Raw genomic sequence first — 113,130 nt, forward strand, 5'->3', positions numbered from 1 at the left:
TCCTGCACCGGCACCGTGGTGTCGCACTCGTCGGTGTAGGGCTGCTTGATGTAGGGCGTCCAGTCCGCGGCGAACTGGCGGTTGTGGCCGGAGAGCACCGGGTTGTAGAGCAGCTGGCCCTTGTCGAGATGCTCGCGGTACTCGGCGATCATCTGGTCGGGCTCCTCGGCCTTCAGGGTGCCCTCGGCGACCAGGCGCTCGGCGTAGAGCTTGCGGGTGCCGGGGTGCTTCTGGATGGTGCGGTACATCAACGGCTGCGTCACCATCGGCTCGTCCTGCTCGTTGTGGCCGAGCTTGCGGAAGCAGATGATGTCGACCACGACGTCCTTCTTGAACTCCTGGCGGAATTCGACCGCCAGCGCGGTGACCAGGGCCACGGCCTCGGGATCGTCGCCATTGACGTGGAAGATCGGCGCCTCGACCATCTTGAAGATGTCGGTGCAGTAAAGCGAGGAACGGTAGTCGCGCGGGTCGGACGTGGTGAAGCCGATCTGGTTGTTGACGACCAGGTGCACCGTGCCGCCCGTGCCGTAGCCGCGAGTCTGCGAGAAGTTGAGCATTTCCTGGTTAACGCCCTGGCCGGCCACGGCGGCGTCGCCGTGGATCAGCACCGGCAGCACCTGCTTCTTGTCGGCGTCGCCGCGACGGACCTGGCGGGCATACACCGAGCCCTCGACCACCGGGTTGATGATCTCGAGGTGCGAGGGGTTGAACGCGAGCGTCAGGTGCATCGGGCCGCCCGGGGTCATCACGTCGCTCGAGAAGCCCATGTGGTACTTCACGTCGCCGGCGGTGAGGTCGGCCGCGGCCTTGCCCTCGAACTCCGAGAACAGCATCGAGGGCGACTTGCCCAGGGTGTTGACGAGCACGTTGAGGCGGCCGCGGTGGGCCATGCCGATCACGCTTTCCTGCACACCCAGGCTGCCGGCGACGCGGATCAGTTCGTCCATCGCGACGATGGCCGACTCGCCGCCTTCGAGCGAGAAGCGCTTCTGGCCGACGTAGCGGGTGTGCAGATAGCGCTCCAGGGTCTCGGCCGCGGTGGTGCGCTCGAGGATGCGCTTCTTCATCTCCGCCGAGAACTTCGGCGTGCCGCGCAGGCTCTCGAGGCGGCTTTGGATCCAGCGCTTCTGACCGATGTCGGTCATGTACATGTACTCGGCGCCGATCGAGCCGCAGTAGGTCTGGCGCAGCGCCTCGAGGATCTCGCGCAGGGTGGCGCGCTCGGTGCTGAAGCCGTGGAAGGAGCCGACGTTGAAGCTCTTGGAGAGATCGGCTTCGGTGAAGCCGTAATAGGACGGCTCGAGCTCGGCGATCTGCGGGCGCTCGGTGCGCTTGAGCGGATCGAGGTTGGCCCAGCGGTTGCCGAGGAAGCGGTAGGCGTTGATCAGTTGCAGCACGGAGACCTGCTGCTTGTCCTCGCCGGCGGTGACGATGGTGCGCACCGGGCCGCGCTTGGCCATCTGCTCGAAGGCGGCAATGACCGGACCATGAGGCACGTCGCGCGCGGCAGCGCCGACCTGAGCCTGCAGCTTGTCGAAATATTCGCGCCACTCGGCGGACACCGAGGCCGGATCGGCGAGGTAGTTTTCGTACTGCTCTTCGATGAACGGCGCGTTCGAGCCGAACAAGTGCGAAGTCTGTTCGAGTTGCTTCATCATGGGATAAGCACCTGTGGTGTTCTGTTGCCCTGTTTTCGGGTGCGGGAGTGCAGCCGACGCGTCGACGCCGATGGAAAAACGGGATGGCCGCGCACGCGCAACCACCCCGTCACCGTCAGTCGCGGCGGATCCTGCAACCCCTCTTCATCGTCTCTTACGGACGCTGCGCGAGCGCCGGCACGTCACGACGCGCGGTGCCGACGTAGAGCTGGCGCGGACGGCCGATCTTGTACTCCGGATCGGTGATCATCTCTTCCCACTGCGTGATCCAGCCCACGGTGCGGGCGAGCGCGAAGATGCAGGTAAACATCGAGGTCGGGATGCCGAGCGCCTTCTGCACGATGCCCGAGTAGAAGTCGACGTTCGGGTAGAGCTTCTTCTCCACGAAGTACGGGTCTTCCAGCGCGATCCTCTCGAGCTCCATCGCCAGCTTGAAGAGTCGGTCGTTCTCGAGGCCGAGTTCGGTCAGCACTTCGTTGCAGACCTTCTGCATCAGCTTCGCGCGCGGGTCGAAGTTCTTGTAGACACGGTGACCGAAGCCCATCAGCTTGAAGCTGTCGTTCTTGTCCTTGGCACGCGCGATGTACTCGCCCACGCGAGACACATCCCCGATCTCTTCCAGCATGTTCAGGCAGGCTTCGTTCGCGCCGCCGTGCGCCGGGCCCCACAGGCAGGCGATGCCCGCCGAGATGCAGGCGAAGGGGTTCGCACCCGAGGAGCCGGCGAGGCGGACGGTCGAGGTCGAGGCGTTCTGCTCGTGGTCCGCGTGCAGCGTGAAGATCACGTCGAGCGCACGCACCAGCACCGGGTTCGGCTCGTACTTCTCGCACGGGGTGCCGAACATCATGTGCATGAAGTTCGCGGTGTAGTCGAGGTCGTTGCGCGGGTACATGAAGGGCTCGCCCTTGTTGTACTTGTAGGCCATCGCGACGATCGTCGGCAGCTTGGCGATCAGGCGGTTGATCGACACGCTGCGGTGCTCGGCGTCGGAGAAGTCCATCGCGTCGTGGTAGAAGGCGGAAAGCGCGCCGACCACACCGACCATGACCGCCATCGGATGCGCATCGCGACGGAAGCCAGAGTAGAACTTCGTCATCTGGTCGTGCAGCATCGTGTGGTTCTTGATGGTGTTCTCGAACGTGGTCTTCTGCGAAGCGTTCGGGAGGTCACCGTTCTTCAGGAGGTAGGCGACCTCCAGGAAGTTGCACTTCTCGGCGAGTTGTTCGATCGGGTAGCCGCGGTACAGCAGCTCACCCTTGTCACCGTCGATGAAGGTGATCTTCGACTTGCAACTCGCAGTCGACAGGAAGCCGGAGTCGTAGGTGAAGAGGCCGGTCTTGCCGCCCAGGGTACGGATGTCGATGACGTCCTGGCCGTGGGTGCCGGTCATGACCGGGAATTCGACGGTCTTGCCATCGACGGTAAGGGTTGCAGTGCGTTCAGTGCTCATAGATCGTCCCTTCTACTTGCCGGTTTAACTGCCTTTGGTCTCTTGTAGGACCGATACTGCTGCGTCAGCCCTGACGCAGCAGTCCGATCATCTCCTTCCAGCGGTAGTTCTCGCATGCCTTGCTGCCATTGACCCACGCCCAGATGTCATAGTCGTCGCAGCGCAGCAGGTCGTCCAGATCCGCCAGCTGATCGTCGGTGAGACGATCGAAATGCCGCTCTAGAAAGCGCGTGAACACCAGGTCGAGCTCGAGCAGCGCCCTCCGGCACTGCCAGCGCACGCGCCCCCTGTTGATGGTCATCGACTGAGCCCGCCCTTAGATCGCACGGCGGACCATCATGTCCTTGATCTTGCCGATCGCGCGGGTCGGGTTGAGACCCTTCGGACAGACATCGACGCAGTTCATGATGGAGTGGCAGCGGAACAGGCGATACGGATCCTCGAGGTTGTCGAGGCGCGCACCGGTGTCCTGGTCGCGGGTGTCGGCGAGGAAGCGGTAGGCCGCAAGCAGGCCGGCGGGGCCGACGAACTTGTCGGGGTTCCACCAGAACGACGGGCAGGACGTGGAGCAGCACGCGCACAGGATGCACTCGTAGAGCCCGTTGAGCTCCTCGCGATCCTCCGGCGACTGCAGGCGCTCGCGCTCGGGAGGAGGATCGTTGTTCACCAGGTAGGGCTTGATCGAGTGGTACTGCTTGAAGAACTGGGTCATGTCCACGATCAGGTCGCGGATGACCGGCAGGCCAGGCAGCGGACGCAGCGTGATCGGCTGCTGCAGGCTGTCAACGTCGGTCAGGCAGGCCAGGCCGTTCTTGCCGTTGATGTTCATCGCGTCGGAACCGCACACGCCCTCGCGGCAGGAACGACGGAAGGACATCGAGTCATCCTTGGCGCGCAGGCGGACCAGCGCGTCGAGCAGCTTCTTGTCGGACGGCTCGAGCTCGACCGAGATGTCCTGCATGTAGGGCTTCTCGTCCTTGTCCGGATCGTAGCGGTAGATCTTGAAATGAACGGTACGCTTGCTCATGAATTTTTTCTCCCGGACGCTCAATAGGTACGCTTGGCGAGCGCGATCGGCTCGACGTCGTCGGACAGCGGCTTCAGGTTCACCGGCTTGTAATCGAGGCGATTGCCTTCCGAATACCAGAGGGTGTGCTTGAGCCAGTTGGCGTCGTCGCGGCCGTTGGGGTTCTCCGCCGTATCCGGCGCGTCGTCGCGCACGTGGGCGCCACGCGATTCCTTGCGGGCCTCGGCCGAGACCATGGTGGCGCGCGCGACCTCGATCAGGTTGTCGAGCTCGAGCGCTTCCATGCGGGCGACGTTCCAGACCTTGGACTTGTCTGCGATCTGGGTGCGCTTGGCACGCTCGGCGACCTCGCCGATCTTCTGCACGCCTTCCTTGAGCAGGTTGTCGAAGCGGAACACGCCGGCGTGCTTCTGCATCGTGCGACGCATCTCGAGGCCGACGTCGAACACGCTCTCGCCGTTGGTCTGGCCGTCGAGGCGGGCCAGGCGGGCGAGCGAGACGTCGGCAGCGTCGGCCGGCAGCGGCTTGAGCTTGAGCTGGCCGGACTGGAAGTCCTCGACCACGGTCTCGCCCGCCGACTTGCCGAACACCAGCAGGTCGAGCAGCGAGTTGGTGCCGAGGCGGTTGGCGCCGTGCACCGAGGCGCAGGCGCACTCGCCCGCGGCGTAGAAGCCGGCCACCGGGCTGTTCGGGTTGCCGTCCTTCGGCACCACGACCTGGCCCTTGTAGTTGGTCGGGATGCCGCCCATCTGGTAGTGGCAGGTCGGCACGACCGGGATCGGCGCCTTGATCGGGTCGACGCCGGCGAACTGGATCGCGATCTCGCGGATGCCGGGCAGGCGCTTCATGATAGTGTCGGGCGCAAGGTGCGTGATGTCGAGCAGCACGTGATCCTTGTCGGGACCGCAGCCACGACCTTCGTTGATCTCGGTGGTCATCGCGCGCGAAACCACGTCGCGCGAGGCGAGATCCTTGAGGTTGGGCGCGTAGCGCTCCATGAAGCGCTCGCCCTGGGCGTTGCGCAGGATGCCGCCCTCGCCGCGCACGCCTTCGGTGATGAGCACGCCCGCGCCGGCAACGCCGGTGGGGTGGAACTGCCAGAACTCCATGTCCTCGAGCGGGATGCCGGCACGCGCCGCCATGCCCACGCCGTCGCCGGTGTTGATGAAGGCGTTGGTCGAGGAATAGTAGATGCGGCCGGCACCGCCGGTGGCGAAGATGGTGGCCTTGGCGTGGAAGATCGAGACCTCGCCGGTCTCCATTTCCATCGCGGTGACGCCGAGCACGTCGCCATCGGCGTCGCGGATCAGGTCGAGCGCCATCCATTCGACGAAGAACTGGGTGTTGGCGCGCACGTTGCGCTGGTAGAGCGCGTGCAGCATGGCGTGGCCGGTACGGTCGGCCGCCGCGCAGGAGCGCATCACCGGCGCCTGGCCGTAGTTCATCGAGTGGCCGCCGAACGGACGCTGGTAGATCTTGCCGTTGTCGGTGCGGTCGAAGGGCATGCCGTAGTGCTCGAGCTCGATGACGACCTCGTTGGCCTTCTTGCACATGAACTCGATGGCATCCTGGTCGCCCAGCCAGTCCGACCCCTTGACGGTGTCGTACATGTGCCAGTGCCAGTTGTCCTCGGTCGAGTTGCCCAGCGAGGCGGCGACGCCGCCCTGCGCCGCAACGGTGTGCGAGCGGGTCGGGAACACCTTGGTCAGCACGGCGGTCTTGAGGCCGGCTTCGGAGAGTTGCAGGGCCGCGCGCAGGCCGGCACCGCCGGCGCCCACGATGACCGCATCAAAGGTACGCTTCGCGACGTTCACGCTTAAAGCCTCCACAGGATCTGGGCTGCCCAGCCGGCATAGCCGACGAGCACGAAAATGGTGACCAGGTGCAGCGCGAGGCGCACACCGTTCGGCTTGATGTAGTCCATCCAGAGATCGCGGATGCCGATCCAGGCGTGATAGAAGACCGACAGGAAGAACAGGAAGCTGAGGAACTTGAACAAGCCGTGCGAGAACAGGCCGGACCATTCCTGATAGTTGAGCTCGCGCAGGCTGAACGCACAGAGCGCGAAGATGATGGTGTAGGCCGCCATGTAGACGGCGGTGGCGCGTTGCGCGATCCAGTCCTTCAGACCGTAGTGCGCGCCGACGACGGTACGCTGTTTCACCATAGGACCACCCCGATGATCAAGGTGAGCGTAAGGCTCACGATCAGAACGATTTTGGAGGACTTGCGTGCTTCCTCGAGCTCCAGACCCTTGTGCAGGTCGAGCAGCAGGAAGCGGATGCCGGCACAGAAGTGATGCAGGTAGGCCCACAGCAGACCGAACAGGACGAGCTTGATGAACCAGTTGTCGACCACCGCGGCGAAGGTCTCGAAGGTCTCCGGAGAGCCGAGGCTGCGATCGAGCAGGTACAACAGGAAAGGCAACATCAGGAAGATGCCGACGCCGCTGATGCGGTGAAGGATCGAGACGATGCCCGGCAACGGCAGCCGGATCTCGTTGAGGGCCAGGTACTTCGGCCTTGGTTTGCGCGCTGTTACTTCTGACATGAAGACTCCCCTCTGCATGTGCGACGACCCCCGTCGCGGACTCCGAAAAAAGACGGAAAATTATAGCGCCGGTCCCGGCCTGCAGCCCATGCGCGCCCCTCAATTCAGCTCATTCAGATAAAAATGTTCCGCCGTCGAATACAGCCCGCGACGCCACTCCACGGGCCGATCGCCATAGGTGTACGTGACACGCTCGACCGACAGCAGCGGCGTGCCTTCCTGGACGCCGAGCGCCTCGGCGGCGCCACGGTCGGCGGCGACCGCGCGGATGCGCTCCTGGGCGCGGATCATGCGCACGCCGAAGCGGGTCTCGAAGAGACTGTAGAGCGAACCGTTCCAGCCCTGCAGGGTCTCGGCGCTGAGTCCCTGGAACACCTCGCCGGGCAGATAGATCTCGTCGATGACGACGGGTCGGGCGGCAAACTTCAACAAGCGGCGGACGATGATGATCGGGGCGCCGGGCTCGATCGCGAGCATGCGCGAAGCCTCCTGCCCGGCCTTCGCACGCCAGCAATCCAGCGGTATGCTCTGCGGAGGCGAGAGGTCACCATCCACCGGCACGAGGCGGAGGAAACGGAAGAGCGCGCGCGGATCGTTGTGAGAGGCCACGAAGGTGCCCTTCCCCTGCTTGCGCACGAGCAGGTTGTCGGCTGCCATCTCGTCGATAGCCTTGCGCACGGTGCCCTGCGACACGTTGAAGCGCGCGGCGAGTTCCTGCTCGCTCGGAATGGCCTGGCCGGGACGCCATTCCCCAGCCTCAAGTGCCTGAAGGATCAGGGCCTTGATCTGGCGATAGAGCGGACTGAAGGTAGGCGACTCCTGCGACATGCGCGCATTGGAGCATAAATTTTCGCAAACGTCTATCTTTGGTCTTGTGTCTTATATAAGATATAAGATGGCATTTGACAGGCATTCAAGCCCGGTCTAGTATGCCGGCGCCCAGCTTGGTCCTCGCGCACGCGGGGGGGCGCCGCGCCAGCTCCCGCGACGATCCCGCCTGCGGGTGCCGCGACGGTGCCGGGCAGGTTTCCAGCACCTTAATACGACCGTCTCACTCGAGGGAGTAATCACATGAGCAAAGCCCCCATGCGCGTCGCTGTCACCGGCGCCGCCGGCCAGATCGGCTACAGCCTGCTGTTCCGCATCGCCAGCGGCGAAATGCTGGGCAAGGACCAGCCCGTCATCCTGCAGCTGCTCGACCTGCCCCAGGCCCAGAAGGCCGTCAAGGGCGTGATGATGGAGCTGGAAGACTGCGCCTTCCCGCTGCTCGCCGGCATGATCGCCACCGACGATCCCAACGTCGCATTCAAGGACGCCGACGTGTGCCTGCTGGTCGGCGCCCGTCCGCGCGGCCCCGGCATGGAGCGTGCCGACCTGCTGACCGCCAACGGCGCCATCTTCACCGTCCAGGGCAAGGCCATCGCCGAGAACGCCAAGGAAGACGTGCGTGTGCTGGTCGTGGGCAACCCCTGCAACACCAACGCCTACATTGCACGCGCCGCCGCCATCAAGGTCGGTCGCACCAACCCGAACAACTACCACGGCATGCTGCGCCTGGACCACAACCGCGCGCTGTCGCAGCTCGCCGCCAAGTCCGGCCGTGAAGTGTCCTCGCTCAAGAAGATGGTCGTGTGGGGCAACCACTCGCCGTCGATGTACGCCGACTACCGCTTCTGCGAGTCGAACGGCGACAGCGTCAAGGCGCTGATCAACGACCACGCCTGGAACAACGACGTGTTCCTGCCCACCGTCGGCAAGCGCGGCGCCGCCATCATCGAGGCCCGCGGCCTGTCGTCGGCTGCTTCGGCCGCCAACGCCGCCATCGACCACGTGCACGACTGGGTACTCGGCTCGAACGACTGGGTCACCATGGGCGTCCCGTCCGACGGCTCCTACGGCATCCCCGAGGGCGTCGTGTTCGGCTTCCCCTGCGAGTGCAAGGGCGGCCAGTTCAAGATCATCCAGGGTCTGGAGATCGACGAGTACTCCAAGGGGAAGATCGCCATCACCCTGAAGGAACTCGAGGACGAGCGCGCGGCCGTGGCCGACATGCTCAAGTAAGACGCGATTGCGGGCGGCCGCGTGCCGCCCTCGCGACAGGCCACGGGGTAGAATCCGTGGCCTTTTTCATTTCCGCGCCGCGCCGGAGCCCCGCGCACTGCCCGCCCTGCGGCCGCCGAACCGCACCCCCCAACCGAGGAGCCCGAAATGTCGCTTCAACCCGCCCAAGTCCTGTTCGCCGGCGAGAAGCCCTTCCCTGCCCTGCCCGCCGTCGACCATTACGCCGGCGCCGAGAAGCTCATGATGAAGGCGCTCAAGCTGCAGCAGGAGCTCGGCCCGGTGTTCGACCTCACCTGCGACTGCGAGGACGGCGCCCAGGCTGGCGCCGAGGCCGAGCATGCGCAGATGGTGGTCGAGGTGGTCAATGGCGCGGAGAACCACTTCGGCCGCGTGGGTGCCCGCATCCACGACGTCACCCATCCGCACTGGCAGCGTGACCTCGAGATCCTCGTCGGCGGCGCCGGCCGGAGGCTGGCCTTCGTGACGATCCCCAAGGTGCGCTCGGCCGCGGATGCCGCGGAACAGATCCGCGGGCTGCGCCGCGTCGAGGCCGCCTGCGGCCTCGAGCGCGCCCTGCCCGTACACGTGCTCATCGAGACCCACGGCGCGCTGCGCGAGGCCTGGGAGATCGCCGCGCTCGACGGCGTGGAGTCGATCGACTTCGGCCTCATGGACTTCGTCTCCGGCCACCACGGCGCCATTCCCGGCAACGCCATGAAGAGCCCCGGCCAGTTCGAGCACCCGCTGGTGGTGCGCGCCAAGGCCGACATCGCCGCCGCCGCGCTCGCCAACGGCGTGGTGCCCTCGCACAACGTCACCACCGAGTTGCAGGACGTCGCCGTGATCCGCAACGACGCCGAGCGCGCCCGGCGCGAGTTCGGCTTCCTGCGCATGTGGAGCATCCACCCCAACCAGATCCTGCCGATCATCGCGGCGATGCAGCCCGACTTCTCCGAGGTCGAGGAAGCCGCGGCGATCCTGTGCGCCGCGCAGGACAATGCCTGGGGCCCGATCCGCCACCAGGGGCGCCTGCACGACCGCGCGTCCTACCGCTACTACTGGGAGCTGCTGCAGCGCGCGCGCAACACCGGCATGGAGTTGCCCGGCGAGACCCGCCAGCGCTTCTTCACTGGCGCGGGACACTGAGCGCGAGAGGCGGCTCGCCCGCGCGCAGGCTCTCCAGCACCTCCAGGAAGCCGCCAAGCGTGGGCACCGGCTCGCCCTCCCGGATCGCCAGCGCAAGACGGAACTGCGCCTCCGGCTCGGCCAGCGCCAGGTAGCGCACGCGCGCGATCCGCACCGACTCGAGCGGCGCCGGCAACACCGCCACGCCCAGCCCGGCGGCCACCAGGCCGATCTGGGTCGTGGCCTCGCGCGCGGTCTGCACGATGCGCGGTTCGAATCCCGCCTGCCGGCACAGCGCACGCAGCACGCCGGGCAAGTCTGTGCCGACGTCGGCCGGGAAGCTGATGAAGTCCTCTCCGGCGAGTTCGGCAAGGTGCACTTGCGCAGCGCCCGCCAGCCGGTGGGCGGCATTCACGACCAGGCGCAGCGGATTGCGCGCGACCTCGCGCAGCACGATCCCCGCCGGCGGCGTCCCTGCCTGCAGGCGCACGAAGCCGACGTCAAGCTCTCCGCTTACCAGGGCCTGGAACTGCTCCGGCGTGAACATCTCCCGCAACTGCAGGCGCACCTGCGGGAAGCGCCGGCGGTAGGCGTTGAGTGCATCGGGGAGGAGGTCCGTGAAGGGCAGCGAGGAGGTGAAGCCGACGCGCAGCTCGCCCAGCTCCCCGCGCGCGGCACGGCGGGCTTCGGCCACGGCCTCTTCCACCCCGTCGAGGATGCGGCGCGCGTGCAGCAGGAAGCGCTCCCCTGCAGTGCTCAGCGCAACCCTGCGCGGGCCGCGCTCGAACAGGCGCACGCCGATCTCCTCTTCCAGGTCGCGGATCTGCATCGACAGCGGCGGCTGACCGATGTGCAGGCGTGTCGCGGCGCGGGTGAAGTTGAGTTCCTCGGCGACGGCGATGAAATAGCGCAGGTGGCGCAGCTCCATCATTCATTTCCATATATGGATCAAGTGTTCAGAATATATTGGACGATGGGTTCGGCGCCATCCTAAGATCGCTGCAGATCCGCTCGGCCTATCGCCACCGCTACGCCATGCCCGCACACTCCGCCGCTCGTCCCGACCCCTCGCCCGACCAGCTCGAGGCCGGTACGCCCGGCTACCGCCGCGCCAACCTGGCGATGTTCGTCGGCGGCTTCGCAACCTTCGCCATGGTCTATAGCACCCAGCCCCTGCTGCCCCTGCTCGCTGCCGAATTCGGTGTGGGTGCGGCGAGTGCCAGCCTGACGGTGTCGGCCACCACTGCCGGACTCGCGCTGATGCTGATTCCGGCCAGCGTGCTCGCCGACCGCCTCGGCCGCCAGCAGGTCATGAAGGCGGCGCTTGTGATCGCCGCCCTGTTCGCGCTGGCCACCGCCTTTGCGCCCGACTTCGGCTCGCTGCTGGTCTTGCGCACACTCCTCGGCGGGGTCATCGCCGGGCTCCCCGCCGCCGCCATGGCCTACATCGGCGAGGAGATCGCCCCCGGCGCGCAGGCACGCGCGATGGGGCTCTACATTGCCGGCAACGCTCTCGGCGGCATGAGCGGACGCTTCGTCGCCGCGCTGCTGACCGACTGGAGCTCCTGGCGGGTCGCGCTCGGGATGATCGGCGTGCTGGGGGCGGTCTCCGCACTGGTGTTCTGGCGCCGCCTGCCGGCCTCGCGCAACTTCCGCGCACGCGCCGCCACGCCGGCGCGGATCTTCGCGGACACTCTGGCGATCTACCGCGATCCCGGCCTGCCCGCGCTCTTCCTGGTCGCCTTCCTCGCCATGGGCGGCTTCGTCGGGCTGTACAACTTTCTCGGCTTCCGCCTGCTCGAGCCGCCCTACGGGCTGGGCCAGAGCGCGATCGGCGCGATCTTCCTGCTCTACCTGGTCGGCACCTGGGCCTCGGCGGCGAGCGGCCGCCTCGCCGAGCGCCGCGGCCGGCGCAAGGTGCTGTGGCCGATGGTCGCGGTGATGGGCGCCGGGCTCGCGCTCACCCTGGCGCGGCCGCTGTGGCTGATCATCGCCGGCGTCGGCGTGTTCACCTTCGGCTTCTTCGCGGCGCACGCCCTCGCCAGCGGCTGGGTGGGCCGGCGCGCCGGCGAACGGCGCGCACTCGCCTCGGCCCTTTATCTGTCGAGCTACTACCTCGGCGCCAGTGTGCTCGGCAGCCTTGCCGGCACGGCCTGGGCCGATTGGCGATGGGCGGGCGTGGCCGCGCTGGTGGGGCTGTGCGTGCTGTTCACCGGAGCCTGCGCGCTGTGGCTGCGGCGACTGCCGGCGCCCGCGGGCGGTACGGACTGAAGGACGCGCAGGCCGCCTCAGCCCGCCTCCACCGACACGGTCCGTCGTTCCCGCCACAAAGGCAGGATCTGCACCGCCAGCACGCAGGCGAAGATCAGCAGGCCGCCGGCCATCTGCTCGGCAGTGAGCGTCTCACCCAGCACGAAGCGGCCGGCCAGCGCGGCGAACAGGGTCTCGCAGCTCAGCACGATGGCGGCGTCGGCCGCCGGGGTGTGGCGTTGCGCCACCACCTGCAGGGTGAAGCCCACGCCCACCGACAGGATGCCGGCGTAGGCGATCGACGGCAGCGCACGCTCGAGCGCGACTGACGAAACCTCCTCGGTGCCGACGCCTACCGCCATGCCGAGCCCCCCGACGACGAGGAACTGCAGCATCGCCACCGTCACCGAGGCCCCCTTGCGCGCCGCCACGCGCCCCACCAGCATCACGTGGGCGGCCCAGAACAGCGCGCTCGCGATCACCCACAAGTCGCCCACCGAAAGCGCGGCCAGGCTGCCGCCGCCAAGCAGGTAGGTGCCCGCGACGCAGCCCAGGCTCGCCGGCCACACCGACCAATGCGAGCGCTCGCGCAGCAGCAGCGCGCCGGCGATCGGCACGAGGGGAACGTAGAGCGCGGTGAGGAAACCGGCATTGCTCACCGTGGTGCTCATGATGCCGATCTGCTGAAGCGCCGCGCCGAGGAACAGCACCGCGCCGAGCAGCGCGCAAGCAAGCAGGTCGCGCGCGTCGAGGAAGGTGCCACGACGACCGAGGCGTCGCAGTTCGAGGACGGCGAGCGGCGCCACCATCACCGCACCGAAGAGGAAGCGCGCGCCGGTGAACGTGAACGGCCCGACGTCGCGCATGCCGGTCTGTTGCGCGACGAAGGCGGTGCCCCAGATGAGCGCCGCGACGAGCAGCAAACCGTTGGCCTGCGCGCGCTTCATCTCGTCGCCTCGACGGCGGGCCGGGTGAAAACACGGGAAAGACGAATTGAAACAGTCGACACGGATACTCCCAAGGGCACGGGCGCCATCGATCGAGAGCCGGGGCACCGTCGCGCGCGCGGCAGATCACCCGGCCCGGAAAAAAAGGCGCAAGTGTTACACGCTCGGGGGCGCCCCCGTCAATCCCGACCGCAGCTGCCATCGCGGCAACACCTGAGGTAATCTCGCGGCCATGGAAAATCTCAAAGTCAGTCTGATCGGGGTGCCCACCGACGTCGGCGCAGGCGTGCGCGGCGCGAGCATGGGACCGGAGGCCTTGCGCGTAGCCGGCCTGGGGCGGGCCATCGCCGCCTTCGGCGCCGAGGTGCGCGACTGCGGCAACCTCGCCGGCCCGTCCAACCCGGAGCTGCCGGCGGTAAACGGCTTCCGCCACCTTGCCGAAGTGGCGCAGTGGAACCTCGCGGTCCATCAGGCCGTTTACGCGGAACTGTCCGAAGGGCGCGTACCGATCATGCTCGGCGGCGATCATTGCCTCGCGATCGGCTCGATCAGCGCGGTGGCCCGCCACTGCCGCGAGACCGGCCGCAAGCTGCGCGTGCTGTGGTTCGACGCCCATGCCGACCTCAACACCGCCACCATGACGCCGTCGGGCAACATCCATGGCATGCCGGTCGCCTGCCTGTGCGGCCATGGCCCCGAGATGCTGACCGGCATTGGCGGCGAGATGCCGGCAATCCGGCCCGAGCAGATCCGCCAGATCGGCATCCGCAGCGTGGACGAGGGCGAGAAGCGCTTTCTGCACGATCTCTGCGTCGAAGTCTTCGACATGCGCTACATCGATGAGATCGGCATGCGCGCGACCATGGAGCAGGCGCTCGCCGGCGTGGACCAAGACACGCACCTGCACGTGAGCCTGGACGTGGACTTCCTCGACCCGACGATCGCCCCAGGCGTCGGCACCACAGTGCGCGGCGGACCGACCTACCGCGAGGCCGAGCTGTGCATGGAGATGATCGCCGACACCGGCCAGCTCGCCTCGCTCGACATCGTGGAGCTCAACCCGGCGCTCGACCACTGCAACATGACCGCCGAGCTGGCGGTCGATCTGGTCGAGAGCCTGTTCGGCAAGAGCACGCTGATGCGCATGCACCGCAACTACCGCTGAACGCAGCGGGACACCCGCCGACTCGGCTTGTCACGGTGCTTGTGCGCGACGGCCTTCAAGGGCGTCGGCCGGAGAGCGTGGGCCGCCGTGCCGTAACACGATCGGCGCACCGGTCAGATCACTTCAGATTGCCCGAGAGGAACTGCTGCAGGCGTTCGCTGCGCGGGCGCACCAGCACCTCCTTGGGGTCGCCCTCCTCCTCGACGCGCCCCTGGTGCACGAAGATCACGTGGTTGGACACCTCGCGCGCGAAGCCCATCTCGTGCGTCACCACCATCATCGTGCGGCCTTCCTCGGCGAGCGAGCGCATCACCTTGAGCACCTCGCCGACGAGTTCGGGGTCGAGCGCCGAGGTCGGCTCGTCGAACAGCAGCACCGCAGGCTCCATCGCCAGCGCGCGCGCGATCGCCACGCGCTGCTGCTGGCCGCCCGACATGTGCGCAGGATAGGCATCGCGGAACTTCCACACCCCCACCCGCTCCAGGTAGCGCTCGGCGCGCTCGCGGGCCGCGGCCTTCGACAGTCCGAGCACATGCACCGGCGCCTCGACGACGTTCTCGAGCACCGTCATGTGGCTCCACAGATTGAAGTGCTGGAACACCATCGACAAGCGCGTGCGGATCTGCTGCAACTGGTGCGCGTCCTTGACTACCAGCTCGCCCTTGCGGTCACGCACCAGCTCGACCTCCTTGCCGCCCACCAGGATGCGCCCGGCGGTCGGGCACTCGAGGAAGTTGATGCAGCGCAGCCACGTGCTCTTGCCGGAGCCGGAGGACCCGATGATGCTGATCACGTCGCCCGAGTTCGCGGTCAGCGAGACGCCCTTGAGCACCTCATGGTCGCCGTAGGATTTGTGCAAGTCTTCGACGCGGACCTGTTCGACGCTGGCCTTGTGGTTCATGTTGTTCTCTTGCATCGGGGCTTGCGCGGCACCCGGCATGTCGCCACGAGCCGCGGCGAACCGCCGCCAGGAATCGGCAGCGTTCGCCGCTTCGGGCTCGCGGCAGGGTTGATCAGGACTGCCTGCCCGCCTCCGCCTTGCGCGGAGCCAAGTGGGCGAGCCAGCGGTGCTCGGCGAGCTTGAACAGCCCCACCAGGGCGAAGGTGAGCGCGAGGTAGATCAGGCCGACGAAGACGAAGGACTCGAAGGGTGCGAAGTGGCGCGAATACACGTTGCGCGCCGCACCGGTGAGGTCCACCAGGGTTACCGCGCTGGCGATCGCCGACCCCTGCAGCATCAGGATCACCTCGTTGCTGTAGCTCGGGATCATGCGCCGTAGCGCCGACGGGATCACGATGCGCTGCAGGGCCTTCAAGCGCGTCATGCCCATCGCCTTGGCGGCCTCGAGCTCGCCGTGCGGCGTGTTGCGCATGCTGCCGGCGAGGATCTCGACGGTGTAGGCACAGGTGTTGAGGCCGAAGGCGAACAGCGCGCAGAAGTAGGGTTCGCGGAACAGCGACCACAGCGGATGCCCGGCCTCCCACGCCGCGCGCATCCATTCCCACTGCGAGGCGCCGTAGTACACCAGCAGCAGCTGCACGAGCATCGGCGTGCCGCGGAAGAAGTAGGTGTAGGCCGCGACCGGGGCCGACACCAGACGGTTGGGCGACAGCCGCATGACCGCGAGCGGGATCGCCACGAAGAAGCCGAACAGCAACGCCAAGCCGGTGAGCTGGACGGTCATCCACAGCCCGCGCCAGAACTCGGGCAAGCTGCCGGTGATGACCTTGAAGTCGAAGAATTCCATGTCCGCCCTCAGACCCGGGTCTCGCGCACGCCGGCACTGTAGCGCCGCGTGAGCACGCCGAGGCCGTAGCTCGACAGCGCGGTCATCGCCAGGTAGAGGACGCAGACCGCAAGATAGAAGGTGAATGGCTGGTGCGTCGAGCGCCCGGCCTGGTCGGCGATCCGCGTCATGTCGGAGAGGCCGATCATGGACACGATCGCCGTGCTCTTGAGCAGCACCAGCCAGTTGTTGCCGATGCCCGGCAGCGCGAAGCGCAGCATCTGCGGAAACAGGATGCGGCGGAACACCTGCCAGGCGCTCATGCCGTAGGCGCGCCCGGCTTCGAGTTGGCCCGCCGAGACGGCCAGGAAGGCGCCACGGAAGGTCTCGGTGAAATAGGCGCCGAAGATCAGTCCGATCGTCAGCACGCCGGCAACGAAGGGATCGATCTCGATGAAGTCCCAGCCGAAGTAGTCGATCACCGCATTGAGCAGCAACTGCCCGCCGTAAAACACGAGGAGCATCATCACCAGATCGGGCACGCCGCGCATCACCGTCGTGTACAGCATCGTCCACAGCCGCAGCGGCAGGAAACCCGACAGTTTGCAGGCAGCCCCGATCAGGCCGGTCGCCAGCGCGAGCAGCACCGACATCAAGGCCACCTTCAGGGTGACCCAGGCGCCGGCGAGCAGGCTGGGGGAGTATTCGATCAGGGCATCCATGGCGCACCGATTCGCAAAGGTAAACGCGCACGCTCCCGGTCCAGGGAGCGTGCGCGCGGCAGGGTAACCGCAGGGGCCGCGCTGGCTTGATCGCAGCCCGGCATGGTCAGTTGCCGTAGATGTCCATCGGGAAGTACTTCTTCTGGATCGCATCGTACTTGCCGTTGGCGCGGATCGCGCCGAGCGCCTGGTTCAGCTTCTCGGTGAGCTCCTTGTCGCGCTTGCGCACCGCGATGCCGATGCCCTCGCCGATCACCGCCTTCTCGTCGGCGTCCTTGCCGAAGAGGCGTTCGCCGGCGACGTCGTAGCCCGCGCCCTCGGGTTTGGTCAGGAAACCGCCGTAGGCCTCGAGGTAATCGGAGAAGGCCGCATCGAGACGTCCGGCGCGCAGGTCGAGGTAGGCCTCGTCCTGCTTGGCGTAACGGATGATCTGCATGCCTTTGCCGTCCCAATACTTGGTGGCGAAGTTGTCCGATACCGTGCCGCGCTGCACGCCGACCTTCTTCCCGGCCAGGGAGGGGAGATCGGGCCGCAGGGTCGAGCCCTTCTTCGCGATCAGGGCCAGCGGCGACGCATAGTACTTCTCGGTGAAATCCACCTTGGCCTTGCGCTCGTCGGTGATCGACATCGAGGCAATGATCGCATCGAACTTGCGCGAGACCAGCGCCGGGATCATGCCGTCCCACTCCTGCTTCACCCAGGTGCACTTGGCCTTCATCTCCTCGCACAGGGCATTGCCGATGTCGATATCGAAACCTTGCAGGCTTCCGTCGGCGGCGATGAGGTTGAAGGGAGGGTAGGCGCCCTCGGACGCCAGGCGGATCTCGTTCCAGTCCTTGGCAAAACCGGCACCGGCGTGAAGGGCGAGCACCGCGCACAGAAGGGCGTATTTTTTCATCCAGAACTCCTCGATTGTCTTGTTGTCGGTTCTTCCGCGCCGCTGCGGCGGAGCCTCACGCACAGCGACAGATCGACCGGCAGTGCAGAGGGGGCGAATGGTGTCAAAAAACGCCCTCCACCTCAATTGCCGTATTCCACGATCTGTGCCCGTTCCGGGGCCCTCGGGGCGCCACGATCGACACCGCGAGGAAGTTTCCGGCAAGCGTATCACGCCACGCAATCCGACTGGCGCTCGCCCCCGGGCTGGCACCGGCGGCGGCTCTATGGCGTAATGGCGGACCTCGTTCCAACCGACTTTTCCATGCCCTCCTCCGCCCCACTCTCGGTGCTCGACCTCGCACCGGTCGCCGCCGGCAGCACGCCGGCCGATGCGCTGCGCAACACGCGCGAACTCGCCCAGCTCGCCGACCGCTGCGGCTACACCCGCTACTGGCTGGCGGAACACCACAACATGACCGGTATCGCCAGCGCCGCCACCGCGGTGGTGATCGGCCACATCGCCGGCGCCACCCGGCGCATCCGCGTCGGTGCCGGCGGCATCATGCTGCCCAACCACGCACCGCTGGTTATCGCCGAACAGTTCGGCACCCTGGAGTCGCTCTTTCCGGGCCGCATCGACCTCGGTCTCGGGCGTGCGCCGGGCACCGACCAGACCACGGCGCGCGCGCTGCGCCGCAATCTCGCCGGCAGCGACGACCAGTTCCCGCACGACGTGCTCGAGCTGCAGTCGTACTTCCAGCCCGCCAGCCCCGGACAGGCCGTGCGCGCGGTGCCCGGCGAAGGGCTGCAGGTGCCGATCTGGCTGCTCGGCTCCAGCCTCTACGGTGCCGAGCTCGCCGCCCACCTCGGCCTGCCTTTCGCCTTCGCCTCGCACTTCGCACCGCGCTTCCTGTTCCAGGCGGTCGAGATCTATCGGAGCAATTTCCGTTCGTCCGCCCAGCTCGACAAGCCTTGGTTCGCAGTCGCCGCCAACGCGATCGCCGCCGACACCGACGCCGATGCGGAGCGCCTCTTGCGCTCGCTACGGCTGCGCTTCGCGGCGATGGCGCGCGGCGTGCGCGGGCAGTTGCAGGCGCCGGAAGCCTTCATCGAGGCGGACTGGTCACCGGCCGAGCTCGCCTTCGCCGAGCAGTCGCTCGCGTGCTCGGCGGTGGGTGCGCCCGACACGGTTCGCCAGCAGCTCGAGACGCTGATCGAGCGTACCGGCGCGAACGAACTCATCCTCACCGCACAGATCTTCGATCATGGCGCGAGGCTGCGCTCTATGGAACTCGTGGCACAGGCCTGGGGCTTGGCGGTGGAGGAGGCCGCGGCCTGAGCGCACACCTGCTGGGCGGCCACCGACGGAGGTCGAAGGCCGTGCAGGTGCGACGCAAAGCAATAAAGCCGCGGGCCCTTGCGGGGCGCCACGGCTTATTGGATCCGGCACCGGCCCGAGGGCCGGGACGGCAGGTTTAGTGCGGACGCAGGTTGGCCTGGTCGCCTTCGACACCTTCGGCCGCCGGCGTGGCGGGCGCCGCCGGGGCCGGCTCCTCGGGCAGCGGCTCGGGCTTGCGCTCGAGGGCGAGTTCGAGCACGCGGTCGATCCACTTCACCGGCACGATCTCGATCGCGTTCTTGATGTTGTCGGGGATCTCGGCGAGATCCTTGACGTTCTCCTCCGGAATCAGCGCGGTGCGGATGCCACCACGGACGGCGGCGAGCAGCTTCTCCTTGAGGCCGCCGATTGCCAGCACCTCGCCGCGTAGCGTGATCTCGCCGGTCATCGCCACGTCGCAACGCACCGGGATGCCGGTGAGCACCGACACCAGCGCGGTCGAAATCGCGATACCCGCCGACGGACCGTCCTTGGGGATCGCGCCCTCCGGCAGGTGGATGTGCAGATCGCTCTTCTGGTAGAAGTCCGGGTCGATACCGAGCGAACGCGCACGCCGGCGCACCACCGACAGCGCGGCCTGGATGGACTCCTGCATCACCTCGCCGAGCTTGCCGGTGGTCACGACCTTGCCCTTGCCGGGGAGCTGCACCGCCTCGATGGTCAGCAGTTCGCCACCCACCTCGGTCCATGCGAGACCGGTAACCTGGCCGATCTGGTTCTCCTTCTCCGCCATGCCGAAGCTGTACTTGCGCACGCCGAGGAACTTGTCGAGGTTACGGGCGTTGACCACCACCTTGCTCGTGCGGCTCTTGAGCACCAGCTGCTTGACCACCTTGCGGCAGACCTTGGAGATCTCGCGCTCCAGGCTGCGCACTCCGGCCTCGCGGGTGTAGTAACGCACGATGTCGCGCACCGCCTCCTCGGTGACCGAGAGTTCCTCGCGCTTGAGGCCGTTGTTCTTCATCTGCTTGGGCAGAAGGTAACGCTGGGCGATGTTGATCTTCTCGTCCTCGGTGTAACCCGACAGACGGATCACCTCCATGCGGTCGAGCAGCGCAGCCGGGATGTTGAGGGTGTTGGCGGTGGCCACGAACATCACGTCCGACAAGTCGAAATCGACCTCGACGTAGTGGTCCTGGAAGGTGTGGTTCTGCTCCGGGTCGAGCACCTCGAGCAGCGCCGACGACGGATCGCCACGGAAATCCATGCCGAGCTTGTCGACCTCGTCGAGCAGGAACAGCGGGTTCTTGACCCCGACCTTGCTCATGTTCTGCAGGATCTTGCCCGGCATCGAGCCGATATAGGTGCGGCGGTGGCCGCGGATCTCGGCCTCGTCGCGCACGCCACCCAGTGCCATGCGGATGAACTTCCGATTGGTGGCCTTGGCGATCGACTGGCCGAGCGAGGTCTTGCCCACGCCGGGGGGGCCGACCAGGCACAGGATCGGCGCCTTGACCTTGTCCACACGCTGTTGCACGGCAAGGTACTCGAGGATGCGTTCCTTGACGCGCTCGAGGCCGTAGTGGTCCTTGTCGAGCACCTTCTCGGCCTCGCCGAGGTCCTTGCTGACGCGCGACTTCTTCTTCCACGGCAGGCTGATCAGGGTGTCGATGTAGTTGCGCACCACGGTGGCCTCGGCCGACATCGGCGACATCAGGCGCAGCTTCTTGAACTCGGCCTCGGCCTTGGCGAGCGCCTCCTTGGGCATGCCGGCGGCCTTGATCTTCTTGTCCATCTCCTCGAGATCGGCACCCTCCTCGCCCTCCCCGAGCTCCTTCTGGATGGCCTTGACTTGCTCGTTGAGGTAGTACTCGCGCTGGCTCTTCTCCATCTGGCGCTTGACGCGGCCGCGGATGCGCTTTTCGACCTGCAGGATGTCGAGCTCGCCCTCGAGCTGGCCGAGCAGCTTCTCGAGGCGTGCGCCGGTGTCGAACATCTCGAGGACTTCCTGCTTCTGCTCGAGCTTGAGCGGCAGGTGGGCGGCGATGGTATCGGCGAGGCGCCCGGCCTCCTCGATGCCCGCGAGCGAGCCGAGGATCTCGGGCGGGATCTTCTTGTTGAGCTTAACGTACTGGTCGAACTGGGCGATGATCGCGCGCCGCATGGCCTCCAGTTCGTGGCTCGGCGCCTCGGCGACCGGCACCGGGCGCACGCTGGCGACGAACAGGCTGCGGATGTCCTCGACACGCTCGATGCGCGCGCGCTGCACGCCCTCGACCAGCACCTTGATCGTACCGTCGGGCAGCTTGAGCATCTGCAGGATGTTCGCGATGCAGCCGATATCGTAGAGATCCTCGACCGCGGGCTCGTCCTTGGCAGCGGACTTCTGCGCCACCAGCAGGATGCTCTTGCCGTCTTCCATGGCGCTCTCGAGCGCCTTGATGCTCTTCGGGCGGCCGACGAAGAGCGGGATCACCATGTGCGGGAAGACCACCACGTCGCGCAGGGGCAACAGCGGCAGTTCCATCGCTTCGTTGGGGAGGGCAGCGGGACCCGACATTTTCTAGGTTTCCTCAAGCAAAAGGTCACACCCATATGAGGGCGTGACCCGGAAATTCAAGCGGCCGGCCGGAGCCGGCCCCGCCGGATCGGGCGACGGTAGCGCGCTCAGTTGGCGCCCGACACCTTCTGCTGCTCGGCGTAGATCAGCAAGGGCTTGCCGCCGTCTTCGATGGTCGATTCGTCCACCACCACCTTGGCCACGTTGTCGAGCGTCGGCAGGTCGTACATGATGTCCAGCAGCGCCACCTCGAGGATGGAGCGCAGGCCGCGCGCCCCGGTCTTGCGCTTGATCGCCTTGCGCGCCACGGCATGCAGCGCGTTGGGACGGATCTCGAGCTCGACCCCCTCCATGGAGAAGAGCTTCTGGTACTGCTTGACCAGCGCGTTCTTGGGCTCGATGAGGATCTGGATCAGCGCCGCCTCGTCGAGTTCCTGCAGCGTGGCGACCACCGGAAGGCGGCCGATCAGCTCGGGGATGAGGCCGAACTTGATCAGGTCCTCCGGCTCCACCTGGCGGAAGGTGTCGGTGAGGTTCTTGCCTTCCTTGCTCTTGACCTCGGCGCCGAAGCCGATGCCGACCTTCTCGGTGCGGTTGCGGATCACCTTTTCCAGGCCGTCGAAGGCGCCACCGCAGATGAACAGCACATTGGTGGTGTCGACCTGGATGAAGTCCTGGTTCGGATGCTTGCGCCCGCCCTGCGGCGGAATCGACGCAACCGTGCCTTCGACCAGCTTGAGCAGCGCCTGCTGCACGCCCTCGCCCGACACGTCGCGGGTGATCGACGGGTTGTCGGCCTTGCGCGAGATCTTGTCGATCTCGTCGATGTAGATGATGCCCTGCTGCGCCTTGTCGACGTCGTAGTCGCACTTCTGCAGCAGCTTCTGGACGATGTTCTCGACGTCCTCGCCGACGTAGCCGGCCTCGGTCAGCGTGGTGGCGTCGGCCATCACGAAAGGCACGTCGAGCAGGCGCGCGAGCGTCTGCGCGAGCAGGGTCTTGCCCGAGCCGGTGGGGCCGATCAGCAGGATGTTGCTCTTGGCGAGTTCGACATCGTCCTGGCGCGCATCGAGGTGGCGCAGGCGCTTGTAGTGGTTATACACCGCGACGGCGAGACTGCGCTTGGCCAGCGACTGCCCGATCACGTACTGGTCGAGGATGGAGCAGATCTCGTGCGGGGTGGGCAGTGTGCCCTTGATCCCCTCGCCATCCTCCGCGCCGACGACCTCGTCGCGAATGATGTCGTTGCAGAGCTCGATGCACTCGTCGCAGATGAAGACCGAAGGGCCGGCGATCAGCTTGCGCACCTCGTGCTGGCTCTTGCCGCAGAAGGAGCAGTACAGCAGCTTGTCGCCGCCAGCCTTCTTGTCCGTCATGTGGGGGTTCTCCAGAAATCAGGTGTCGTCGCGGCTGGTGAGCACCTTGTCGACCAGGCCGTACTCGACGGCAGCCGTCGCCGACATGAAGTTGTCGCGATCGGTGTCCTTCTCGATGCGCTCGAGCGCCTGTCCGGTGTGCTTGGACAGCATGTCGTTGAGGCGCGAGCGCAGGTAGAGGATCTCGCGGGCGTGGATCTCGATGTCCGAGGCCTGGCCCTGGAAGCCGCCGAGCGGCTGATGGATCATCACGCGCGAGTTCGGCAGGATGAAGCGCTTGCCCTTCTCGCCCGCCGCCAGCAGGAAGGCGCCCATGCTCGCCGCCTGGCCGATGCACAGGGTGCTGACGTTCGGCTTGATGAACTGCATGGTGTCGTAGATCGCCATGCCGGCGGTCACCGACCCGCCGGGCGAGTTGATGTAGAAGTAGATGTCCTTGTCCGGGTTCTCGGACTCGAGGAACAGCAACTGGGCGACGATCAGGTTGGCGGTGACGTCGTTGACCGGGCCGACGAGGAACACCACCCGCTCCTTCAGTAGGCGCGAATAGATGTCGTAGGCGCGTTCGCCGCGACCACTCTGTTCGACCACCATCGGAACCAGGCCGAGACCGACCGGGTTCCAGTCGCTGCTGTGCTGGGGTGTTCCTTGCATCATTCGTCAGACCCTCTGCGACCTCAGGCCGCGTTCTTGCCCATCAGTTCGTCGAACGCCACGTCCTTGTCGGAAGTGTCGGCCTTCGCGCACACCCACTCGACGACGTTGTCTTCGATGACCACCGCCTCGGCCTGCGCCAGACGTTCCGGTTGAGCGTAATACCAGCGCACGAGTTCCGAGGGATCCTCGTAACTTTGCGCCATTTCCTCGACCAGGGCGCGGATCTGCTCGGGCTTGGCGTGCAGCTCGCTGGTCTTGACCAGCTCGGCCATGATCAGGCCCAGCTTGACGCGGCGCTCGGCCTGGTCCTTGAACCACGACGGATCGACCGGGATGTCCTTGGTCTTGAGGCCGCGCATCTCGAGGTCGCGACGGGCGTTGTCGGCGAGCTGGTTCGACTCGGCCTGCACCAGCGCCTTGGGCACCTCGATCGGGGCGACCTCGATCAGCGCGTCCATCACCTGCTCCTTGAGGCGGGACTGGATGCGGCGCTTGACCTCGCGCTCGAGGTTGCCCTTGACCTCCTCGCGCAGCTTGGCGACGTCGCCGTCGGCCACGCCCAGCGACTTGGCGAAGTCGGCGTCCACCTCGGGCAGCACCGGCTCCTCGACGGCCTTGACGGTGATCTCGAACTGAACCTGCTTGCCTGCCAGATTGGCGGCGTGATAGTCCTCGGGGAAGGTCATGTCGAAGGTCTTGCCCTCGCCGGCCGCGAGGCCGACGACGGCATCCTCGAAGTCCTTGAGCATGGAGCCGGCGCCGACCACGAAGGGGAAGTCCTGCGCCTGGCCGCCATCGAACACCTCGCCACCCATGCGGCCGGTGAAGTCGATCACCACGCGGTCGCCCTGCGCGGCGGCGCGCTCGACCGCCTTGAAGCTGGTGCGCTGCTTGCGCAGGACCTCGATGGTCTTGTCGACCTCGGCGTCACCCACCTCGAGCACCGGGCGCTCGATCTTGCGTCCGGCGAACTCGCCCAGGACCACTTCGGGGTACACCTCGAACACGGCGGTGAATTCCAGCGTACCCTCGGCGGCGCCGTCCTTCGGCTCGATGCTCGGATAGCCGGCGACGCGCAGGTTGTCGGCACGCACCTTCTCCCCGAAAGCCTTCTCGACCGCCGCACCGACGGCTTCGCCGCGGGCCTGGCCGCCGTGGGTCTGGGCGACGATCTTCATCGGCACCTTGCCCGGGCGGAACCCCGGCATCTTCACCGTGCGCGCCATGCGCTTGAGGCGGGCGTCCACCTCTTTCTCGATGTCCGCGAGCGAAACGGAGATGTCGATACGGCGCTCGAGCGCGCTCGGGGTTACCTGGTTCTGCTCCATTGAGTCGATCCTGAGAAGTCTGAAAAACGCTCCCGCCGGGCGCTTGCGGCACACTCGCGGGGACCGGAGGCGCACTTTGCCAGCGTGAGCACATTGAACTGAGTCGGGCATTCTAGCACAGGCGTCGCGCTTGTCCCGTGCCCGGGAAAGGCCCTGTAGCGGGTCGTGACACAGTCCACGCCCGCTCACGAAAAAAGCGCCGCAAGGGGTGGAACTCCCACCCATCATGGGGTTCTCATGTACAGACCCGGTACCCCGTCACGGCGAGCCGGGCACCGCCGAGCAGGCGGATGACGCGATCCTGCTTCACCTTGCGGCAGCCCCTTTCGCGCCGCATTGCGCCCGACGAGGAGACGACCATGTCCATCTTCAACGCCTACCAGGCACGCTTCGAAGCGGCCCGCGAGGAAGAGATGTCCCTGCAGGACTATCTCGAACTCTGCCGCACCGACCGCATGGCCTACGCCACCGCCGCCGAGCGCATGCTCGCGGCCATCGGCGAACCCGAACTGGTCGACACCCGGCTCGATCCTCGCCTGTCGCGGATCTTCTCCAACAAGATCCTCAAGCTCTATCCGGCCTTCCGCGACTTCTACGGCATGGAAGAGGTCATCGAGAACATCGTGTCCTACTTCCGCCACGCCGCCCAGGGCCTGGAAGAGAAGAAGCAGATCCTCTACCTGCTCGGGCCGGTGGGCGGGGGCAAGTCCTCGCTCGCCGAAAAGCTCAAGAGCCTGATCGAGCGCATCCCCTTCTACGCGATCAAGGGCTCGCCGGTGAACGAATCCCCGCTCGGCCTCTTCAACGCCGCCGAGGATGCGCACATCCTCGAGGACGACTTCGGCATCCCGCGCCGCTACCTCGGCGGCATCATGAGCCCGTGGGCGGTCAAGCGCCTGCACGAGTACGGCGGCGACATCACGCGCTTCCGCGTGGTCAAGCTCGGTCCATCGGTGCTGCGCCAGATCGCGGTCGCCAAGACCGAGCCGGGCGACGAGAACAACCAGGACATCTCCTCCCTGGTCGGCAAGATCGACATCCGCAAGCTCGAGCAGTACTCGCAGGACGACCCCGACGCCTACAGCTACTCCGGCGGCCTGTGCCTGGCCAACCGCGGCCTGCTCGAGTTCGTCGAGATGTTCAAGGCGCCGATCAAGGTGCTGCACCCGCTGCTGACCGCAACCCAGGAGGGCAACTACAAGGGCACCGAGGGCTTCGGCGCGATCCCCTTCGACGGCATCGTGATGGCACACTCCAACGAGTCCGAGTGGGTCGCGTTCAAGAACAACCGCAACAACGAGGCCTTCCTCGACCGCATCTACACCGTCAAGGTGCCCTACTGCCTGCGCGTCTCCGACGAAGTGAGGATCTACGAGAAGCTGCTCGTCCACAGCTCGCTCGCCGAGGCGCCGTGCGCACCCGACACGCTCAAGATGATGGCGCAGTTCGCGGTGCTGTCGCGCCTCAAGGAGCCGGAGAACTCGAGCATCTTCTCCAAGATGCGGGTGTATGACGGCGAGAACCTCAAGGACACCGACCCCAAGGCCAAGAGCTACCAGGAGTACCGCGACTACGCCGGGGTGGACGAAGGCATGACCGGGCTGTCGACCCGCTTCGCCTTCAAGGCCTTGTCGAAGATCTTCAACTTCGACCATCGCGAAGTCGCCGCCAACCCGGTGCACCTGATGTACGTGCTCGAGCAGCAGATCGAGGCCGAGCAGTTCCCGCCCGAGACCGAGGCGCGCTATCTCGGCTACATCAAGGAATACCTCGCCCCGCGCTACGCCGAGTTCATCGGCAAGGAGATCCAGACCGCCTATCTCGAGAGCTACTCCGAGTACGGGCAGAACATCTTCGACCGCTACGTGATCTACGCCGACTTCTGGATCCAGGACCAGGAGTTCCGCGACCCGAACACCGGCGAGATCCTCGACCGCGCAGCGCTCAACGAGGAACTGGAGAAGATCGAGAAGCCTGCCGGAATCAGCAACCCGAAGGACTTCCGCAACGAGGTGGTCAACTTCGTGTTGCGCGCGCGCGCGAAGCACGAAGGTCGCAACCCGAGCTGGACCTCGTACGAGAAGCTGCGCGCGGTGATCGAGAAGAAGATGTTCTCCAACACCGAGGATCTGCTGCCGGTGATCAGCTTCAACGCCAAGGCCAGCGCCGACGAGCTGAAGAAGCACCAGGACTTCGTCGACCGCATGATCGACAAGGGCTACACCGAGAAGCAGGTGCGCCTGCTCTGCGAGTGGTACCTGCGCGTGCGCAAGGCGTCCTGATTCGCGAGCCACGGTCCGGCCCGGCCCGCGCCATCGCTGCGCGGAGCCCGGCCGGACGCGGACACCGGGAGGAGACATGGTCCGCATCATCGATCGGCGCTTCGACAGCAAGAACAAGAGCGCGGTGAACCGCCAGCGCTTCATGCGCCGCTTCAAGCAGCAGATCCGCAAGGCGGTATCCGAGGCGATCCACGGCCGCTCCATCCGCGACCTGGAGAACGGCGAGCAGATCTCCATTCCCGCGCGCGATCTCTCCGAGCCCTCTCTGCACCACGGCAAGGGCGGCATCTGGGAGCAGGTCTTCCCCGGCAACGACCAGTTCAGCACCGGCGACCGCATCAAGCGCCCACTCGGTGGCGCTGGCGACGGTGCCGGCAAGGGCAAGGCGAGCCAGGACGGCGAGCACGAGGACGACTTCGTCTTCCAGCTCTCGCGCGAGGAGTTCCTCGACCTCTTCTTCGAGGACCTCGAGCTCCCCCGCCTGATCCGCACCCAGCTCGCCAAGGTCACCGACTACAAGACGCGGCGCGCCGGCTTCACGTCCGATGGCGTGCCCGCGAACATCAACATCGTGCGCTCGATGCGCGGAGCGCTCGGGCGCAGGCTCGCGCTCGGCTCGCCCTGGGCTGCACGCATCCGCGCGCTGCAGCAGGAACTCGACGAAGCGCTCGCGCGCGCCGGCGAAGACAGCGAGGAAGTGCGCGACCTGCGCGAGGAACTCGCCGCGCTGCGCGCGCGCATCGAACGCATCCCCTTCATCGACCGCTTCGACCTGCGCTACAACAACCGCGTCAAGGAGCCCCGCCCCACCACCCAGGCGGTGATGTTCTGCGTGATGGACGTCTCCGGCTCGATGGACGAGGAGCGCAAGTCCATGGCCAAGCGGTTCTTCATGCTGCTCTACCTGTTCCTCACGCGCAGCTACGAGCACATCGAGGTCGTCTTCATCCGTCACCACACCGTGGCCAAGGAAGTCGACGAGGACGAATTCTTCCACTCGCGCGAATCCGGCGGCACCGTGGTCTCCAGCGCGCTCGAGTTGATGCGCAACATCCTGCGCGAGCGCTACGCCAACGGGCAGTGGAACGTCTACGGCGCCCAGGCCTCCGACGGCGACAACTGGGACAACGACTCACCGGTGTGCGGGCGCCTGCTCGGCAAGGAGATCCTGCCCTGGTGCCAGTACTTCGCCTACGTCGAGATCACCGCCGGCGAGCCGCAGAACCTGTGGCGCGAGTACGCCAAGCTCGAGGCCGCGCACGACAACTTCGCGATGCAGCGCATCGAGTCGCCGGCCGACATCTACCCGGTGTTCCGCGAACTGTTCAAGAAGACGATCGCATGAAGACCCCCCGCCCCCGCACGCGCGGCCGCGCCGCCAAGGCTCCGCTCCCCTCCGGCTCGGAATGGACCGTCGAGGCCATCGACCGCTACAACGAGGAGATCGCCCGGGCCGCCGCGCACTACAAGCTCGACACCTACCCGGTGCAGGTCGAGATCATCACCGCCGAGCAGATGATGGACGCCTACGCCTCGGTGGGCATGCCGGTCAACTACCACCACTGGTCCTTCGGCAAGCACTTCCTCGCCACCGAGAAGGGGTACAAGCGCGGGCAGATGGGCCTGGCCTACGAGATCGTGATCAACTCCAACCCCTGCATCGCCTACCTGATGGAGGAGAACACGCTCACCATGCAGGGCCTGGTGATCGCCCACGCCGCCTACGGCCACAACAGCTTCTTCAAGGGCAACTACCTGTTCCGCACCTGGACCAACGCCGACGCCATCATCGACTACCTGCTGTTCGCGCGGAACTACATCACCCAGTGCGAGGAGCGCCACGGCGAGGAAGCCGTCGAGCTGCTGCTCGACTCCTGCCACGCCTTGATGAACCTCGGCGTGGACCGCTACAAGCGCCCGCCCAGGCTCTCGCTCGCCAAGGAGAAGCTGCGCCAGCAAGAGCGCGAGGAGTACCTGCAGAGCCAGGTCAACGACCTGTGGCGCACACTGCCCGCCCACGAACTGCGCACCGATGCCCGCGCCGAGGCGCGCTTCCCGCCCGAGCCCGAGGAGAACCTGCTCTACTTCGTCGAGAAGAACGCCCCGCTGCTCGAGCCCTGGCAGCGCGAGGTGGTGCGCATCGTGCGCAAGATCGCGCAGTACTTCTTCCCGCAGCGCCAGACCCAGGTCATGAACGAAGGCTGGGCCACCTTCTGGCACTACACCCTGCTCAACCACCTCTACGACGAGGGTCTGCTCGCCGACAGCTTCATGCTGGAATTCCTGCAGTCGCACACCAACGTCGTCGCGCAGCCGCCCTACAACAGCCGCTGGTTCGGCGGGATCAACCCCTACGCGCTGGGCTTCGCGATGTGGCGGGACATCCGCCGCATCTGCGAGGACCCCGACGAGGAAGACCGCCGCTGGTTCCCCGAGATCGCCGGCAGCGACTGGCTGGAAACCTTCGATTTCGCGATGCGCAACTTCAAGGACGAGAGCTTCGTCGCGCAATACCTGTCGCCCAAGGTCATGCGCGACTTCCGCCTGTTCGCGGTGCTCGACGACGACCACGAGGACAAGCTCGAGGTCTCCGCGATCCACGACGACGGGGGCTTCCGCAAGCTGCGCGAGATCCTCTCCGACCAGTACAACCTGGGCGCGCGCGAACCCAACGTGCAGGTGTGGAACGTCGACCTGCGCGGCGACCGCTCGCTCACCCTGCGCCACACCCCCTTCCGCCGCCGCCCGCTCGGCGACGGCACCGACGAAGTCATGCGCCACCTTGCCCGCCTGTGGGGCTTCACCGTGCGCCTCGAGCGTGCGGACGACGACGGCAAGGTCGAACTCCTCCACGAGATCCGCGGCGAGACCACCCGCCCCCGCCCGCCCGGCTGAGCGCCTGTCGCCCGAAGCGACCCGAAGGCCACCTCAGGGACGACGCGGGTCGCGCTCCGGCCGCCAAGATTGCGCCCGCGCGCATTGGGCGCGCGCAGCCGAGGACGTAGAATCCCGACTCCCCCACCGGAGTCCGTCATGTTCAGCCCCCTGCGTCCGATCTACCCCGTCGCCGGCATCCGCGAGATCGAGGACAAACTCATCCCGAACGCCCGCCCGCCGCTGATGGAGCGCGCCGGGCGCGCCGCCGCGCAGGATGCGGTACGGCTGATCATGGATCGCCCCGGGCCGATCCTGATCGCCTGCGGCCCTGGCAACAATGGCGGCGACGGCTTCGTGATGGCGCGCCAGCTCGCCCAGGCCGGGCGCGAGGTGGTGGTCGCGTTCTGCAGCGCGGCCGAGCGTCTGCCGGCCGAGGCGGCCAAGGCGCACGCCGACTACCTCGCCGCCGGCGGCAGCATCGTCTCCGACCTCCCCGCCGCGCCGGCCAACGGCTGGGCCCTGGTGGTCGACGCGCTCTTCGGGATCGGCCTCGGACGCCCGATCGAAGACCGCTACGCGAGCTGGATCCACACCCTCAACGCCCAACCCTGCCCGCGCATGGCGCTCGACGTCCCGAGCGGACTCGACGCCGACACCGGCAGCCCGCTCGGCGCCACCTTCCGCGCCACCCACACCACCACCTTCATCGCCCTCAAACCCGGCCTGCTCACCAACGACGGCCCCGACCACTGCGGCGAGATCAGCGTGCAGCGCATCGAGATCGACGCCCCTGCCTGGCTGCCGGCGCGCGGTCACGCGATCGCATCCTCGCTGTTCCGCCATCTGCTGCAGCCGCGCCCGCGCAACACCCACAAGGGTCTCTACGGCGACGCCGCCATCCTCGGCGGCAACGCCGGCATGGTCGGCGCCGCGCTACTCGCCGGCCGCGCCGCGCTCTGGCTGGGGACGGGAAGGGTCTATGTCGGCCTGCTCGACCCCGCCGGCCCCGCGGTCGACTTCGCCCACCCCGAGCTCATGCTGCGTCGCGCCGAGACCCTGCCCGAGCGCCTCAGCGCGCTCGCCATCGGCCCCGGCCTGGGCACCCAGGGCGCGTCCGCCAACGTGCTCGCCGACGCCCTCGCGCGCCCGATCCCGCTGCTCCTCGACGCCGACGCGCTCAACCTCCTCTCCGCCGATGCGGCGCTGCGCCGGGTGTTGTGCACGCGCGGCGCAGCCACCGTGCTCACCCCCCACCCCGCAGAGGCCGCCCGCCTGCTCGGCAGCGACACCGCAAGCGTGCAGGCCGACCGGCTGCGTGCCGCGCTCGAACTCGCCCGCCGCTACCGTGCCTTGGTCGTGCTCAAGGGCTGTGGCAGCATCGTCGCCACACCCGACGAGCGCTGGTTCATCAACGGCAGCGGCCACTCCGGGATGGCAAGCGCGGGCATGGGAGACGTGCTGAGCGGCCTCGTCACCGGCCTGCTCGCGCAGGGCTGGCCGCCCGAGTCCGCGCTCATCGCCGGCGTACACCTGCACGGTGCCGCAGCCGACCGACTCGCACGCGAAGGCATCGGTCCGGTCGGGTTGAGCGCGAGCGAGACCATCGACGCCGCCCGTGGCGTCTTCAACGGCTGGCTGATCGAGGCGCAGCGCGAGCCGCGCAACACCGGCCCCCATTCCCCGCGGACCGGGCGCTGAGCGCGCCGGTGCTAGAATCGCAGCATCCCGGCGGCGCCACCGGGCGCAGCCACCCGGCGCCTGGCGCGTCTGTGCCGGGCCGCCGCCTCGCCCGGCCCGCCGCCCTTCCCGCCTAACCTTGCAGGTCCTCCCATGCTCTCCGAACAGCTCCGCGTCGAAATCCAGCGCAACATCGCAGCCTCGCTCGCCGAGGACATCGGCACCGGCGACCTCACCGCGCGCCTGATCGCACCGGACACCGAGGCGCGCGGCCGCGTCATCACCCGCGAGGACGCGGTCATCTGCGGCACCGCCTGGTTCGACGCCGCGTTCGCCGCGCTCAGCCCGGCGGCGGTGGTGCACTGGCACGTCAAGGACGGCGACAGCGTCAAGGCGGGGCAGACCCTGTGCGAGATCGCCGCGCGCGCGCGCGTGCTGCTGACCGCCGAGCGCACCGCACTCAACTTCCTGCAGCTGCTCTCGGGCACCGCCACCGTCACCCGCCGCTTCGTCGATGCGGTGGCCGGCACCCGCGCCAAGATCGTCGACACCCGCAAGACCCTGCCGGGCCTGCGCCTGGCGCAGAAGTACGCGGTCGCGATCGGTGGCGGCACCAACCACCGCGTCGGCCTCTACGACGGCATCCTGGTCAAGGAGAACCACATCATCGCGGCCGGCGGCATCCGCGAGGTGGTCGAGCAGGCAAGTGCCATCGCGCCCTCGAACGTGTTCATCGAGGTCGAGGTGGAGACACTGGGGCAACTGCGCGAGGCGCTCGATGCCGGCGTGAAGATGATCCTGCTCGACAACATGACGCTCGAGCAGATGTGCGAGGCGGTGGCTATCAATGCCGGCCGCGCCGAACTCGAGGCCTCGGGTGGCGTGAATCTCGAGCGCGTGCGCGCGATCGCCGAGACCGGCGTCGACCGCATCTCGATCGGCACCCTGACCAAGGACGTACGAGCGCTCGACCTGTCGCTGCGCCACGTCGAGCGCTGAGGGCGCGGGTCCGCCCATGGCCGCCAGCGCCCCCCTGCCCCCTGCCGCGCCCGCCGCTTCCGACCCGCCCGCCCTGCCCGCTTGGCCCATGGTGCCGGCCTGCTACGGCTGGCTCGCGCTCGACGCCCGCGGCGGCTGGCGGCTGCGCGGCGAGATCATCACCCACCCCGGACTGCTCGCCTTCCTAGACGCCCACTACACCGGCGACGCGCACGGCAACTGGGGGGTCGATAACGGCCCGCAGCGCGTCTACGTGGAACTCGCTGCGGCACCGCTGATCCTGCGCCTGCATCCCGACGGCCGCCTGGTCGCCCACACCGGACGCGAGGCGACCACGACCGGACCGGTGCTGGTCGACGCGGACGGTTGCGCCTTCCTCGCCACCGACCTGGGTCCGGCGATGATCGACGACCGCGACCTCGCGCTTTTCGCCGCCGAACTGCGCCAGCTCGAGGGCACGCCCGCCGGCGACGAGGACCTGCTCGCACTGATCGACGGGCAGTCCGGCCCGACACTGCGCTGGCGCGAGGTCGACGTGGCCTTCTGCGCGCGAGCGGCAATCCCCGGGCGCCTCGGCTTCCAGCCCCACCCGCAAGCCATCGGCACCTGATCCGCAGCGCCATCGTCCGTCGCCGCGACGACGCCCGCGCTCGGCGCTCGCATCAGACACGGCAGGTGTTGACCCCCACCCGGCTTCACGGCTATGATCCGCGCCCTTGCTCGATGCGGCCGGCGCCACGGCGCAGAACACCGCAGCAGCGAAGCCTTGGTGGTGAAATTGGTAGACACGCTATCTTGAGGGGGTAGTGGCGAAAGCCGTGCGAGTTCGAGTCTCGCCCAAGGCACCAGATTACGGCCCCGCCGACGACGGCGGCGTCCGACGAAGAAAAGCCCGCGAATCGCTCGCGGGCTTTTCTTCGTTTACGCCCCGGCGTCCCCGCCGGCCCGCTCGCCGACGGGGACGCGGCGATCAGGTGCGCTGGGCGATGAAGCGCTTGATCGCGTCGGCGTCGGGCGCCATCACCTCGACGCGCTGCGGCAGTTTCTCGATGCCTTCGAGGTCTGCGGGACGCTCCGGCTCGCGCCCAAGGGCCTCGACGATGGTCTCGGCGAACTTCACCGGCAGCGCGGTCTCCAGCACCAGCACCGGCACGCCCGCAGGTACGTCGGCGGCGCGCTCCCAGGCCACCTTGACGCCGTCGGCGGTGTGGGTGTCGATCATCACGCCGTAGCGCTCGTACACCTTGCGGATGGTCGCCAGGCGATCGGCATGGCTGCTCGCGCCAGACACGAAGCCGAACGCGCCGATGCGGGCGAATTCGTCCGTGCCGGACAGGTCGAAGGCGCGCCCGGCGTCGACCTCGGCCCACAGCGCGGCCACCTTGCTCGGGTCGCGGCCGACCAGGTCGAAGACGAAGCGCTCGAAGTTCGAGGCCTTGGAGATGTCCATCGACGGGCTGGAGGTCACGTGCGTCTCGGCCGCCTTGCGCGGGCGATACACGCCGCTGCGGAAGAACTCGTCGAGCACGTCGTTCTCGTTGGTGGCGAGGATCAGCTTCGCCACCGGCAGGCCCATCTGGCGGGCGATGTGGCCGGCGCAGATGTTGCCGAAGTTGCCCGAGGGCACGCAGAAGGCGACCTGCTCGTCGTTGCTCGTCGTGGCCGCGAAGTAGCCCTTGAAGTAATACACGATCTGCGCCGCGACCCGCGCCCAGTTGATCGAATTCACTGCACCGATCTTGTGCCTGGCCTTGAAGGCGTGATCGTTGGAGACCGCCTTCACGATGTCCTGGGCATCGTCGAACATGCCGGTGACGGCGATGTTGAAGATGTTGTCGTCCTGCAGCGAATACATCTGCGCGCGCTGGAAGGCGCTCATCTTGCCGTGCGGCGACAGCATGAACACACGCACGCCGTGCTTGCCGCGCATCGCGTACTCGGCCGCCGAGCCGGTATCGCCCGAGGTGGCACCGAGGATGTTGATGGTCTCGCCACGCTTCGCGAGCACGTATTCGAAGAGGTTGCCGAGCAGCTGCATGGCCATGTCCTTGAAGGCCAGCGTCGGGCCATTGGACAGCTCGAGCAGGCCGAGGCGGCCGCGGCCGTCGGCATCCTTCTCCAGCCAGTGCACCGGAGTGATGTCGCGCGCGTCGCCGCCCGCGCGCACGTGGCGATAGACCTCGGCGGTGTAGGTCTTGGCGCAGATCGCCTTCAGGTCGACGGCGGGGATGTCGGTGATGAACTTCGACAGGATCGCGAACGCCAGCTCTGCGTAGGACAGGCCGCGCCAGGCGTCGAGCTCGGCGCGCGTCACCTGCGGATAGGTCTCGGGCAGGTAGAGGCCGCCGTCGGGGGCGAGGCCGCCGAGCAGGATGTCGCAGAACTCCGGGTTGGCGGGCTGGCCGGCGTGGCCGCGGGTGGAGAGATACTTCACGTGGGCAGTCCTTCAGGGTGACGTGGTCGGCGCGCGCCGTCCGGCGCAAAGGCTCGATTCTAACGAATTCGGCGGACGAATTCGGCTTGCCGGCACACCCCAACCCCGGCGAGGAGCCCGGACGCCGAACGCGGGAACGACGTCGCGCGCCGCAGCTCCGCACGCGCCCGCGATGTGCAGGACGCCCGAATATGCCGCACGCCCGCGGCCCGCACACCGATACAATGGGACCTTCACATCATGAACGGGAGTCCGCCATGAACCTCGGAAACATCCTCGGCCAGATCCTTCAGCAAGGCATGGGCCAGCAGGGCCGTTCGCGCCTCGACCACGCCATGGGCGCGGGCGGTATCGGAGACGTGCTCGGAGGCATTCTCGGCGGACAGGCGGCGGGCGGCACAGCTGGCAGCGCGGGCGGCGGCCTGGGCGATCTGCTGGGTGGCGTGCTGGGCGGCGGCCGCGGCGGCTCCGCGGCGGGCGGGATGGGAGGCCTGGGCGAGATCCTCGGCGGCGCGCTCGGTGGCGGCCGCAGCACGAGCGGAGGCGGCTTGGGCGATCTGCTCGGCGGCCTGCTCGGAGGCAGCGCCGGGGGCGGCACGGGCACGCGCAGCGGCGGCGGCAACGCCGGCATGGCCATCCTCGCCACCATCGCGATGGCGGCGCTGAAGAACTGGACCGACGGCCGCCGCGCGCAGGCCGCGATGGCACCCGACACGGCGGGCTTCGCCGCCCCCGAACTCGAAACCATGACCGAGCCCGCGACCGCGGAGCTGATCGTGCGCGCGATGATCTCGGCGGCCAAGGCCGACGGCGAAGTGAGCGAGGACGAGATCCAGCGCATCGTCGGCCGCATCGGCACCGACGGCCTGAGCGAGGAGGAGAAGCAGTTCATGATCGCCGAACTGCGTCGCCCGCTCGACCTCGCCGCGCTCGTCGCCGAGGTGCCCAACGAGATGGTGGCGGCCGAGGTCTATGCCGCCTCGCTGCTCGCGATCGAACTCGACACCCCGGCCGAGGCGGCCTACCTGCGCCAGCTCGCCCAGGCACTGCGCCTGGACGGTGCGACGCTGTCCCGCCTGCACGAGATCACCGGCGCCACCGCGATCTGAGCGCGGGTATCGGGCCGCACCGCCGCACGCCAAGCTGGCGCGGCGGCGCGACTCGCCTCACTCGCTCTCGAGCCGGAAGCCCAGCTTCAGCGTGACCTGGAAGTGCGCGACCTTGCCGTCGACCACGTGGCCACGCGTCTCCACCACCTCGAACCAGTCGATGTGGCGGATTGTGCGCGCAGCGGTCTCGATCGCATTGCGGATGGCGGCATCGGTGCTCTCGTGCGAGGTGCCGACGATTTCGACGAGCTTGTAGACGCGATCGGACATCTTGTCCTCCTCTTCGGTGCCGGCCAGCGCCGGATGGCTGTTCAGTCCGCGTCCGGATCCGCGGACCGATCCTCCCCGCGCAATGCCCGCGCAGCCTCGAAGCCGCGCACCGACGCCACATAGCCACGGACGCCGAGCACGGCGATCGCAACCACAATGGCGGTGAAGACGGCGAGCTTGAAGGCCATGCGAAGGCGTCCTGCAGGCAAGGGTTGGGAATCGCGGCACGCGCCTCGCGCGCGCCGCCGTGCTTCAGTCTAGGCGCAAACGCCTGTAGTGTCGCGCGTGCCCGGAGCTCCCGTCACAGCCCACGCGCGCGCCCGCCTCGCCGGCCACTTCCTCACCCCCCCTGCGCGCGCAGCCACGCCGCACGCTCGCGCCAGCGCGTCGCCTTGTCGCCGGCGAGCCCGGGCGCGCCGGCGATGCGTGCGAGCAGCCCGGCATCGGGCCGGTGCGCGCTCACCGTGTCCCAGTAGTCGGCAAGCGTGAGCCAGGGATTGGGACGCTCGAGCAGCTCGATCGTGTCGCCCGCGGCGATCCTGCCCGGCTGCAGCACGCGGTAGTACCAGCCGGTGATCCCCGCCGCCTCGACGAAACGCGAGGCGCCCTCGACCTGCAGACGCAGGTCGATCTTCCAGCACGGCGAGCGCGTCTGGCTCACCTGCACGCGCGCCGCGCCGATGCGCAGCACGTCGCCGATGCACAGCACGTGCTCGTCCAGCCCGTGCGTGCTGATGTTCTCGCCGAGGAAACCCGCACCCAGCGCGGCTGCGCACTGTGGCCACTCGGCGGCCAGCACCGCGTAGTGCTCGACCGGATAGTGGTGCAGCGCCTTCTCGAGGCCGCCGTGGTGGCGCAGGTCGGCCTGCTCGTCGCCCTCCAGCCCGGTCGGCGTCAGCATGACCGGGCCCGCGGCCGGCGACTTGACGATGCCGCTGCGCTCGCCCTCGATCGACAGCAGGCGCACCTTGCCGACGAAGACCTCATCCACCTTGCTCTTCATGTCCCCCAATCCTCCCTGCCTTCCAGGTCGCAGCAATGGCGACCCGGGATGACGTGAACGCAAGAGGCCGCACCCGGGGGCACGGCCTCGTCTTCGATCACGACTCGAAACTGCGCTCAGAGCGCTTCCATACGCAGCTTCACGACCTTGCCCTGCACCACGGGCAGCGCCTCGATGCGCACGATGGCGGCATTGGCGTTCTTTTCCGCGGTCTGGTGGGTCAGCATGATGATGTCGGTGTGCGCCTCGCCCTCGGCCGCCTGCTTCTGGATCAGCGCCTCGATCGAGATCCCGCTGTCGGCCAGGATGCGGGTGATGTCGGCGAGCACGCCCGGCTTGTCCTCGACCCGCATGCGCAGGTAGTAGGAGGTCACGACCTCCTCGATCGGCAGCACCGGAACGTCGTGCACCTGGTCGGGCTGGAAGGCCAGGTGGGGCACGCGGTGCTCGGGGTCGGAGGTGTGCAGGCGGGTGACGTCGACCAGGTCGGCGATCACCGCCGAAGCGGTGGGCTCGGCGCCCGCGCCCTTGCCGTAGTAGAGCGTCGCGCCGACGGCGTCGCCCTGCACCAGCACCGCATTCATCGCACCCTCGACGTTGGCGATGAGGCGCTTCGCCGGAATCAGCGTGGGGTGCACGCGCAGCTCGACGCCGTTCTCGCGGCGGCGGGCGATGCCGAGCAGCTTGATGCGATAGCCGAGCTGTTCGGCGTAGCCGATGTCCACCGAGTCGAGCTTGCTGATGCCCTCGATGTAGGCCTTGTCGAACTGCATCGGGATGCCGAAGGCGATCGCGCTCATGATCGTCGCCTTGTGCGCGGCGTCGACCCCCTCGACGTCGAAGGTCGGATCGGCCTCGGCGTAGCCGAGCGCCTGCGCTTCCTTGAGCACCTCGGCGAAGGGCAGGCCCTTGTCGCGCATCTCGGACAGGATGAAGTTGGTGGTGCCGTTGATGATGCCGGCCAGCCACTCGATGCGGTTGGCGGTGAGGCCTTCGCGCAGCGCCTTGATGATCGGGATGCCGCCCGCGACCGCGGCCTCGAAGGCCACCATCACGCCCTTCTTCTGCGCCGCGGCGAAGATCTCGTTGCCATGCACCGCGAGCAGCGCCTTGTTGGCGGTGACCACGTGCTTGCCGTTCTCGATCGCCTTCAGCACCAGCTCCCGGGCCACGCCGTAGCCGCCGATCAGCTCGACGACGATGTCGATGCCCGGATCGGTGACCACCGAGAAGGCGTCGTCGGTGAGCTTGACCTCGCCGCCGGTCACCTTGCGCGCGAGCTCGAGGTTCTTGTCGGCCACGGTGACGATGCGGATCGGACGGCCGGCGCGCCGGGTGATCTCCTCGGCGTTGCGTTTGAGGACGGTGTAGGTGCCGCCACCGACGGTACCGATGCCAAGGAGGCCAACGTTGATAGGTTTCATTTTGTCCGTGAGGTGTGAGGTGTCAGGAGGGAGGAGCAGGCGGCGCAGCCGCCTTCCGGTGGCGGCTCAGGTGCCGTGACGCTTGCGGTAGTTCTCGAGGAAGCGGGCGATGCGGCCGATGGCGTCGCGCAGGTCGTCCTCGTGCGGCAGGAAGACCAGGCGGAAGTGGTCGGGATGCGGCCAGTTGAAGCCGGAGCCCTGCACCAGCAGCACACGCTCCTCTTCGAGCAGTTCGGCGATGAAGGCCTGGTCGTCCTCGATCGGATAGACCTTGGGATCCAGGCGCGGGAACATGTACAGCGTGGCCTGCGGCTTCACGCAGCTCACGCCTGGGATCTGGTTGATCAGTTCCCAGGCGAGGTCGCGCTGGCGACGCATGCGCCCACCCTCGGCGACCAGGTCGTCGATGCTCTGGTAGCCGCCGAGCGCGGTCTGGATCGCGTACTGGCCGGGCACGTTGGCGCACAGGCGCATCGAGGCCAGCATGTTGAGGCCCTCGATGTAGTCGTTGGCGCGGCGCTTGTCGCCGCACACCACCATCCAGCCCGCGCGGTAGCCGCAGGAGCGGTAGTTCTTCGACAGACCGTTGAAGATGATCGTCAGCACGTCCTCGGACAGCGCCGCCATCGAGGTGTGCCTGACGCCCTCGTAGAGCACCTTGTCGTAGACCTCGTCGGCGTAGAGGATCAGGTCATGCTCGCGGGCAAGCGCGACGATCTGCTTCAGGGTCTCGTCCGGATACACCGCGCCGGTCGGATTGTTCGGGTTGATGACCACGATCGCGCGCGTGTTGGCGTTGATCTTCGCGCGCATGTCGTCGATGTCCGGCAGCCAGCCCTTGGACTCGTCGCACAGGTAATGCACCGGCTTGCCGCCCGACAGGCTCACCGCGGCGGTCCACAACGGGTAGTCGGGCGCCGGCACCAGCACCTCGTCGCCGGCGTCGAGCAGCGCGTTCATCGCCATTACGATGAGCTCGGACACACCGTTGCCGATGTAGATGTCCTCGATGGTGACACCCTTGATGCCCTTCTGCTGGGTGTAGTGCATCACCGCCTTGCGCGCGGAGAAGATGCCCTTGGAGTCCGAGTAGCCCGCCGCGTTGGGCAGGTTGCGGATCATGTCCATCTGGATCTCTTCGGGCGAATCGAAGCCGAACGCGGCGAGGTTGCCGATGTTCAGCTTGATGATCTTGTGCCCCTCGTCCTCCATCTGCTTGGCGCGCACCAGCACCGGGCCGCGGATGTCGTAGCAGACCTCGGCGAGCTTGGCGGACTTGCGGATCGGACGCGGCGCGGCGGCTGCGCCCGCCTCGGCCTTGATCACCGGTTCGGGGGATGCCGCCGCGAGCTCGAGGGTCTTCACCGCTTTCATGCCAGTCCTTCCTGAGAGGTGGAAACGCGCGCCGGAGTTTTCCCGCACGCCAAAAGGTTGATATCTTAGCCGCGCTCCCGCACTGCGGCAATTTGCCCGGGCATCGCGGGCAACCGCCGGCGTGCGCCGCATGCCGCGACCAGGAACGGACGATGAAGCTCTACCAGGACAAGCACGCCAACACCAACGTGATAACCGGCTACGGCGACGACCACGTGATGATCGGGAAGACCCGCCACGAGGGCAACGTGCTCGTCAGCGCCGGGCGGATTGTGGGCGATTGGGCCCCGCAGGCCGGTGGCGACCTCGCAGGACTGACGGCCGAGGATCTCGCGCGCGCAGCCGAACTCGGCGCCGAGATCCTCATCGTCGGCACCGGGCGCCGTCAGCGCTTCCCGCAGCCACCGCTGCTGCGCGGGCTGGTCGAGGCGCGCATCGGCTTCGAGTTCATGGACTTCGCCGCCGCCTGCCGCACCTACAACATCCTCGTGGCCGAAGGCCGCGCGGTCGTGCTCGGACTGCTCCACGAACGCTGAGCGGCGCAACGCGGCGGTAACGCCGCCGCAATACGCTCTTCACCCGGGCAGGCGCTTTCGGCTACCCTGAGGCATACGAAGCACGTGCGCCGGTGCGCTCGCCCCGAGCGCGCAGCCCCGCCGCCCCGACGAACAGGAGACCCGATTGAGCGCCCCCCTCGCCCCCGACTTTTCCCTGCCCGCCACCGCCGGCCACACCGTCACCCTCTCCGCGCTGCGCGGCCGCAAGGTGGTGATCTACTTCTACCCCAAGGACAACACCCCCGGCTGCACCAACGAGACGCGCGACTTCGGCGCGCTGCACGCCGAGTTCGCCGCCGCCGACTGCGCCGTCTTCGGCATCAGCCGCGACAGCCTCAAGAGCCACGAGAACTTCAAGGCCAAGCTCGAACTGCCCTTCGAACTCGTCTCCGACCCCGAGGAACAGGCCTGCGAGGCCTTCGGCGTCATGAAGCTGAAGAACATGTACGGCAAGCAGGTGCGTGGCATCGAGCGCAGCACCTTCCTCATCGACGCCGCGGGCGCGATCGCGCGCGAATGGCGTGGCGTGAAGGTGCCCGGCCACGCCGAGGAAGTGCTCGCCGCCGCGCGCGCGCTCTGATCCTTGCGGCGCCGGCCGCGCACCGCGAGCCGTCCCGCACGCTCGGCGCCCCGGCGCCGCCTCGCCTCTTCCTGCGGCCGTCCTGCCGCCCTCCCGGATCCACGTCATGTCCGCCCTCCGCAAATCCGCCACCTCCCCGTCCCTCCCCGCGGACGCGGGCGAGCCTGCCATCAAGCGTGTCCGCCGTACCCGCAAGGCCCCGGCAGCGTGCAAGCTCTTCGTGCTCGACACCAACGTGCTGATGCACGACCCGACCAGCCTGTACCGCTTCGAGGAGCACGACCTCTACGTGCCGATCATGACGCTGGAGGAACTCGACAACAACAAGAAGGGCACTAGCGAGGTGGCACGCAACGCCCGCCAGGCCAGCCGCATGCTCGACGAGATCGTATGCGCCTCGGAAGACGGCATTGCCGCGGGCATCGCGCTCGAGGGCCCCTCGCGCGGCCAGGCCACCGGACGCCTGCACCTGCAGACCGAGGCGATCGACATCAAGCTGCCGCCGGCCTTGCCGACCGCGCGCGGCGACAACCAGATCCTCGCGGTGGTGATGTTCCTGGTGGAGAAGCACCCCGGGCGCGAGGTCATCCTGGTGTCGAAGGACATCAACATGCGCATCAAGGCCCGTGCGCTCGGGCTCGCCGCGCAGGACTACTTCAACGACAAGGTGCTCGAGGACAGCGACCTGCTGTACACCGGCACCTGCGAGCTGCCCGCCGACTTCTGGGACAGCCACGCGCGCGGCATGCAGTCGTGGAAGGAAGAAGGCCGCAGCTACTACCGCGTCAGCGGGCCGCTCGCCGCCGAGATGCTGGTCAACGAGTTCGTCTATCAGGACGGCGACAACCCGCTGCAGGCCTGGGTGAAGGAAAAGGAAGGCCGCAGCGCCCTCATCGAGACCCTCACCGACTACAGCCACCACAAGAACAACGTCTGGGGCATCACCGCGCGCAACCGCGAGCAGAACTTCGCGCTCAACCTGCTGATGAACCCCGAGATCGACTTCGTCACCCTGCTCGGCCAGGCCGGCACCGGCAAGACCCTGCTGACGCTCGCCGCCGGGCTCACCCAGGTGCTGGAGTCGAAGCGCTACAGCGAGATCATCATGACCCGCGTCACCGTTCCGGTGGGCGAGGACATCGGCTTCCTGCCCGGCACCGAGGAAGAAAAGATGGCACCCTGGATGGGCGCGCTCGAGGACAACCTCGACGTGCTCAACGGCACCGCCGGCGAGGGCGGCGACTGGGGTCGCGCGGCCACCCGCGACCTCATCCGCAGCCGCATCAAGATCAAGAGCCTGAACTTCATGCGCGGCCGCACTTTCCTCAACAAGTTCCTCATCATCGACGAGGCGCAGAACCTCACGCCCAAGCAGATGAAGACCCTGATCACGCGCGCCGGCCCCGGCACCAAGGTGGTCTGCATGGGCAACATCGCGCAGATCGACACGCCCTACCTCACCGAGGGTTCTTCGGGCCTCACCTTCGTGGTCGACCGCTTCAAGGGCTGGGCCCACTCCGGCCACATCACCCTGCAGCGCGGCGAACGCTCCCGCCTCGCCGACCACGCCGCCGAGGTGCTCTGACGCAGCCGTCGCGGCTCGCCGCTCCCGCGATGCGCGCGCCTATAATGTGTGATTGCTTCGATCCCGGTCCGCCCATGAGCAACGACGCCGCCGACCTGCTGGTGGGAGCCAGCATGGATTTCCTGCGCAACTTCTCCCCCTTCAACCGCATGGAGCCGGGGGCGCTCACCTTTCTCGCCGAGCGCGCGGTGCTCGCCTTCCATGCCCGTGGCAGCGAGATCCTGACGCCCGAATCGGGTGTGCCGTCGCACTTCTACATCGTCCAGCGCGGCAAGATCCAGGCCCGGCAGACCGGCCAGACCACGGTCACCGAGTACACCAGCCTCACCCTCGGGCCGGGCGAGTGCTTCCCGATCGGCGCCATCTCCGCGCGCCGCCCCTCGACCAACGCCTACGTGGCGGTCGAGGACAGCTTCTGCTTCCAGATCAGCGCCGACGACTTCCTGCATCTGATGCAGATCAGCCCGGTGTTCCACCTCTTCTGCACGCAGTACATCGCCAGCCTGCTCAGCCAGTCGCGCCAGCAGCTGCAGAGCACGTTCGCCCAGCGCGCCGCCGAGCAGCAGACCATGACCACGGCGCTCGGCAAGTTGATCGAGAAGGAGGCGGTCTTCGTCACCCCCGATACGCCGACGCGCAGCGCGCTCGAGCGCATGTCCGAGCTGCATCTCGGCTGCATGGTGGTGGTGGACGCGGAACGCCGCCCGGTCGGCATCCTGACCCAGAGCGACCTGCTGCCGCGCGTGATCCTCGCCGGCTTCGACCTCGCGCGCCCGATCGGCGAGCTGATGACCGCCAATCCGCACCAGCTGCCGGCGAGCGCCTCGGCCTACGACGCGGCCCTGGAGATGGCCACCCACGGCGTGCGCCACCTGCTCGTGGTCGACTCCGACAGCGTGCTGCTGGGCGTGGTCTCCGAGCGCGACCTGTTCTCGCTGCAGCGCATCAGCCTGCGCCAGATCCGCGCCGGCATCGACAACGCCGCCGACATCGAGGCCCTGCAGCGTGCGAGCAAGGACATCCGTCAGCTGGCGCTGAACCTGATCGCCCAGGGCATCGGCGCCGAGCAGCTCACGCAGTTCATCTCGGCGCTCAACGACGCGCTGACGCGCCGCATCATCATCCTGGCGCGTGAACGCCACGAGCTGGTGGGGATCGACTTCGCCTGGCTCGCCTTCGGCTCCGAGGGCCGCCACGAGCAGACCCTGTCCACCGACCAGGACAACGGGATCATCTTCCGCTGCGCCGAGCCGAAGCAACTCAAGGACACGCGCGCCCGCCTGGTCGAGTTCGCGCGCACGGTCAACGAAGACCTCGCGGCCTGCGGCTTCCCGCTGTGCAAAGGCAACATCATGGCGAGCAACCCCGAGCTCTGCCTGACCCTCGACGAGTGGAAGTCGCGCTTCGGCGACTGGATCCGCGAGCCCGACCCGCAGGCCCTGCTCAACGCCTCGATCTTCTTCGACTTCCGCGTGCTCTACGGCAACGAACGCTTCGGCGACCAGCTGCGCAGCGCGCTCAACAAGGGTGCCAAGGGCAACAGCGCCTTCCTGCGCATGATGGCCGCCAACGCCCTCAAGGTCATGCCCCCGCTCGGGCGCATCCGCGACTTCGTGGTGGATGAAGACGGCACCATCGACATGAAGAAATCCGGCGCCCGCCTGTTCGTCGATGTGGCCCGCATCCTCGCCCTGCGCACCGGCGTGGAGTCGAGCAGCACGGTGCAGCGCCTGCGCCAGGGCAGCACCAAGATCGGCGGCATGAGTCCGGAGGAAGTCTCGGCCATCATCGACGGCTTCAACTTCATTCAGTTGCTGCGCCTGCGTTCGCAGCACCTCGAGACCGAGCACGACTCCGCCGAGGACAACCGCATCGACCCCGAATCGCTCAACGAACTCGACCGCCGCATCCTCAAGGAAGCCTTCCGCCAGGCGCGCAAGCTCCAGCTGCGGCTTAAACTCGATTACCAACTATGAGCTGGCTCTCTCGCCTGAAGAACGCCCGCGGCAACCAGCCGCCGCTGAGCGCCGAGGCCGAGCGCGCGCTCGAGGCTTGGCATGCGCTCGCCGAGTCCGTGCACGAACAGCCTCATTTCGAGTCGCGCTACGTGGTGCTCAACACCGAGGCCACCGGCCTCGACCTCGAACGCGACCGCCTGCTCGCGGTCGGCGCCATCGCCGTCGACGGCGGCCTGCTGCACCCGCAGGACGCCTATCACGCGCAGCTCGAGCCCTTGCCCGGCGATGCGCTCGCCGGGCTGCTCGGCTTCGCCCGCAACAGCCCGCTTGTCGTGTTCAACGCCACCTTCAACCGCACGATACTCGAGCGCGCGTTCTCGAGAATGCTCGGCTTCACGCCAGAGTTCCTCTGGATCGACCTCTATTTCCTGCTGCCCTCGCTGTTTCCCGAGCGGCTGGAACGCCCCGGTCGGCTCGCCGACTGGATGGCCGCCTTCGAGATCGAGACCTTCCAGCGCCACCACGCGCTCGGCGACGCCTGGGCGATCGCGCAACTCTTCCTCGCGGCGCAGTCGCGCGCACTCTCGCTCGCGGTCACCAGTCCGCGCGCGCTTGCCGAGCACGCCCAGGCCTACCGGCAAAAGATCAACCTGAATCCGTGTTCGTTTAGCCGGAAATCCAGCCTAACGCATTGATGTAATTGTACAATTACGCATCCGACTCATTCACCCAACCGACCATGCCGCGCTTCGAAGTCAAGCAATCCGCCAAGCTCAACCTGACCTCGTACTCGGGCCTGGCGCTGATCGGGCAGTGCTGCCAGGCGGCACAGGTTCAGGCGGTGATCGACCCGAGGCTGCCAGTGTCGCAGGGCATGCTGAGCTCGGATCTGGTCAAGTCGGTGGTCGGGCTGCTGAGCCTGGGCAAGAGCGACTTCGAGGCGATCGAGCCGTTTCGCGGCGACCGCTTCTTCAAGGAAGCGCTCGGGCTCGCCAAGGTGCCCGGCAGCGTGTGGATGCGCCAACGGCTCGATGCCCGCGCGGCCGAGCTGCGCGAGCTGACCGACGAGCTGAGCCTGCGCCTGCTCGAGCGCACCGAGGCGCCGATCACGGCGCACAAGGGCTACGTCTGCGCCGACCTGGACACCTTCGTGATGGACAACTCCGACACCAAGAAGGAAGCGGTCAGCCGCACCTACCAGGGTGTCGACGGCTACACGCCGATCGCGCTGTACCTGGGCAACGAGGGCTGGAACCTCGGCCTGGAACTGCGCGCGGGTTCGCACCACTCGGCGCTGGAGACGGAGTATTTCTTCGAGCGCGCGCTCCCGCGCCTGCGCCGGGTGTGCGCCGCCGATGCGAAGCTGCTGTGGCGCGCCGATAGCGGCTTCGATAGCGCGCGGCTGCTGTTCGCGCTGGCCGACGAGCGCGATCGCTGGGCCGAACTCGGGCGTTCGTTCGATTACCTCACCAAGTGGAACCCGCGCCGCCAGGACAAGACCGCCTGGGTGGATCGGGCCGAGGCCGCCGGTGCGTTCGAAGAAGCGCGCGTGGGCAAGCGGGTGGGGCTGCTGGACCTGAAGATCGATCGTGCCTGGAAGAAGGCCAAGCGCACGCTGCGCCTGGTGGTGCGGGTGACCGAGCGCACCATCGACAAGAAGGGCCAGCACCTGCTGGCGCCCGAGATCGAGATCGAAGGCTGGTGGACCAGCCTCGATGGGGCGATGGCCGAGGTGATCGAGCTCTACAAGCACCACGGCACGCACGAGCAGTTCCACTCCGAGATCAAGACCGACCTGGACCTCGAGCGCCTGCCCTCGGGTAAGTTCGACACCAACGACGCGGTCGTGCATCTGGCCGCATTCGCCTACAACTGCCTGCGCCTGATCGGCCAGCTCGGGCTGGCCGGCGAGCTCTCGCCGATCCGCCACCCGGCCAAGCGCCGGCGCATCAAGACGGTGCTGCAGGAGGTGATGTACCGCGCGGCGAAGTTCGTCGAACACGCCCGGCGCCTGGTGCTGGACTTCGGGCGCGGCGTGGCCGCGCATGTGAAGGTGTTCACCACGGTGCAGGCGCGACTGTGCGCGGTGGCTTCGCCGTGATGCAAATCCGGCGGCCGAATTCTCCGAATCGAGGCCATTTCGCTGCGGCGGAAGGGCGACGGCCGCGCGGGAGAAGGGAAATGACATAGCGCACCCGCCGGAAGCCCGGCTCGCCGGCGCTCCGGGCCATGAAAGGACGGCGCTCGGGGCTGCGGTGAGCTGAGATTGGGAGTCAGGCAGCAGAAGAATCATGCGCTGGGGCTCGCGGAGCGGGTATGCGCTGTAGAGAACACGGATTCAGGATCAAGGTCTGAAAGCAGGCCGACAAGAACCGGGACGAATGCGTCCGACAGGCGCAGATTTCCCTTTACACCGGATAGCTCGATGCGTATATTTCCGCGAATGTTTTTCCGGACATCCCTACCTGCCCTGCTCGCCTCCTTCGCGCTCGCCCTTCCCGCCCAAGCCGCGGAGCCGGCCCCGGCGCAGCGCGAGCACGCCTTCCAGGCGTCTTCGGCGTTCGAGGAGTACACCACGGCCGCCGAACAACTGGTCGACGAGGCGCTCTCCTACCTGGGTATCCGCTATCGCTTCGGAGGCACTTCGCCGGCGACCGGCTTCGATTGCAGCGGACTCGTGCTCAACGTGTTCCGTAATGCCGTCGGGCTCGACCTGCCGCGGAGCGCGAGCGAGATGGCGAGCCTGGGCGACAAGATCGGCAAGCAGGACCTCAAGCCGGGCGACCTGGTGTTCTTCAACACCATGCGACGCACCTTCTCGCACGTCGGCATCTATCTCGGCGACGGCAAGTTCGTGCATGCCCCCTCGAGCGGCGGCAAGGTTCGCGTCGAGAACATCTCCGCGACGTACTGGGCCAAACGCTTCAACGGCGCCCGCCGGCTGGTCGATGAGGAATCGCTCGGTCTCAGCGCCCAGGTGATGCGCACGCACTGAGCGCCGGCGAGGAACACGCCGAGGAAGAGGCCCCGCATGCCGGGGCCTCTTGCTTTTTCAGCCGGCAGATGACGCCCGCCGGCGCCCACCGGATGCCTTCTCGCAGCGCCGCGGGCATTCGTCGCAGCGCGAACCCATCTGCCGATCGAGCGCCTGCTGCAGCGCGCAGGTGGAACGCCGGCAGCACACCACCTGCACGCCCTGCTTGCCTGCGGCCTCACGGAAGCGCTGCATGACGTTGTGGCCGAGAAAATCGGTGAACAGGATCACCAGCCCGATCCCGCTCGGCAAGGGCGTGCTGCGGCGCTGGTGCGTCGTGTCGCGGCCGCTGACGTGGGCGGCGATGCGGATGCCGAAGTTGTGCAGAACATCCGGGATGTTGCCGAGGCGGTCGGCACCGACGAGCAGCGCATTCATGGAATCTCCTTGTTGAGAACATTTCTCAACAATAATGAAGTGAATGCGATCCATTTGCAACTGCGAACCTTTATCGTTAGTATCGTCGCACCGCAAACACACCAAGGTTCGCACACCATGAGCAAGAAAGTCCTCATCGCCTCGATCATCGCCGCCTTCGGTCTCACCGGCACCGTCACCGCCGCCGAGCTGAACGTCTACTCCGCCCGCCACTACCAGACAGACGAAGAGCTCTACGGCAATTTCACCAAGCAGACCGGGATCAAGATCAACCGCATCGAGGCGAAGGAAGACGAACTGCTCGAGCGCATCCGCAACGAGGGCGCCAACAGTCCGGCCGACATCTTCGTCACCGTCGATGCCTCGCGCCTGGCGAAGGCCGACGAACTCGGCATCTTCCGGCCGGTGAAGTCCGCCGCGCTCGAGGCCCGCATCCCCGCCCACCTGCGCGCACCGAACTGGTTTTCCTACTCGACCCGCGCACGCGTGATCGTCTACAACCCGGACATGGTCAAGGCCGAGCAGGTGCAGACCTACGAGCAGCTCGCCGACCCCGCGCTCAAGGGCCAGGTGTGCACCCGCTCGGGCAGCCACCCCTACAACCTCTCGCTCGGCGCCGCCATGATCAAGCACAACGGCGCGGAAGCAACCGAGAACTGGGCCCGGGGCATCGTCGCCAACTTCGCACGCGCGCCCAAGGGCGGCGACACCGACCAGATCCGCGCCGTGGCCGCGGGCGAGTGCGGCGTGGCCATCGCCAACAGCTACTACCTCGCCCGCCTGATGAACTCGGACAAGCGCGAAGACCAGGCCGTGGTCGCGAAGATCAAGGCGGTGTGGCCGAACCAGGCGACCTGGGGCACCCACATCAACGTGTCCGGCGCCGGCATGCTCGAGCACGCGCCGAACAAGGAGGCCGCGGTCAAGTTCCTCGAGTATCTCGCCTCGGACCAGGCGCAGGAATACTTCGCCAACGGCAACAACGAATGGCCGGCGGTGCCGAGCGTGAAGGTGGACAACCCCGCGCTGAAGAAGCTCGGCGAGTTCAAGGCCGACACCCTGCCGATCGGCGAGCTCGCCGACACGGTGGCCGAGGCCCAGCGCATCTTCGACCGCGCCGGCTACCGCTGATCCGCAGCCCCTGCGGCGGCCCCCTCGCTGACGGGCTCGCCGCAGGGCGCACCGGCACTCGCCGGCGCCAGCACGACGCGGTTACGCCCGGCGTGCTTGGCCGCGTACAAGGCCTCGTCGGCGCGCGCATAGGCGGCCTCGTAGCCCTCGTCGGCCGCGTCCAGCATGGTCGCGCCGATGCTGACCGAATAGTGCAGCGCCCCCGAGTCGACGCTGGCCGGCGAATCCGCCACCACCCTGCGCAGCCGGTCCGCCGCCCGCACCGCGCCGAGCGCGTCGATGCTGGGAAGCAGGACCGCGAACTCCTCCCCGCCCAGGCGTGCGAACACGTCGGCCTCGCGCAACTGCGCGCTCACCGTCGCGGTGAAATGGCGCAGCACCTCGTCACCCGCGGCATGGCCGTGGGTGTCGTTGATGCGCTTGAAGAAGTCGAGATCCATCAGCAGCAGCGCTGCCGGCGCCTGGTTGCGGCGCACGCGTCCGAGTTCGCCGCGCACGACCTCGACGAAGTGGCGGCGATTCCATAGCCCGGTGAGCGGATCGCTGGTGGCCAGCTGCAGCAGGCTCTCCTCCATCGCCTTGCGCTGCGAGATGTCCTGGTGGATGCCGACCATGCGCAGCGCCTCCCCGCCCGCGCCGCGATCGAGTACGCGGCCCGCCGCGAGCACCCAGACCCAGTGCCCGCTCTTGTGCTTGAGGCGGTATTCCGCGCGATAGGCATCCTTGATGCCGCGCAGGTGCGGCTCGAGCGAGTCGCGGATGTCGTACCAGTCGTCCGGATGCACCAGGGACTCCCAGCTCGATACATTCGCCGGCAGCTCCTCCGCTGCATAGCCGAGCATCCTGCACCACATCGGGCTGAAATTCGCTCGCCCGCTCGGCACGTCCCAGTCCCAAAAACCGAGCTCGGCACCTTCGAGTGCGAGCATCAGGCGGCGTTCGCGCTCGGCGATCTGCTCGCGCACCCGGCGCCGTTCGGTGAAGTCCCGGCTGACGCGGATCTCGCCGAGCTGCACGCCGTCGAGGTCGAAATAGGGGGTGCGCAAGGTGTCGAGCAGACGTAGCGTTCCGTCCGCCGCCTCCAGCCACTCCTCGTGGTTCTCTGCGCAGCTCACGGTGTCCTGGCCGGCCCCGGCGAGCGGCAGCCGCCCCGCGAACACCTCGCCGTCGCTGCGCCCGACCAGGGCCGCCTCGCGGATCCCGTAGGCCTCGGCGAAGGCCTTGTTGCAGCCCAGGTAACGGCCTTCCCGATCGCGGAAGGCGATCAGGTCGGGCACCGAATCGATCAGCCCGCGCAGCAGCGCCCGCTCGGCCGCCAGCGTCCGCTGCGGCGCACGCACGCCGGACACGAACACCGCGCGATAGATCATCGCGAACGCCGCCACCTTGTAGGCGTGCCCGAGCACGTTGTAAAGGTCGGCGACCGCGGCATAACGCGCGAAATGCAGCTCGGCCAGCGCCATCGTCGCCGCGGCGGCGGCCAGCCAGCCAGCGGCGGATTCGCCGTCCGCCAGCGCGCGGCGCGCGAGCAAGATCGCGGCAGCAAGGTGCAGCAGCACGAGCCCACCCTCCAGCACGCTCTTTAACGGGGTGACGCCCTGCCCCTCGATGAAGGTCGCCGGCAAGACCTGCGGGTGCGCGAGGACGAGCCAGCTCCAGCCGAAGGCGACGCCGAAGGCGACGCCGATCGCAGCGAGGACGGCCCAGGCCGCGGCGGATCCGCCGCCATCGCGCTCCGGCAGCACGGCATGGGCGAGCAGACCCAGCACACCGAGCAGACGCGCCATCAGCCAGAAGGCGATCGCCTTGTCCGCGCTGTTGGGCGTGAAGAAGGGCGGCATGCCCGGAAAGGACATCAGGTGGGCGAAATCGAGCAGCCCCACCGCGAGGCAGGCTGCGCCGAGCCAGACCAGCCGTGCCCCGCGCGCGCTGCGGCGCAGGTTCCAGCCAAGCGCGAACACCATCCCGGCGACCACGAGCGAGAAGATCTCCAGCCCTGAATGCAGCGGCAGGTAATCGCGCGCATCGGCGAACAGGCGCACCGGCGGCATGAAGACGCTGAGGACGAAGAGCACCCCGAGCAGGCCGGTGGCCTGCAGCGGACGACGGAAGCGGTGCAGCACCGAGGTCGCCAAGATCAACGCGCCTCGGGCACACCGCAGGAGCGTGGTTTGCCCCCCCAGCCGGAAGGCATGGTATGGACGACCCGGGCAGCTTGCCGAGCGCTGCACGGGACGAAGATTGAAGGACGCGGGGACATCGCGTAATTATGCATGATCGACCCGCGACCGCCGCCGCGGCAGCGCACCCCGCGTGCATTATTTCGCGTCGGCAGGCACCTCGCTCAGCCCTCCCGACGGCGCACGCGCAGGATCTGGCGCGAAATCCAGAACATCGGCAGCAAGCCCACCGCCACGATGATCAGCGCCGCGGTCGAGGCTTCGGCCAGGCGCTCGTCGGCCGCAAGCGTGTGCGCCTGGGTGGCGAGGGTGTCGAAGTTGAAGGGTCGGATCACCAGCGTGGCGGGCAGCTCCTTCATGACATCGACGAACACCAGCAGGCCGGCGGTGAGCAGGCTACCGCGCAGCATCGGCATGTGCACCCGCCTCAGCGTCGCCCACTTGCCGAAGCCCAGGCTGCGCGAGGCGTCGTCCATGTTGGGGGTGATCTTGCCCAGGCTGGACTCGACCGTCTGCAGCGCCACTGCGAGGAAGCGCGCCAGGTACGCGTAGATCAGCGCGGCGATGCCGCCGGTGAGCAGCAGCCCGGGGTTCGTCCCCCACAACGCCTCCCAGCCCTGGGCCAGCCAGCGATCCACCCGGGTCAGCGGGATCAGCACGCCCACCGCGATCACCGAGCCGGGCACCGCGTAGCCCAGTCCGACGATGCGGTTGAGCACCTGCGGCAGGCGCGAGCGCGCCAAGCGTGCGGCGTAGGCGAGCAGCACTGCGAGCAGCACCGCCACCACCGCGGTGATCGCCGCGAGCACGAAGCTGTTGTGCGCCAGCTCGACGAAGCGCGCGCCGAACTGGGCATCGCCCTCAAGGAAGGCCATGCGCAGCAGCAGCGCCGCCGGCAGCAGGAAGCCGAGCAGCAGCGGCATGAAGCAGGCGAACGCGGCGAGCACACCGAGCGCCAGCGGCAGGCGCAGCCGCACCGGCATCGCCACCTGGCGCGAGGTGTTGTTGAAGCGCGCCCGCCCGCGCGACATGCGCTCCAGGGTCAGCACCAGGACCACGAAGGCGAGCAGCGCGGCCGACAGCTGCGCGGCGGCGATGCGGTCGCCGAGCGAGAACCAGGCGCGATAGATGCCGGTGGTGAAGGTCTGCACGCCGAAGTAGGACACGGTGCCGAAGTCGGCCAGCGTCTCCATCAGCGCCAGCGCGGTGCCGGCCACCACCGCCGGGCGCGCCAGCGGCAGGGAGACGCGGAAGAACGAGCCCCACGGACCCAGCCCGAGCGTGCGCCCGGCCTCGAGCATCCCGCCCGCACGCTCCAGGAAGGCGGTGCGCGCGATCATGTAGACATACGGGTAGAGCACGAACATGAACATCGCCACCGCGCCGCCGACGGTGCGCACGTCGGGGAACCAGTAGTCGCCGCGCCCCCATCCGAAGGTCTCGCGCAGCCAGCCCTGCACCGGGCCGACGAACTGGAGAAAATCGGTATACACGTAGGCCATCACATAGGCCGGCATCGCCAGCGGCAGCACCAGCGCCCACTCCAGGAAGCGCCGCCCGGGAAAGTCCAGCATCGTCGTCAGCCAGGCCGAGGTCACGCCGATCGACGACACCCCCAGGCCGACGCCGATGCATAGCACCACGGTGTTGAACACGAACTCGCCGAGCACCGTGTCGGCCAGGTGCGACCAAGTCGCTCCGGTGTCGCCGGCGAGCACGTTGGAGAACACCGACAGCACCGGCGCCGCGATCAGCGTGGCCACCACGACCGCCAGCACTGTCAGCGAAGAAAACCGAATGCGCATCGCGCCCTGCCCTGCCGTCGAATCCATGCCGTTCCCATGATTGCGCCCCGGCGCCGGAAATCGGCCCCCGCGAACTGAGCGAATTATAATTGATCGCATTTGGAACACCGGGGTGCAATAATTCCCCACGCCCATAGGCCCTCGACGACCGCGATGTCCCACCTCGACCTTTCCCGCATCGACCTCGCCTTCGGCAGCCACCTCGTGGTCCGCCAGCTCTCACTGCAGCTCGAGAAGGGCCGCATCGGCTGCCTGCTCGGGCCTTCCGGCTGCGGCAAGACCACGGTGCTGCGCTGCATCGCCGGCTTCGAACGGCTGGCGGCCGGCGAGATCCGCCTCGACGGCGAGGTCGTCAGCACGCCGCGCCACATGCTGCCGCCCGAGCGCCGGCGCATCGGCATGGTGTTCCAGGACTATGCGCTCTTCCCGCATCTCTCGGTGGCGGACAATATCGGCTTCGGCCTCCGGCGCGACAGCGCCGCCGTGCGCAACGCGCGGGTGGACGAGCTGCTCGCGCTGGTCGGCCTCGCCGGACAGGGCCGCAAGTATCCGCACGAGATGTCCGGCGGCCAGCAGCAGCGCGTCGCGCTCGCGCGTGCACTCGCTCCCAAGCCCAGCCTGCTGCTGCTCGACGAGCCCTTCTCCAATCTCGACGTCGAATTGCGCGAACGCCTGTCGTACGAGGTGCGCGAGATCATCAAGGCCGCCGACACCACCGCGATCCTGGTCACCCACGACCAGCACGAGGCCTTCGCAGTGGCCGACGAGATCGGCATCATGCACGAGGGTCGCATCCAGCAATGGGATACGCCCTACAACCTCTACCACCGCCCGGCCAACCGCTTCGTCGCCGACTTCATCGGCCAGGGTGCCTTCCTGCGCGGCAAGGTGCTCGACGATCACCGCGTGCAGATCGAGCTCGGCGTGCTCGACAGCACGCAGCCGCTGGTGTGCTGCGCCGACTGCGCCGGTTGCGTGCATGGCAGCCCGGTCGACGTGCTGCTGCGCCCAGACGACCTCGTGCACGACGACGCCAGCGCGCTGCGCGCCGAGGTGGTGCATAAGGCTTTCCGCGGCGCAGACATCCTGTACACCCTGCGCCTGGCGGGCGGCGCGCGCGTGCTCTCGCTGGTGCCCAGCCACCACAACCACGCCATCGGCGAGCGCATCGGCATCCGCCTCGACGTCGACCACGTCGTCACCTTCTCCGACGAGCGCGCCGACGAGTGCGCGCCCGCCCATCCCGCAGCGTCTCTGGCATGATCCCCTGGCTGGGCGCGGAGCCGGGCTTCCCCGCCGACGAGCGCGCTTTGCGCGAACCCAACGGGCTGCTCGCCGCCGGTGGCGCGCTCACCCCACCCTGGCTGCTCGCCGCCTACCGCCGCGGCATCTTCCCCTGGTTCAGCGAGGGCGAACCCATCCTGTGGTGGACACCCGACCCTCGCCTGGTGCTCGTGCCCGACGAATTCCACGTCAGCCATTCGCTGCGCAAGACCCTGCGCCGACGGCGCTTCGAGGTCAGGACGGACACCGCCTTCGCCGAGGTGCTGCTGGCCTGCGCCGCGGCGCGCGCCGGCGGCCCGGGCACCTGGATCACCCCCGCGATGCGCGCCGCCTACCAGCGCATGCACGAACTGGGCTGGGCGCACAGTGTCGAATGCTGGCGAGAGGGCCGGCTGGTGGGCGGACTCTACGGCATGGCGATCGGCCGCGTGTTCTTCGGCGAGTCGATGTTCGCGCGCGAGACCGACGCCTCCAAGGTGGCGCTCGCCCATCTCGCGCGGCTGCTCGCCGAACGCGGCTATGGCATGATCGACTGCCAGATGACCACCGCCCACCTGTGCTCGCTCGGTGCACGCGAGGTGCCGAGGGCGCGTTTCACCGCCGCCCTGCGCCAGTGGGCGCACGACGGCCCGGCGCCGCAGCGCTGGGCCGAGCGAACAATGCAGGACTTCGACTGGAACTGACGCAGGACGGCAAGTTGCACGACGGACGCGATGAAATCGGACTATCCCTACGCCCTCATCCAGTTCTACGCCACGGCGCCCTACGCATGCTCCTACCTCGCCGGGCGGAGCGCGCGCTCGCAGGTCGCCACCCCGGGCCATCTCATCGACCCGCAGGTCTATAGCGAACTCGTGCGCCGCGGCTTTCGCCGCAGCGGGGTGTTCACCTACCGCCCCTATTGCGACCACTGCCAGGCCTGCGTGCCGGTGCGCGTGCCGGTCGAGCGCTTCCAGCCCGACCGCAGCCAGCGCAGGACATGGGCTCGACATGCAGATCTGATCCCGATCGAGCGTCCCCTCGAATTCGTCGAGGAGCACTACCAGCTCTACCAGCGCTACCAGACCGCCCGCCACGCCGGCGGCGGCATGGACCTCGACAACCGCGAGCAGTACGCCCATTTCCTGCTGCAGAGCCATGTCGACACCCGCCTGGTGGAGTTCCGCAGCTATGGCAGCCTGCGCATGGTGAGCGTGATCGATCGCCTCACCGACGGCCTGTCGAGCGTCTACACCTTCTACGATCCAGACCAGCCGCGCAGCGCCTTCGGCACTTGGGGCGTGCTCTGGCAGATCGAGGCGTGCAGGGTGCTCGGACTGCCGCACGTGTACCTGGGCTACTGGATCGGCGAGAGCCCGAAGATGGCCTACAAGGCGCGCTTCCGCCCGCTCGAGGCGCTGATCGACGGCGACTGGCAGCCCTTTCCGGGCGATTTCGCCTGATCACGGCGCCCGGCGGTCGGGTCGACTCGCTACAATCTCGCGATGCTCTACGAACTCGCCCGCCCCCTCCTGTTCGCGCTCGACCCCGAGACCGCCCACAACCTCACCCTGCATGGCCTGCACTATGCCGGCAAGCTGCTGCCCGCCGCCGAGCCGGAGCCGGCGAGCGCGGTCGAGGTCATGGGCCTGCGCTTTCCCAACCGCGTCGGCCTCGCCGCCGGGCTCGACAAGAACGGCGAGGCGATCGACGGCCTCGCCCGCCTCGGTTTCGGCTTCCTCGAGATCGGCACGATCACGCCGCGCCCGCAGCCGGGCAACCCCCGCCCGCGCATGTTCCGCCTGCCCGAGGTGCGGGGCATCATCAATCGCATGGGCTTCAACAACCACGGCGTCGACGTCCTGCTCGCGCACGTGCGTGCGGCGAAGTACCGCGGCATCCTCGGCATCAACATCGGCAAGAACTTCGACACTCCGATCGAGCGTGCCGCCGACGACTACCTCGCCTGCCTGGAAAAAGTGTACGCCCTGGCGAGCTACGTCACGGTGAACATCTCCTCGCCCAACACCAAGAACCTGCGCCAGCTGCAGGGCGAATCCGAACTCGACGACCTCCTCGGCCGCCTCAAGGCGGCGCAGACCCGCCTCACCGAGCAACATGGGCGCTACGTCCCGCTCACCCTCAAGATCGCCCCCGACCTCGACGACGCGCAGGTGAGCAACATCGCCGACGCGCTGCGCCGCCACCGCATCGACGGCGTGATCGCCACCAATACCACGATCGCGCGCGACAAGGTGCAGGGCATCGCCCACGGCAACGAACAGGGCGGCCTGTCGGGCGCGCCGGTGTTCGAGGCTTCCACCGCCGTGGTGCGCAAGCTCGCGCACGCGCTCGCCGGCGAGTTGCCGATCATCGCCGCCGGAGGCGTGCTCGAGGGCGCACAGGCGCGCGCCAAGCTCGAGGCCGGCGCCGCTTTGGTTCAGCTCTACAGCGGACTCATCTACCGCGGCCCGGCACTGGTGCGCGAATGCGTGCGCGCCACCGCGGGGTGAGTCCTTCCCCGACCTCTTCCTTCACCCGGCGAGCAGCACGCCGCGCTCGTCCGCAGCGGCGCCCGTGCCGACCTTCCGACCCTCCGAGGAGCCCAAGATGACTCATCGCCGCCAGTTCGTCCTCTCCGCCGCCGCGCTTGCGGTCGCAGCCACCCTGCCCTTCGCCGCCCACGCCGCGGACGCCGCGAAGGTCGGCTTCGTCTATGTGAGCCCGATCGGCGATGCCGGCTGGACCTACCAGCACGACCTCGGTCGCAAGGAGCTCGAGAAGACGCTCGGCGGCAGGATCGAGACGCGCTACGTCGAGAACGTCGCGGAAGGTGCCGATGCCGAGCGCGTGATCCGCGAGTTCGCCGCCAGCGGCAGCAAGATCGTGTTCGCCACCAGCTTCGGCTACATGAACTACGTCGAGCGTGTCGCCCGCCAGTTCCCCAACGTCACCTTCCTGCACGCCACCGGCTACAAGTCGGCGAAGAACTTCGCGCCCTACAACGCGCGCTTCTACGAAGGCCGCTACCTCAACGGCGTGATCGCCGGCAAGATGACCAAGTCCAACGTCCTCGGCTACGTCGGCGCCTTCCCGATCCCCGAGGTGCTGCAGGGCATCAACGCGTTCACCCTGGGCGCGCGCAGCGTGAACCCGAACGTCGAGGTGCGGGTGATCTGGGCCAACAGCTGGTACGACCCGGGCAAGGAGCGCGAGGCGGCGATGACCCTGATCTCGCAGGGCGCCGACATGCTCACCCACCACACCGACTCCACCGCCACCGTCCAGGCCGCGGAAGAAAAGGGCGTGTACGCCTTCGGCTACCACTCCGACATGTCGAAGTACGCGCCCAAGTCCCAGCTCACCGCCACCACCCACCACTGGGGCGAGTTCTACGCCCGCACCGTCGACGCGGTGCTCGGGGGCACGTGGAAGCCGGAGGGCGTGTGGGGTGGCATGAAGGACGGCATGATCCGCCTCGCCCCGCTCAACCCGGCGATTCCGGCCGACGTGCAGGCCATGGTCAAGGAACTCCAGGGCCGCATCACCGCCGGCAGCCTGCATCCCTTCACCGGCCCGGTGCTCGACCAGGCCGGGAAGGAACGCCTCGCCGCCGGTGCGGTGATGGACGATGCCACCCTGGGCAAGATGGACTACTTCGTCCAGGGCGTCGGTTCGCGCCTGCCCACCGCCAAGTAAGCCTGCTTCCCCACCACGTCGGTTCCACCCGGCGACGAGACCGCCCCCGTGCGGAGCGGGCAGCCCCCCCGCTCGCTTCACGGCGTGGGGGGGTCGGCGCGATCCGGGCGGTCCGCCCACGCCTCGTCGTCAGCCGGAAGGCCGTTGCGCAGGCAGGCCGAGATCCCGGTGGCGATCGCGTCGGCCATGCGCGCCTGGCGTTCGGGGTCGCGCAGCAACAGTTCCTCGTCGCGGTTTTTCAGGATGCCGGCTTCGAACAGCACTGCCGGCATGCGCGCGTGGCGCAGCACCGCCAGCCCGTCGTAGTAGTGCACGGCGTGCTCGCGGTCGGCGTAGCTGCGCCGGCGGCCGTTCTTGTGCGTGGGCTCGAAACCCATGCGCTGCAGGCGGGCGCCGATCGCACGCGCACACAGGATGCTCATGGCCGTATCGGGGTTGTCGCGCGAGACGAAGAGCGAATGCCCGGCGAACTCGTCGTTGTAGTCGAGCGCACGCCCCTCCCAGGTCCACGGGCGCAACTCGACGGCATTGACCGAGTCGTGATGCAGCGAGAGCAGGAAGGCCGCTCCGGCCTCGCCGGCGGCCTGCGGCCGCGCGCGCAGGCTCGCGATGCGGCCGTCGGCGTTGATGGTGCTCACCGCCCAGCCGCGCGCGTGCAGTGCATCGACCACATGCACGGAAAGATCGCGGTTGAACTCGAACTCGCTGCGGCCGCGCGCGCTCGTCGCCCCGGGCGCGTCCAGGGTGTGGCCGACGTCGACAGCGACCGGCCCGGGCCCCTCGCCGCCAGCCAGCGCCCCCCCCGCGATCGCCGCCAGCAAGAGCGCAAGCAGCCCGTCGCGCGGCGCACGCCGCCACGCATCCCCGGTCCGTGCGTGCCCCGAGGCCTGCAAAGACCCGCAAAGCGAGCGCCCATGCGGATGGAAAAGTTCCACTCGGGCTACATCTTGATTCAAATCATGGAGAGCGCGGGTGCCCGCCGTGACAATCCGCCCACCATCGGCATTGCCGTGGACAGTTGTACCCCTGACCCACGCGGGCGAACCGAGACCTTCCTGACAAAACGAGACAAGCGATGAGGAGTACTCCATGAGCGGTATTTTCACAAAATCGATGGCGCGGAACATCTTCTACGGGGGGACGACGTTCTTCTTCCTGTTGTTCCTGGCGCTCACCTTCGACACCGAGCGCGAGCTGCCCAACCGGGACAACCGCGCCGCCATCACCCCCGAGGTTGCCGCCGGCAAGCACATCTGGGAAACCCGCAACTGTCTGGGCTGCCACACGCTGCTCGGCGAGGGCGCCTACTTCGCTCCCGAACTCGGCAACGTCTACAAGCGCCGCGGCGGCGACTTCATCAAGGGCTGGATGCAGGCCATGCCCACCGGAGCCCCCGGCCGTCGCCAGATGCCGCAGTTCAACCTCACCGATGAAGAGCTCGACCAGCTGGTGGCCTTCCTGAAGTACACCTCGGAAATCAACACTGCCAACTGGCCGCCCAACATCGAGGGCTGATCGGAACTCTGGAGACCACAAGGGGATATCCATGCAATACAAATCACAAGCGGTCGCCATGCCCTACTTCATCGCGGCGATCGGTCTGTTCGTGGGGCAAATCATCTTCGGCCTGATTCTGGGCCTGCAGTACGTCGTCGGGGACTTCCTGTTCCCGGAGATCCCGTTCAACGTCGCGCGGATGGTTCACACCAACCTGCTGATCGTGTGGCTGCTGTTCGGCTTCATGGGTGCGGCCTACTACCTGATCCCGGAAGAGACCGAGACCGAACTCTTCAGCCCGAAGCTGGCGCTGGCGATGTTCTGGATCTTCCTGGTGGCCGGTGCGCTGACCATCGTGGGCTACCTGCTCGTGCCTTACAGCACGCTGGCGTCCATGACGGGCAACGACATCCTCGCCACCATGGGCCGGGAGTTCCTCGAGCAGCCGCTGTTGACCAAGATCGGCATCGTGATCGTCGCGCTCGCCTTCCTGTTCAACATCACGATGACCGTGCTCAAGGGCCGCAAGACCGTCATCAGCATCGTGCTGCTGCTCGGCTTGTGGGGTCTGGCGATCTTCTTCCTGTTCTCCTTCTACAACCCGGTCAACCTCGTCCGCGACAAGTTCTACTGGTGGTGGGTGGTTCACCTCTGGGTGGAAGGCGTGTGGGAACTGATCATGGCCGCGATGCTCGCCTTCGTGCTCATCAAGGTCACCGGTGTAGACCGTGAAGTGATCGAGAAGTGGCTGTACGTCATCATCACCCTGGCGCTCGTGACCGGCATCATCGGTACCGGCCACCACTACTTCTGGATCGGCACGCCGGAATACTGGCAGTGGTGGGGTTCGATCTTCTCCGCGCTGGAGCCGATCCCCTTCTTCGCCATGACCGTCTTCGCGTTCAACATGGTCAACCGTCGTCGTCGCGAGCACCCGAACAAGGCTGCCGTGCTGTGGGCGCTCGGTACCGGCGTGATGGCCTTCCTCGGCGCTGGCGTGTGGGGCTTCCTGCACACCCTGGCTCCGGTGAACTACTTCACCCACGGCTCGCAGATCACCGCCGCGCACGGTCACATGGCGTTCTACGGCGCCTACGTGATGGTCGTGATCACCATGATCAGCTATGCCATGCCGATCCTGCGCGGCCGCGCCGCCAACTCGACCAAGGCGCAAGTGCTGGAGATGTGGGCGTTCTGGCTGATGACCATCGCGATGGTCTTCATCACCCTGTTCCTGACCGCCGCCGGCATCCTGCAGGTCTGGCTGCAGCGCGTGTCCGACACCCCGATGTCCTTCATGGCCACCCAGGATCAGCTGATGCTGTTCTACTGGATGCGCGAATGGGCGGGCGTGATGTTCTTCATCGGCCTGCTGGCCTATCTCGCCAGCTTCTTCGTGAAGGGCGATGCCAAGGGGGTCGTGCACGGCTGAGCCCTGCCGACCGAAATGCGGTAACAAGCCTGGATCATCCAGGGTAAGGGGTTGGGGCGGCGCGAGCCGCCCCTCTTTTTTTGCGTGCCACGCTCGCAGCATGGAGCGGCCGCTAGAATGTCGGGCTTCGTCCGCGCCCGAACGGCACTCCGCTGCCACCGGATCCCCCCGGCGCGCGCGTCCCATCGCCTCCGCTCGCTCCCCTCCGCCCGTGCCCAACGCCTCCCTTCCGCCCTCCCCGCCGTCCCACGACGCACCTCCCGTCCTGCACCCGAGCGGCGTCGAGCGCCCCTTCCGCATCGCGATCAACGGCTACGGCCGCATCGGTCGTTGCTACCTGCGTGCCCTGCACGAAGCCGGCCTCGCCGAGCGCTACCGCATCGTCGCGATCAACGAGCCTGCGGACCTCGCCAGCATCGCCTACCTCACCCGCTTCGACTCGACCCATGGCAGGTTTCCGGGGGTGGTGGACCGCAGCGAGCGCGAGCTGATCGTGGACGGTCATGCGATCCACGTGAGCCACGCGAGCACCCCGGAAGAGGTCGACTGGACCGTGCTGGGGCTCGATCTCGTCGTCGAGTGCTCCGGACAGTACGGCGGACGCCGCGACTTGCAGCGCTTCATCGCTGCCGGCTGCCCGCGACTCCTGCTGTCGCACCCCGGCAACGGCGCCGAGGATGTGGATGTCACAGTGGTGTTCGGCATCAACGAGGACGAGCTGCGCGGCCCCGGGCGCCTGGTGTCTAACGCGTCGTGCACCACCAACGCCGTGGTCCCGGTGCTCGACTGCCTGCACCGCGAGATCGGCATCGAGCAGGCCCTGCTCACCACACTGCATTCGGCGATGAACGACCAGCCGCTGATCGACGGCTACCACCACGCCGACCTGCGCCGCACGCGCTCGGCGATGCAGTCGATCATCCCGGTGTCGACCGGCCTGGCGCGCGGCGTCGAACGCCTGCTGCCGGCGCTCGCCGGACGCGTCCAGGCGAAGGCGATCCGCGTGCCCACCCACAACGTCTCGGCGATCGACATGGTGCTGAGCTTCGGCCGCGAGGTCTCGGCCGAGGCCGTCAACCGCCTGCTGCGCGAGACCGCCGCCGGGCCGCAGCGTGGCCTGCTCGCGTGCTCCGACGAGGCGCACGCCTCGATCGACTTCAACCACGACCCGCACTCGGCGATCATCGACTGCAGCCAGACGCGCGCAGTCGGAGCGAAGATGCTCAACCTGGTGGTGTGGTTCGACAACGAATGGGGCTTCGCCAGCCGCATGGTCGACGTCACCCGGCGCTGGCTGGCGGCGGCGGGCTGAACACGAACGAATCCCAATTAACCACGATCAAGTTAAACCCGCGCCCTTCTGCCTAGACTGCGCCGCATGAATACCGTCACCACTCCGCCGAGTTCCCTGCCGGCCGGCGGACCGGCACAGGCGCACGGCCCCCGCCTTGCGGGCGACCTCGCGATCTGGTTCTTCATCCTCGCCGAGCTGCTCGCCTTCGGGGTCTTCTTCGCCGCCTACGCCTTCGCGCGCGCCAAAAACATCGAACTCTTCGCCGCCGAGCAGGCCGCACTCAACCGCAACGCGGGCGCGCTCAACACCGTGCTGCTGCTCACTGCGAGCTACTTCGTGGTGCGCGCCGTGCAGGCCGCCGAGGCCCAGGCCTCGCGACAGTGCGCCAACTGGCTGGGCGGCGCGATCCTCACCGGCCTCGGCTTCATCGTCGTCAAGCTGAGCGAGTACGCCGCAGCGTTCGAGCACAACATCAGCCTCTCGAGCAGCACCTTCCACATGTTCTACCTGTCGCTGACCTTCTTCCACTTCATGCATGTGATCCTGGGTCTGGTAATCCTGATCGCGATGTGGAACGGCGCGCGCCAGGGCCGCTACCGCCCGGGCGAGATGAACGGACTGGAGACCGGCGCCGCCTACTGGCACATGGTCGACCTGGTCTGGCTGATCCTCTTCCCGCTCGTCTACGTCATCCACTGAGGAGCCCGCCATGAGCGCACGCATGCACGGAACGCCCCGCGGCTCCACGATCCTGTTCGCCACCCTGATCCTCGCCACCGTCGCCACCTGGGGCATGGGCTCGCTCGGCGTGACCGGCACCTGGGGCGTCGCCATCCTCGCCGCGATCTCGTTCTGGAAGGGCGCGGTGGTCATCCTCGATTTCATGGCGCTGCGCCATGCACCGCTGCTCTGGCGCGCGATCACGATGGGCTGGATCATCGTCGTCTGGGCGCTGATCGCCATCGCCTACATCAAGGGACTCGCCCAATGAAGCCCGATACGCCCAACCTCGACATTCCCTTCTACCAACCCGCCGGCGACGAGGTGGACATCTTCCAGCACGCCTGGAAGAACCGCCTGCCCCTGCTGATCAAGGGCCCCACCGGCTGCGGCAAGACGCGCTTCGTCTCGCACATGGCCGCCCGCCTCGGCCTGCCCCTGTACACCGTGGCCTGCCACGACGACCTCACCGCCTCCGACCTGGTCGGCCGCCACCTGATCGGCGACGGCAAGACGATGTGGTGCGACGGCCCGCTCACCCGCGCGGTACGCGAAGGCGGCATCTGCTACCTCGACGAGGTGGTCGAGGCACGCAAGGACACCACCGTGGTGCTGCACCCGCTCGCCGACGACCGTCGCGTGCTGCCGATCGACCGCACCGGCGAGCTCCTCGAGGCGCCACCCTCCTTCATGCTGGTGGTGTCCTACAACCCCGGCTACCAGAACCTGCTCAAGGGCATGAAGCCTTCGACCCGCCAGCGCTTCGTCAGCCTGCGCTTCGACTTCCCGCGCCCCGAGCAGGAAGAGGCGGTGCTGATCGGCGAGACCGCCTGCGCACCGGACCTGGCCAAGCGCCTGGTTGCCATCGCCAACGCGCTGCGCGCGCTCAAGGACCGCGACCTGGAAGAGGCCGCGAGCACCCGCCTGCTCGTGTATACCGCCCTGCTCGTCAAGGACGGCATGGACCCGGTCGCCGCCAGCCGGGTCGGCATCGTCGAGAGCCTGACCGACGACGCCGACGTCGCCGAGGGACTGATGGAGGTGGTCGCCGCCACCTTCGGCCGCTGAAGGCCGGGACATCGAGATGGAAATCAAGCGCGCCGATCCGCTCCGCCACGTCATGCCCGGCCCGCGCCTGGCGGTCGTCGCCGAGGCGCTGTTCCTGATCAACCTGATGCTCCTGCCCGGGCTGGCATTCCTCGCGCTGATGGTGCTGTGGTACCTGCATCGCGGGCACCCCGATCCGCTGGTGCGCAATCACCTGCGCCAGACCGGGTGGACCTGCATCTGGGGCGGGCTGCTGCTGGTCGTGATCAGCGTCGCGATCTTCCTGCTCGGCGGCTTCGACAATCCGTGGACCTGGGTGATCGGGGTGCTCTATTTCACCTTCGTCCACTCGAGCCTGATCCTGCTCGGCGTGATGGGCCTGTCGCGCGCGATCAACGGCCGCAGCTGGCGCTTCCCGGTGTTCGGACCGCGCGAGCCCTCCTGAGCCGGCCGGTGACCACGATGAACACCGGAGCCCCTGCGCGCAAACCGCAGCGCGTCATCCCGATCGCGACCGCCCCTGCGGGCGATGCGGCCGCCGCCGCGGCGATGCAGCGCCGCCGGCGTGCGTTCCAGGCCGGCTTCTTCGCGCTCTTCGTGCTCGCGCCGGTATTCGATCTCTTCCGCTACGACCTCGACGCCGACCACGCCTGGCTGCTCGGCATGGAATGGCGGCTCGGCCTCGACCCCTTCCTCGCCGGCCAGGCGAGCGCACTCGAGGCGGCCGGGAGCATCATCCTGAATCTCTTCGTGCCCCTGCTCGCGCTCGCCGCGCTGGTCATCGGCGCGGCGTGGAAGTGGGGACGGCTGTACTGCGGCTGGCTGTGCCCGCACTTCTCGGTGGTGGAGTCGATCAACCGGCTGATGGCGCGCGCTTCGGGCAAGGCCTCGGTATGGGACCGCCACCTGCTGCCGGCGTGGAAGCCCGACGGCCGCCCCGCGCGGGTGGACGCGCGCTGGTGGGGCGTCGTCGTGCCGGCGGCGGTGGGCTTCGCCTTCCTGTGGGCGGTGGTGCTGCTCACCTACCTGCTGCCGCCCGCGCAGGTGTACGGCAACCTCTTCGCCGGCGAGCTCACGCGCAACCAGGCGATCTTCCTCACCGCGGCCACGGTGGTGCTGAGCCTCGAGTTCCTCTTCGCACGTCACCTGTTCTGCCGCTTCGTGTGCGCCGTCGGGCTGTTCCAGAGCCTGGCCTGGATGGGCAACCGCGACGCGCTGGTGGTCGGCTTCGAGCGCGAGCGCGCGAGCGATTGCTCGAACTGCCTGCCCGACCGCCAGTCCGCCTGCGACGCCGCCTGCCCGATGCGGCTGCGCCCGCGCAACATCAAGCGCCACATGTTCACCTGCACCCAGTGCCGCCAATGCGTCGACGCCTGCGCGACCACCCAGCACGCCAACCCGCAGGGGCCGCTGCTGTCCTGGGTGGCCGGCGAGGCGGCGCGCCAGAACGAGGCCGGGTTCCGCGCACTCAAGGATCGCTGACGCCATGGAAGAAACCGTAGGCCTGCTCTGGCACCGCCTCATCACCCGCGCCGCCGGCGGACACTTCCCCAAGGCGGCGGTCCGCCTGCGCGACATCGAGAAGACCGCGGGCGTGTTCTTCCGCGCCCTCGGCGGCGACCCCGGCCTGCGCCTGGCGGCCGCCACCACCGACGAGCATGGCGCGCGGCGCAGCCTGCTGCAGCGCATCGCCGGCGCCGACGAACGCGTCGCGCGCGCGCGCATGGACGTGTCCACGCTGCGCCTGCCGCCCGAGCTCGACGTGCTGCCCGAGCGCGGCCTCAACCGCGACCTCTACCTCTGGCTCGCCGCCGTGGCCGCCGCGCCCCCCGCGGAGGATGGCGACGGCCACCCCGCGCTCGGCCCCGTGCCCGACGAGCCGATCGACGAGGCCGCCACCCGCGAGCTGCGCGAGAACCAGGCCGCCACCCTGCGCGCCCTGGCGCGCTGGCCGGGCATCCAGGCACGCTACCGCCGCCTGGTCGACGCGATGATCGCCCAGCGCCCCAGGCTCGACAAGCTGCCGCCCGCCGAGGCCGAACGCGAGAAGCTGATCCGCCTCGCCCTGCACGCCCCCGGCAGCGTCGCCGCCCTGCCCCGCCTGCCCGCCAAGGCGCGCGCCACCCAGCCCGTGCTGCTGTGGCTGAGCGAGTTCCACGCCAGCGCCGCGGGCGGCAGCGGCGGCGCCGGCGCGGGCGGCGAGCTCGGCGAGGCCGGCGCCAGCCGTCCCGGCAAGGACAGCAGCCGCCAGGCCCACCGTGTCGAGCGCCAGGAGAAAATGCCGGAAAAGCACGGCATGATCATCCCCTTCCGCGCCGAGAGCCTGCTGTCGGTGGCGGAGTTCATCAAGGTCCAGCGCAGCACCGACGACGAGCCCGACGACAACGCCGCCGACGCCGCCGCCAACCTCGACCACCTGTCGATCACCCGCGACGGCGAGCGCGTCGCCTCCAAGGTGCGCTTCGACCTCGACCTGCCCTCGGCTGCCGAGGACGACGTCGTGCTCGGCGACGGCATCCCGCTGCCCGAGTGGGACTACCGCAAGAACCTGCTGCTCGAGGACCACGTCCGCCTCGCCGAGCTCACCCCCTCGATCCACGACCCGCGCGCCGCCCCCTGCGCCCTGCCCGAGCACCTGCGCCGCACTGCGCGCCGGCTGCACCGCCAGTTCGCCGCGCTCACTCCGGGCAGACGCTGGCTCAAGGCGCAGGTCGACGGCACCGAGCTCGACCTCGACGCGGTGGTGCGCGCCGCCACCGACCGCGCCACCGGCCACCATCCGTCCGATCAGCTCTACCTCTCGCTCGAGAAGCGCGAGCGCGACCTCGCCTGCCTGGCGCTGGCCGATCTGTCGCTGTCGACCGATTCCTGGGTCTCCTCCGAGGCGCGTGTGATCGACGTCATCCGCGACTCGCTGCTGCTCTTCGGCGAAGCCCTGCTCGCCACCGGCGACAGCTTCGCGCTATGCGGCTTCTCCTCGGTCAAGCGCAGCAACGTGCGCTTCCACCGCCTCAAGGACTTCGACCAGCGCTTCGACGACCGCGCGCGCGGCCGCATCATGGCGATCAAGCCGGGCTACTACACCCGCCTGGGCGCGGCGATCCGCCACGCCACCACGATCCTCGACCGCCAGCGCGCCGCACGCCGCATCCTGCTGATCCTGTCCGACGGCAAACCCAACGACCTCGATCTCTACGACGGCCGCTACGGCATCGAGGACACCCGCGTCGCCGTCGTCGAGGCACGCAACCGCGGTGTGGTGCCGTTCTGCGTTACCATCGACCGCGAAGGCGCAAGCTACCTGCCGCACCTCTTCGGTCCGGCCGGCTACGCGGTGATCCGCCAACCCGACGAGTTGCCCGCACGCCTGCCCATGTTCTATGCCCAGCTCACCCGCTGAAGCCATGCCTCGTAACGCCACCCCGGTCGGGGAAAGACCTGTCCGGATCGATTCCTCCCCCGCCAGCCCGGTCACGGAGATCGACCGCCTGTGCCGGTTGCTCGCGCGCGCGCCGCTTTTCAACGGCCTCGCCTGCGAGGATATCGTCCGCTTCGCGCGTGGTGTGCGCGAGGTACGGGTCGCGCGCGGCGAGATCCTGTTCCATCGCGGCGACCCCTGCCACGGCTTCCACCTCATCCTCGACGGCCAGATCAAGCTCGCCTTCACCTCGGCCGAGGGCAACGAGAAGGTGGTCGACATCCTCTACGCCGGACGCAGCTTCGGCGAGGCGGTGATGTTCATGGAAAAGCCCTACGTCGTGATGGCGCAGGCACTGACCGACGCCACCCTGCTGCACATCGGCAAGCAGATCTTCTTCGAGGAAATGTCGGGCGATCCCTTGTTCTGCCGCAAGATCATCGCCGGCCTGGCCCAGCGACTGCATCTGCTGATGGCCGACGTCGAGAGCTACTCGCTGCGTTCGGGTCGCGACCGCGTGGTGGGCTATCTGCTGCGCGAAGAGGAGCGTGACGGCGACGGGGTGGCCGAAGGCTCGGTGTCGTTGCGCCTGCCCACCAGCAAGGGCACGATCGCCTCGCGGCTCAACCTCACCCAGGAACACTTCTCCCGCATCCTCAGCGAACTCACCAGCGCAGGCCTCATCCAGATCGAAGGCCGCACCATCCACATCCCCGACATCGGCCGCCTGCGCCGAAGCCTGGGTTGAGGGTCACGCCTTTCAGCGCGTCAAACCCGCACCCACGCTTCCGGAACGTCGCAATCGCGTCTCGCATCGCTCCTGCAGGGCGATTCTTGAGCCGTCGTGAATGTCCGGGCGATGCAAAAGGGGCCCGCAGGCCCCTTTCCTGTTTGTGGGCGCCCCGCAAGCGCTCAACCCTCCTTGCCGTCCACCCGCGCATACCAGAGGTAAGGGGCGTAGCGCCACAGGTAGAGCAGGAAGGCGATCGACCACAGCGTGGCGGCCGCATGCACGCCGCCGAACTGTGCGGCCGGGAAGAAGCCCACGGTCAGCACCCGCACCAGCGCGGCGATCAGCACCAGGGCGTAGGCCGCGGTCTCGATGCGACCGGCGATCAGCATGCGGCCGGTGTGGCCGAGCGCGGTGCGGGTAATCATGCCGATGATCAGGCCGCCGGTCGCGCCGATGGCCAGGGCATGGACTCCGGCCGAGCGCGGCAGCACGCCGAACTGGGTAAGCGCGAGCAGCGCCAGGCCGAGCGGAATCCACAGATAGGCCAGTTGCAGCACCCACAGGATGGGATGGCCGCGCGTCGCCCAAGGGTTCCAGCCGCCTAGCCGCACCGCCTGCAGAACGGCTGCGATCAACGACACCACACCCGCCCAGCCTCCGGCACCCAGCGCCCACAGCAGCAGCGCGATACCGGTGGCGATCGCCGCCGCCCAGTCGACCTTCACGTTGCGCCACTGCTTGACGCCACGTACCGCGTTGAAGATGAACATCGGGATCACGCGGCCGCCGACGATGGTCTCCAGCACCACCACCAGGCCGAGGGCCAGGTGCATGGCGGTCAGCGGATCGGCCTCGATCACGCCGAGCACGGCGAGGTGGAAGAACAGGTTCGCGAGCGCGAGCATCGCGGGCAGCGCACCGACGAAGTAGTTGCGCTTGCTCTTGGCCTTGATCAGCACCTTCAGCAGCATCCCCGCCGCGACCGGAAGGAAGGCCAGATCGACGATGGCCACCCAGGCTCCGCTGCCGAAGGCCATCGCCAGGCGCCCGGCGAGCCACACCGCGGCGAGCACCATGAGCGGCTTGCCCGTCGGGGTGTCGAGCCCGGTCCAGTTGCGCCCTGCGGTGAACAGGAAGCCGATGATCACCGCCACGGCGAAGCCGAAGATCATCTCATGCGAATGCCACCAGATTCCCGGCATGGGCAGGTCGATCGCGCCCGAGTAGGCCACCGCCCAAACCGGCACCGCGATCGCTGCGAACAGTGCGGCGAGCAGGTAGAAGGGACGAAAGGCGAGCGCCCACAGCGAGAAGGTGTCGGGCGGAATGCGTTTGGTGGTGGGTTCGTCGAGGCGGATCAGCGCCATGTTCGGTTCTCTTTTCTGCTGAACGGGTTGAAGGCGGATGAAGCTGCGCACGGCCGCACACCTGCCCGGCCGGGAGGAATCAGTGGCTGGTGCCTTCCTCGCGCGTGATCTTGTTCCATACGTTGTACTTGCCCACAGGCTTTCTCATCGGCAGGCGCTTGACCTCCTCGAGGGTCCGCGCGTCATAGACGATCACCGCGCCATCGTCCTCCCACAGGCTGGCGAGCGCATGGCGGCCATCGCGGGTGAACTCGACGTGGGCGAGCGTCTTGCCCGGCTCACCGGTGATCTCGCGCACCACCTCCAGCGTCTGCTTGTCGATGACCTGCAGGATGTGCTTGGCCTCCGCGCTCATCATCGAATCGACGAACGCATAGCGGCTGCTGGAGTGGCTGCGCAGGAAGAAGCCCGGGCCGCGGGTGGGGATGCGCTTCACCACCTCCCAGGTCTTCATGTCGATCACGGTGACCTCGCCCGCCTTGAGGTTGGTGCTCGCCATCACCGTGCGCGGCCTGGCGCCCGGACCGGCGGCGGGGTCCTGCCATTCCCAGGTGATGCCAGAGCCCAGGTGCGGCATGCCGTCAAGCGGCAGATTGGCGATCTTCTTGCGCACGTCGAGGTTCACCACCTGTCCGACCCCCTCGCGCGAGGCCCCCATCAGCTCGGAATAGTCCTGGGTGAAGAAGAAGTCGTCGAGCACCTCGGCGAGGATGGTGCGGCGCGGGTTGAGGTAACCGGGAATGAAGCTGCCTTCGCGCTGTGTGTAGTCGTGGATGTAGCTGACCGGGATGTCCTCGACCGCCTTCGTGTAGCTGATCTCCCACACCTCGCCGACGTCCTTGAGCGCGGCGATGAAGGACTGGCGCGGGGTGGCGTCGTACACCGCCGACACCCGCGAGCTCTTCTTGCCGTCGCGGTCCATCGCCGGGATGGTCTTGACCAGGTTCAGCTCGCCGTCGAGCAGCACCAGCGTGTTGGGGAGGTAGTTGGCCACCGCGACGTGGGTGCCGTCGGGCGATGCGGCGACGTTGCGGGTGTTGATGCCGGCACGCACCTCGGCCACGACCTTCAGGTTCCACAGGTCGAACTTGGTGATCCAGCCGTCGCGCGAGGCGAAGAACACGTAGCGCCCGTTGGCGGCGAACTTGGGCCCGCCATGCAGCGCGAAGCGCGACTGGAAGCGGTGGATCGGCTCGAGCCTGTCGCCGTCGAGCACGCTGACGTGGTGGTCGCCCGCCTCCACCACCAGGAAGAGGTTGAGCGGGTCGGCGTCGAACACCGGCTTGTCGGAAAGGGTCGCGGTGTCGACATGGACGACGCGCGAGGCGCGGATGTCCTCGTCGGTCCAGCGCGGCTCGGGCACCACCGGGGTGTAGATCCACTCGGTGAGCGCGGCGATCTCGTCCTTGCCCAGCTGCGCGGCGAAGCCGGCCATCTGGGTCGCGGGCCGGCCCTCGGCGATCACCTTGGCAGCCTCGCTCTTGCGCAGGCGGCCCAGGTTGTCGGGCAGCAACGCGGGCCCCATCGCTCCGAGGCGATTGGGCGCATGGCAGGCCGCGCAATGCTGCGCGTAGAGCGCGGGTACGTCGATGGCAGCCGGCGACGCCGCTGCCCCGGACGCGGCCCGAGCGACGGCCTTGTCCGGCGAAGCGGCGGCAGGCAAGACGACCAGTGCACCGGCGAGTGCGAACAGGCCGGTCAGGGTCGAGGCGCGGATCTTCATGCGGAAACCTTGTCGATGCGGGTCCAGGGCGTCGTGACGACGCGCTCGGCGCCGTAGTCTGCCGGATTCACGCCGATCTCCTCGTCGTAGAGGTAGCAGGCCGGGTCCTCCGCCCACGGGTTGCCGGTGACCTGCTCCGCGCGCACGCGCGAGCTGCCGTTGCAGATCTCCAGGTACTTGCACGCGCCGCAGCGCCCCTCCAGCTTGCGCGGATGCTGCTTGAGGCCGGCGAGCAGCGGGTTCGACAGGTCGTTCCAGATCTCGCCGAAGGCGCGCTGGCGCACGTTGCCAAGCGGCACGTGCCACCACATGGTGTCCGGGTGCACGATGCCCAGGTTGTCGATGTTGGCGACGTTCACCCCGCTGGCGTTGCCGCCCCACTGGCGCAGCCTGGCCTCGATGTGGGCGGCCTTGTCGGGGAAGCGGCGCTGCACCCAGTGCAGCAGGAAGGGGCCGTCGGCATCGTTGTTGCCGGTGACGAAGTCCTTGTCGATGCCACGCCGGTGCAGGTCGAGACAGGTCTCGAAAAGCAGCTCCATGGCCTCGCGGGTGGTGCGGTGGCGGGCGTCGCCGGCGCGGTTCTTGTTGCCGCGCCCGGCGTAGTTCAGGTGCGAGAAGTAGAACTTGTCGATGGCCTCGTCCTCGACCAGCTTCAACAGCGCGGGCAGGTCGTGGGCGTTGCCCTCGGTCATCGTGTAGCGCACGCCGACCTTGATGCCGCGCTCGCGGCACAGGCGGATGCCGTGCATCGAGGCCTCGAAGGCGCCCTGCTTGCGGCGGAAGTGGTCGTGCGTGGCGCCGATGCCGTCGAGGCTGACGCCGACGTAGTCGAAGCCGATCTCGTCGATCGCATCAATGTTGGATTCGTCGATCAGGGTGCCGTTGGACGACAGGCCGACGTAGAAGCCCATACCCTTGGCGCGGCGGGCGATGTCGAAGATGTCGGGGCGCAGCAGCGGCTCGCCACCGGACAGGATCAGCACCGGCACGCGTGCGTCCTTGAGGTCGTCCATGACCTTGAAGACTTCCTGTGTGTTCAGCTCGCCGGGGAAATCCTTGTCCGCCGAGATCGAGTAGCAGTGCTCGCAGGTGAGGTTGCAGCGCCGGATCAGGTTCCAGATCACCACCGGACCTGGCGGGTTGCGGCGGGGGCCGGCAGGCGTGGGGTGGTCGAGCTCGCGGATGAATTGGGAGATGCGGAACATGGGAGCCTCCTGAATGCTGGCCATTTCACCCGAGGCGCCCGCGAATGAAAATGATGCGCGTCAAGGGTGCCCGGGGCGGGCGCTCGTGCCGGCCGGAAGAGTCGCTTGCCGGATCAGGCGCCGATGCGCAGGCCCGTCTTTTTCAGGATGCCAGACGAGAACAGCACGTCGCGGTTGCGGCAGGCACCAGGAAACTCCGCCGCGATCAGCGCGGCGATCTCTTCCACGCGCGCGAGCGCGGCCTCGTGGCTGGCGGCGTGCACCATCGCGAACAGGTTGTAGGGCCAGTCGGGCAGATGGCGCGGGCGGCGGTAGCAGTGGGTGACGAAGTCGAGCGCACCGACGCGCTCGCCGACCGCGTCGATCACCGCGGCGTCGATGTCCCACACGCTCATGCCATTGGCGGTGTAGCCGATGGCGTAGTGGTTGGGCACCGCGCCGATGCGGCGAATGCGGCCGTCGGCGAGCATGGCGGCGAGGCGCTCGCGCACGCGGCCCTCGGCCACGCCGAGCGTCTCGGCCAGCGCGGCGTAGGGGCGTGGAACCAGCGGCAGGCCGCCCTGGGTGGCGAGCACGAGGCGGCGGTCGAACTCCGCAAGGGCAGCTTCATCCATGCCGGCACCCGCGGCATCCTGCGCATCCGCCCGCGCGAGGGCTCCGTTCCCGGACATGCCTTGCACCATCAGGCCTCCAGCCTCATCTCGACGAAGTACTCGCGTTCCTTGGGGAACAGATGCACCACCAAGCCGGTAGCGGCCTCGATGCGGCGCGCGCAGTCGGCGATGCCCTCCGGCGTCTCGGTGGCGAGCACGAACCACATGTTGAGCGCGTGCTCGCGGCGGTAGTTGTGCGCGACCTCGGGGAAGGCATTGACCGCCTCCACCGCGCTCGTCCACTGCGCCTCGGGCACCGCGATCGCGGCCAGGCAGAAGGCGCCGCCCATGCGCTCGATCTGGTACATCGGCCCGAAACGGGTCAGCACGCGGTCGTCGAGCAGCGACTGCAGGCGCGCGATCACCTCGTCCTCCGCCAGGCCGAGCAGGACGCCGACCTCGGCAAAGGGGCGCTCGGAGAGCGGGAACTCGCCCTGGATGGCATTGATCAGGCGACGGTCGGTGTCGTCGGGCGCACGCTTCGCGGCCACGCCACGACGGCCGACCGACGCGGCCGGCTGGGCTTCAGACATGGGCGAGATCCTTGGCGTCGAGATAGCGCGCGCCGGTCTGCTTGAAACGCCGGCAACTGAACAGCACCGCGTGCGGATGGCGGTCGAGGCCGAGGCGCGCGGCGAGATCCGCCCGCGCGGCCAGCACCTCCTCGCGCGCGCTGCCGTGGATCATGCAGAACAGGTTGTACGGCCAGCCGGGCAGCACGCGGCGGCGGCGGTAGCACAGCGTGACCGCCGCCTCCTGCGCGAGCCGGCGACCAAGCCCGGAGACCTCGGCGTCGGGGACGTCCCACACGCACATGGCGTTCGCCTCGAGGCCGAGCTCATGGTGGCGCACGACCACGCCGAAGCGGCGGATCAAGCCCTCGTCCACCCAGCGCGCGATGCAGGCGATCACCTCGCCCTCGGTGAGGCCGACGCACGCCGCCAGCGTGGCGAAGGGGCGCGCGTCCAGCACCAGGCCGCCCTGCAGCGCGCCGATCAGCTTGCGTTCGAGCGCAGGCAACGCGCAGCCGCCCTCGGCGTCGCCCCGTGCGATCGGCTCATCGCCGCGCGCGCCCGCATGCGGTCGCCGCCCCTCCCCGCCCGCCTTGAGGTCGAAGCCCAGGTCGATGTGGAACTCTTCTTCCAGCGGCAGCACGATGACCGCACAGCCGGTGTCGCGCTCGATGCCGGCGACCACCTCTTCGAGTTGCGCACGCGAGGCCGCGGTGACCACGAACCAGAGGTTGTAGCGATGCTCGCGCTGGTAGTTGTGGTTGATCGCCGGCTCGCGCGTGACGCGCGCGGCGACCTCCTCCAGGCGCTCCGGCGGCGCGGCCAGGGCCGCGAGTGCGCTCGCACCCAGGCGACGCGGGGCGAACACCGCGCCCACCCGGCTCACCAGGCCTTGCGCGCTCAGGTCGCGGTAGGCCGCGATGACGTCTTCCTCGGCGGCGCCCACCGCCTGCGCGATGCGTGCGAAAGGTCGCGGCTCGAGCGGGAAGTCACGCTGCCACTCGTTGAGCAGGCGGAAGCCGGTGGCGTCGAGCGCCGCGGGCAGGATGGCCTGGCGCGGCATCAGAAGCCCGTGCGCGCGGCGCGCGTGGTGAAGAAGATGCCGCTCGGGCTCGCCGACTCGAAGCCGCCGATCGGCTGCTTGCTGGCGGTGTCGTAGATCACGACCTTGTTGTCGTCGCGCGCCGACAACCAGATCTCGTGGCCCTTGGAGAGGAACTCCATGTGCAGGATGCCGCGGCCCGGCTGCAGGGTGTCGGTGACCTTGCCGGAGACGGTGTCGATGACCTGCACCCAGCCGTTGTCGGGGAAGGCGAAGTTCACCCAGATCTCGCGCCCGTCGGGGCGCGCCATGGCGAACACCGGCTGGCTCTTCACCTGGATGCGATCGACCTCCTGCCAGGTGGCGGTGTCGACCACCAGCACCTCGTGGCGACCGATGGCGGGCAGGTAGGCCCGATTGCCGGCGATCGACCAGCCGCGCAGGTGGGGCATCTTGAACACCGGCAGGGGCTGCTCGCCACGACCGTAGCCGGAGAGGATCTTGCGGCTGCCCTTGTCGAGGTTCCACAGGTCGATCAGGGCAAGGCCGTCCTCGCCGAACAGGCCGGCGATGTAGTACCGGCCATCGGGCGTGACCAGTGCATCGTAGGGCTGCTTGCCGCCGGCAAAACGCCGGGTCAGCGGATTCTTCGGGTCGGAGAAGTCGGTGATGCGAATCTCGCCCGCCTCGAACAGCGAATAGATGAAGCGCTTGCCCGAGAGGTCGGCGAGGCCCACCACCTTGGAGCGGGTGCCGTCGTCCGTGGTCGCAGGCACATCGGCGACGAGCTCGAGCGTGTCGGCGTCGAAGGCCTTGATGCCGCCCGGTTCGTAGTTCTGCACCACCACCAGGCTGCCGTCGTGCGAGATCGAGCCGCCGATCGCATTGCCCGCCTGGACCTTGCGGCCGACGATCCGGCGCGCCAGCAGATCGACCTTGGTCAGCCCGCCGTCGCGCCCGAACACGAAGGCGTAGCGGCCATCGCGCGAGAAAACCACCGAGGCGTGGGAGAGATCGCCCAGGCCATCCACGGTGGCCAGCACGCTGCGGCCAGTGGTCTCGATCACCTTGACCTTGCCGTCGGCACGCTCGATCACCACGCCGAGGTCGCCGGTGCCGCGCACGGCGACCGGCGGCACGCTCGAACAGGCCGACAGCAGCACGACCATGGCGGAGAGGACCACGCCCCATAGGGCGGGCGGTGCGAGACGAACTTCACGGCAAGACATGGGAGCTCCGGGAACTTGGGGTGGCGGAGGGCCACCGGGAAGACTGCCGTCCGCACTCGCCAACAGGGGCGTGGCACGGGGGCCGTACGACGGACGGCGATGGTTCAGTTGCGCGCGGGGGCCTGCGGCAGGCCGGCATCGGCGGGAAAACCGCGCATCAGCCAATACACGATCCACTCCGCCTCGGCTTCGGAGAGGATGGACTGGAAAGGCGGCATCGGCGTCCCCGGACGGCCACCGACGATGGTGGCCACAAGGCCCTCGGCCGGCTTGTCGGCAAGCGCCTCGGCGGTCAGTGCGGGGCCGAGCCCGCCCTTGAAGGTCAGGCCATGACAGGAACCGCAATCCTGGCGGACGATGTGGACCAGTTCGCGCGCACGCGCCGGAGCGGGCTCGACCGGGACGTGCCCGGAGGCTGCGGCATAGGCCGAGACGAGCGCTGCGCCGAGGAAGACGACGGCGTGGGCGAGGAGTGGCGGAATCTTCATGCTGGCATCCGACGGTAAGGCATCGGTGAAGAGCATGGGGCCTCGACCGGGTCGAAACCTTGACTCGCATCAACCTCGAAGGGCGAGGGGTCTCCGCCGCACCCGCTGCATCCGCTCACGCACCCTTTCCACCTCGACCGCCAGGGCCCACGAGCGAAATCCGTCGGCGAGCCACGCGCGCATCATTCGGCGACGATCACCACGCCGAGCATTTCCGGATGCGGTCCGCAGCGGTACTCGAAGCGCCCGGCCTCCGGGAAGGCGCGCGACCACTTCTCGCCGGGGAAAAAGCGCTCCGACTCCTCGTTGCGGCCGATCAGCAGCACCGAATGACTCACCCGCTTTTCGTTATTTACCCAGGTCACGGTGTCGCCACGCTTGATGCGCAACTCCATCGGCGAAAAGGCGTATTTCTCCACCACGACCTGATGTTCGGCGGCTTGCGCCGGAACGGCCGCGGAAAGCCCGATTGCGACCGCGAACAGACTTGCCGGAACGAGTCTGGCGTTCATGGAAATCTCCCGTTTCATGCCCACGCGACCACGCAGTCGCGATGGATCCACCGCAAAGGACAACGGCGGAAGCCCCGGGTTCGCCGGATGCTTCCGCCGTATCGAACACCGCCCAGGGGCATGGGCGGGATCGGACCGGATTACTGCTTGGCCGCCTTGATGTGGCCGTCGGTGTCGAGGCCGAGCTTGTAGCCGAGCGAAACGTGGTGGAATCGACCCGCCGCGTTGTCGTCGTGGATCGCGAAGCCGAAGTTGTAGGCCTTGCCCGACTCGAGCTTCACGTCACCGTCGCCCGCAGCGAGTTTGCGGGTGAACACCACCGACCAGTTGTCGCCGTCCTTCTTGCCTTCGGCGCTGACCAGGGCGTTGCCGCCTTCCATCACGCGCTTTTCGGCGACGTAGCCGTTGTAGCCCTTGTTCTCGCCGCTGCGCCACTGGTAGAGGTCGTAGAACTTACCCTCGGCGACCGAGCCGCCCTTGACGTACTTCGTCTTGGCGTCGTCCGCACCGGGCATGGTGCGCGAATCGGTGTGGCAGGTCGCCCAGCAACCCGCCTGGTCGGCGAGTTCGACCTTGCCGCCCGACTCGAGCATGAACGCGATCTTGACCGGGTTCTTCTCGTCCATCTTCGCCCCACCCGAGGCGGCCGGCTGCTTCCAGGAGAAGCGGATGTAGAGGTTCTCGCCGTCGTGCGCGGCCTGCACCTTCACCGGAATGAAGGCGGCCTTGCCGGGGATCGGACTGGGCTCGATCTTCTGGCCGCTGGCCATTTTCTTGCCCATGTCACCCGCTTCGTCGCTGTGGCAGTCGGCACAGGTCTCGCCCTTCTTGAGCGCGCGCGCGCCACCGTGCTCGGTACCCTTCTGGATCCACTCCAGCGGCGACACGCCGGGGTAGAAGGCGGTGATGTCCTTGCCCTGGACCTTGCTCCAGTCGGGCGCGGCTGCGAGCGCGCTACCCGTACCGATAGCCAGGAGAGCACCGACGGCGCCGGCAATCAGGTTCTTCTTCATCGTCATATCCTCGCTGTGCTTGGGTTGGCCTGTGATGCACGAGGGATCTTACTCCTCGTCCGCCTCGGTCATGCCTGCCGGCTTATTGTGGGAAATGCCCTTGTGGCAGTCGATGCAGGTCATGTTGTCTTCCTTCGCAATCTCGTGCTGCTTGCGCGCGCGCTGCCGTTGAACCTCGGGATTCATGCTCTCGAGGCTGTGGCAGTTGCGGCATTCGCGCGAGTCCACCGCCTTCATCCGCTTCCACTCGTTGCGCGCCAGCTCCAGGCGCTTGGCCTCGAACTTCTCGCGCGTGTCGATGGTGCCGACCATCTTGCCCCACAGCTCCTTGGACGCCTGAACCTTGCGGATCATCTTGTGCGTCCACTCTTTCGGAACATGGCAGTCCGGGCAGGTCGCGCGCACCCCGGTCCGGTTGCTGTAGTGGATCGTCTGCTTGTACTCCTGGTACACGTTGTCATACATCTCGTGGCAGGAAATACAGAACTTCTCGGTGTTCGTGGCCTCCAGCGCGGTGTTGAAGCCGCCCCAGAACAGCACGCCCACAATGAATCCGACAGCCAACAGGCCGCCCAGCGACTTGGCGGAAGGGCGGCGCAGGCGTGCCCACAGGCCGCCCGAATTTTCTTGTTTGGAGTTGTCGCTGTTTCGATCAGACATGGAACTCTTCCCCTCGATCCCCCGCGCCAGGGGCGCGGGGGTTTTTCAGAGCTTGACCGGAAGATCGATCAATAGACGTCGTGCATCGTGTTGTACACGTTGAACTTGCCGGTCGGCGTGACGATCGCCGGGTCGGTGATCACCTTCTTGACCTTCAGCGTCTTGTCGTCGTAGATCACGATCGCGGACTGGTCGGTCTTGCCGCCCCACAGCGAGATCCACACTTCGTCGCCAGCCTCGTTGTACTCCGGCTGCACGGCGCGGCGGATCGCCTTGCTCTCGGGCAGGCCCGAGTCCTTGGCGACGTTGAGGGCGACGGGTGCCTTCGACAGGTCGTTCATGTCGAACACGTACACCGACTCGGCCACTTCACGCTCCGGGTTCATCGGCGCATCCGCCCAGAAGTGCTTGGACTTCGGGTGCGTCTTGACGAACAGGTTGCCGGCGCCCGGCATCTTCAGCTGTTCGACGACCTTCCAGTTGTACTCCTTGTACTTGGAGAACTTGGGATCGTCGGAAGCCGTCGAGATCAGCGAGACCACGGCGTCGCCGAGGTGGCCGGTCGACCACACCGGACCGAACTTGGGATGGACGAAGTTGGCGCCGCGCCCCGGGTGCGGGATCTTGGCGGTGTCGACCAGCGCGGCCAGCTTGCCTTCCTTGGTGTCGACCGCAGCGACCTTATTGGACGCGTTGGCGGCAACCATGAAGTAGCGCTTGGACATGTCCCAGCCACCGTCGTGGAGGAACTTGGCCGACTCGATCGCGATGCTCTTCAGGTTCTTGATGTCGGAGTAATCGACCAGCAGGATCTGGCCGGTTTCCTTGACGTTGACCACCCACTCCGGCTTGGTCATCGAGGCCACGATGGAGGCCACGCGCGGCTCGGGGTGATAGTCGCCATCGACGGTGTTGCCGCGGGTCGACACGATCTTCATCGGCTCGAGCGTCTCGCCGTCCATGATCGAGTACTGGGGCGGCCAGTAGGTGCCGCCGATCAGATACTTGTCCTCGTAGCCCTTGAACTTCGAGGTATCGACCGAGCGGGCGTCCGAACCCAGCCGCACGGTGGCGACCGTGGTGGGCTCTTCGTAGAACATGTCGATGATGGTGGTCAGGCCGTCGCGACCGACGGTGTAGACGTAGCGCCCCGAGGCCGACAGGCGCGAGATATGCACCGCGTAGCCGGTATCGAGGATCTTCCAGATCTTGTGCGTGTCGCCGTCGACCAGGGCCAGCTTGCCCGCGTCGCGCAGGGTGATCGCGAACACGTTCTTCAGGTTGACCTTGTTCATCTGCTTGGTCGGACGATCCTTGACGGGGACCAGCAGCTTCCAGCTGTCCTTCATGTCCTTGAGCGAGAACTCGGGCGGGATCGGAGGCGTGTTCTGGATGTAACGCGCCATCAGGTTGATCTCTTCCTTGGTCAGGATGTCATCGTAGTTGACCATGCCGCCTTCGGTGCCGTACGAGATGATCTTCTCGAGGCGCTCGGTGCCGAGCTTGAGGGTGCCGCCCTCCAGCTTGGTGCCGTCCGGAGCGGTCTTGGTCCAGTGCGGCTCGAGGTTCTTGCCGGTGGCGCCCTTGCGCAGCACGCCGTGGCAACCTGCGCAGCGCTCGAAGTAGATCTGCTTGCCTTTTTCCATCTCCTCGGCGGTCAGCTTGGGCGCTTCCTGGGCCCAGGCGCTGCTCATCGCGAGGGACAGCACCCCCATGGCAAACGCCGATCCGATCAAACCTTTCTTTTGCATAGCCCTCTCCTTACACGACACGGGATGTGAAACAACATTGCGACGGCAGTATGGTTTTTCCGGGGCAGGCCCATCCTTGATGTGAATTAATTTTCCACACCAGCGCCGAGGATAAAGTTCGGGGACGCCGGAACGACGTCGCCATGCGCACGCCCGCGGATTTCGCGGTGTCCTGGACAAGCGTTTTCCGGCCCCTGGCGGAACCGATTTTTCGCCGCAACGGATTTCCCGAGACCGTGCTGGAGCCCACATCATGCAGGCAGGAACCTTTCGATCGGATGCTTCGCCGGCCGGCGCGGCCAAGCCGCGCTCCCTTCGCGCCAGTCGCGCCGCCCTGCCGCCCCGCGGCACGCCCGAGGGCATCGGCGAGCGGCCGCGATCCACGCGTGCGCAGGGACATGGCAAGGTCCATCTGGTAGGCGCCGGCCCGGGCGACCCCGACCTTCTCACCGTGAAGGCGCTGCGCCTGATCACCGGCGCCGAAGTGGTCGTCTACGACCATCTCGTCGGCGAGGCGGTGGTGGCGCTGATCCCGCCCGCCGCGCGTCGCCTGTACGCGGGCAAGGAAGCCGGCAACCACGCCCTCGCCCAGCACGAGATCAACCGCCTGCTCGTCGAACTCGCACGCGAAGGGCACGACGTGGTGCGACTCAAGGGCGGCGATCCCTTCATCTTCGGGCGCGGCGGCGAAGAGATGCAGGCCCTGCTCGAGGCCGGCGTCGAGTGCGAGATCGTGCCCGGCATCACCGCCGCGGCGGGCGCGGCCTCGGCCACCGGAATCCCGCTCACCCACCGCGAGCACGCGCAGACCCTGGTGTTCGCCACCGGCCACCTCAAGGACGACACCGTCGACCTCGACTGGGCGGCGCTCGCCCGCCCGCGCCAGACCGTGGTGGTCTACATGGGCCTCGGCGCGCTCGAGATCATCTGTACGCAGATGATCTCCCACGGACTGGCGGCGGACACGCCGGCGGCGGTGATCCACGCCGCCACCACACCGCGGCAGTGCGGCGTGCATGCCACGCTCGCGACCCTGCCCGGGGCAGTGCGCGCGGCCGGCATCCGCGCGCCGGCGCTGATCATGATCGGCGAGGTGGTCGCACTCGACCCCGGCGCGCTGCTCGCAGCCGCGGCGACGGCGGGCTGAAACGGCCGCGCCCGGGTAAAATGGCGAATTCGACGCACCCCGGGGAGCAGCCATGGCAGGAGAAAACGAGTTCTTTCGTCCGATCCGGGAGATCGAGCAGCGCCGCGTGGTGAGCTGCAGCGCCGACGACGCGCTGGTCGATATCGTCGGCCGCATGCGCGAGATGAGCATCTCCTGCGTGGTCGTCGTCGACGGCGCGCACCCGACGGCGATCCTGACCGACCGCGACCTGCGCAACAAGGTGATCGCCGCTGGGCGCGACCCGGCGGGGCTCCGGGTGCGCGACGTGATGAGCGCGCCGGTGATCACCATCGGCGAGGACGACGTGCTCTACGAGGCGCTCTACCGCATGTCGCGCCACGGCATCCACCGCCTCGTCGTGGTCGACCGCAAGGGCGCACTCGCCGGCATCGTCACCGTCACCGACCTGCTGCGCCTGCAGGCGCACTCGCCCCACCAGCTCGTGCTCGACATCGAGAAGGCCGAATCGATCGACGCCCTGCGCGAGCTGCATCAGCGCATCCAGCAGCTGATCGTGCATCTCGCCGGCACCGGCATCGCAATCCGCGACACGGTGAAGCTGATCGCCAACCTCAACGACCAGGTCCTGATCCGCCTGATCGACCTGCTGCGCCGCGATCGCTACCCCGATCTCACCACCGACTTCGCCTTCGTGGTGATGGGCAGCGAAGGGCGCGGCGAACAGACGCTATCGACCGACCAGGACAACGCCATCCTTTACGCCGACTCGGTGCAGGGCGAGGCGCTGGCGCGGCTCGAAGCCTTCTCCAACGAACTCATCGACGCCCTGATCTCGATCGGCGTGCCACCCTGCCCCGGCGGCATCATGGCGCGCAACCCCGCCTGGCGGCGCAGTCTGACGGCCTGGAAGCGCGAGCTCACGCAGTGGCTATCGACGCCGACGCCCGACAACGTGATGACCGGCAGCATGTTCATGGACCTGCGCCCGCTCTACGGTCGGCGGGAGCTCGCCGACACCCTGCGCGAACACGCGCTGCACTACATGAGCCACGAGCAGGGCTTCCTCGTGCGGATGGCGCAGAACATGGTCAACTTCGCCCCGCCGCTGGGCTGGTTCGGCCGCATCAAGGTGGAAAAATCCGGCGAGCGCCGCGGCGAGGTCGACCTCAAGAAGGCCGGCATCTTCGCCATCACCGACGGCATCAAGGCGCTGGCGATGGAGGCGCGCCGGCTCGACGGCAGCACCCACGACCGCATGGAGGCGCTGGTCGAGGCCGGCGTGCTCAAGCCCGAACAGGTCGCCGACCTGCGCGCCGCCTTCGACTTCCTGGTGCGGATGCGACTGCGCGGCCAGGTCGAAGCCTTGCGCGGCGGGCGCAAGCCGGGCAACTACATCGCCCTCGACCAGTTGAACGCGATGCAGCAGGGCGAGCTGCGCCTCGCCCTGGAGGGCGTCGCCAGCTTCCAGGCCTTCATCCAGCAGCACTTCAAGCTGCAGCTGCTGCGCAACTGAGCGGAGCGCGGCCGAGCCACCCACGGGAGGCGGACTCAATCCTCGATCAGCTGGCGATGCACCAGCACCGCCGTCGCGCGCGGCCGCACCGTCCGGCCGCGCGCCTCCAGATGGGCGCGCGTGAACGCGGCGCCGAAGAGCAGGATCAACGAGGAGTAATTCACCCACAGCAGCAGCAGCACCAGCGAGCCCGCCGCCCCGTAAGTGGACGCGGTCGCGGTGGTCGACAGGTAGATCGCGATCAGCGCGCGCCCGAGCGCGAACAGCAGCGCGGTGACGAAGGCGCCCGGCAGCACGTCACGCCAGCCCAGCACCACCTCGGGCAGCACGCGGAAGATGGTGGCGAAGAGCAGCGTCACCACCAGCAGCGCGATCGCCCAGTCCAGCCCGATGATCAGCCCCACCGGCACCGGCAGCCAGTCCTGCGCGAAGGCGACGAGCGCGCGCACGAAGATGCTCAGCGACAGCGACACCAGCAGCACGAAGCCGATGCCGAGCACCACCGCGAGCGACAGGAGGCGCGTCTTGAGATGGATGAACACGCCGCTGCGCGTGGGCCGCGGCGCCACTCCCCAGATCGCGTTGAGCGATTCCTGCATCTGGGTGAATACCGTCGTCGCGCCGAACACGATGGCACCGACGCCGGCGATCGTGGGCAGCAGCCCGCTGTGCTGGATGCGGCTGTTGACCACCGCGGTCTGGATCGCAGCCGCCACCTCCGGCCCGATCGCCACCTCGAGCTGCTCGGCGATGCGGCCCTGAGCCGCACTCTCGCCGAGCACCAGGCCCACCAGGCTGACCGCGATGATCACCACCGGCGCCACCGAGAACACGGTGAAGAACGCCAGCGCAGCCGCATGTACGAAGACCTGGGCTTCCAGCCACAGCTTCACGGTGGTCCGGATCACGGCGGACCAGTATTGCAGGATCGACGGTCGGGCTTCGGTCATGGCCGCATGTTAGCGCCATTGCCCTGGAAGCCGCTTCCAGAACGCGCCCCTCAGCTCACTCCCACTCGATTGTCGCCGGCGGCTTGCCCGAGATGTCGTAGACCACCCGGTTGATGCCGCGCACCTCGTTGATGATGCGGTTGCTGACCTTGCCGAGCAGGCTGTGCGGCAGCTCCGCCCAGTGCGCGGTCATGAAGTCCTGCGTCTGCACCGCGCGCAGTGCCACCACGTACTCGTAGGTACGGCCGTCGCCCATCACGCCCACGCTCTTCACCGGCAGGAAGACCGCGAAGGCCTGGCTCGTCTTGTCGTACCAGTCGGCGGCGCGCAGCTCGTCGATGAAGATCGCGTCGGCACGGCGCAGCAGGTCGGCGAAGTCCTGGCGGACCTCGCCGAGGATGCGCACGCCCAGACCCGGGCCCGGGAAGGGGTGGCGATAGACCATGTCGTGCGGCAGGCCGAGGGCCACGCCGAGCTCGCGCACCTCGTCCTTGAAGAGGTCGCGCAGCGGCTCGAGCAGCTTCAGGCCGAGCGTCTCGGGCAGGCCGCCGACGTTGTGATGGCTCTTGATGGTGTGGGCCTTCTTGCTCTTTGCGCCGCCGGACTCGATCACGTCAGGATAGATGGTGCCCTGGGCCAGCCACCTGGCGTTCGGCAATTTCCTGGCTTCGGCCTGGAAGACCTCGACGAACTCGCGGCCGATGATCTTGCGCTTCTGCTCGGGGTCGGTGACGCCCTTCAGGTGTCCCATGAACTGCTCGGTCGCATCGACATGCACGACCTTGGCGTGGAGCCGCCCGGCGAACATCTCCATGACCAGCTTGCCTTCGTTCAGGCGCAGCAGGCCGTGGTCGACGAACACGCAGGTGAGCTGGTCGCCGATCGCGCGGTGGATCAGCGCCGCCGCCACCGAGGAGTCCACGCCGCCCGACAGGCCGAGGATGACCTCCTCGTCACCCACCTGCTCGCGGATCTTCTGCACCGCTTCCTCGATGTAATCGGGCATGTTCCAGTCGTGGCCGCAGCCGCAGATGTCGTGCACGAAGCGCCCGATCATCTCCTTGCCCTTGATCGTGTGCGTGACCTCGGGGTGGAACTGCACGCCGTAGAAGCCGCGCGCCTCGTCGGCCATCGCCGCGATCGGAGTCGATTCGTTGCTGCCGATGATCTTGAAGCCCGGGGGCAGCGCGGTGACCTTGTCGCCGTGGCTCATCCACACGTCGAGCAGGCCGTGGCCTTCGGCGTTGCTGCGGTCCTCGATGCCGGCGAACAGCTTCGAGTGCCCGCGCGCGCGCATCTCCGCATAGCCGAACTCGCGCTTGGCCGAGCTCTCGACCTTGCCGCCGAGCTGGCTGGCCATCGTCTGCATGCCGTAACAGATGCCCAGCACCGGCACGCCAAGCTCGAACACCGCCTGCGGTGCGCGCCAGTCCTCGGCCTCGTAAACCGAGTTGGGCCCGCCGGAGAGGATCACGCCCTGCGCGCCGAAGTTGCGCACGAACTCGTCCGAGACGTCGAAGGGATGCAGCTCGCAGTACACCTGCTGCTCGCGCACGCGGCGCGCGATGAGCTGGGAGACCTGGGAGCCGAAATCGAGGATGAGGATCTTCTGGTGGGCCATGGGGCGGGAATCTCGAACGTCGAAAAAGGAAGGGCGGCCTCGCAGCCGCCCGGATGTCTCGAAGGAGCGCGCTCAGCTGATCTGGTAGTTGGGCGCTTCCTTGGTGATCTGCACGTCGTGCACATGCGATTCGCGCATGCCGGCCGAGCTGATCTGCACGAACTCCGCGCGCGCATGCATGGTCGGGATGTCGGCGCAGCCGAGGTAGCCCATCGAGGCGCGCAGGCCGCCGACGAGCTGATGGATCACCGCCGTGACCGAGCCCTTGTAGGGCACGCGACCCTCGATGCCCTCGGGCACCAACTTGTCGATGTTGCCGGTGTTCTCTTCCTGGAAGTAGCGGTCGGCCGCGCCCTTCTCCATCGCGCCGAGCGAGCCCATGCCGCGGTACGACTTGTAGGAACGGCCCTGGAACAGCACAGTCTCGCCTGGCGCCTCCTCGGTGCCGGCAAACAGTCCACCGAGCATGACCACGTCGGCGCCCGCGGCGATCGCCTTGGCGATGTCGCCCGAGAAGCGGATGCCGCCGTCGGCGATCATCGGCACGCCCGTGCCCAGCAGCGCGTTGGCGACGTTGTCGATCGCGCTGATCTGCGGCACGCCCACGCCGGCGACGATGCGGGTGGTGCAGATCGAGCCCGGACCGATGCCGACCTTGACACCGTCGGCACCGGCATCGACCAGCGCACGCGCGGCGTCGGCGGTGGCGATATTGCCGCCCACCACCTCGATGTGCGGAAAGTGCTTCTTGACCCAGCCGACGCGGTCGAGCACGCCCTGCGAGTGACCGTGGGCGGTGTCGACCACGATCATGTCCACGCCCGCGTCGGCGAGGCGCTCCGCGCGTTCCTCCGTGCCAGCCCCCACGCCGATCGCAGCGGCCACGCGCAAGCGACCATGCTCGTCCTTGGCAGCGAGCGGGTGCTCGGTGGACTTCATCATGTCCTTGACGGTGATGAGACCGCACAGCTCGCCGGCATCGTTGAGCACCAGCACGCGCTCGAGGCGGTGCACACGCAGCAGCTCGCGCGCCTCTTCGAGGCTGGCGCCTTCGCGCACGGTGACAAGGCGGTCCTGCGGGGTCATGATTTCGGAGACGAGCTGGTCGAGCTTGGTCTCGAAGCGGGTATCGCGGTTGGTGACGATGCCGACCACCTTGCCGCCTTCGACCACCGGCACGCCGGAGAAGCGGTTCTGGCGTTGCAGTGCGATGACCTCGCCCACCGTCATCGTGGGCGGGATGGTGATCGGATCCTTGAGTATGCCCGACTCGTGGCGCTTGACCTTGAGCACCTCGGCGGCCTGCTGGGCCGGGGTGAGGTTCTTGTGCACCACGCCGATCCCGCCTTCCTGCGCGAGCGCGATCGCGAGACGGCTCTCGGTCACCGTGTCCATGGCGGCCGAGACAAGCGGGACGTTGAGGCGGATGCGGCGCGTGACCTGGCTCTGCAGGCTCACGTCGCGAGGGAGGACCGTGGAGTGGGCGGGAACGAGAAGGACGTCATCGAAGGTCAGCGCCTTCTGGATCACTCGCATGGCTTTTTTCCTTTCGACCAAATCCGTATTATACAGAGCGCTCCTGCACCACGTAAGCGGCTCGCCGCGGAGAATTGTGCCGATGACCCATCCGTTCGCCCCGGTCGCGATCCTCGCCCTGTTGCTGACCGCCCTTCCCGCGGCCGCGCAGGTCTACAGCTGGAAGGACAAGGACGGGCGCATCCACTACGGCGACATGCCTCCCGCAGGCGTCGAGGCCACGGTGATCCGCGGAGCACGACCGGGTGCCGCCGCGCGCAAGGCTGGAGAGACCGCGCCGTCGGCGGACATGCCGCCTGCTGCCACTCCCACCTCCCCGAGTTCGCTCGCCGAGCGCGAACAGGCTTTCCGGGAACGCCGCGCCGCCGCGGCGGAGGCCGAGGCGAAGGCCGCTCGGGAAGCTGAATCGAGAGGCGAGACGGAACGTTTCTGCACGGACGCGCAGCATGAACTCGCCGCCTTGCGTGGCGGCCAGCGCATGGTCCGCTTCAACGTCAAGGGGGAACGCGAGTTCCTCGACGATCGTGCGCGCGCGGAGCAGGCCGAGGCTCTGGAGCGCAAGATCGCAGATCATTGCAGATAGATCCGACCCGCAGGTCGACGCCAGCAGGCTCGCAAGCCCAACGTCGCGCGAGCGGAAATTCCGCTGCACAGGGTCCGCTGCACAGGGTCGCGCCGATCCATCACTCGGCCGCTTCGGCGGGCCCACCCCCCTTTTTCATGACCTTGCCCTCGTCGGCACGCTTCTTTCGCACCGCCTTCGGGTCGGCGATCAGCGGACGATAGATCTCCACCCGGTCGCGGTCGCGCACCTCGGTGTCGAGCTTGACCAGCCTTGCATAGATCCCCAGCTTGTTCGCACGGTCGGGCTGGATCTCCGGATGCTTCTGCAACAGGCCGGAAGCCTCCAGCGCATCGCGCACCGAGGCTCCTTCCGCCAGCCGCACGTGCACCAGCTCCTGGCGCTGCGGCAGCGCGTACACCACTTCCACGTTGATCATCCCGCTCATGCAGCACTCCCCTGCCCGGCCCGATAGACCTGGCCGGCACGCTTGACGAAGGAATCGACGAAAGTGTTCGCGATATGGTTGAACACCGGCCCGAGCACCTTCTCCAGCAGCTTGCTCGCGAACTGGTAGCGCAGCTGGAACTCGACCTTGCACGCGGTCTCGCCGAGCGCGGTGAAGCGCCAGTGTCCGTCGAGATGGGTGAAGGGGCCGTCGGTCAGGCGCAGCTTCATCTCCTGCGGGTAGCGCTTGGCGTTCTCGGTGCTGAAATGCGCCTTGATGCCATGGTAATTGATGTGCAGCGTAGCCGCGGTGATCGTCTCGGTGCGCCCGATCAGATCGACGCCGCCGCACCAGGGCAGAAACAGCGGGTATTCCTCGCAGCGGTCGACGAGCTCGAACATCTGCGCCGGGGTGAATTCGATCAGGACGAGCTTGTTGACTTCGGCCATGGGCAAGTTGGTCGGCGCCACCACCATGACGGAACGGAGGTGCGGCCGAACTGTTAAAATCCGCGATTCTACCGCATACGGACGCGCCGGCTCAGGGCCGCGCCGCCACGGGACGCCGAACCATGAGCATCATCGAAAACCGCAAGGCCCTTCACGACTACTTCATCGAGGAGAAGCACGAAGCCGGCATCGTCCTCGAAGGCTGGGAGGTCAAGGCGATCCGCGCCGGTCGCTCGAACATCAAGGAATCCTACGTGGTGATCCGCGCCGAGGAGATCTTTGTTTTCGGCATGCACATCACCCCGCTCAGCACCGCCTCCAGCCATGTGCGCCACGACCCGACGCGCACGCGCAAACTGCTGCTGCACAAGAAGGAGATCGCCCGCCTGATCGGCAAGGTCGAGCGCGCCGGCTATACGCTGGTGCCGCTCGACCTGCACTACAAGAATGGGCTCGTGAAGCTCGAGATCGGGCTCGCCAAGGGCAAGAAGCTGCACGACAAGCGCGAGGACGAGAAGAAGAAGGACTGGGAGCGCGAGAAGCAGCGCCTCATGCGGGTCAAGGCCTGAGCGCCCTCACAGCAGCGTCACCGCCCCCCCCGCGACCGCCAGCAGCACCAGCCAGGTCAGCACGCCGAAGCTGGTCACCTGCATGGCCACCTCGCTCGCCTCGACGTCCTCGTCGATGCCGAGCAGGCGGTCGACGCCGTGGCGGATCAGCATGGCCGAGGCGCCGAGCGCGACGAGGCCGACGAGCACCACGAACCACGCGCTGCCGAACACCACCGCGAGCGAGGACAGCCACAGTGGCACCGGCGCGATCGCCGCCACCGTGTAGGCATCCTCGAGCCGGCTGCTGCCGTCCTTGGCCATCGAGGCCTGGCGGATCGAGTTCGCCATGATCGGCACGCTGAAGTGTTCGGCGACGAAGAACAGCACGGCCGCGATCAACCAGTTGCCGAAGCCCGCGTCGGGAAACACCCGGGCGCCCACGCCCCCCGATGCCAGCAGGATCATCAGCGGCGGCAGCAGCGACATCGGCAGGACCAGGCGACGGAACAGCCAGTCCATCGGTGGCCGTTCGCGCGCGACCAAGTCCCAGCCATCGCGGCTCGAAACCACCATGCGGGGAAATTGCATGACGTCCATGATTCGGTCTCCTCTTTCGGGGTGGAAATCCGGCCGCCGCCACGATCCACCTGCGCGCGTGGGCCATCGCTCTTTTTACATCACACTTTGATATTAATCCGCAATCGTCGGATTGCAAGGACGATCTCTCGATCGGACTGCCGAAGCGAGGGCGGAAGAAGCTAAAATCCGCGCACGATGAACACTCCACTCGACAAGTCCGAATTCGAGGCCCTCGCCGACTTCCGCTACCAGCTGCGGCGCTTCCTGCGCTTCTCCGAGTTGCTCACCCGGCGCCACGGCATCACCAACCTCCAATACCTGCTGCTGCTCCAGGTCAAGGGCTATCCCGGACGCGAATGGGCCTGCATCGGCGAGCTCGCCGAGCGCCTGCAGGCCCACCAGCATGGTGTGGTGTCGCTGGTTTCGCGTTGCGAGAAACTCGGACTGGTCGAGCGCCGCCCGGGTCGCGAGGATCGGCGCGCGGTCGAGGTGCACCTGACCGCCGAAGGCGAGCGCCTCGCGGCAACGATCGCACTGCACCACCGCGAGGAGGTCAAGCTGCTCGGCGGTGTGTTCCGCGACCTCGCCTCGCAATTGCGCTGAAGCCTTCGGAAGCCCGCTGCAAACGCGCCGGCGGAGCTCAGCCCTCCGGTCCCTGCCCCAAGCCGTTCTCCACCGCGAATACCGCCGCCTGCACCCGGCTGCTCAGGTTGAGCTTGCGCAACATGTTCTGCACGTGGATCTTCACCGTGCTCTCGGCGAGCTCGAGTGCACGGGCGATCTCCTTGTTGCTCTGTCCGCGCGCGATGAAGCGCAGGATTTCGCGTTCGCGCGGCGACAGCTTCTCGAGTTCGGCCGGCTCCGCACCGGCAGCAGGGGCACTCCTCGCCAGCGCTCCCGGCGCAGGCGCGATCGCACCGCCCATCGCCGCTCGGCTGGCGCTGCTGCGCACGCCGCTCAGCAGCTTGCCCATCATCTGGGGCGAAACCACCGATTCGCCCTGCGCGGCCGTCTTGATCGCCGATACCAGGGTTTCGGCCTGGATGTTCTTCAGCAGGTAGCCGCAGGCCCCGGCGCGCAGCGTCTCGATAAGGTCGTCGGCGTCCTCCGAGACCGTCAACATCAGCACACGCGTCTCGGGCACCTCCTCGAGCAGCAGGCGGGCGGCCTCGCGCCCGGAGAGCCCGGGCATGTTGTTGTCGAGCAACACCACGTCGGGTCGCAGCTGCCCGGCGAGGCGGATGCCCTCGCGCCCGTCGCCGGCCTCGCCCACCACCTCGAAGCAGACGTAGCTCTGCAGCAGCGAACGGATGCCGCTGCGGAACAGCGTGTGGTCGTCGACCAGAAGGACACGGATCTTCTCTTCAGCCATCAAGCCAGCACCTCGTTCGTTCTCGGCAGTTCCAGTCGGATCTCGGTGCCCCGCCCGGGCGACGAGCGCACCGCAAAGCGGCCACCGATCCGCATGGCGCGCTCGCGCATGATCTGCAGGCCGATGTGCGCCTCGCTGTCGGACGCGTCACGGTCTTCCGCAAAGCCCACGCCGTCGTCGCGCACCGTCACCGCGAGCCCGTCGCGACCGCGCCGCACACCCACGGAAACGGTGCTTGCACCGGCGTGCTTGCGCACGTTGGAGAGCGCTTCCTGGATGATGTAGAGCACCTGGGTCTCGGCCTCGGGATCGAGCGGTGCGCCGTCGCCCTGCACGTCGAGGTCGGTGGCGATGCCGGTCTGCTCTGCGAGCCGGCGCAGGGCTGCGGCGATGGCGGCATCGAGATCCTGCTGCTCGACCCGGGTGCGGAAGTGCACCAGCAACTCGCGCACATCCTCATAGCTCTCCTGGATACCGCGACGAAGCATCTCCACGGTCGTACTCACGTCCGCGGCGCGGTTCTCGGCGAGCGCGCGTTCCAGCATCTGCACCTGCAGGTTCAGGAAGGCCAGGCCCTGGGCGATCGAGTCGTGCAGTTCGCGCGCGAGCAGGTTGCGCTCTTCGGAGACGGCGAGTTCGCGCTCGCGCGCGTGCAGGCGCTGGTTCTCGATCGCGATGCCGAGCTGCTGTCCGAGAGCCTCGAGCAGCTGGCGATCGGCGTCGCCGATCGCATCCGACTGGTCGAAATACAGGTTGAACACGCCGAGCGCGCGCTTGCTGGCCGTGATCGAGGTGGCCGACACCGTACGGAACCCGGCGCGCCGACAGGCATCGCGCGTCACCGCGAGCGCGGCATTGCGTACATCCAGGGTCAGCGAAAGCCCGCTGCCCCGGGCCGCCTCGCCGCAGACGCATTCGCCGCAGGCCAGCACTTCCTCGCGATCGAGGAAGTCGTCGCCCAGCCCGTCGTGGACGATCATGCACAGGTTTCGCGATTCGAGATCGAGCAGGCGCGCGGAGCTCGCACTCGCACCCATCGTCTTCTGCACCCGCTCGAGGAAGCCCTTGCACAGCGTGTCGACGTCGTTGGGTTCGCGCAGGAAGGCGACGATCTCGTAGAGGATCTCGAGCTCGCGGTTCTTCTCTTCGAGGCTGCGGGTCTTGGCGACGACACGCTCCTCGAGCGTGTCATAGACGTTCTGCAAGTGGGCTGCCATGCGGTTGAAGCCGGCCGAGAGCTCGCCGAACTCGTCCTGCGACAGCACCGGCACGCGGGCATCGAAATCCTCCTGCCCCATGCGCTTGACGCCCTCGTGGAGCTCGAACACGGGGCGGATCACGGTGAGGAAGAAGAAGCGCAGCAGCAGGATGGTGCCGATCACCGCGAGGGCAACCAGGATCACCTGCGAGGTGCGCAGGATGTTGGTGTTGCGCGCATAGCTCTGCTCCATGCGCAGCACGAAATCGTTGATGTCCTCGACGTAGTCGCGGGCGGCGCGGTCGAACTCCAGGCCCCTGCGATGCAGGTTGGCCGGATCCGGGTCCGCGGCGATCGCGAGCAGGATCGGGCGCAGCTGCACGCTCCATTCTTCGGACATCCCGGAGAGCACCTGCTGGATACCGGCTTCGCGCGGCACGAACAAGGGGCGGGACGGATCTCCCCGGCGCAGCACGCCGAGGATGCGGTCGAAGTCGTCGACCCTCGCCCTCAGGTCGCCAGCGAAACCCTGCCGGTCGCTGGTATGCAGATCCGCACGAGCGAGGTGATGCGCCACGCGGTACAAGCGCATCCGCAGGCTGCCGGCATCGTTGATCGCAGCCGCCGCGCCTTCCAGGCGCCACGAGATGAACAGCGTCAGCGCGATCGCGGCAAGTGCCACGAGGAAAAAGCCGAGCAGCATGCCGGTGATCTTGACCGACAGGCCCGAGCCGCGGATGAACATGAGAATCGGTGCTTTCTGGCGCATCCGCGCAAGCTAGGGGCAAAAGGACCGAAAGGCAAGGCCGGCAGCCTCGATGGCTGCCAGCCCTGCCTCTCGCTTCAGCCTCAGGCCAGGCGGCGCTTGGTCCGGACGATCTGGTAGGCGCGCGTCAGGTAGCTGAACGGCGCGGTCAGGATGTGCACCAGGCGGGTGAAGGGGAACACCAGGAACACCGTCATGCCGAAGAAGATGTGGGCACGGAAGATCGGATCGACCTTCGTCATCAGCTCGGGCTGCGGGTTCAGCAGCAGGATGCTCTTGACCCACTCGGCCAGCGCCAGCATCACGGCCGGATCACCCTTGACGGCGTGACCGATCGAGAACGGCACGGTCAGCAGGCCGAGGATCAGCGTGGCCATCAGCCAGGTGATGATGAACACGTCGCTGCGACGGCTGTTGATGCGCACGCGCGGGTTGTACATGCGGCGATACCACAGCATGGAACCACCGACCAGGCACATGATGCCGAAGATCACGCCGGCGATGATCGCGATCCATTGGTGGGCGAGGTCGGAGATCCCCAGGCCAAGCCACAGGCCGTGCGGCAGCACGAGACCGGCGAAATGGCCGAAGAAGATCATGATGACGCCGACGTGGAACAGGTTGCTCGCCAGCATCATGCCTTGCTTGGACAGCAGCTGCGACGAATCGGTCTTCCAGGTGTACTGCTCGTTGTCGTACCGGATCCAGCTGCCGATCACGAACACGGTCAGCGCAATGTAGGGATAGACCCCGAAAAACAGGTTGGTCAGGGACATCGTCTTCTCCTCAGGCGGCCGCGCGGGCCAGCGAGCTGTGGTTTTCGATCACGCGAACGAGCGCCGCATAGGGGCTCTCCGCCTTTTCCAGGTTGGTCGCGAGCACGTTGAACACCTTCACCGCGTCAGTCAGGAACACGCGCGCCTCGGTCTCCCCGAGTTGCGACACGAACTCCATCATCATCGGCAGGTAGTCCGGGATCTCGTGCTCGTCGTGCTGCAGTCCGTAGGACTTGTAGAACTCCGACAGGTCGATCAGCGCCGGACCGCGGTTCTTGTCGTCGCCGAACACATGGTGGGTCAGGTGCAGGCTGTGCTCCGGGGTGAGGTCGAAGGTCTTGACGAAACGGCCTTCGAGCTCGGTCTGGTCCTGAGCGAGCATCCAGTCGATGAAACCGGCGATGCTCCCGTGCTCAGCCTCGGTGAACACCTGGTCGGTGTCCACCGAGCGCACCAGACCCCGCGCACCGCCCTGCTCCGAGACCGCGGCGCGCAGGTCGCCGACGATCTCGCTGCCCGGGTAGTCGAGCAGCATGGCAAGCAGCTTGTAGGTCTGCATGGTTCAGTCTCCTCAGTAGCGTTCGCCGGTGACGTCGTGCAGCTCGTCGGCGTGCGGGACCGGCTTGCGCGGCTCCATCGACTCCTTGCGGCGCTCGGGGAACAGCGAGTTCGGCGAGATGCCGACCGACGACGCGCTGCCGAAGCTGAAGCCCGCCTGACCCTGGAAGCCGTGGTAGTCCTCGAGGCGCATCTCTTCCTTGGAGGTCGGAATCACGAAGCGGTCTTCGTAGTTCGCGATCGCCAGGTAGCGATACATCTCCTTGGCCATGTCCTCGGTCATGCCCACCGCCTCCAGCGCGCGCGTGTCGGGCGTGCCCTCGACGTGCACCGAGCGCTGGTAGGAGCGCATCGCGATCATGCGGTTGAGCGCGTCGATGATCGGCTGCTCCTTGCCCGCGGTCATCAGGTTGGCCAGGTACTTGACCGGCAGGCGCATCGCGGAGGCCTTCGGGATAACGCCGTCGGCCTCGGTCGGCAGCGCCTTCTGGTCGATCTGCGACTGCACCGGCGAGAGCGGCGGCACGTACCAGATCATCGGCAGCGTGCGGTACTCGGGGTGCAGCGGGAAGGCGATCTTCCACTGCACGGCCATCTTGTAGATCGGCGACTTCTGCGCGGCGAGGATCCAGTCGTCGGTGATGCCGTCCTTCTTGGCCTGCTCGATCACGGCCGGGTCGAAGGGATCGACGAACATGTCCAGGTGCTCCTGGTACAGGTCCTGGACGTTGTCGGCGCTGGCCGCGGCCGAGATCTTGTCGGCGTCGTACAGGATGATGCCGTTGTAGCGGATGCGGCCGACGCAGGACTCCGAACAGACGGTCGGCATGCCGTTCTCGACGCGCGGGTAGCAGCCCACGCACTTCTCGGCCTTGGACGACTCCCAGTTGAAGAACACCTTCTTGTACGGGCAGCCCGAGATGCACATCCGCCAGCCGCGGCAGCGGTCCTGGTCGGCGAGCACGATGCCGTCTTCCTCGCGCTTGTAGAGCGCGCCGGACGGGCACGAGGCCACGCAAGCCGGGTTGATGCAGTGGTTGCAGATGCGCGGCAGGTACATGTGGAAGGTGTTTTCGAACTGCTTGTACATTTCCTTCTCCATGTTGGAGAAGTTCTTGTCACGAGCACGGGAGGCGAACTCGCCGGCGAGGTCGTCTTCCCAGTTCGGGCCCCAGGTGATCTTGTCCATCTTCTCGCCGGTGATCTGCGACACCGGACGCGCGGTCGGCGCGGCCTCGGACAGCGGCGCGTTCTGCAGACGGGCGTAGTCGTAGGTGAAGGGCTCGTAGTAGTCGTCGATCTCGGGCAGGTTCGGGTTGGAGAAGATCTGCACGATCTTCTTCAGGCGGCCGCCGGCCTTGAGCTCGAGCTTGCCGTTGAGCTTGGTCCAGCCACCCTTCCACTTGTCCTGGTTCTCCCATTCCTTCGGGTAACCGATGCCCGGCTTGGACTCGACGTTGTTGAACCAGGCGTACTCGACGCCCTTGCGGTTGGTCCACACGTTCTTGCAGGTCACCGAGCAGGTGTGGCAACCGATGCACTTGTCGAGGTTGAACACCATCGCGAATTGCGCGCGGATTTTCATTTGTTTCTCCTGAATCTCTGGTCTCGAGTCGGCGCTTACTTCTTGCCGATGCCCACGGGGTTGCGTTGGGCTTCGCGTTCGGGCGTGAGCGGACGCTCCAGCCAGTCGATGTCCTGGTCCTCGATCTTGTGGATCACCACGACTTCGTCACGCTGGCAACCGACGGTGCCGTAGTAGTTGAAGCTGTAAGCCAGTTGCGCATAGCCGCCGACCATGTTGGTGGGCTTGACGATGACGCGGGTGACCGAGTTCAGGATGCCGCCACGCTTGCCGGTCGTGTTCGAGCCGGGCACGTTCACGTTCTTTTCCTGGGCGTGATACATGATCGCCATGCCACGCGGGATGCGCTGCGACACCACCGCACGGGCCACCGTGGCGCCGTTGGCGTTGATCGCCTCGACCCAGTCGTTGTCGCGGATGCCGATGGTCGCGGCCTCTTCCTCGGACAGCCAGACGTACGGGCCGCCGCGGAACAGGTTGAGCATGCGCAGGTTGTCCTGGTAGCTGGAGTGGATGCCCCACTTCGAGTGCGGGGTGATCCACGACAGGGTCAGGTGCGGCTTGTTGCGCACGCTGTCGGGCACCTTCTCGTGGGCCTTGAGGTCGACCGGCGGCTTGTAGGCGCAGAAGCCTTCACCGAAGTCGAGGAACCACTCGTGGTCCTGGTAGAAGTGCGCACGACCGGTCAGGGTACGGAACGGAATGTGCTCGTGGATGTTGGTGTAGCCCGCGGTGTAGGACACGGTCTCCGACTCGATGCCGGACCAGGTGGGCGCGGTGATGATCTTGCGCGGCTGGGCGACGATGTCGCGGAAGGTGATCTTGTCCTCGTGACGGCCGGCGTACAGGTGGTGGTGATCGATGCCGGTCTTCTTCGACAGCGCGCTCCACGACTTGTGCGCCACTTCGCCGTTGGTCTCGGGCGCCATGCGCATGACCGAGTCGCAGACGTAGATGTCTTCCTCGAGCGACGGCATGCCCTTCGAAACACCTTCGACCTGCACCGGGTAGTTGCACTTCTTGAGCTCTTCGTACTCCTGGGTGGTATCCCAGTCGATGCCCTTGACGTTGTTGCCCAACTTCACCATCAGCGGGCCGAGCGCGATGTACTTATTGTAGATCTGAGCGTAGTCGCGCTCGACGAGCTTGAGCATCGGCATGGTCTTGCCCGGGATCGGATCGCACTCGCCGTGCTTCCAGTCCTTGCCCACGCCCATCGGAGTCGCGAGTTCCATCGGCGAGTCGTGCTGCATCGGCAGCGAGACCACGTCCTTGCGGGTGCCGAGGTGCTTGGCGCCGAGCGCGGTGAAGGTCTTCGCCAGGGTGCGGAAGATCTGCCAGTCGGACTTCGACTCCCAGCCCGGAGTCACCGCCTCACCCAGCGGGTGGATGAAGGGGTGCATGTCGGTGGTGTTGAGGTCGTTCTTCTCGTACCAGGTCGCCGTCGGCAGGATGATGTCGGAGTATGCGCCGGTCGAGTTGAGGCGGAAGTTGATGTCCACCATCAGGTCGAGCTTGCCGGTCGGGCCATGCTCGCGCCACTTCACTTCCTTGCAGTTGTTGCCCGCGCCGCCTTCCTGCATCACGCCGTTCTGCGCGCCCAGCAGGTGCTTGAGGAAGTACTCGTGGCCCTTGGCCGACGAGCCGATCAGGTTGGCGCGCCACACGATCAGGTTGCGCGGCCAGTTTTCCTCGGCATCCGGGTCGGCGAAGGACACGTCGAGCGCGCCCGACTTGAGCTGTTCGACCACGTATTTCGACACGCTCGCCTCGTCGGTCGCACCCGCACGCGCGGCTTCTTCGGCGAGTTCGATCGGGTTGCGGTTGAAGTGCGGGGCGGACGGCAGCCAGCCCATGCGCACCGCCTTGACGTTGTAGTCGGCGAGCGAGGAACCCTTGTTGCGGCAGGGACCGGCGGGCGACAGCAGCGAGTCGGCATCCACCGTCTCGTAGCGCCACTGGTCGGTGTGGAAGTACCAGAACGAGGTCGAGTTCATGTGGCGCGGCGGACGCTGCCAGTCGAGCGCGAACGCGATCGGCGCCCAGCCCGCTTGCGGACGCAGCTTTTCCTGGCCCACGTAGTGCGCCCAGCCACCACCGGTCTGACCCACGCAGCCGCACATGTGCAGCAGGTTCATGATCGAGCGGTAGGCGAGGTCGTTGTGGTACCAGTGGTTGATCGCAGCGCCCATGATCACCATGGACTTGCCCTTCGTCTTCGAGGCGTTCTCGGCGAACTCGCGGCCGGTACGCTCGAGGTCGGCGGCCTTCACGCCGGTCTGCTTGGCAGCCCAGGCCGGGGTGTAGGCGACATTGGCGTCGTCGTAGGACGAGGCCACGTTGGCGCCACCCAGGCCGCGGTCGATGCCGTACTGCGCGACCTGCATGTCGAACACCGAGGTCACGAAGGCTTCTTCGCCGCTGGCGAGCTTGAGGCGACGCGCCGGCACGTTGCGGTACAGCAGCTCGGGTTCACCCGGCACGAAGTGCGGGAAGCCCACCGAGACGACCTCGTCCTGGCTGCCGATGCAGGTGAGCTCCGCTTCGGTCTCGGCCTGGTCGGCGCCGGCCTTCTCGAGCAGGTTCCACTTGCCGTCCTCGCCCCAGCGGAAGCCGATCGAGCCGTTGGGCGCGATGAAGCGGCCGCTCTTCTTGTCGAAGACGATGGTCTTCCACTCGGGGTTGTTGGACTCGCCGAGGTTGTTGTCGAAGTCGGAAGCGCGCAGGTTGCGATCCGAAACATAGCCCTCGCCGTGCTTGCGCAGCACGACCTGCATCGGCAGGTCGGTGTACTTGCGCGCGTACTCGGTGAAGTACGGGTCCTGCTTCTCGACGAGGAATTCCTTCAGCGCGACGTGGCCCATGGCCAGGAAGGCGGCGGCGTCGGTGCCCTGCTTGACGGGCATCCACAGGTCGGCGAACTTGACGTACTCGGCGTAGTCCGGCGCCATCGACACGATCTTGGTGCCCTTGTAGCGCACTTCGGTGGCGAAGTGGGCGTCCGGGGTGCGGGTCATCGGCAGGTTGGCGCCGGTGATGATCAGATAGGTCGAGTTGTACCAGTCGGCGGCCTCGGGCACGTCGGTCTGCTCGCCCCAGGTCTGCGGCGACGCGGCCGGCAGGTCGCAGTACCAGTCGTAGAACGAGCCGCAGGCACCACCGATCAGCGACAGGTAACGCGCGCCGGCGGCGTACGAGATCATCGACATCGCGGGAATCGGCGAGAAACCGTAGATGCGGTCCGGGCCCCACTTCTTGATCGTGTAGACGTTGGCTGCGGCGACGATCTCGGTGACCTCGTCCCAGCTGGTGCGCACGAAGCCACCCAGGCCGCGCACGTGCACGTACTTCTCGCGCTTGGCGGGATCCTTCTGGATCGCCTCCCAGGCCTCGACCGGGTCGCGTCCGGCCTTGCGCTCGGCGCGGTACAGGTCGAGCAGGCGGCCGCGGATCATCGGGTACTTGATGCGGTGCGGCGAGTACAGGTACCACGAGAACGAGGCACCACGCTGGCAGCCGCGCGGCTCGTGGTTGGGCAGGTCCTCGCGGGTGCGCGGGTAGTCGGTCTGCTGCATCTCGAACGACACCAGGCCGTTCTTGACGAAGATCTTCCAGGAACAGCCGCCGGTGCAGTTCACACCGTGGGTGGAGCGCACCACCTTGTCGTGGCGCCAGCGGTTGCGGTAGGCATCCTCCCAGTTGCGGTCTTCATTGGTGACGATACCGTGTCCGTTCGAGAAGGTCTCCTTGACCTTGTCGAAAAACCTCAGGCGATCGAGAAAATGACTCATGGTTTGCTCCTCTCAAGTCGTCGCTTCGTTCGTCAAGCGCGATCGGTAAAAGTCTGGTTGAAAAAGGGAATCCGTCGGTCGGGCGGGAATCAGGGGTTCTGGATGTACGCGTCCTTGCGCAGGTAGAACCACCAGTTGAGGACCACGCACAGGGCGTAGAACACTGCAAAGCCGTACATCGCGTACTCGGGCGTGCCGGCCTTGATCTGGCCGCCGATCACCACCGGAGCGATGAAGGAGCCGTAGGCCGCCACCGCAGAGGTCCAGCCCAGCACGGGGCCGCGCTCGTCCTTGTCGAACACGAAGCCCACGGTACGGAAGGTCGAGCCGTTGCCGATGCCGGAGGCCGCGAAGAGCAGCACGAACAGCGCCATGAACATGAAGAAGTACTGTTCCGGCGTCGCCGAGTGGTAGGCGAGGAACATCACGTAGCCGGTCACCGCGGAGGCGATCACGAGCACGATCGAGATCCACTGGGTCACGATCGAGCCGCCCAGCTTGTCCGAGATCCAGCCGCCCACCGGTCGGATCAACGCGCCGACGAAGGGGCCGATCCAGGCGAACATCAGCGCGGAGGGCGCGTTCGGGTTCTTCGCATGCACCCAGGCCTGGGTGGCCGGATCGAGCACGTGGGTGTTGCCGAAGATCACCGTGATCGACAGCGGCAGCGCCATCGAGAAACCGATGAAGGAGCCGAAGGTCACCACGTAGAGCGCGGTCATCGACCAGGTGTGCTTGTTGCGGAAGATCGCGAACTGCTTGTCGAGATTGGTCTTCATCTCGCCGCTGGCGGCGAACTTCATGCCGTACAGCGTGCCGAGGATGACCAGCGGCAGCATGATCCACATCCCGCCGCCCGCGAGCACGCCGAGGCCGCTCGGCAGGTAGAGGTAGAGACCGATCGCCGAAACCACCAGGGCGATGCCGTAGAACAGGATGATCTTGCCGAGCGCCGCGCCCGTGGAGCCGATGTTGGGCGACACGGTGAGGAGGTTGTTCATGCCGAACCAGCCGACCACCGCGAGCGGCACCAACAGCAGCAGCCAGACGAAGCCGGCGTTCTGCACGTAGGTCGGCGTGCCGGCGGCGATCTTGCCGATCAGCGTGGCGGAATCCTTGACCAGCGGGATCGCGTCGCCGCCGAGTGCGCCGAACACCCCCATGGTCATCACTGCCGGAATCAGCAGCTGCGAGGTGGTCACGCCGAAGTTGCCCAGGCCGGCGTTGAGGCCGAGCGCGGTGCCCTGCAGGCGCTTGGGGAAGAAGGTGGAGATATTGGCCATCGAGCAGGCGAAGTTGCCGCCGCCCATGCCCGACAGCAGCGCCATGAGCTGGAACACCCACAGCGGCGTCTCCAGACTCTGCAGCGCGATGCCGGTACCCACGGCGGGGATCATCAGCAGCGCGGTGGTCAGCCACACCGTGTTGCGACCGCCGCAGATGCGGATGAAGAAGGAGGCCGGGATGCGCGTGGTGGCACCCGACAGGCCGGCGATCGCGGCGAGCGAGAAGAGCTGGTCGGGGGCGAAGGGGAAGCCCGCGTTGGCCATCTGCACCGTGATGATCCCCCACATCAGCCACACGGCGAAGCCGCACAGCAGGCTGGGGATGGAGATCCACAGGTTGCGGTTGGCGATCCGCGAGCCCTTCTCCTTCCAGAAGGCCTCGTCCTCGGGGCGCCAATCGACGAGGTCGACGCTGCTGGTGATCGCCGGGCTCGGCGCCGCGACATTGCTTGCTTGCATGAAACCCACTCCTCGTTGTCTTGCGAATCAGGCCTTGGACGAGTCGACCGCGGTGTCGTGACCGTCGAACATGTCGACACGACGGACTTCCGTCAGGTACATCCAGATCAGGGAAACCCAGGTCACGCCGTAGAGCAGCATGAAGGCGCTCGAGCGCACGCCGGTGAGGTCGACCAGGGCGCCGAACATGATCGGCAACAGGAAGCCGCCCATGCCGCCCACCAGGCCGACGATGCCGGAGACCGCGCCGATCTCCTTGGGGAACTCGTTGGAGATGTACTTGAACACCGAGGCCTTGCCGAAGGCGAAGGCGATGCCGACGATGAAGAGCAGGATCGTAAACACCCACACGTTGAGGTGGATGCTGAAGGTGCGCGGCCCCTCGACGGTCTGCACGGTGAAGTCGGTGTTCGGATAGGAGAGCAGGAACAGGCAGATCCACGACGCCCACATCACCCACCAGGTGACCTTGTGCGCGCCGTAGCGGTCGGACAGCCAGCCGCCCACCGCGCGCAGCACGCCGCCGGGCAGGGAGAAGCAGGCAGCGAGCAGCGCCGCCGCCTGGATGCCCATGCCGAACTCGTTGACGTAGTACTTGGTGAGCCACAGCGACAGGCCGACGTAGCCGCCGAACACGATCGAGTAGTACTGGCAGTACTTCCACACGCGCGGATCCTTGAGCACGCGCAGCTGGTCGCGGAAGGTCACCGAGGAGTGCACCCGGTGCTCGGGGTCGTCGTAGGTGAAGAACCAGAACGCGACCGCGGTGATCAGCATCGCCGCCGCATAGACCTGCGGCACCATCTGCCAGCCGAACATGACCACCAGCGTGGGCGCGACGAACTTGGTGACCGCGGCGCCCGAGTTGCCGGCACCGAACACCCCCATCGCGAAGCCCTGGTTCTGGCGTTCGAACCAGCGCGCGCAGTAGGCGATGCCGACCGAGAAGGAGCCGCCCGCGAAGCCGACAAAGAGGCCGGCGACGAGGAACTGCCAGTATTCGGTCGCATGGCCGATCAGCCAGATCGGCAGCACGGTGCACAGCATCAGCACGAAGAAGACGATGCGGCCGCCGAACTTGTCGGTGAGCATGCCGAGGGGCAGACGGATCAGCGATCCGGTCAGCACCGGGGTAGCCGCCAGCAGGCCGAACTGGGTCTCGTTGAGGGCGAGAACCTCCTTGATCGGGATACCGATCACCGCGAACAGCATCCACACGGCAAAACAGACGGTGAATGCGGTGGTGCTCATGATGAGCACGGACATCTGCTGAAACTTGCGAGTAGCCATTTCCCACTGCGCTCCGGAAAGGTCCGACGGTCACGAATTTTCCGGGGTGAGGATAGGCTCGGGCGGCGCCCCGCACCATTCGCCAAAAGCACGGGATCGGCACTGCCGGCACGACGGCGGACTAGTCCTTAGTGCCTAGCCCGGACGAGCTCAGAGGGGTAGGACCGCCTCGTCGTGCGTCAGCAGGCGGGCGAGCTGCGCACGGTTGCGCACGCGGATGCGACGGCCGCTCACGGTGAGCACGCCCTCCTCGACCAGGCTGCGCAACACCCGCGAGAGCGTCTCGGGCGTGAGGTTGAGCAAGGAGGCGATGGTCTTCTTGGGCGCGGCCAGGACGATGCAACCATCGCTGCGCGCACCGCGCTCGAGCTGTTCGAGCAGATAGCTCGCCACGCGCACCGCCGCCGGGCCGCCGACGGTGCTGCCGATCGCGTCGATCAGGCGCTGGATGCGCGCGCACACCGCGACCAGCATGCGGTTGGAGAGCGAATTGTCCATCGCCACCGCGGCCAGCACGCGCTCGCGCGGAACATGCACCAGCACGACCGCGCCGACCGCCTGCGTCCACGTTCGATAGCGCTCGCCGGTGAACACGCCGATCTCGCCGAACATGCCGCCCGGCTCGAAGAGCTCGACCACCTTGTCCTTGCCCTCGGGCCCGCTGACCATCAGGCGGACCGCGCCGTTGCAGACGAAGAACAGGCCGCTGGGGTGGGAGCCGCGCTCGAACACCGTGGCCGACGAGGACAGGCGGACGAACTCCGCGCCGCGCGCAAGCTCGTCGAGCACCTCGGGCCCGCTGCCGAGCAGGATCGGCATGCGCGCCAAGGCCTCGCGAGGCGAAGCGGCCTTGCGCGCGAGCGCAGGACGCACGCGCGACTCCTCCGCATGAGTCAGGACGATGGTGGACACAGGTCTGTTTTATCCGCCGGCATGGGTCGCGACGGTTCCTCCTCCAGTTCCATCCTAGACCCTGGCACGGCCGCTGACCATTGGCCGATCGACGGAGCGCTACGCCGAAAGGACTACCCTCGCCTCAAGGGGCCCTCGGGAAGCGGCGAACCCGGATGGCGCAGGCACGCCCGGCGACGACCACGCGCGATGTCGCCTGCACGTTCAGGAACTGCAGGAGAGCATGGAGCAGCCGGGGCGATCGCGCGCCCAGTCCGGCCGGCGCGCCGCGAAGCGCTCGCGCCCGGGCTGCTCGTCGTAGGGTCGGCGCAGCACCTCGAGCAGGGCCTCGAGCTCGCTCATGTCCCCACCCTCCGCGGCGTCGATCGCCTGCTGGGCCAGGTAGTTGCGCGGCACGTAGAGCGGATTGACGCGGTTCATCTCCGCCCGTCGCGCCGCGGCCAGCCGACCGTCGCCGAGCACGCGCGCGCCATGCGCTCGCAACCAGGCGAGCAGCTCCGCCTCCACCGCGGCGCGGCGCGTGGGGTCGTAGAAGGCCTCGGCGAGCGGCTCCAGCGTGGGCGCCGCCGGATCGACGTCGGCGAGGCGGCGGAAGAACAGGCTCATGTCCACCTCGCCTGCCGCGAGCAGGCGGTGCAGGCGCTCGAGCAGGCCGTCGTCGCCCTCCTCGCCACCACGCCATTCGGCGAGGCCGAGCTTGGCGCGCATCATGTCGCGATAGCTCGAATCATGGACGTCCGCGTACGCGGCGAGCGCGCGCTCCAGCGGCTCGACCTCGCGCACCACCGGATAGATCGCGTTGGCGAGCTGCCACAGGTTCCAATGCGCGATGAACGGCTGGTTGCCGAAGCGGTAGCGGCGCCCGCCGGCGTCGGTGGTATTGGGCGTCCAGTCGGGGTCGAAGTCGTCGACCCAGCCGTAGGGGCCGTAATCGATGGTGAGGCCGAGGATGGACATGTTGTCTGTGTTCATGACCCCATGCACGAAGCCCACCCGCATCCAGTGCGCGACCAGCACCGCGGTGCGCCGGCAGACCTCGTCGAACCAACGGATGCGCCGCGCCGCCGCATCGGGCTCGGCGGCGAGTTCGGGGAAATCGCGCGCGATGGTGAAGTCGATCAGGCGCTCGAGCAGCGCCTCCTCGCCGCGCGAGGCGAAGATCTCGAAGTTGCCGAAGCGGATGAAGGACGGCGCCACCCGGCACACCACCGCGCCCGGCTCGGGTCGGGGATTGCCGTCGTAGAGCATGTCGCGCACCACGGTCTCGCCGGTTCCCACCAGGCTCAACGCGCGCGTGGTCGGTACGCCCAGGTGGTGCATCGCCTCGCTGCACAGGAACTCGCGCAGCGAGGAGCGCAGCACCGCGCGGCCGTCGGCGAAACGCGAATACGGCGTCGGCCCGGCGCCCTTGAGCTGCAGCTCCCAGCGTTCGCCACGCGCATTGATCGACTCGCCGAGCGTGATCGCGCGCCCGTCACCGAGCTGCCCCGCCCAGTTGCCGAACTGGTGGCCGCCGTAGCAGGCGGCGTAGGGCTCCATGCCGGGCAGCAGGCCGTTCCCGCCGAAGACGCGGGCGAACTCGGCGCTGCGCACGTCGGCCTCCTCCAGGCCCAGGATGTGCGCCACCTCGCGCGACCACGCCAGCAGGCGCGGCGCCCGCACCGGCGTCGGCATCACGCGCGAGTAGCAGGCGCCATGGACCGGACGGACGTGGTTATCCGCTTCGGGATCGGCGGGCAGTTCGCGCACGAAGCGGTTGTCGAAGCGAAGCGCTCTCATCGGGACATCCTCGTCATGGTCGGCCCGGCGGGTGCGGGCCAGGGCGCGCTCAGGCGCGGCGCGGGTCGAAGGCGTCACGCACCACGTCGGCGAACAGGTTGGCGGCGAGCACGAGCACGAACATGAACACGAAGGCCGCCGCCAACGACCACCAGACCATCGGCTCGCGCGCGAGTTCGGCACGCGCCATGTTGATCATGGTGCCGAAGCTGATCGTCGACGGGTCGACGCCGATGCCGACGTAGGACAGCACCGCCTCGGCCAGCACCAGCCCGGAGAAGTCCATCACCAGCGCGATCAGCACGATATGCATCAGGTTGGGCAGGATGTGGCGGCGCAGGATCGCCGGGGTGCGCACCCCGAAGGCGCGCGCCGCCTGCACGTACTCGAGCTCGCGCAGCTTGAGCGTCTCGCCGCGCAACAGGCGCGCCAGCCCCGTCCAGCTGGTGATGCCGAGGATGAAGCACAGTGCCAGCAGGCGCGCATCCGAGCGCTCGGCTGCGGTGTCGAACCAGTGCGGATTCGTGTCGATGACGACCTGCATCATCAGCACCGCGGCGGCGATCAACAGCACTCCGGGGATCGCGTTGAGCACGGTGTATACGTACTGCACGGCATCGTCCACCCAGCCGCCAAGGTAACCCGCGGCGATGCCGAGCGCGACCGCGAAGGGCATCATCACCAGCGTCGTCAGGGTGCCGATCACCAGCGCCGTGCGCACGCTCTTGAGCGCCAGGTAGAGCACGTCCTGCCCGACCTTGTCGGTGCCGAGCACGTGGTAGAGCGGCGCCAGCTCCACGCACACCCCCACCACCGCGAGCAGCACCGCCAGCGTCACCAGCGCCGCGCGCCAGGCCAGCACGGTGTGTCCGGCCAGCAAGGCCGCGGCCACCTCGCCCCAGCGCAGCCCGCTGCCGCGCCATACCAGGCTGGCGAGCACGACGAAGGCGAGCAGCCACGCGAGCGCCGCCTGCGCGAGCGCCTTCGCCAGCCGCAGCGCGAGGTCGCCCGCCCGCGCCGGGCCCGGGTCGGCGCCGAGGTGGGCCGCGCCGTGGGCGAGACGCGGATAGTCGCGCACCTGGCCGCCGTCGGCGGTCTCCATCGTCTCGCGCTGGTACAGCGTCCACGCGAAGGGCGCGGAATAGGTCTTCTCGGTGCGCAGGCGCAGCGGCGCGAGCAGGGCGTCGAGCGCCGACAGCACCTCGGTGGAAACGACCGGAGCCGCCGGTGCTGCTCCGCTTGCCGGCCCGCCCCCATCCGCCCCCGCCACGCGCTCCAGCGCCGGCAGCAGCGGCCGGTAGTGCAGGCTGTCGACCAGGCCCACGACGAGGAAGGCCAGCAACACGGTGGCCGCCGCCATCCCGGTCGGTCGCCTCCCCACCTTGCGCCAGGCCGCGCGCAGCGGCGCCTGCGCACGCGCGCGCATGCCCGCCAGCAGCGCCAGCGCGACGAGCAGGAAGAGCAACGCGTCGGTCCACAGCAGCACCGGCTGGAAGCCCAAGATCACGCTCGATGCGCTCATTGCAGCCTCACCCGCGGATCGGCCAGGGTGTAGGACAGGTCGGTGAGGATCAAGCCGACGATGTACAGCACCGAGCCGATGAACACCATCGCCCGCACCACCGCGAAGTCCTGCGCGTTGATCGCGTCGATCGTGTAGCTGCCCAGGCCGGGAATCGCGAAAAAGGACTCCACCAGCAGGCTGCCCATGAAGAGCAGCGGGATCACCACCACCACCCCGGTCAGGATCGGGATCAGCGCATTGCGCAGCACATGGCGGAACAGCACCGCGAGCTCCGACAGCCCCTTCGCGCGCGCGGTGCGCACGTAGTCCTTCGAGATCTCCTCGAGGAAGATCGTGCGGTACCACCGCGCCGAAGAGCCGATGCCGGCCACCACGCTGATCAGCACCGGCAGGACCAGGAAGCGCGCTGCATCCAGCCCGGGCGCGTAGCCCGAGATCGGCACCAATGCCCACAGCTTGGACACCAGCCACTGGCCGCCGATGATGTAGAACAGGCTGGAGATCGACATCATCGCCACGCACAGCACCACGCCCCAGAAATCCAGCCAGGTGGCGCGGAAGAACACCAGCAGCAGCGCGAAGCTGATCGACACCACGAGGCTGAGCACGAAGGTCGGCAGCGCGATCGCCAGCGAGGGCCCCATGCGCTCGCGGATCTCCTGGCCGATGTCGCGGCCGTCGTCGGCGCGGCCGAACTCGAGCGCGAACATGCGCAGCGACTTGTCGAAGAAGAGGGTCTCGGTGAAGCGCGCGCTGCCGCTCGCGGCGTCGTTGATGAACATCGGCTTGTCGTAGCCGCGCTCGACCTTCCAGCGCTCGATGGCCTCGGGCGTGGCGCGCTTGACGCCGATGTGCATGCGCGCCATGTCGTCGGGCGAGTTCACCACGAAGAAGAGCACGAAGGTGAGCAGGTTCACCCCGATCAGGATCGGCACCGCGTAGAGCAGGCGGCGCAGCAGGTAGGCCGGCATCAGCGCCCTCCTCGCGCGCCGGACCCGGCCGCGCCCGGCGCCGCGGTCGCGGTCTCGCGCCGGCGCCAGTGGATCGCCGCCGGCGCCACCAGCGCGGCGAGCAGCGCCGCCACCAGCAGCAGCGGCCAGGTCACCGGCGCGTTCCACTCCGTGCGCGCAGCGGCACGGCGCTCGAGGTCGATGCGCTGGTACTTCATGGTGTTGCGCACCATGGCCCCGGTCTTGCGGTTGAGCACCCAGCCATGCTGCAGCGAATACGACATCGGGTGGAAGGCGAAGATCCACGGCGCGTCGTGCTGCAGCATCGCCACCATGCGGTCGATGATCTGCTGGCGCGCGGGGCCGTCGGGCATGGCCTTCATGCGCTCGAACAGCCCATCGTATTCCGGGTTCTCGTAGTTGGCCGCGTTCTGGCCGTTGAACTTCACCTTGCCCTGCGGGCCGTGGAGCAGGAAGAGCAGGTTCTCCGGATCGGGGTAGTCTGCGTTCCAGCCGAAGAAGAAGAGCTGTGCGTTACCCTGGCGGATCTTGTCCTGGAAGCGATTGAAGTCGGTCGGCCGCACGACGAACTGCACGCCCAGCGCGCGGAACTTCTTCGCCAGCCAGTCGGAGCGCGCCTTGTCGCCCAGCCCGCCGGGCGTGGTGTCGAGGTGGATCACCAGCGGCTCGCCGGTCTGCGCATCGCGTCCATTTGGCCAGCCGGCCTCGGCGAGCAGGCGGCGCGCCTCGTCGACCCCACGGCGCACGGGACGGCCGTCCGCCTCGCTGCCCTGCCACTCGTACACCACCGGGTTCATCCCCGCCCGTCCCGCGCGCGCGCCGAAGATGCCCGGCGGCAAGGGGCTCATGCCGGGCAGGCCGCGGCCGTTGAGGAAGATCGACACGAACTCCTCCATGTCGAGCGCGATCGAGATCGCCTGGCGCAGCTTGCGCGCGCGCTCCTTCTCCGCCTTCGAGGCGCCGCCGCCCACGAGCGGGTCGAGCATGTTGAAGCCGAGGTAGAAGATCGACGGCGACACCGAGGTGAGCAGGCGGATGCCCTTGTCGCGCATGTCGTCCGAGAGCGTCACCTCGCCCTGGCTGGTGAGACTGACGGCCTGGTCGAAGTTGTCCGAAGACACGCCCGAGGCGTCGTAATAGCCTTGCAGGAACTTGTTCCAGTATGGGATGCCCTCGCGCTCGCGCGAGAACACCACCTTGTCGATGAATGGCATGGGCTTGCCGCAGTCGCCGAGCAACCCGGCCTCGGCATCGCCGGACTCGCCCGCGCAGGGATAGGCGTCGCCGCGGTAGTTCGGATTGCGCGCAAGCACCATGCGCGCGTTGGGGTTGTTCTCGACCAGCATGTACGGCCCGGTGCCCACCGGCCACCAGTCCAGCGTCAGGTTGCGCTCGGCCATGCCGGGCTGGGCGAAGAAGCGGTCCACCTCGCGCGGCACCGGGCTGAAGAAGGGCATCGAAAGCCAATACAGGAACTGCGGATAGGCGCCCTGCAGGGTGATGCGCAAGGTGTGGCGGTCCACCACCTCCACGCCGGGCAGCGCGAAGCGGTCGAGATCCAGCCAGCCGGGCGGATCGTCCTTCGCCGCGGCACCGCTCGCCCCGCCTTCCTTGGTTGCCGCAACCAGCCCGGCCTGCAGCTCCTGGAGCCCGGGCAGATACTCCGCCATGAGCTCGAAGATCGGCGAGTGCAGGCGCGGATGGGCGAGACGCTTGATCTGATAGACGTAGTCGCGCGCCTCGAGCTCGCGCGTGCCGGTCGCGGCGAAGTCGCCGAGACCCCGCACTGCGCGCAGGTCGGCCTCGCCAAGGCCGAGATAGCGCGGGCTGCCATCCTCATCGAGGGCGAAGGCCGGGTGGGGCTGGTACAGGATGCCCGGGCGGATACGCACCTCGACCACGGTACGCACCACCTTGGCCGGGTCGGCGTTCGCGGGCAGCTCGCGGCCGCCAGCGTCGAGCCGGCGCAGGCTCGGCATGGCCTCGGCGGTGGCGGGCTCGAGCACATAGGGGCGCTTCAGGTAGTGGTACTGCAGCGGCGGCTCGACGATCTGGTACAGGAAGCTCGCCTCGTCCTCGCTGTAGGACTGCACCGGATCGAGATGCTTGGGGCGCTCGGTGAAGGCGGTGTACAGGATGTGTTCCCCGCGCTCGGCCACCGGATAGGGGTCGTTCCACACCGGGCCGCAGGCCGCGAGTGCCAGGCAGGCGATCAACAGCGCAGCCGCGGAACGTAACGACGCACCCGCCCTGCGCGGGTGCGCAGGGCGGATCGGGCCGGGGCGGCCGGGGGTCCGGAGAGGGCAGGAGAACCGGCGCACGGGCACGCGGAAGCTTCGATGAAAGCGCGGATTCTGGCAGGTTTCGCACGCGCTTGCGATCTGCACACGGCCTCGGACCCGCAGCCGTGACCCGCCCGCCTCGACGAAACATGGCCTGCCCTACCGGCTCCGTCGCCTCCTTCCATCCCCCCGCGCGGGCGAAAGTCCCGTCCGTCGAAGGGTTTTGACGGTTTTTCGCTATAATCCCCGTCTTGTCATTCGGAGTCATTTCTCATGGGCTTTCTCGCCGGCAAACGAATCCTCATCACCGGTCTGCTCAGCAACCGTTCGATTGCCTACGGCATCGCCAAGGCCATGCACCGTGAAGGCGCCGAGCTCGCCTTCACCTACCAGAACGACCGCTTCAAGGACCGCGTCGCCAAGCTGGCGGCCGACTTCGGCAGCAGCCTGATCTTCCCGCTCGACGTTCAGGACGACGCGCAGATCACCGGCCTGTTCGAGCAGCTCGGGCAGCACTGGGACGGCCTCGACGCGCTGGTGCATTCGATCGCGTTCGCCCCCGGCGAGGCACTCGAGGGCGATTTCCTCGACGGCCTCACCCGCGAGGCCTTCCGCATCTCGCAGGAGGTCAGCACCTACAGCTTCCCGGCGCTGGTCAAGGCCGCGCGCCCGATGATGCAGGGCCGCAACGCCAGCGTGCTGACCCTGTCCTACCTGGGTGCCGTGCGCACCATGCCCAACTACAACATCATGGGTCTCGCCAAGGCCAGCCTGGAAGCCTCGGTGCGCTACCTCGCCGTCACCCTCGGCCCGGAAGGCATCCGCGCCAACGCGATCTCCGCCGGCCCGATCAAGACGCTCGCGGCCTCGGGCATCGGCAGCTTCGGCAAGCTGCTCGCCTTCAACGAGCACAACGCCCCGCTGCGCCGCAACGTGACCATCGAGGAAGTGGGTAACGCCGCCGCCTTCATGTGCTCGGACCTGGCCAGCGGCATCACCGGCGAGGTCATGTACGTGGATGGCGGCTTCAACACCACCGCGCTCGGCAACGCGCTGCCGCTGCCGCAGTAAGGATATCGCGGCGGACGGCGCTGCGCGGCAGCCGCCGCATCCGCCTGCCGAGCCTCGGCGGACGGCACAAAAAAGCCCGGTTTCGACACCGGGCTTTTTGTTTCCATGCTGCCCTCGCCGCACGGGCGAGTGGCGGAGCATGCGGGGATCCGCTGGGAATCAGCGCGGCTCGACCTGCAGTGCCGTCGGGTTGATCGTGACCTCGTAGCGCTGGCGCAGCTCGCTCAGGAAGGCGCCGAAGTCGCGCCCGGCCAGGAGCTGCTTGTACTGTCCCGTAACCGCGGCGACGCGCGGGTCCGCGTCGCCGATCTGCGCGCGCTCGACCGCCTCGATGCGGTACAGCACGTAGTCGCCCTCGGTCGACTGCACGCCGACGTGCACCGGGAGCGTCTCGGCCGACGCCGAGAACACCGCCTGCATGGCCGCCGCCGGCAGCCCGGGGGCACCACGCTGCAGCTTGCGCGCCTCGCCCCAGCGGGCTGCGGGCTGCTCGCCCCTGCGCAGCGCGGCCAGCATCTCCTCGCCCGCACGGGTGGCCTTCACCCGGCCCTGCTCGATGCGGACGAGTTCGACGATGCGCTCGCGGACCTCGTCGAGCGGCAGCCGGCGCGCCGGCTCGAAGGCCTTGACCCGCGCCGACACCAGGGTGCCGTTGCCGATCTCGATGGCCTCGGTGTTGCGGCTTTTCTGCACCGCCTCGTCGCCGAACAGGGCCGAGATCACGCGCTCGTCGGCGAGCGGCGCCGGGGCGGAGTCGCGGCTGATCCAGTCGGTGGTGGCGGTCTTGAGGCCGAGCGCCTCGGCCGCGGGCTGCAGGCTGTCGGGCTGCTCGTACACCGTGTTGGAGAACTGCTCGGCCAGCTCCGCGAAACGACGACCGGCCTCCTGGGCGCGCAGCTCGGCGAGGATCTCCGCGCGCACGGCCTCGAAGGGCTTGACCGAGGAAGGCTTGATGTCGGTGACCTCGACGATGTGCACGCCGAAGTCGCTGCGCACCGGCTCGCCGATCACGCCTTTCTGCAGACCGAACACCGCGTCCTCGAAGGCGCCGACCATCACGCCGCGGGCGAAGAAACCGAGATCGCCGCCGTTGCCGGCCGAGCCCGGATCCTGCGACTTCTCCTTCGCGAGGGCGGCGAAGCGCGCGGGATCGGCGCGCAGTTGCTCGACGAGCGCTCGCGCCTCGGCCATCACGCGATCGACCTCGGCCTGCTCGGCGCCTTGGTCGAGGGCGAGCAGGATGTGACGAGCCTGGCGCTCCTCGGGCACGCCGAAGCGCTGCGGATTGCCGTCGTAGAAGGCGCGCACCGCGTCGTCCGCGACCTCGACGCCACGCTCGACCGCCGCGCGGTCGAAGACCAGGTATTCGGCCTGCAGCCGCGCCGGGCGCTCGAAGCGCGTCGGGTTGGCCTCGTAGTAGGCGCTGACCTGC

102 protein-coding genes and 1 tRNA gene (2 of these 103 cut by a window edge) are annotated in these 113,130 nt (G+C 67.6%); 42 read left to right on the top strand and 61 right to left on the bottom strand.

The annotated features are described in order from the left end of the window. From ACZ5PP_RS04480 to ACZ5PP_RS04515, 8 genes are all read right to left on the bottom strand, one after another. Positions 1-1,661 carry the 5' portion of a 2-oxoglutarate dehydrogenase E1 component gene (locus tag ACZ5PP_RS04480; RefSeq protein ID WP_004303366.1) on the bottom strand. The gene continues 1,189 nt to the left of window position 1, outside the view, so the window shows 1,661 of its 2,850 coding nt (coding positions 1-1,661); the start codon lies at positions 1,659-1,661; the stop codon falls past the left edge of the window. 154 nt (positions 1,662-1,815) lie between these two features. Continuing rightward, positions 1,816-3,111 carry a citrate synthase gene (gltA, locus tag ACZ5PP_RS04485; RefSeq protein WP_004303363.1) on the bottom strand — a complete coding sequence of 432 codons (1,296 nt, stop codon included), beginning with the start codon at positions 3,109-3,111 and terminating at the stop codon, positions 1,816-1,818. Positions 3,112-3,175: 64 nt separating this feature from the next. After that, the gene (locus tag ACZ5PP_RS04490) at positions 3,176-3,412 is read right to left on the bottom strand and encodes an FAD assembly factor SdhE (RefSeq protein WP_464826808.1); all 237 of its coding nucleotides are present in this window, start codon (positions 3,410-3,412) and stop codon (positions 3,176-3,178) included. Positions 3,413-3,427: 15 nt separating this feature from the next. Beyond that, complete coding sequence (locus ACZ5PP_RS04495; protein ID WP_004303359.1) at positions 3,428-4,138, bottom strand: succinate dehydrogenase iron-sulfur subunit; 711 nt, start codon at positions 4,136-4,138, stop codon at positions 3,428-3,430. Between the two features lie 20 nt (positions 4,139-4,158). Then, positions 4,159-5,952, bottom strand: coding sequence for a succinate dehydrogenase flavoprotein subunit (gene sdhA, locus ACZ5PP_RS04500; RefSeq protein ID WP_012585557.1), 1,794 nt, complete (start codon positions 5,950-5,952; stop codon positions 4,159-4,161). Between the two features lie 2 nt (positions 5,953-5,954). Then, on the bottom strand, positions 5,955-6,305 hold the full coding sequence (sdhD, locus tag ACZ5PP_RS04505) for a succinate dehydrogenase, hydrophobic membrane anchor protein (protein ID WP_004303354.1): 351 nt from the start codon (positions 6,303-6,305) through the stop codon (positions 5,955-5,957). Further along, the gene (gene sdhC, locus ACZ5PP_RS04510) at positions 6,299-6,688 is read right to left on the bottom strand and encodes a succinate dehydrogenase, cytochrome b556 subunit (RefSeq protein ID WP_012585559.1); all 390 of its coding nucleotides are present in this window, start codon (positions 6,686-6,688) and stop codon (positions 6,299-6,301) included. The genes sdhD and sdhC overlap by 7 nt, the downstream gene beginning before the upstream one ends. Positions 6,689-6,787: 99 nt before the next feature. Then, positions 6,788-7,516 carry a GntR family transcriptional regulator gene (locus ACZ5PP_RS04515; protein ID WP_004303350.1) on the bottom strand — a complete coding sequence of 243 codons (729 nt, stop codon included), beginning with the start codon at positions 7,514-7,516 and terminating at the stop codon, positions 6,788-6,790. Between the two features lie 243 nt (positions 7,517-7,759). Between ACZ5PP_RS04515 and ACZ5PP_RS04520 the strand changes: the two genes are divergently transcribed. Both ACZ5PP_RS04520 and ACZ5PP_RS04525 read left to right on the top strand, forming a co-directional pair. Further along, positions 7,760-8,749: a malate dehydrogenase gene (locus ACZ5PP_RS04520; protein WP_004303349.1), complete on the top strand. Its 990-nt coding sequence runs from the start codon at positions 7,760-7,762 to the stop codon at positions 8,747-8,749. A 147-nt stretch (positions 8,750-8,896) separates the two neighbouring features. Next, positions 8,897-9,895 (top strand): HpcH/HpaI aldolase/citrate lyase family protein, encoded by a 999-nt coding sequence (locus ACZ5PP_RS04525; protein ID WP_273421609.1) that lies wholly within the window; start codon positions 8,897-8,899, stop codon positions 9,893-9,895. Here ACZ5PP_RS04525 and ACZ5PP_RS04530 read toward each other — a convergent pair. Then, positions 9,876-10,802, bottom strand: a complete 927-nt coding sequence (locus tag ACZ5PP_RS04530; RefSeq protein ID WP_004303346.1) for a LysR substrate-binding domain-containing protein — start codon at positions 10,800-10,802, stop codon at positions 9,876-9,878. The genes ACZ5PP_RS04525 and ACZ5PP_RS04530 overlap by 20 nt on opposite strands. A gap of 194 nt (positions 10,803-10,996) precedes the next feature. Between ACZ5PP_RS04530 and ACZ5PP_RS04535 the strand changes: the two genes are divergently transcribed. Continuing rightward, positions 10,997-12,145, top strand: coding sequence for an MFS transporter (locus ACZ5PP_RS04535; protein WP_273421678.1), 1,149 nt, complete (start codon positions 10,997-10,999; stop codon positions 12,143-12,145). A 17-nt stretch (positions 12,146-12,162) separates the two neighbouring features. On the opposite strand, the gene ACZ5PP_RS04540 is transcribed toward ACZ5PP_RS04535, so the two are convergent. Continuing rightward, positions 12,163-13,071 (bottom strand): DMT family transporter, encoded by a 909-nt coding sequence (locus ACZ5PP_RS04540; RefSeq protein ID WP_464826809.1) that lies wholly within the window; start codon positions 13,069-13,071, stop codon positions 12,163-12,165. A 232-nt stretch (positions 13,072-13,303) separates the two neighbouring features. Between ACZ5PP_RS04540 and rocF the strand changes: the two genes are divergently transcribed. After that, positions 13,304-14,236 carry an arginase gene (rocF, locus tag ACZ5PP_RS04545; RefSeq protein WP_004303339.1) on the top strand — a complete coding sequence of 311 codons (933 nt, stop codon included), beginning with the start codon at positions 13,304-13,306 and terminating at the stop codon, positions 14,234-14,236. Between the two features lie 118 nt (positions 14,237-14,354). On the opposite strand, the gene ACZ5PP_RS04550 is transcribed toward rocF, so the two are convergent. The 4 genes from ACZ5PP_RS04550 to ACZ5PP_RS04565 all read right to left on the bottom strand — a co-directional run bounded on the left by ACZ5PP_RS04550 (position 14,355) and on the right by ACZ5PP_RS04565 (position 17,583). Beyond that, on the bottom strand, positions 14,355-15,137 hold the full coding sequence (locus ACZ5PP_RS04550; RefSeq protein ID WP_012585561.1) for an ABC transporter ATP-binding protein: 783 nt from the start codon (positions 15,135-15,137) through the stop codon (positions 14,355-14,357). A 112-nt stretch (positions 15,138-15,249) separates the two neighbouring features. Then, the gene (locus ACZ5PP_RS04555; RefSeq protein ID WP_004303336.1) at positions 15,250-15,984 is read right to left on the bottom strand and encodes an ABC transporter permease; all 735 of its coding nucleotides are present in this window, start codon (positions 15,982-15,984) and stop codon (positions 15,250-15,252) included. An 8-nt stretch (positions 15,985-15,992) separates the two neighbouring features. After that, positions 15,993-16,685, bottom strand: coding sequence for an ABC transporter permease (locus ACZ5PP_RS04560; protein ID WP_043745758.1), 693 nt, complete (start codon positions 16,683-16,685; stop codon positions 15,993-15,995). Between the two features lie 106 nt (positions 16,686-16,791). After that, positions 16,792-17,583, bottom strand: a complete 792-nt coding sequence (locus ACZ5PP_RS04565) for an ABC transporter substrate-binding protein (RefSeq protein WP_012585562.1) — start codon at positions 17,581-17,583, stop codon at positions 16,792-16,794. 303 nt (positions 17,584-17,886) lie between these two features. On the opposite strand from ACZ5PP_RS04565, the gene ACZ5PP_RS04570 reads away from it, so the two are divergent. Continuing rightward, positions 17,887-18,903 (top strand): LLM class flavin-dependent oxidoreductase, encoded by a 1,017-nt coding sequence (locus ACZ5PP_RS04570; RefSeq protein WP_464826810.1) that lies wholly within the window; start codon positions 17,887-17,889, stop codon positions 18,901-18,903. 136 nt (positions 18,904-19,039) lie between these two features. Here the strand turns inward: ACZ5PP_RS04570 and lon are convergent, their stop codons facing one another. The 5 genes from lon to ACZ5PP_RS04595 form a co-directional block, all read right to left on the bottom strand. Further along, the gene (gene lon / locus ACZ5PP_RS04575) at positions 19,040-21,463 is read right to left on the bottom strand and encodes an endopeptidase La (protein ID WP_004303330.1); all 2,424 of its coding nucleotides are present in this window, start codon (positions 21,461-21,463) and stop codon (positions 19,040-19,042) included. 107 nt (positions 21,464-21,570) lie between these two features. Continuing rightward, positions 21,571-22,839, bottom strand: a complete 1,269-nt coding sequence (gene clpX, locus ACZ5PP_RS04580; protein WP_004303328.1) for an ATP-dependent Clp protease ATP-binding subunit ClpX — start codon at positions 22,837-22,839, stop codon at positions 21,571-21,573. A gap of 18 nt (positions 22,840-22,857) precedes the next feature. Continuing rightward, positions 22,858-23,496, bottom strand: coding sequence for an ATP-dependent Clp endopeptidase proteolytic subunit ClpP (gene clpP / locus ACZ5PP_RS04585; protein WP_004303326.1), 639 nt, complete (start codon positions 23,494-23,496; stop codon positions 22,858-22,860). Between the two features lie 20 nt (positions 23,497-23,516). Beyond that, entirely contained in the window at positions 23,517-24,824 is a 1,308-nt protein-coding gene (gene tig, locus ACZ5PP_RS04590; RefSeq protein WP_464826811.1) for a trigger factor, read from the bottom strand. Between the two features lie 235 nt (positions 24,825-25,059). Continuing rightward, positions 25,060-25,191 (bottom strand): hypothetical protein, encoded by a 132-nt coding sequence (locus ACZ5PP_RS04595; RefSeq protein WP_261788916.1) that lies wholly within the window; start codon positions 25,189-25,191, stop codon positions 25,060-25,062. Between ACZ5PP_RS04595 and ACZ5PP_RS04600 the strand changes: the two genes are divergently transcribed. The 7 genes from ACZ5PP_RS04600 (at position 25,184) to ACZ5PP_RS04630 (ending at position 33,507) form a co-directional block, all read left to right on the top strand. Next, positions 25,184-27,106 carry a PrkA family serine protein kinase gene (locus ACZ5PP_RS04600; RefSeq protein ID WP_004303323.1) on the top strand — a complete coding sequence of 641 codons (1,923 nt, stop codon included), beginning with the start codon at positions 25,184-25,186 and terminating at the stop codon, positions 27,104-27,106. The two genes, ACZ5PP_RS04595 and ACZ5PP_RS04600, sit on opposite strands and share 8 nt — an antisense overlap. Before the next feature lie 76 nt (positions 27,107-27,182). Further along, positions 27,183-28,451: a YeaH/YhbH family protein gene (locus ACZ5PP_RS04605; protein ID WP_004303321.1), complete on the top strand. Its 1,269-nt coding sequence runs from the start codon at positions 27,183-27,185 to the stop codon at positions 28,449-28,451. Next, positions 28,448-30,001: a SpoVR family protein gene (locus tag ACZ5PP_RS04610; RefSeq protein ID WP_004303319.1), complete on the top strand. Its 1,554-nt coding sequence runs from the start codon at positions 28,448-28,450 to the stop codon at positions 29,999-30,001. The genes ACZ5PP_RS04605 and ACZ5PP_RS04610 overlap by 4 nt, the downstream gene beginning before the upstream one ends. 138 nt (positions 30,002-30,139) lie before the next feature. Continuing rightward, a complete protein-coding gene (locus ACZ5PP_RS04615; protein ID WP_043745763.1) occupies positions 30,140-31,681 on the top strand; it encodes a bifunctional ADP-dependent NAD(P)H-hydrate dehydratase/NAD(P)H-hydrate epimerase in 1,542 nt (513 codons plus the stop codon). Between the two features lie 132 nt (positions 31,682-31,813). Continuing rightward, positions 31,814-32,659 carry a carboxylating nicotinate-nucleotide diphosphorylase gene (gene nadC / locus ACZ5PP_RS04620; protein ID WP_004303316.1) on the top strand — a complete coding sequence of 282 codons (846 nt, stop codon included), beginning with the start codon at positions 31,814-31,816 and terminating at the stop codon, positions 32,657-32,659. 16 nt (positions 32,660-32,675) lie between these two features. Then, a complete protein-coding gene (locus ACZ5PP_RS04625) occupies positions 32,676-33,269 on the top strand; it encodes a DUF2946 family protein (protein WP_012585564.1) in 594 nt (197 codons plus the stop codon). A 153-nt stretch (positions 33,270-33,422) separates the two neighbouring features. Continuing rightward, a tRNA-Leu gene (locus ACZ5PP_RS04630) sits at positions 33,423-33,507 on the top strand. Between the two features lie 122 nt (positions 33,508-33,629). Here the strand turns inward: ACZ5PP_RS04630 and thrC are convergent. Then, complete coding sequence (thrC, locus tag ACZ5PP_RS04635) at positions 33,630-35,093, bottom strand: threonine synthase (RefSeq protein ID WP_004304059.1); 1,464 nt, start codon at positions 35,091-35,093, stop codon at positions 33,630-33,632. 257 nt (positions 35,094-35,350) lie between these two features. Between thrC and ACZ5PP_RS04640 the strand changes: the two genes are divergently transcribed. After that, positions 35,351-36,202 carry a tellurite resistance TerB family protein gene (locus ACZ5PP_RS04640; RefSeq protein WP_464826812.1) on the top strand — a complete coding sequence of 284 codons (852 nt, stop codon included), beginning with the start codon at positions 35,351-35,353 and terminating at the stop codon, positions 36,200-36,202. Positions 36,203-36,259: 57 nt separating this feature from the next. Here the strand turns inward: ACZ5PP_RS04640 and ACZ5PP_RS04645 are convergent, their stop codons facing one another. The 5 genes from ACZ5PP_RS04645 to ACZ5PP_RS04665 form a co-directional block, all read right to left on the bottom strand. Continuing rightward, positions 36,260-36,472, bottom strand: a complete 213-nt coding sequence (locus ACZ5PP_RS04645) for a dodecin (protein ID WP_138861100.1) — start codon at positions 36,470-36,472, stop codon at positions 36,260-36,262. A gap of 41 nt (positions 36,473-36,513) precedes the next feature. Then, positions 36,514-36,660, bottom strand: coding sequence for a hypothetical protein (locus ACZ5PP_RS04650; RefSeq protein WP_004304065.1), 147 nt, complete (start codon positions 36,658-36,660; stop codon positions 36,514-36,516). A 152-nt stretch (positions 36,661-36,812) separates the two neighbouring features. After that, positions 36,813-37,475, bottom strand: coding sequence for an MOSC domain-containing protein (locus ACZ5PP_RS04655; RefSeq protein ID WP_004304067.1), 663 nt, complete (start codon positions 37,473-37,475; stop codon positions 36,813-36,815). Positions 37,476-37,591: 116 nt separating this feature from the next. Beyond that, positions 37,592-38,899: a homoserine dehydrogenase gene (locus tag ACZ5PP_RS04660; RefSeq protein ID WP_004304068.1), complete on the bottom strand. Its 1,308-nt coding sequence runs from the start codon at positions 38,897-38,899 to the stop codon at positions 37,592-37,594. A gap of 66 nt (positions 38,900-38,965) precedes the next feature. Continuing rightward, positions 38,966-40,273, bottom strand: a complete 1,308-nt coding sequence (locus tag ACZ5PP_RS04665) for a pyridoxal phosphate-dependent aminotransferase (RefSeq protein WP_004304070.1) — start codon at positions 40,271-40,273, stop codon at positions 38,966-38,968. Positions 40,274-40,425: 152 nt separating this feature from the next. Between ACZ5PP_RS04665 and ACZ5PP_RS04670 the strand changes: the two genes are divergently transcribed. The 7 genes from ACZ5PP_RS04670 to ACZ5PP_RS04700 all read left to right on the top strand — a co-directional run bounded on the left by ACZ5PP_RS04670 (position 40,426) and on the right by ACZ5PP_RS04700 (position 47,948). Next, on the top strand, positions 40,426-40,809 hold the full coding sequence (locus ACZ5PP_RS04670) for an Mth938-like domain-containing protein (RefSeq protein ID WP_004304073.1): 384 nt from the start codon (positions 40,426-40,428) through the stop codon (positions 40,807-40,809). Positions 40,810-40,954: 145 nt separating this feature from the next. Continuing rightward, positions 40,955-41,410, top strand: coding sequence for a peroxiredoxin (locus ACZ5PP_RS04675; protein ID WP_273421630.1), 456 nt, complete (start codon positions 40,955-40,957; stop codon positions 41,408-41,410). Between the two features lie 106 nt (positions 41,411-41,516). Beyond that, on the top strand, positions 41,517-42,995 hold the full coding sequence (locus tag ACZ5PP_RS04680) for a PhoH family protein (RefSeq protein ID WP_004304078.1): 1,479 nt from the start codon (positions 41,517-41,519) through the stop codon (positions 42,993-42,995). A 74-nt stretch (positions 42,996-43,069) separates the two neighbouring features. Then, positions 43,070-44,971: a DUF294 nucleotidyltransferase-like domain-containing protein gene (locus ACZ5PP_RS04685; RefSeq protein ID WP_004304081.1), complete on the top strand. Its 1,902-nt coding sequence runs from the start codon at positions 43,070-43,072 to the stop codon at positions 44,969-44,971. Continuing rightward, positions 44,968-45,648: a 3'-5' exonuclease gene (locus ACZ5PP_RS04690; RefSeq protein WP_464826813.1), complete on the top strand. Its 681-nt coding sequence runs from the start codon at positions 44,968-44,970 to the stop codon at positions 45,646-45,648. The genes ACZ5PP_RS04685 and ACZ5PP_RS04690 overlap by 4 nt, the downstream gene beginning before the upstream one ends. A gap of 44 nt (positions 45,649-45,692) precedes the next feature. Continuing rightward, the gene (locus tag ACZ5PP_RS04695) at positions 45,693-47,054 is read left to right on the top strand and encodes an IS1380 family transposase (protein WP_004300513.1); all 1,362 of its coding nucleotides are present in this window, start codon (positions 45,693-45,695) and stop codon (positions 47,052-47,054) included. 342 nt (positions 47,055-47,396) lie between these two features. After that, positions 47,397-47,948 carry a C40 family peptidase gene (locus ACZ5PP_RS04700; RefSeq protein WP_043745772.1) on the top strand — a complete coding sequence of 184 codons (552 nt, stop codon included), beginning with the start codon at positions 47,397-47,399 and terminating at the stop codon, positions 47,946-47,948. 57 nt (positions 47,949-48,005) lie between these two features. Here ACZ5PP_RS04700 and ACZ5PP_RS04705 read toward each other — a convergent pair whose 3' ends face one another. Next, a complete protein-coding gene (locus tag ACZ5PP_RS04705) occupies positions 48,006-48,365 on the bottom strand; it encodes a DUF2325 domain-containing protein (RefSeq protein ID WP_273421635.1) in 360 nt (119 codons plus the stop codon). 117 nt (positions 48,366-48,482) lie between these two features. On the opposite strand from ACZ5PP_RS04705, the gene ACZ5PP_RS04710 reads away from it, so the two are divergent. Continuing rightward, the gene (locus ACZ5PP_RS04710) at positions 48,483-49,496 is read left to right on the top strand and encodes a Fe(3+) ABC transporter substrate-binding protein (protein WP_004304089.1); all 1,014 of its coding nucleotides are present in this window, start codon (positions 48,483-48,485) and stop codon (positions 49,494-49,496) included. Here ACZ5PP_RS04710 and ACZ5PP_RS04715 read toward each other — a convergent pair. Both ACZ5PP_RS04715 and ACZ5PP_RS04720 read right to left on the bottom strand, forming a co-directional pair. Continuing rightward, on the bottom strand, positions 49,487-51,631 hold the full coding sequence (locus ACZ5PP_RS04715) for a sensor domain-containing diguanylate cyclase (RefSeq protein ID WP_464826814.1): 2,145 nt from the start codon (positions 51,629-51,631) through the stop codon (positions 49,487-49,489). The two genes, ACZ5PP_RS04710 and ACZ5PP_RS04715, sit on opposite strands and share 10 nt — an antisense overlap. Before the next feature lie 209 nt (positions 51,632-51,840). Further along, the gene (locus tag ACZ5PP_RS04720) at positions 51,841-53,481 is read right to left on the bottom strand and encodes an ABC transporter permease (RefSeq protein ID WP_004304093.1); all 1,641 of its coding nucleotides are present in this window, start codon (positions 53,479-53,481) and stop codon (positions 51,841-51,843) included. A 153-nt stretch (positions 53,482-53,634) separates the two neighbouring features. Here ACZ5PP_RS04720 and ACZ5PP_RS04725 point away from each other — a divergent pair, with 153 nt between their 5' ends. From ACZ5PP_RS04725 to ACZ5PP_RS04745, 5 genes are all read left to right on the top strand, one after another. Then, a complete protein-coding gene (locus ACZ5PP_RS04725; RefSeq protein ID WP_004304095.1) occupies positions 53,635-54,744 on the top strand; it encodes an ABC transporter ATP-binding protein in 1,110 nt (369 codons plus the stop codon). Next, positions 54,741-55,448 carry a leucyl/phenylalanyl-tRNA--protein transferase gene (gene aat / locus ACZ5PP_RS04730; protein ID WP_004304098.1) on the top strand — a complete coding sequence of 236 codons (708 nt, stop codon included), beginning with the start codon at positions 54,741-54,743 and terminating at the stop codon, positions 55,446-55,448. The genes ACZ5PP_RS04725 and aat overlap by 4 nt, the downstream gene beginning before the upstream one ends. Before the next feature lie 30 nt (positions 55,449-55,478). After that, a complete protein-coding gene (locus ACZ5PP_RS04735; protein WP_004304100.1) occupies positions 55,479-56,207 on the top strand; it encodes an arginyltransferase in 729 nt (242 codons plus the stop codon). A gap of 42 nt (positions 56,208-56,249) precedes the next feature. After that, on the top strand, positions 56,250-57,257 hold the full coding sequence (locus ACZ5PP_RS04740) for a quinone-dependent dihydroorotate dehydrogenase (protein WP_004304102.1): 1,008 nt from the start codon (positions 56,250-56,252) through the stop codon (positions 57,255-57,257). A 97-nt stretch (positions 57,258-57,354) separates the two neighbouring features. Further along, positions 57,355-58,443: a BMP family ABC transporter substrate-binding protein gene (locus ACZ5PP_RS04745; protein WP_374616066.1), complete on the top strand. Its 1,089-nt coding sequence runs from the start codon at positions 57,355-57,357 to the stop codon at positions 58,441-58,443. Between the two features lie 77 nt (positions 58,444-58,520). Here the strand turns inward: ACZ5PP_RS04745 and ACZ5PP_RS04750 are convergent, their stop codons facing one another. Next, positions 58,521-59,264 carry an N-acetylmuramoyl-L-alanine amidase family protein gene (locus ACZ5PP_RS04750; protein WP_374616065.1) on the bottom strand — a complete coding sequence of 248 codons (744 nt, stop codon included), beginning with the start codon at positions 59,262-59,264 and terminating at the stop codon, positions 58,521-58,523. Between the two features lie 268 nt (positions 59,265-59,532). On the opposite strand from ACZ5PP_RS04750, the gene ACZ5PP_RS04755 reads away from it, so the two are divergent. From ACZ5PP_RS04755 to ACZ5PP_RS04800, 10 genes are all read left to right on the top strand, one after another. Next, positions 59,533-59,958 (top strand): c-type cytochrome, encoded by a 426-nt coding sequence (locus ACZ5PP_RS04755; protein WP_012585569.1) that lies wholly within the window; start codon positions 59,533-59,535, stop codon positions 59,956-59,958. 31 nt (positions 59,959-59,989) lie between these two features. Then, on the top strand, positions 59,990-61,372 hold the full coding sequence (locus tag ACZ5PP_RS04760) for a cbb3-type cytochrome c oxidase subunit I (protein WP_012585570.1): 1,383 nt from the start codon (positions 59,990-59,992) through the stop codon (positions 61,370-61,372). A 265-nt stretch (positions 61,373-61,637) separates the two neighbouring features. Further along, on the top strand, positions 61,638-62,684 hold the full coding sequence (locus tag ACZ5PP_RS04765) for a type I glyceraldehyde-3-phosphate dehydrogenase (protein WP_083854692.1): 1,047 nt from the start codon (positions 61,638-61,640) through the stop codon (positions 62,682-62,684). A gap of 66 nt (positions 62,685-62,750) precedes the next feature. Continuing rightward, positions 62,751-63,365, top strand: coding sequence for a cytochrome c oxidase subunit 3 (locus ACZ5PP_RS04770; RefSeq protein ID WP_004304115.1), 615 nt, complete (start codon positions 62,751-62,753; stop codon positions 63,363-63,365). A gap of 10 nt (positions 63,366-63,375) precedes the next feature. Then, complete coding sequence (locus ACZ5PP_RS04775) at positions 63,376-63,657, top strand: cytochrome C oxidase subunit IV family protein (protein ID WP_004304117.1); 282 nt, start codon at positions 63,376-63,378, stop codon at positions 63,655-63,657. Further along, positions 63,654-64,454, top strand: a complete 801-nt coding sequence (locus ACZ5PP_RS04780) for a CbbQ/NirQ/NorQ/GpvN family protein (RefSeq protein WP_004304119.1) — start codon at positions 63,654-63,656, stop codon at positions 64,452-64,454. The genes ACZ5PP_RS04775 and ACZ5PP_RS04780 overlap by 4 nt, the downstream gene beginning before the upstream one ends. Before the next feature lie 16 nt (positions 64,455-64,470). Continuing rightward, on the top strand, positions 64,471-64,878 hold the full coding sequence (locus ACZ5PP_RS04785; protein WP_004304121.1) for a magnetosome magnetite crystal formation protein family: 408 nt from the start codon (positions 64,471-64,473) through the stop codon (positions 64,876-64,878). A gap of 17 nt (positions 64,879-64,895) precedes the next feature. Further along, the gene (locus tag ACZ5PP_RS04790) at positions 64,896-65,915 is read left to right on the top strand and encodes a 4Fe-4S binding protein (RefSeq protein ID WP_012585572.1); all 1,020 of its coding nucleotides are present in this window, start codon (positions 64,896-64,898) and stop codon (positions 65,913-65,915) included. Positions 65,916-65,919: 4 nt separating this feature from the next. Continuing rightward, positions 65,920-67,833 (top strand): nitric oxide reductase activation protein NorD, encoded by a 1,914-nt coding sequence (locus tag ACZ5PP_RS04795; protein WP_012585573.1) that lies wholly within the window; start codon positions 65,920-65,922, stop codon positions 67,831-67,833. A 4-nt stretch (positions 67,834-67,837) separates the two neighbouring features. Continuing rightward, positions 67,838-68,599 carry a Crp/Fnr family transcriptional regulator gene (locus tag ACZ5PP_RS04800; protein WP_464826815.1) on the top strand — a complete coding sequence of 254 codons (762 nt, stop codon included), beginning with the start codon at positions 67,838-67,840 and terminating at the stop codon, positions 68,597-68,599. 164 nt (positions 68,600-68,763) lie between these two features. Here the strand turns inward: ACZ5PP_RS04800 and ACZ5PP_RS04805 are convergent, their stop codons facing one another. The 12 genes from ACZ5PP_RS04805 to ACZ5PP_RS04860 form a co-directional block, all read right to left on the bottom strand. Next, on the bottom strand, positions 68,764-69,951 hold the full coding sequence (locus ACZ5PP_RS04805; RefSeq protein ID WP_004301758.1) for an NnrS family protein: 1,188 nt from the start codon (positions 69,949-69,951) through the stop codon (positions 68,764-68,766). Between the two features lie 79 nt (positions 69,952-70,030). Further along, the gene (locus ACZ5PP_RS04810; RefSeq protein ID WP_004301755.1) at positions 70,031-71,674 is read right to left on the bottom strand and encodes a cytochrome D1 domain-containing protein; all 1,644 of its coding nucleotides are present in this window, start codon (positions 71,672-71,674) and stop codon (positions 70,031-70,033) included. Next, a complete protein-coding gene (gene nirJ, locus ACZ5PP_RS04815) occupies positions 71,671-72,879 on the bottom strand; it encodes a heme d1 biosynthesis radical SAM protein NirJ (RefSeq protein WP_004301753.1) in 1,209 nt (402 codons plus the stop codon). The genes ACZ5PP_RS04810 and nirJ overlap by 4 nt, the downstream gene beginning before the upstream one ends. 113 nt (positions 72,880-72,992) lie before the next feature. Beyond that, the gene (ahbB, locus tag ACZ5PP_RS04820) at positions 72,993-73,493 is read right to left on the bottom strand and encodes a siroheme decarboxylase subunit beta (RefSeq protein ID WP_231570786.1); all 501 of its coding nucleotides are present in this window, start codon (positions 73,491-73,493) and stop codon (positions 72,993-72,995) included. Between the two features lie 68 nt (positions 73,494-73,561). Further along, positions 73,562-74,065 carry an Lrp/AsnC family transcriptional regulator gene (locus ACZ5PP_RS04825; RefSeq protein ID WP_004301749.1) on the bottom strand — a complete coding sequence of 168 codons (504 nt, stop codon included), beginning with the start codon at positions 74,063-74,065 and terminating at the stop codon, positions 73,562-73,564. After that, a complete protein-coding gene (gene ahbB / locus ACZ5PP_RS04830; RefSeq protein WP_043745782.1) occupies positions 74,058-75,107 on the bottom strand; it encodes a siroheme decarboxylase subunit beta in 1,050 nt (349 codons plus the stop codon). The genes ACZ5PP_RS04825 and ahbB (ACZ5PP_RS04830) overlap by 8 nt, the downstream gene beginning before the upstream one ends. Beyond that, positions 75,107-76,315 (bottom strand): cytochrome D1 domain-containing protein, encoded by a 1,209-nt coding sequence (locus tag ACZ5PP_RS04835; RefSeq protein ID WP_043745785.1) that lies wholly within the window; start codon positions 76,313-76,315, stop codon positions 75,107-75,109. The genes ahbB (ACZ5PP_RS04830) and ACZ5PP_RS04835 overlap by 1 nt, the downstream gene beginning before the upstream one ends. Positions 76,316-76,419: 104 nt before the next feature. Beyond that, positions 76,420-76,803: a c-type cytochrome gene (locus ACZ5PP_RS04840; protein ID WP_040828605.1), complete on the bottom strand. Its 384-nt coding sequence runs from the start codon at positions 76,801-76,803 to the stop codon at positions 76,420-76,422. Positions 76,804-76,985: 182 nt separating this feature from the next. Next, on the bottom strand, positions 76,986-77,315 hold the full coding sequence (locus ACZ5PP_RS04845; protein WP_012585576.1) for a cupredoxin domain-containing protein: 330 nt from the start codon (positions 77,313-77,315) through the stop codon (positions 76,986-76,988). A gap of 140 nt (positions 77,316-77,455) precedes the next feature. Continuing rightward, positions 77,456-78,334, bottom strand: a complete 879-nt coding sequence (locus ACZ5PP_RS04850) for an ethylbenzene dehydrogenase-related protein (protein ID WP_004301739.1) — start codon at positions 78,332-78,334, stop codon at positions 77,456-77,458. Positions 78,335-78,376: 42 nt separating this feature from the next. Then, complete coding sequence (locus tag ACZ5PP_RS04855; RefSeq protein ID WP_004301738.1) at positions 78,377-78,988, bottom strand: NapC/NirT family cytochrome c; 612 nt, start codon at positions 78,986-78,988, stop codon at positions 78,377-78,379. Positions 78,989-79,056: 68 nt separating this feature from the next. Next, entirely contained in the window at positions 79,057-80,739 is a 1,683-nt protein-coding gene (locus ACZ5PP_RS04860; protein WP_004301737.1) for a cytochrome D1 domain-containing protein, read from the bottom strand. Positions 80,740-80,992: 253 nt separating this feature from the next. On the opposite strand from ACZ5PP_RS04860, the gene cobA reads away from it, so the two are divergent. Together cobA and ACZ5PP_RS04870 are read left to right on the top strand one after the other, a co-directional pair. After that, positions 80,993-81,886 carry a uroporphyrinogen-III C-methyltransferase gene (gene cobA, locus ACZ5PP_RS04865; protein ID WP_004301736.1) on the top strand — a complete coding sequence of 298 codons (894 nt, stop codon included), beginning with the start codon at positions 80,993-80,995 and terminating at the stop codon, positions 81,884-81,886. Between the two features lie 52 nt (positions 81,887-81,938). Then, complete coding sequence (locus ACZ5PP_RS04870; RefSeq protein WP_273421659.1) at positions 81,939-83,381, top strand: putative nucleotidyltransferase substrate binding domain-containing protein; 1,443 nt, start codon at positions 81,939-81,941, stop codon at positions 83,379-83,381. 35 nt (positions 83,382-83,416) lie between these two features. On the opposite strand, the gene ACZ5PP_RS04875 is transcribed toward ACZ5PP_RS04870, so the two are convergent. The 3 genes from ACZ5PP_RS04875 to guaB all read right to left on the bottom strand — a co-directional run bounded on the left by ACZ5PP_RS04875 (position 83,417) and on the right by guaB (position 87,488). Beyond that, on the bottom strand, positions 83,417-84,331 hold the full coding sequence (locus ACZ5PP_RS04875; protein WP_464826816.1) for a YihY/virulence factor BrkB family protein: 915 nt from the start codon (positions 84,329-84,331) through the stop codon (positions 83,417-83,419). 55 nt (positions 84,332-84,386) lie between these two features. Continuing rightward, a complete protein-coding gene (guaA, locus tag ACZ5PP_RS04880) occupies positions 84,387-85,952 on the bottom strand; it encodes a glutamine-hydrolyzing GMP synthase (protein ID WP_276662374.1) in 1,566 nt (521 codons plus the stop codon). Between the two features lie 72 nt (positions 85,953-86,024). Continuing rightward, complete coding sequence (guaB, locus tag ACZ5PP_RS04885; protein WP_004301732.1) at positions 86,025-87,488, bottom strand: IMP dehydrogenase; 1,464 nt, start codon at positions 87,486-87,488, stop codon at positions 86,025-86,027. 82 nt (positions 87,489-87,570) lie between these two features. Between guaB and ACZ5PP_RS04890 the strand changes: the two genes are divergently transcribed. Then, entirely contained in the window at positions 87,571-88,071 is a 501-nt protein-coding gene (locus ACZ5PP_RS04890) for a DUF4124 domain-containing protein (RefSeq protein WP_004301730.1), read from the top strand. 100 nt (positions 88,072-88,171) lie between these two features. On the opposite strand, the gene ACZ5PP_RS04895 is transcribed toward ACZ5PP_RS04890, so the two are convergent. Next, positions 88,172-88,498 carry an RnfH family protein gene (locus ACZ5PP_RS04895; protein WP_012585581.1) on the bottom strand — a complete coding sequence of 109 codons (327 nt, stop codon included), beginning with the start codon at positions 88,496-88,498 and terminating at the stop codon, positions 88,172-88,174. Then, entirely contained in the window at positions 88,495-88,947 is a 453-nt protein-coding gene (locus tag ACZ5PP_RS04900) for a type II toxin-antitoxin system RatA family toxin (protein WP_012585582.1), read from the bottom strand. The genes ACZ5PP_RS04895 and ACZ5PP_RS04900 overlap by 4 nt, the downstream gene beginning before the upstream one ends. A gap of 122 nt (positions 88,948-89,069) precedes the next feature. Between ACZ5PP_RS04900 and smpB the strand changes: the two genes are divergently transcribed. Continuing rightward, positions 89,070-89,516, top strand: a complete 447-nt coding sequence (smpB, locus tag ACZ5PP_RS04905) for an SsrA-binding protein SmpB (RefSeq protein ID WP_004301724.1) — start codon at positions 89,070-89,072, stop codon at positions 89,514-89,516. 6 nt (positions 89,517-89,522) lie between these two features. On the opposite strand, the gene ACZ5PP_RS04910 is transcribed toward smpB, so the two are convergent. Beyond that, positions 89,523-90,095, bottom strand: coding sequence for a Yip1 family protein (locus ACZ5PP_RS04910; protein WP_004301722.1), 573 nt, complete (start codon positions 90,093-90,095; stop codon positions 89,523-89,525). Positions 90,096-90,272: 177 nt separating this feature from the next. Between ACZ5PP_RS04910 and ACZ5PP_RS04915 the strand changes: the two genes are divergently transcribed. Further along, on the top strand, positions 90,273-90,680 hold the full coding sequence (locus ACZ5PP_RS04915) for a MarR family winged helix-turn-helix transcriptional regulator (RefSeq protein WP_004301720.1): 408 nt from the start codon (positions 90,273-90,275) through the stop codon (positions 90,678-90,680). Positions 90,681-90,717: 37 nt separating this feature from the next. Here the strand turns inward: ACZ5PP_RS04915 and ACZ5PP_RS04920 are convergent, their stop codons facing one another. The 13 genes from ACZ5PP_RS04920 to ACZ5PP_RS04980 form a co-directional block, all read right to left on the bottom strand. Continuing rightward, positions 90,718-91,449 carry a response regulator gene (locus ACZ5PP_RS04920; RefSeq protein ID WP_004301718.1) on the bottom strand — a complete coding sequence of 244 codons (732 nt, stop codon included), beginning with the start codon at positions 91,447-91,449 and terminating at the stop codon, positions 90,718-90,720. Further along, positions 91,449-93,392: a type IV pili methyl-accepting chemotaxis transducer N-terminal domain-containing protein gene (locus ACZ5PP_RS04925; protein ID WP_464826817.1), complete on the bottom strand. Its 1,944-nt coding sequence runs from the start codon at positions 93,390-93,392 to the stop codon at positions 91,449-91,451. The genes ACZ5PP_RS04920 and ACZ5PP_RS04925 overlap by 1 nt, the downstream gene beginning before the upstream one ends. Positions 93,393-93,496: 104 nt before the next feature. Then, positions 93,497-94,189, bottom strand: a complete 693-nt coding sequence (gene narI / locus ACZ5PP_RS04930) for a respiratory nitrate reductase subunit gamma (protein WP_004301714.1) — start codon at positions 94,187-94,189, stop codon at positions 93,497-93,499. Between the two features lie 10 nt (positions 94,190-94,199). Continuing rightward, entirely contained in the window at positions 94,200-94,748 is a 549-nt protein-coding gene (gene narJ / locus ACZ5PP_RS04935; protein ID WP_004301712.1) for a nitrate reductase molybdenum cofactor assembly chaperone, read from the bottom strand. A gap of 12 nt (positions 94,749-94,760) precedes the next feature. Continuing rightward, entirely contained in the window at positions 94,761-96,332 is a 1,572-nt protein-coding gene (gene narH, locus ACZ5PP_RS04940) for a nitrate reductase subunit beta (protein WP_004301710.1), read from the bottom strand. 35 nt (positions 96,333-96,367) lie between these two features. Then, positions 96,368-100,123 (bottom strand): nitrate reductase subunit alpha, encoded by a 3,756-nt coding sequence (locus tag ACZ5PP_RS04945; protein WP_012585584.1) that lies wholly within the window; start codon positions 100,121-100,123, stop codon positions 96,368-96,370. Positions 100,124-100,212: 89 nt separating this feature from the next. Then, the gene (locus tag ACZ5PP_RS04950) at positions 100,213-101,868 is read right to left on the bottom strand and encodes an MFS transporter (RefSeq protein ID WP_043746043.1); all 1,656 of its coding nucleotides are present in this window, start codon (positions 101,866-101,868) and stop codon (positions 100,213-100,215) included. Positions 101,869-101,895: 27 nt separating this feature from the next. Further along, complete coding sequence (locus ACZ5PP_RS04955; protein WP_004301705.1) at positions 101,896-103,158, bottom strand: MFS transporter; 1,263 nt, start codon at positions 103,156-103,158, stop codon at positions 101,896-101,898. A gap of 150 nt (positions 103,159-103,308) precedes the next feature. Continuing rightward, positions 103,309-104,070 carry a Crp/Fnr family transcriptional regulator gene (locus ACZ5PP_RS04960; RefSeq protein ID WP_004301703.1) on the bottom strand — a complete coding sequence of 254 codons (762 nt, stop codon included), beginning with the start codon at positions 104,068-104,070 and terminating at the stop codon, positions 103,309-103,311. A gap of 204 nt (positions 104,071-104,274) precedes the next feature. Beyond that, positions 104,275-105,849 carry a protein adenylyltransferase SelO gene (locus ACZ5PP_RS04965; RefSeq protein ID WP_464826818.1) on the bottom strand — a complete coding sequence of 525 codons (1,575 nt, stop codon included), beginning with the start codon at positions 105,847-105,849 and terminating at the stop codon, positions 104,275-104,277. A 49-nt stretch (positions 105,850-105,898) separates the two neighbouring features. After that, positions 105,899-107,371, bottom strand: a complete 1,473-nt coding sequence (locus ACZ5PP_RS04970) for an ABC transporter permease (protein WP_464826819.1) — start codon at positions 107,369-107,371, stop codon at positions 105,899-105,901. Next, positions 107,368-108,345 carry an ABC transporter permease gene (locus ACZ5PP_RS04975; RefSeq protein WP_273421673.1) on the bottom strand — a complete coding sequence of 326 codons (978 nt, stop codon included), beginning with the start codon at positions 108,343-108,345 and terminating at the stop codon, positions 107,368-107,370. Before ACZ5PP_RS04975 ends, ACZ5PP_RS04970 begins: the two co-directional genes overlap by 4 nt. After that, positions 108,345-110,558, bottom strand: a complete 2,214-nt coding sequence (locus tag ACZ5PP_RS04980; RefSeq protein WP_441351343.1) for an ABC transporter substrate-binding protein — start codon at positions 110,556-110,558, stop codon at positions 108,345-108,347. Before ACZ5PP_RS04980 ends, ACZ5PP_RS04975 begins: the two co-directional genes overlap by 1 nt. A gap of 342 nt (positions 110,559-110,900) precedes the next feature. Here ACZ5PP_RS04980 and fabI point away from each other — a divergent pair, with 342 nt between their 5' ends. Continuing rightward, on the top strand, positions 110,901-111,698 hold the full coding sequence (gene fabI, locus ACZ5PP_RS04985; protein ID WP_004318356.1) for an enoyl-ACP reductase FabI: 798 nt from the start codon (positions 110,901-110,903) through the stop codon (positions 111,696-111,698). A gap of 159 nt (positions 111,699-111,857) precedes the next feature. Here fabI and ACZ5PP_RS04990 read toward each other — a convergent pair whose 3' ends face one another. Next, positions 111,858-113,130, bottom strand: the 3' portion of a protein-coding gene (locus tag ACZ5PP_RS04990) for a SurA N-terminal domain-containing protein (protein WP_004318358.1). The gene runs 623 nt beyond the window's last position; only the last 1,273 of its 1,896 coding nucleotides appear in the window; its start codon lies beyond the right edge, outside the window — the gene reads right to left on this strand; the stop codon is at positions 111,858-111,860.

This window comes from Thauera sp. DNT-1 (genome assembly GCF_055393985.1).

Bases quoted from the DNA above. Each gene is read 5' to 3' on its own strand.
- ACZ5PP_RS04625 (WP_012585564.1), top strand. From the start codon at position 32,676: ATGGCCGCCAGCGCCCCCCTGCCCCCTGCCGCGCCCGCCGCTTCCGAC.
- ACZ5PP_RS04755 (WP_012585569.1), top strand. From the start codon at position 59,533: ATGAGCGGTATTTTCACAAAATCGATGGCGCGGAACATCTTCTACGGG.
- ACZ5PP_RS04495 (WP_004303359.1), bottom strand. From the start codon at position 4,138: ATGAGCAAGCGTACCGTTCATTTCAAGATCTACCGCTACGATCCGGAC.
- ACZ5PP_RS04775 (WP_004304117.1), top strand. From the start codon at position 63,376: ATGAGCGCACGCATGCACGGAACGCCCCGCGGCTCCACGATCCTGTTC.
- ACZ5PP_RS04910 (WP_004301722.1), bottom strand. From the start codon at position 90,095: ATGGACGTCATGCAATTTCCCCGCATGGTGGTTTCGAGCCGCGATGGC.
- lon (WP_004303330.1), bottom strand. From the start codon at position 21,463: ATGTCGGGTCCCGCTGCCCTCCCCAACGAAGCGATGGAACTGCCGCTG.
- ACZ5PP_RS04555 (WP_004303336.1), bottom strand. From the start codon at position 15,984: ATGGAATTCTTCGACTTCAAGGTCATCACCGGCAGCTTGCCCGAGTTC.
- ACZ5PP_RS04660 (WP_004304068.1), bottom strand. From the start codon at position 38,899: ATGAAACCTATCAACGTTGGCCTCCTTGGCATCGGTACCGTCGGTGGC.
- sdhC (WP_012585559.1), bottom strand. From the start codon at position 6,688: ATGTCAGAAGTAACAGCGCGCAAACCAAGGCCGAAGTACCTGGCCCTC.
- narH (WP_004301710.1), bottom strand. From the start codon at position 96,332: ATGAAAATCCGCGCGCAATTCGCGATGGTGTTCAACCTCGACAAGTGC.
- ACZ5PP_RS04860 (WP_004301737.1), bottom strand. From the start codon at position 80,739: ATGCAAAAGAAAGGTTTGATCGGATCGGCGTTTGCCATGGGGGTGCTG.
- ACZ5PP_RS04735 (WP_004304100.1), top strand. From the start codon at position 55,479: ATGAAATCGGACTATCCCTACGCCCTCATCCAGTTCTACGCCACGGCG.
- ACZ5PP_RS04655 (WP_004304067.1), bottom strand. From the start codon at position 37,475: ATGAAGAGCAAGGTGGATGAGGTCTTCGTCGGCAAGGTGCGCCTGCTG.
- ACZ5PP_RS04800 (WP_464826815.1), top strand. From the start codon at position 67,838: ATGCCTCGTAACGCCACCCCGGTCGGGGAAAGACCTGTCCGGATCGAT.
- ahbB (WP_231570786.1), bottom strand. From the start codon at position 73,493: ATGGATGAAGCTGCCCTTGCGGAGTTCGACCGCCGCCTCGTGCTCGCC.
- ACZ5PP_RS04915 (WP_004301720.1), top strand. From the start codon at position 90,273: ATGAACACTCCACTCGACAAGTCCGAATTCGAGGCCCTCGCCGACTTC.
- ACZ5PP_RS04895 (WP_012585581.1), bottom strand. From the start codon at position 88,498: ATGAGCGGGATGATCAACGTGGAAGTGGTGTACGCGCTGCCGCAGCGC.
- ACZ5PP_RS04835 (WP_043745785.1), bottom strand. From the start codon at position 76,315: ATGTCTTGCCGTGAAGTTCGTCTCGCACCGCCCGCCCTATGGGGCGTG.
- ACZ5PP_RS04680 (WP_004304078.1), top strand. From the start codon at position 41,517: ATGTCCGCCCTCCGCAAATCCGCCACCTCCCCGTCCCTCCCCGCGGAC.
- ACZ5PP_RS04665 (WP_004304070.1), bottom strand. From the start codon at position 40,273: ATGAAAGCGGTGAAGACCCTCGAGCTCGCGGCGGCATCCCCCGAACCG.
- ACZ5PP_RS04600 (WP_004303323.1), top strand. From the start codon at position 25,184: ATGTCCATCTTCAACGCCTACCAGGCACGCTTCGAAGCGGCCCGCGAG.
- ACZ5PP_RS04845 (WP_012585576.1), bottom strand. From the start codon at position 77,315: ATGAACGCCAGACTCGTTCCGGCAAGTCTGTTCGCGGTCGCAATCGGG.
- ACZ5PP_RS04795 (WP_012585573.1), top strand. From the start codon at position 65,920: ATGGAAGAAACCGTAGGCCTGCTCTGGCACCGCCTCATCACCCGCGCC.
- clpP (WP_004303326.1), bottom strand. From the start codon at position 23,496: ATGATGCAAGGAACACCCCAGCACAGCAGCGACTGGAACCCGGTCGGT.
- ACZ5PP_RS04870 (WP_273421659.1), top strand. From the start codon at position 81,939: ATGGCAGGAGAAAACGAGTTCTTTCGTCCGATCCGGGAGATCGAGCAG.
- ACZ5PP_RS04710 (WP_004304089.1), top strand. From the start codon at position 48,483: ATGAGCAAGAAAGTCCTCATCGCCTCGATCATCGCCGCCTTCGGTCTC.
- ACZ5PP_RS04955 (WP_004301705.1), bottom strand. From the start codon at position 103,158: ATGGCTACTCGCAAGTTTCAGCAGATGTCCGTGCTCATCATGAGCACC.
- ACZ5PP_RS04705 (WP_273421635.1), bottom strand. From the start codon at position 48,365: ATGAATGCGCTGCTCGTCGGTGCCGACCGCCTCGGCAACATCCCGGAT.
- ACZ5PP_RS04530 (WP_004303346.1), bottom strand. From the start codon at position 10,802: ATGGAGCTGCGCCACCTGCGCTATTTCATCGCCGTCGCCGAGGAACTC.
- guaA (WP_276662374.1), bottom strand. From the start codon at position 85,952: ATGGCCCACCAGAAGATCCTCATCCTCGATTTCGGCTCCCAGGTCTCC.
- ahbB (WP_043745782.1), bottom strand. From the start codon at position 75,107: ATGCCGCGCCAGGCCATCCTGCCCGCGGCGCTCGACGCCACCGGCTTC.
- ACZ5PP_RS04595 (WP_261788916.1), bottom strand. From the start codon at position 25,191: ATGGACATGGTCGTCTCCTCGTCGGGCGCAATGCGGCGCGAAAGGGGC.
- ACZ5PP_RS04695 (WP_004300513.1), top strand. From the start codon at position 45,693: ATGCCGCGCTTCGAAGTCAAGCAATCCGCCAAGCTCAACCTGACCTCG.
- ACZ5PP_RS04950 (WP_043746043.1), bottom strand. From the start codon at position 101,868: ATGCAAGCAAGCAATGTCGCGGCGCCGAGCCCGGCGATCACCAGCAGC.
- nirJ (WP_004301753.1), bottom strand. From the start codon at position 72,879: ATGTTCCGCATCTCCCAATTCATCCGCGAGCTCGACCACCCCACGCCT.
- ACZ5PP_RS04690 (WP_464826813.1), top strand. From the start codon at position 44,968: ATGAGCTGGCTCTCTCGCCTGAAGAACGCCCGCGGCAACCAGCCGCCG.
- cobA (WP_004301736.1), top strand. From the start codon at position 80,993: ATGCAGGCAGGAACCTTTCGATCGGATGCTTCGCCGGCCGGCGCGGCC.
- ACZ5PP_RS04925 (WP_464826817.1), bottom strand. From the start codon at position 93,392: ATGTTCATCCGCGGCTCGGGCCTGTCGGTCAAGATCACCGGCATGCTG.
- sdhD (WP_004303354.1), bottom strand. From the start codon at position 6,305: ATGGTGAAACAGCGTACCGTCGTCGGCGCGCACTACGGTCTGAAGGAC.
- ACZ5PP_RS04945 (WP_012585584.1), bottom strand. From the start codon at position 100,123: ATGAGTCATTTTCTCGATCGCCTGAGGTTTTTCGACAAGGTCAAGGAG.
- ACZ5PP_RS04745 (WP_374616066.1), top strand. From the start codon at position 57,355: ATGACTCATCGCCGCCAGTTCGTCCTCTCCGCCGCCGCGCTTGCGGTC.
- ACZ5PP_RS04615 (WP_043745763.1), top strand. From the start codon at position 30,140: ATGTTCAGCCCCCTGCGTCCGATCTACCCCGTCGCCGGCATCCGCGAG.
- ACZ5PP_RS04520 (WP_004303349.1), top strand. From the start codon at position 7,760: ATGAGCAAAGCCCCCATGCGCGTCGCTGTCACCGGCGCCGCCGGCCAG.
- ACZ5PP_RS04805 (WP_004301758.1), bottom strand. From the start codon at position 69,951: ATGGCGCTGATCCGCCTCGACGAACCCACCACCAAACGCATTCCGCCC.
- ACZ5PP_RS04670 (WP_004304073.1), top strand. From the start codon at position 40,426: ATGAAGCTCTACCAGGACAAGCACGCCAACACCAACGTGATAACCGGC.
- ACZ5PP_RS04855 (WP_004301738.1), bottom strand. From the start codon at position 78,988: ATGTCTGATCGAAACAGCGACAACTCCAAACAAGAAAATTCGGGCGGC.
- ACZ5PP_RS04610 (WP_004303319.1), top strand. From the start codon at position 28,448: ATGAAGACCCCCCGCCCCCGCACGCGCGGCCGCGCCGCCAAGGCTCCG.
- fabI (WP_004318356.1), top strand. From the start codon at position 110,901: ATGGGCTTTCTCGCCGGCAAACGAATCCTCATCACCGGTCTGCTCAGC.
- ACZ5PP_RS04645 (WP_138861100.1), bottom strand. From the start codon at position 36,472: ATGTCCGATCGCGTCTACAAGCTCGTCGAAATCGTCGGCACCTCGCAC.
- narI (WP_004301714.1), bottom strand. From the start codon at position 94,189: ATGTCCCTGACCAACCTGTTTTTCGGGGTCTATCCCTACATTGCGCTG.
- ACZ5PP_RS04605 (WP_004303321.1), top strand. From the start codon at position 27,183: ATGGTCCGCATCATCGATCGGCGCTTCGACAGCAAGAACAAGAGCGCG.
- clpX (WP_004303328.1), bottom strand. From the start codon at position 22,839: ATGACGGACAAGAAGGCTGGCGGCGACAAGCTGCTGTACTGCTCCTTC.
- ACZ5PP_RS04560 (WP_043745758.1), bottom strand. From the start codon at position 16,685: ATGGATGCCCTGATCGAATACTCCCCCAGCCTGCTCGCCGGCGCCTGG.
- ACZ5PP_RS04720 (WP_004304093.1), bottom strand. From the start codon at position 53,481: ATGCGCATTCGGTTTTCTTCGCTGACAGTGCTGGCGGTCGTGGTGGCC.
- ACZ5PP_RS04900 (WP_012585582.1), bottom strand. From the start codon at position 88,947: ATGGCCGAAGTCAACAAGCTCGTCCTGATCGAATTCACCCCGGCGCAG.
- rocF (WP_004303339.1), top strand. From the start codon at position 13,304: ATGGAAAATCTCAAAGTCAGTCTGATCGGGGTGCCCACCGACGTCGGC.
- ACZ5PP_RS04540 (WP_464826809.1), bottom strand. From the start codon at position 13,071: ATGAAGCGCGCGCAGGCCAACGGTTTGCTGCTCGTCGCGGCGCTCATC.
- ACZ5PP_RS04740 (WP_004304102.1), top strand. From the start codon at position 56,250: ATGCTCTACGAACTCGCCCGCCCCCTCCTGTTCGCGCTCGACCCCGAG.
- ACZ5PP_RS04760 (WP_012585570.1), top strand. From the start codon at position 59,990: ATGCAATACAAATCACAAGCGGTCGCCATGCCCTACTTCATCGCGGCG.
- narJ (WP_004301712.1), bottom strand. From the start codon at position 94,748: ATGCAGACCTACAAGCTGCTTGCCATGCTGCTCGACTACCCGGGCAGC.
- smpB (WP_004301724.1), top strand. From the start codon at position 89,070: ATGAGCATCATCGAAAACCGCAAGGCCCTTCACGACTACTTCATCGAG.
- ACZ5PP_RS04780 (WP_004304119.1), top strand. From the start codon at position 63,654: ATGAAGCCCGATACGCCCAACCTCGACATTCCCTTCTACCAACCCGCC.
- tig (WP_464826811.1), bottom strand. From the start codon at position 24,824: ATGGAGCAGAACCAGGTAACCCCGAGCGCGCTCGAGCGCCGTATCGAC.
- ACZ5PP_RS04970 (WP_464826819.1), bottom strand. From the start codon at position 107,371: ATGAGCGCATCGAGCGTGATCTTGGGCTTCCAGCCGGTGCTGCTGTGG.
- ACZ5PP_RS04650 (WP_004304065.1), bottom strand. From the start codon at position 36,660: ATGGCCTTCAAGCTCGCCGTCTTCACCGCCATTGTGGTTGCGATCGCC.
- ACZ5PP_RS04975 (WP_273421673.1), bottom strand. From the start codon at position 108,345: ATGCCGGCCTACCTGCTGCGCCGCCTGCTCTACGCGGTGCCGATCCTG.
- ACZ5PP_RS04515 (WP_004303350.1), bottom strand. From the start codon at position 7,516: ATGTCGCAGGAGTCGCCTACCTTCAGTCCGCTCTATCGCCAGATCAAG.
- ACZ5PP_RS04875 (WP_464826816.1), bottom strand. From the start codon at position 84,331: ATGACCGAAGCCCGACCGTCGATCCTGCAATACTGGTCCGCCGTGATC.
- ACZ5PP_RS04790 (WP_012585572.1), top strand. From the start codon at position 64,896: ATGAACACCGGAGCCCCTGCGCGCAAACCGCAGCGCGTCATCCCGATC.
- ACZ5PP_RS04685 (WP_004304081.1), top strand. From the start codon at position 43,070: ATGAGCAACGACGCCGCCGACCTGCTGGTGGGAGCCAGCATGGATTTC.
- guaB (WP_004301732.1), bottom strand. From the start codon at position 87,488: ATGCGAGTGATCCAGAAGGCGCTGACCTTCGATGACGTCCTTCTCGTT.
- ACZ5PP_RS04825 (WP_004301749.1), bottom strand. From the start codon at position 74,065: ATGTCTGAAGCCCAGCCGGCCGCGTCGGTCGGCCGTCGTGGCGTGGCC.
- gltA (WP_004303363.1), bottom strand. From the start codon at position 3,111: ATGAGCACTGAACGCACTGCAACCCTTACCGTCGATGGCAAGACCGTC.
- ACZ5PP_RS04810 (WP_004301755.1), bottom strand. From the start codon at position 71,674: ATGAAGATCCGCGCCTCGACCCTGACCGGCCTGTTCGCACTCGCCGGT.
- ACZ5PP_RS04785 (WP_004304121.1), top strand. From the start codon at position 64,471: ATGGAAATCAAGCGCGCCGATCCGCTCCGCCACGTCATGCCCGGCCCG.
- ACZ5PP_RS04965 (WP_464826818.1), bottom strand. From the start codon at position 105,849: ATGAGAGCGCTTCGCTTCGACAACCGCTTCGTGCGCGAACTGCCCGCC.
- ACZ5PP_RS04490 (WP_464826808.1), bottom strand. From the start codon at position 3,412: ATGACCATCAACAGGGGGCGCGTGCGCTGGCAGTGCCGGAGGGCGCTG.
- ACZ5PP_RS04550 (WP_012585561.1), bottom strand. From the start codon at position 15,137: ATGAACCACAAGGCCAGCGTCGAACAGGTCCGCGTCGAAGACTTGCAC.
- ACZ5PP_RS04565 (WP_012585562.1), bottom strand. From the start codon at position 17,583: ATGAAAAAATACGCCCTTCTGTGCGCGGTGCTCGCCCTTCACGCCGGT.
- ACZ5PP_RS04525 (WP_273421609.1), top strand. From the start codon at position 8,897: ATGTCGCTTCAACCCGCCCAAGTCCTGTTCGCCGGCGAGAAGCCCTTC.
- ACZ5PP_RS04890 (WP_004301730.1), top strand. From the start codon at position 87,571: ATGACCCATCCGTTCGCCCCGGTCGCGATCCTCGCCCTGTTGCTGACC.
- nadC (WP_004303316.1), top strand. From the start codon at position 31,814: ATGCTCTCCGAACAGCTCCGCGTCGAAATCCAGCGCAACATCGCAGCC.
- ACZ5PP_RS04770 (WP_004304115.1), top strand. From the start codon at position 62,751: ATGAATACCGTCACCACTCCGCCGAGTTCCCTGCCGGCCGGCGGACCG.
- ACZ5PP_RS04850 (WP_004301739.1), bottom strand. From the start codon at position 78,334: ATGACGATGAAGAAGAACCTGATTGCCGGCGCCGTCGGTGCTCTCCTG.
- ACZ5PP_RS04840 (WP_040828605.1), bottom strand. From the start codon at position 76,803: ATGAAGATTCCGCCACTCCTCGCCCACGCCGTCGTCTTCCTCGGCGCA.
- ACZ5PP_RS04920 (WP_004301718.1), bottom strand. From the start codon at position 91,449: ATGGCTGAAGAGAAGATCCGTGTCCTTCTGGTCGACGACCACACGCTG.
- ACZ5PP_RS04535 (WP_273421678.1), top strand. From the start codon at position 10,997: ATGTTCGTCGGCGGCTTCGCAACCTTCGCCATGGTCTATAGCACCCAG.
- ACZ5PP_RS04725 (WP_004304095.1), top strand. From the start codon at position 53,635: ATGTCCCACCTCGACCTTTCCCGCATCGACCTCGCCTTCGGCAGCCAC.
- ACZ5PP_RS04700 (WP_043745772.1), top strand. From the start codon at position 47,397: ATGTTTTTCCGGACATCCCTACCTGCCCTGCTCGCCTCCTTCGCGCTC.
- ACZ5PP_RS04570 (WP_464826810.1), top strand. From the start codon at position 17,887: ATGCCCTCCTCCGCCCCACTCTCGGTGCTCGACCTCGCACCGGTCGCC.
- aat (WP_004304098.1), top strand. From the start codon at position 54,741: ATGATCCCCTGGCTGGGCGCGGAGCCGGGCTTCCCCGCCGACGAGCGC.
- ACZ5PP_RS04640 (WP_464826812.1), top strand. From the start codon at position 35,351: ATGAACCTCGGAAACATCCTCGGCCAGATCCTTCAGCAAGGCATGGGC.